This window comes from Delftia sp. WSY_7, from assembly GCF_043104845.1.
GTDB lineage: Bacteria > Pseudomonadota > Gammaproteobacteria > Burkholderiales > Burkholderiaceae_C > Comamonas > Comamonas tsuruhatensis.
This window is the reverse complement of the sequence record NZ_JBICLB010000013.1, coordinates 55,134-153,382: the sequence shown is the minus strand read 5'-3', so window position 1 is coordinate 153,382 and position 98,249 is coordinate 55,134. Positions and strand designations below refer to the sequence as shown.

Here is a 98,249-nt window from a genome sequence, read left to right as displayed (position 1 = left end):
GACAGCGCAGGCCACCTCACGCGCATCGATCCGGCCCAGCCTGCGGGCACCTCCAGCGACACCCAGGCCGCCGACCCCAGCATCCACCTGCGCTACGACCTCTGGGGCAGGCTGGTCCAGCGAACACATGGCGGCCTCACCCTGGCCTTCGAATACGACAGCGCCGGCCGCCTCACGCGTCTCGTCAACGAAAACGGAGCCCAAAGCCGCTTTGCCTGGGACGCGCTGGACCGGCTCGTGCAGGAAGAAGGGTTCGACCAGCGGCTGCAGCGCTACCGCTGGGATGCGGCAGGCCAGCTCATGGAAGCCACGGACGGCAACGCTGCACGGCAAAGCAGCAGCCACTACCGCTGGGACGAAGGCGGCAGATTGGTCGAACGTCAGCTGCCCGCCACGGCCCATGCGCCGGCCCAGACCCACCGCTACGAATGGGATGCGGCCGGACGCCTCATGGCCGCCAGCGTCTGGCAGCACACCGTCGAGAACACCGCAGAGAACACCATCCAACTGCAAAGCCGCATAGCACTGGAACGCGATGCCCTGGGCCGCATCACTGCAGAAGTGCAGCAGCTGTACCGGCCTGGCAAGGACGGAGGTACGGACCAGATCGAATACGAACACCGCATCGCCCACACGCTGGACCGCCTGGGCGGACGCCAGCACAGCCAGCTGCAAGGCCTGGGGGAGATCGCCTGGCTCACCTACGGCTCAGGCCATGTGCACGGACTGCAGCTCAACGGAGCCAGCCTCATCGACTTCGAGCGCGACAACCTGCACCGCGAAGTCCGCCGCAGCCTGTACCAACCCACCGCCGCAGCAGATGCGCAAAACCCTCTGCAGGTGCAACGCCAATGGGACAGCCTGGGCCGCCTCACGGCCCTGGGCACCACAGGCCTGCAAAGCATGGAAGGCCGTGATCACCTGGTCCAGCCCCTCATAGGCCAGATCCTCGGCCGCCGCTACCACTACGACAGCCTGGGCCAGCTCGTCGCCATAGAACAGGCCGCGCAACTGCTGCGCTACGGCTACGACAGCGCCGGGCGCCTCAGAGCGGCCACCGACAGCCAGGACCCCCAGACCACCACCCGCTGGCAGATCGACCCTGCCGGCAACCGCCTGCCAGCACCCGGTGCACCGGGCCAGACGAACACCCAGGACAACTGGGCCGCCCAGGTCCACGCCCACTGGCGGCACACCGACTTCAACCTCATGGGCCTGGGCCACCTTGCAGGCCAGCGGCAAGGCCCCGTGCAGCGCTGGGAAGACAACCGCATCGGCTTCACTGAAGACCGCGTCTGGCGCTACGACCCCAGCGGCAACCGCATCGCGCAAATGCAGGCAGACCACAGCCAGCAGCAACTGCACTACGACGGAGCCCACCAGCTCATAGCGGTGCGCAGCAGCCAGATCCAGGGCAACGCAGAGCAACTGCGCCACCACAGCCGCTACACCTACGACGCCCTGGGCCGCAGGCTCAAGCAACAAGTGGAAAGCGCAGACAGCAGTACCAACCCCGCCGGCACCCGCACCCACTACTACGGCTGGGACGGCGACCGCCTCATCCACACCGAGCGCCTGCAGCACGGCAGCGACACGCGCCGCATAGAGCACACCATCTACGAGCCGGGCAGCTTCACGCCCCTGGTGCGCCTGAGCACCACGGCCAGCGGCGACCCCCAAGACCAGCCCCACCTGCTGGTGCAGGCCATCACCGCAGGCCTGCCCGACCAGGACGACCCCAACCACACGCCGGCCCTGGCCCTCATGCAAACCATGCTCAGTGCCATGCCGCGCGACATGCAGCAAGACGCTGCCCGGCACCTGCGCCACACCCTGGAGCACGGCCTGCCGCCCGGCGCCCAGGCCATGCTGGGCGAACAGGCCGAGGGCACCGCCCGCATGCTGGGCGGCATGCAGGCAAAGCTGCAGGCACAGGAAAAAGAACAGCACGCCCGCATCGCCATCCACCACTACCACTGCGACCACCTGGGCACGCCCATGGCGCTGACGGACCAGACCGGCCAGGTGACCTGGGCCGCAAAGCTGGACCCCTGGGGCAATGTGCTGCAGGAATACAACCCGCAAGGCATCCACCAGGCGATCCGGCTGCCGGGGCAGCACCATGACAGGGAAACGGGACTGTATTACAACCGGCATCGGTATTACGATCCGGTGGTGGGGAGTTATGTGAATCAGGATCCGATTGGGTTAAGCGGCGGCATGAATAAAAGTATCTATCCATTGATTCCATTGCAAAAAATTGACCCATTAGGGTTATGGGCTTCCCAGAAAGGCGCATACGTGCATCAAAGAGCCGGTTATTTGGTTTTTGGCAAAGAGATAAGTCAATCACAATTGTCGGCCGTCGCAAGAGGTCATGTGTGGGCCGATAGCGCTGAGCACCAAACGCCGGAGTTTAGTCATATGCACGCGATGCGACGCCCCGGTCAGACCAAAGCAGAGGCATGTGCTGCCACAAATAAATTTATAAAAAATGAAGCGCAGAAAGCGCTGAACGCCAAAAAATCTGGCGATATGGACTCAGCACTATTCCATTTCGGCGCGGCATTGCACACTATACAAGATGCGACGTCCCCATCTCACTCGGGTTTTCAACTGTGGACTGGACAAGAGAGTGCTGCGGAAATTCTTGTTCATATAGGCAAGGAATCGATTGTCCCCAGTAAGGATAGCCCTCTATTTGAGGCTACAAAGAAAGCGTGGGAAGCATTTAAATCAGGCGACATAAATGGATTCACCTGCCCCTGTAAATAAAATGAGGAATTACAGTTTCATAGCATGCACAGCATTTATGTGGCCCGCTACCTGCTGGGCATCAGGCGATATATCTGCCATCTATTTAATTTCAGTAGATACGCTGGTTTTTATATTCTCAATATATTGCGCAACAAAAATCAAATGTACGAAGAATAAAGTATATGCAATGGCATATATTTTTCTTCTATTTCTTTTTAAGAGCATCATTAATTTCAAAATACCTTTTGTTGATAATAAATTTTCCATAATAACATCAACTTGTATTTTTGTTATAGCAAGTGTTTGCATCATCATCCGTTTCAAGAAATAGTATATATACAAAATATACTATGGAAAGCTCCGTCTAAAATTGGTGATAAAAAAAGCGCCACGGCGCACAGCACAAAGCAAGTTCAGTTAAATGCAGCCTAACTTCAAGGGCAGGAAAAGAATGGCAACGGCGCATCGTCATTCCCTGCCATTCATGTGCCCATATGGGCACATGAATGGCCCTGACAGACCAGACCGGCCAGGTGACATGGGCCGCGAAGCTGCACCCCTGGGGCAATGTGCTGCAGGAATACAACCCGCAAGGCATCCACCAGGCGATCCGGCTGCCGGGGCAGCACCATGACAGGGAGAGGGGACTGTATTACAACCGGCATCGGTATTACGATGCGGTGGTGGGGAGTTATATCAATCAGGATCCGATCGGGTTGGTCGGAGGGATAAAAAAAGTATATATGCGATGAATCCCATGATTTCCATTGATCCTTTGGGCTTGGTTCCTGTAAAAACGTGTGCAGAGAGAATCTTGAAAGCAGCGGAGAAAAATAAAAAATCAAAAAAGATATTCATACGCCTCGATTTCTGGCTTTGGGTCGAAAATAAATAAATGTAATCTCTTTGTTCATGAAGTGCTAGAAAATGCAGATGTCGAATCTCCCTCGCGCTACAGATTCGGAATTATCACAGGAGGACCAGCAACTGCTGGAGATTGGGTAAATCCAGAAAAACAATTCCCGAAGTTGAAATTTTTGCCTCTCAAAGCCCGGTGATATTGTTGCAGTAGCATATCCATGTGTGGACGCTGCTGGGCATGTGAAAGTCGTGACAGGGAGTAGTACAACCATTGGCGAAGGCTCAGAAGATGGATCACATTCAACTGGTTGGTCAAGGAATGGGGTATCGCCTAAAGGCAATCCAATATATAGAAGATGCAAGGATTGAAAAAGATTATGAAAACAGTAATTTGCATAATAGCGGCAGCGCTTGGTTTTCAAATAATATCTTTGCTAACTTTCTTGATGGCACCAATGAAAACTGATTTATCGGATATAGAGGGATTTAATTTATCTTATATTTTTAATAAGCTGGGAAATCCAGACTATGATTTGAGTGTCAAAGATATACTGGGATGGCAAAGCCATCGTTATCTAATTCGTCAAAATGTCGAACTTAGGATAAAAGAATCGAACATTAAACCAACTGCTTTCCCTGCGTCAATAAGTATTTCAAATACATTGGGAGAAGAAACTCATTATTTCAAGTTATCAAAACACTCAAGATCTGACGGAAATAACAATTTTATTAGAACGATCACTATAACCGTATGGCCATACGGTGATTTTCTAATAAGCAAAGAGATTTTTGAAAATAAAGATCAGCAGTCACAGTGAGTCTCGATATGCGTAGATTGTTCAGCCCCATGGGTTATAACAAGATGAGGCCAAAACGCGCGCAGATCGCTTGGTCATGTTGGTTATCCACGACGAGCGCACCATAAAAATGCTGCAGGAGATGCGCAAGTAACTGTAAAAGCAGAAGTGAGTGCAACAGGGCTCCGTAGCCATCCATCACTACCACTGCGACCATCTGGGCACGCCCATGGCCCTGACGGACCAGTGGGGGTTAGTGACCTGCGCCGCACAGCAGGACCCCTGTGGCAATGCGCTGCACGAATACAACCCACAGGGGACGTCTCGCAGAGGTTTGAGGTATGGAGTGGTGAAGAAGGATCGCTTCATAAAGCACATCACGTAAGCGAGGAAATAGTACAACCGGGCGAGAATAGTGATCTAGCAAAAATTACAGAAAAAGCTTGGAAAGATTTCAAAGGCAATGAAATCAATGCGTTCAAAATTACTTGCGGATGCGATTGGACTGATTTTCTTTCTTGCATTACCCATGCCGGCTTTCGCTTTTGCAACCGATGTGGTGTTGTATTATTTTTGGGCAATATTTTTCGTATTTTTGGTTTGCATTGTTGGATCTATATATTTGCATTCAACAAGAAAAGCAATATACGCATCAATTTGGATAATAAGCGTATTTTCCTCTGTTTATTGTGAGGTTCCAAGAAATATAAAAATGCTGGTGACGATTTATTTACTCACTAGTCCGATAATTATTCTTGTGTTGATTTTTTGTAGAAGTAATAATAAGCAGCAGAGCGAGAGAGAAAAAATAACACCTGACAAAGATCGTGAAAAATAATTTCCAAGATAGTATTGATGATGGCGGTGTATGGATCATAGAAAAAATTCTGGTGCGATTAATGCAAGAAAAGACTGGCAAACTCCATGAAGATTAAATTGGTAATTATTATTTTAATCTTGCTAAATGGATATTTTTTCTTCAGAAAAGATGGTTTTGACTATCATATAAATAAAGATTACGACTTTGTTTGTGTATTTCCGCCATATACGCCAAATTTAGTTGTTCTTGAAGAGCTGAGAAAATATTCAAGTGATTTAAAGGATGATGTGGCGTACAAAGAATCAATGGACGATGGTATTTTTACTTATTTCTTTATAAAAAATAGTGAAATAATTTCTTCTGGAGAAGAAATGGTGAGGAATAATTCGGTGGTTGAATATGGTTGTTTGGGTAGATGAAAATATTACCGCGATTTGACTTTCCTTGAAGTAAAGACTTGTGCCAAGTACCATAGCCTTTTTTAAACTAATGCACTCACACAGTTAAGCGAGTCTTTTAATATTGCATCCATTCTGGAGTGGGTGTGCACAGATTTTTTTCTTTGCTGATGTTGGACTAGCTGTTATTGCAAACAATAAATGGCTTTTTTTGACCGGGCCGCTACTGTTATGCATGTCAAATTATCCAATAGTCACGGTACTTTTGGTGGCGGACGTAGATTGGTTAAGCTGTAAGGGATAAAGGCTCCACAGGAATTTTTTGATTTTCATTTTTGGATCTTGCGAAATAAGCGCTTGTTTTATGAGTATTGAGTATATATGTCCATGAAGAAGATAATAAAAGTATCTTTCGGATCATTCGTTGTGGTTGCACTTTTGGGATTTATTTTTCTTATTTCTTCAGTCGAGAATGAAAAGGAGAGCTTCTTCTCTTCCTATGATCTATTGGATGAAGATGGGCAAAGATATATCTCTTGGGTTCCCGTTTTTTACCAAAAACTGCCTTTAATATCAGAATATATGCTGATGTGGAAACTAATCATTTTTATATGTTCTTTCAGCTGGGAAAAATTCAATCTATTGATTTTCAGAAAAAGATGAATATGAAAGCATCAAAAAATGGAGTGGCGCTGCTTCCAAAGGGCGTTGAGAAATTAAAATCAGCGTGGTGCGCTTTTCAGGACATTTCGAATGGATTTGGTGAAAATCTATATCTGGTGGGAAAAGTAAGCTCTAGTGAAGAAATTTATTATGTGACGAAGGCGACAACGGCTACTAATTTGAATTCGACTGAATACACTTCGGAAATGGCGAAGAAATATTGTGAGCATGGCGATTTCAAGCCTGAAATGCAATATCTAGACATCAGGTAATTGACGCGGGTGAATCTATAGGATGTGATTTTTGCCGTCAAAAGACCGCCTCAGCCTTGCATCGCTCCTATAAAAAAACGCTTGAATACGCATCCCATCCTCGCTGCCAAAGCACAGCACAGGCCTCATCGTGAATTAAATTCACAGATGGTGTTCCAGCAGACCGTCTAGTCCCGCGCAGCCCTTGAATCCATGATCCCGCCATCGACAGACATCGGATTCCTTGCATGCGGCAACTTTTTCCATCGCTTTCCACGGCCTCGGGCGCGGCCCTTCTGGCGCTTGTGATTTCCACGCCAGCCATGGCGGATTCGACGGTGCCGGCGGGTTCGGCTGAAGCCTCCAACTGGGCTGCCACGTGGCAGGCCAGCCCGCAGCCAGTCTGGGGGGCGGACTTCCTCTTTCCCACCAACCTGCCCGCCGTTCTGCAGGACCAGACCGTGCGCCAGGTGGCGCGCATCAGCTTGGGCGGGCCGCGCCTGCGCATCGTGCTGTCCAACGCCTATGGCGGCCAGCCTGTGACCGTGGGCAGGGCGACCGTGGCAAAGCCGTTGCCGGAGGGCGCCATTGACGCTGGCAGCCTGCAGGCCGTGACTTTTGGCGGCAGCGCGCAAGCCACCATTGCCGCAGGCGCATCCCTGGTCAGTGACCCTGTGGCATTGCCGCTGGCCTCGCTGTCGCAGGTGGCCGTGAGCCTGTACCTGCCCGGCGCCATGCCTGTGCAGAGTTTTCACTGGGATGGGCGCCAGACCGGCTGGATCGTGGCAGGCGATCAGTCCTCTGCTGCGGCGCTGCGGACTTCGGACCCTGGCGCAATCAGCAGCACGGCCCGCCCGCTGTTGGCGGGTATTCAGGTCGAGGCCGACCTCGCGGCGCCCGCGGTGCCCGTGGTAGCGGTGATGGGCGACTCCATCACCGACGGTGCCACGGCCAGCCTGGACCGGGACAGCCGCTGGCCGGATTTCCTGGCCGCGCGCCTTGCGCCGCGCGGCGCGGCGGTGGTCAATGCCGGCATCTCTGGCGCGCGCCTGCTGTCCGATGGCATGGGCGAGCATGCGCTGGCGCGGCTGGAGCGTGATGTGTTGGCCCAGCCCGGTGTGCGCAGCCTCATCGTGCTGCTGGGCATCAACGATATTTCCTGGCCCGGTACGGCCTTTGCGCGGCAGGCGCCGCGTCCCACGCTGCAGGACATGGCAGAGGGCTATCGCCAGCTGGTTGCCAGGGCGCGCAGCCACGGCCTGCACGTGATCGGCGCCACCTTGCCGCCCTTCGAGGGCGCCTTGCCAGGCACTCCGCTGGACGACTACTACCAGGCCGAAAAGGACGATCTGCGCCGGCAGGTGAACGCCTGGATACGCCTGGGCGGCGCCTTCGATGCGGTGATCGACTTCGATGCCGTGCTGCGCGATGGCGCCCATCCCTCCCGCATGGCGGCGCGCTTCGACTCGGGCGACCGCCTGCATCCTGGCGACGAAGGCAATCGCGCCATGGCCGATGCGGTGGATCTGAACGCCATACTGCCCGGCCTGCCGCAGCGCTAGTGCGTCGCGGCGGCGGGGGCTGGCTTCCATATAAAATGCAAATGGTTCTCATTTGTCATACGTCCCCGGCGTGCCTGCGCCTTGGGGCATAGGGAGGGGTACTGTGGCCGCCGCCGAGTTTGCGCTTCAGCAACAAGTCGAAATTCTCTACACCGATCACCACGGCTGGCTGCGCGGCCTGCTGCGCCGCAAGCTGGGCAATGCCTTTGATGCGGCCGATCTGGCGCACGACGTCTACCTGCAACTGCTGCGCACCGGCCGCGTTCCCCCGGCCGATGAGCGCCGCCGCCATCTCACCCAGATCGCCAACGGCCTGGTGATCGACCTGTACCGGCGTCGCCGCGTGGAGGCGGCCTACCTTGAAGCCCTGGCCCTGCTGCCCGAGCAGATGGCGCCCTCCGAAGAAACACGTGCCCTGGCGCTCGAGGCGCTGGTGGAGATCGATGCCGCACTGAACGGCCTGCCGCCCAAGGCGCGCAAGGCCCTGCTGCTGTGCAAGCTCGACGGCATGGCCTACCGAGATATCGCGGCCGAGCTGGGCGTGTCCGTGTCCTCGGTGGAGAAATACATCTCTGCCGGCCTGCTGGCCTGCTACCAGGCGCTGCACGGCGCCGTGTGCTGAGTGGCCGGCATGTCTTCATCTCCGGCATCGGCCGCGTCAGCCGCATCCACTGACGCCTGCGCAACTGCGTCCGCCAGCGAGCCGCTGGAGCCGGCCATCGTCCAGCGCGCCGCCGAATGGATGGCACGCCTGTGGGCTGACGACGCCAGCGATGAAGACCGCGCCGCCTGCGCCCGCTGGCGTGCCGAGCATCCGCGGCACGAGCTGGCCTGGAGCCGGCTGCAGGCCTTTGACGACAAGCTGCGCAGCGTGCCCGGCGGCATCGCGCGGCATACGCTGGCGGACACCTCCGCTGCGTCGCCGGCGCCCCGGGGCCGCCGCCGTGCCATGCAGTTGCTGGGCCTCATGGCCACGGCCGGAGGCATTGCCCATGTGGTGCGCGGCACCGATGCATGGCAGGTCGCCGCCGCCAGCCATGGCACGGCGCGCGGTGAAGTCCGAGAGATCACGCTGCCGGATGGCACGCAGGTGGTGCTGGCCTCTGCCTCGGCCATCGACCTGCGCTTTGACGAGGCCGAGCGCCTGATCCTGCTGCGCGCCGGCGAAATCCTCGTCACCACCGCGCCCGATCCGCAAAGCACACCCCGCCCGCTGCGCGTGCGCTCGCGCCACGGCACGGTGCAGGCCCTGGGCACGCGCTTCACGCTGCGCCAGGAAGAAGAGCAGTCCCGCGTGGCCGTGTTCGAGGGCGCGGTGGAGGTGCGTCCTGCCAGGGCGCCGGGCCAGGTGGTGCGCGTGGATGCGGGGCAGGGCGCCGTCTTCACTGGCGAGCAGGCCCGGGCTCCGGTGCCTGCGCAGGAAAGTGCCGCCGCCTGGGCGCGCGGCGTGCTGGTGGCCGACAACATGCCGCTGGGCGAGCTGGTGGCCGAACTGGCGCGCTACCGCACGGGCCTGCTGCGCTGCGACCCGCAGGTGGCCGGCCTGCGCGTCACGGGCGTGTTCTCGCTGCGCGATACCGACCGCGCCCTGCACAACCTGGCCCTGGGCCTGCCCGTGCAGGTGGTCTCGCGCACGCGCTACTGGGTCACGGTGCAGGCGGCGGGCTGAGGCTTCTTTCATCGCGGCGCCTTCCCCGTCTCTCGGAATCCGTTACCGGCTGATTCAACTTTCTGCCCCTGGGGATTGAGGGTTTGGCGTTCTCGTTCGGAAGACAGGCAAGAGCCCTTGTTTTCTGTTCTTTTCTGTTCCGCCATGCCTTCCAGGAGAACCCATGCACTCACCCGAGGCCGATGACGCCCAGGCCGGCCCCGGCCCCATTGCGCAGACGCTGCAGCCCATCCGCGCGCAGCTTGTTCTTGCCGCGCTGCTGTCGTTTGCGGGCGCCGTGCTGGCGCTGGCGCCGCTGGCCGGCATCGCCCACATCGCGCGGCTGGCGCTGGCCGATGGCGGCATGGTGGCGGCAGATGCCTGGCGCGTCATCGCGCTGTGCCTTGTCTGCCTGTTCGCGGGCATGGCCCTGGTGTCGGCGGGCGAGCTGGTTGCCCATCTGGCCGACAACCGCCTCACCCACGGGCTGCGCCTGTCGGCCATGCAGCGGCTGGCGCGTGTGCCGCTGGGCTGGTTCACCGAGCGGGCCTCGGGCCAGGTCAAGCAGGCCATGCAGGACGACGTGGCCACCCTGCACGAGCTGACCGCGCACTTCTACACCACGGTGGGGCGCGGCGCGGGCACGGTGGCCGCTTCTGCGGTCTACCTGGTGGCCATGGACTGGCGCATGGCCCTGGTCTCGGCCCTGCCGTTCGGCATCTTCTTTCTGGTGATGCGCCACGCCATGCAGGCCAGCAGTGCCCACATGCCGGCCTTTGGCGCGGGACTGGCGCGCATCAACAACGCGGTGGTGGAGTTCGTGCACGGCATTCCCGTGGTCAAGGCCTTTGGCGCCAGCGGCCGAGCCCATGGCAGCTACCGCGAGGCCGTCGATGGCTTTACCGACGCCTTCCTCGGCTTTGCGCGTCCGCTGGTGTCGGCGCGCGCCAATGCCAATGCGCTGATCGCGCCCGTAGCCGTGCTGGGTGTGGTGCTGGCCTTTGGCACGCTGTTCACGGCCCTGGGCTGGATGGTGCCCGTGGACGTGCTGCCCTTTGCCCTGGTGGCGCCGGGCATCAGCGCGCCGCTGCAGCTGCTCAGCTTCAACCTGCATGCGCTCAATCACGCCACGGGCGCTGCCCAGCGCGTGCAGGCGCTGCTGTGCACGCCCGTGCTGGAGCAACCGGCCGCCCATCAATGCAGGCTGCCCCAAGGCTGCGAAGTCCGCTTCGAAGGCGTGGGCCATGCCTACGAGGCGGGGCATGACGTTCTCAAGGGCATGGATTTCACGCTCAGGCCCGGCACGGTGACCGCCGTGGTGGGTGCCTCGGGCGCGGGCAAGTCCACGCTCGCCCGGCTGCTGCTGCGCTTCTTCGACCCGAACGAAGGGCGCATCACGCTGGGCGGGGTGGACCTGCGGCAGATCGAGACCGCACAGCTCTACCGCCACCTGGCCTTTGTGCTGCAGGACGTGCGCCTGGTGCATGCCAGCGTGCGCGAGAACATCGCACTGGGCCGGCCCTCGGCCAGCGCGCAGGAGGTGGAAGAAGCGGCGCGCGCCGCCCACATCCATGAACGCATCCTGGCGCTGCCGCGCGGCTATGACTCGGTGATCGGCGAAGACGCCCAGCTGTCCGGGGGCGAACAGCAGCGCCTGAGCATTGCGCGCGCCGTGCTGCTGGATGCGCCCGTGCTGGTGCTGGACGAGCCCACGGCCGCCGCCGATGCCGAGAGCGAGGCTGCCATCCAGGAAGCCCTGTCGCGCCTGGCCGCCGGACGCACCCTGCTGGTCATCGCCCACCGGCTGGACGCCGTCATGCATGCGGACCAGATCCTGGTGGTGGAAGGCGGAGCCATCCGCGAGCGTGGCCGCCATGCCGAGCTGCTGGCGCTGGGCGGACGCTACGCACGGCTGTGGGCGCTGGGCGGGTACGAATCACAGCCCTCCCAATCCCTGCCTTCCACCTCCGCCCTGGCCCCGGAGCTGCCCCCATGCTGAAGACCCTGATGCAACTGCTGGGCGACGACGCCCGGCTTTTCCGCCGCTATGCCTGCATGGCCGTGCTGCATGGCCTGCTCAGCGGCCTGGTCGTCACGGCCCTGGTGCCCGTGCTGTCGCGCCTGCTGGCAGGCGATACGCGCGGCGCCGCAGCCTGGCTGGCCGTGCTGCTGGCGGGCGTGGTGCTGTGCTGGGCCTGGCAGCGCCAGGTGGAAAAGGCCGGCCTGGGCCTGGGCGCCGCCGTTCTGCGCGTGGCGCGCCACCGGCTGGGCGACCATGTGGCCCGCCTGCCCGTGGGATGGTTCACCCCCGAGAACACGGCCCGGCTCAACCACGTTGTCTCGCAGGGAATGATGGAGGTGGCCCAGCTGCCGGCCCATGTGTTCACGCCCGTGTTCAGCGGCGCCGTGGCGCCCGTTGCCGTGGTGGCCGCGCTGTGTGCCATGGACTGGCGCATGGGCCTGATTGCGCTGCTGGCGCTGCCGCTGCTGGCAGGCGTGCTGCTGGTCACCGCGTACCTGGGCCGCCGTGCCGACGAGCGCCTGCAGCGCAGCATGGCCGGCGCCAGCCAGCGCATGGTGGAGTTTGCGCAGGCGCAGTCCGTGCTGCGCGCCTTCAATGGCGAAGGCGGCGGCACGCGCTGGCTGGAGCAGGCACTGGGCCGGCAGCGCGCATCGGGCGCGCAGTCCATTCGCCTGGCGGCGCTGTCGGGCGTGCTCAACGGCTGGGCCGTGCAGGCCGTGTTTGCGGCCCTGCTGGTGGCCGGCGCGCTGTGGCTGGACGAGCGCCTGGGCGGCGTTGCAGCACAGGGCATGGGCATGGGAATGGAAGCCGCCATCCCCGTGATCGTGGCCCTGCTGCTGACCTGCCGCCATGTCGATCCGCTGCTGGAGGTGGCCGGCTACGCCGACTCGCTGCGCGCCGCGCGCGTGCAGCTCGATGCCGTGCGCGACATCCTCGCGGTCCAGCCGCTGCCCGAGCCTGCCGTGCCCCAGGCGCCGCGCGATGCCTCGGTGGAGCTGCGCGATGTGGTGTTCCGCTACGCGCCGGGCCAGCCCGAGGTGCTGCGCGGCCTGAGCCTGCGCGTGGAGCCGGGCTCGATGACGGCGCTGGTGGGGGCCTCGGGCTCTGGCAAGTCGTCCGTGCTGCGGCTGATCGCACGCTTTTTCGATGTGCAGCAGGGCAGCGTTCTGGTGGGCGGCATCGACGTGCGCCAGATCGCGGGCGAGCGGCTGGCCGGGCAGATCAGCCAGATCTTCCAGGACAGCTACCTTTTCCAGGGCTCCATTGCCGACAACATCCGCATGGGCCGCCCGCAGGCCAGCGATGCCGAGGTGATGGAAGCCGCCCGCCAGGCCGGCGTGGCCGAAATCATCGAGCGCCTGCCGCAGGGCCTGGACACGCCGGTGGGCGAGGGCGGGGCGCGCCTGTCGGGCGGCGAGCGCCAGCGCATCGCCATCGCGCGTGCGCTCATCAAGGATGCGCCCATTTTGCTGATCGATGAGGCCACGGCCGCGCTGGATGCCGAAAACCAGGCCGCCATCGCCCAGGCGCTGGCGCGGCTGCGCGGCCGGCGCACGCTGATCGTGATTGCCCACCAGTTGTCCACCGTGGCCATGGCCGACCAGATCATCGTGCTGGACCAGGGCCGCGTCAGCGAGCAGGGCACGCCGCAGCAGCTGGCACAGGCGCAAGGCCTGTATGCGCGCTTTCTGGCGCGGCGGCGCGCCGCCAAGGGCTGGCGCATTGCGGGAACGCGCACGGTAGCGGGCACGGGCACGGGTGAGGACCTCCGTTGAGCGAGCCTGCGAAGCCAAAGACCGGGACGCAGGTCCCGCGCCTGGCGCCGTGGCTGCTGCCGTTTGCCGCGCTGTGCTGCGCGTCCGTGCTCACCGGCGCGCGGCAGGTGGAATGGGGGCAACTGCTGTCGCTGTCGGGCGATGCCTGGCTCACCCTCACGGCCAGCCGCCTGCCGCGCCTGGCAGCGCTGGTGCTCACGGGGGTGGGGCTGTCGGTGTGCGGCGTCGTGCTGCAGCAGATCGTGCAGAACCGCTTTGTGGAGCCTGCTACCTGTGGGGGGCTGGATGCGGCCAAGCTGGGCATTCTGGTGTCGCTGACGGTGGCGCCCGCCTCGGCCTTCGCCTCGGGCGCGTGGGGCGTTGCCTGGCGCATGGTGTTCGCGCTGGTGTTCTGCCTGGGCGCCAGCCTGCTGTACGTGGCCATCATCCGCCGCATGCGCCTGCGCAACCTGGTGCTGGTGCCCGTGGTGGGCCTGATGTACGGCAGCGTGCTCAGCGCCATCGCCGAGTTCCATGCCTTTCGCCACAACCTGCTGCAAAGCATGCAGGGCTGGCTGCTGGGCGACTTCTCGCGCATCGTGCAGGGCCACTACGAGATCATCTACCTCATCGTGCCCGTCGTGGTGCTGACCTATGCGTTTGCGCACCGCTTCACCGTGCTGGGCATGGGCGAGGGCATGGCCACCAGCCTGGGGCTGAGCTATCCGGCGCTGGCCACGCTGGGCCTGGTGCTGGTGGCGGTCACCGTCTCGGCCACGGTCATCACTGTGGGCGCCATTCCCTTCGTGGGCCTGGTCATTCCCAACCTGGTAGCCATGCGCTGCGGCGAGAACCTGGGCCGCACACTGCCCATCGTCGCGCTCAGCGGCGCCTCGCTGCTGCTGGCCTGCGACATCGTGGGCCGGCTGATCATGCACCCCTTCGAGGTGCCGATCGGCCTGACGGCGGGCAGCGTGGGCGGCGTGCTTTTCCTCGTGCTCATCCTGCGCAGAAGGCCGTGATGCGCAAGGCCTTGCCTCAGACAACCGCATGGATTGCGGCTGCCGTGGTTGCCGTGGTTGCCGTCGCGCTGGCGGCCTGCTTCGTGCTGCTGGGCTCGGGGCTGGACTTCGGCTACGTCATTGCACGGCGGCTGACGCGGCTGTCGGCCATCTTCATCGGCGGCATCTGCATTGCGCTGTCGTCCATCGTCTTCCAGACGCTTGCGGGCAACCGCATCCTCACCCCCGCCATCATGGGTTATGAGGCGGTCTACCTGCTGCTGCAGGCGCTGCTGGTGCTGGCCATGGGCGTGCAAAGCCTGGTGGTGCTGGGTCCCAGCGGCAACTTCTGGCTGTCGGTGGCCTGCATGCTGGGCTACTCCTGGGCCCTGCACCGCTGGCTGCTGGGCGGGGGCCGCGACAACGTGTACTTCCTGCTGCTGCTGGGCCTGGTGCTGGGCATGGTGATAGGCACCTTCACGCAGTTCGTGCAGCTGCGCATCAGCCCCGGAGAGTTCTCTGTGCTGCAGGGCTACAGCTACACCTCGTTCAACCGCGCCCGGCCCGCGCAGCTGCTGTGGTCGGCGCTGATCGTGGCCGTGGCCTGCGTGATCGTGCGGCGTAGCCTGCCCGTGCTGGACGTGCTGGCCCTGGGGCGCGAGCAGGCCATCTCGCTGGGCGTGCACTACCAGCGCCAGCTGCGCCTGCAGCTGGCGCTGATTGCCGCGCTGGTGGCGGTGTCCACCAGCCTGCTGGGGCCCACGGCCTTCATGGGCATCTTCGTGGCCCACATCAGCTATGCGCTGGCGGGCACGGCGCGCCACCGGGTCACGCTGCCGCTGGGCTGTGCCGTGGCCGTGTCCATCTTCCTCGCGGCGCAGCTGGCGGTGGAGCATGTCTTCAACTACCGCACCTCGGTGGGCATCCTCGTCAACCTGGTGTGCGGCAGCTACTTCCTCGCGCTCATGGTGCGCGGGCGCGGCCGGGCCTGAGCCGAGCACCGGCGCCACCAAAAACACCCAACGCAATGCATCCCATTTTTCAGGAGAGAAAGCCAGTGACCCGTCTGTTCCGCGTTCCCCATCACGCTCCCATGTTGGCCCTGGCTGCTGCCCTGGCCCTGTCGGCCTGCGACCGGCCCGCCAACCCGTCGGCACAGGCCGCAGCGCCCCAGGCGGCGGCCGGCGAGTTCAAGCCCGTCACCGTGCAGCACCAGCTGGGCACCACGGTGGTGGAGCGCCCGCCGCAGCGCGTGGCCGCGCTGGACATGAACGAGGCCGACTTCCTCGACCAGCTCGGCGTGCCCATTGCCGGCATGCCCAAGGACTTCGTGCCCCACTTCCTGGCCCGGTACAAGGACGATGCCAACGTGCAGGACCTGGGCTCCATCGTCCAGCCCAACCTGGAGCGCGTGCATGCGCTCAAGCCCGACCTGGTGCTGATCTCGCCCATCCAGGCCAGCGCCTACCAGGAGCTTTCGGGCTTTGCGCCCACCGTGCATTTCGACGTGGACTTCAGGAACAGCGGCACCCGGCACCTGGACACCGTGCGCGATCACCTGCTGACCCTGGGCCGCATCTTCGGCAAGCAGGACCTGGCGCGCGCCAAGGCCGCCGAGATGGACGACAAGGTGGCCCAGGCCCGGCGCGCCACCGAAGGGCGCAAGGAGACGGCCCTCATCGTCATGCACAACAACGGCGCCTTCACCTCGTTCGGCCCGCAGTCGCGCTACGGCTTTGTCTTCAACGCGCTGGGCGTCAGGCCCGCCAGCACGGCGGCCGAGGCTGACTTGCACGGCCAGCCCATCTCCAGCGAATTCATCCAGCAGGCCAACCCGGACATCCTCTACGTGATCGACCGCACGGCCATCATGCAGCGCCGCCCGGGCATGGATGCTGCCGGCATGGACAACCCGCTGCTGCGCCAGACCAGCGCCTGGAAGAACAACCGCGTGGTCTTCGTCGATTCCGAGGCCTGGTACGTCACGGCGGCCAGCGTGACCTCGGTGAAGCTCATGGTCGATGACGTGCTCAAGGGCTATGGCGATGCGCCTGCAGCGGGCGCAGGTCCGGTGGCCGCTGCGGTTGCAAATTGATCGCATTCTCGATTGAGGGTTTGGCTTTCTCGTTCGGAAGACAAGGTGAAACACCCAACGCCTACCCGAATCGAAAGGAGTCCCGCATGGCACTACGCCATCCATCCCGTCCCGCGCACAACGGCGCATCGCGCACCCTGCCGCACCCGGCCTTTGCCTGCAGGCACACGGCCATCGCCGTGCACATGCTCTGCATGGCGGGCCTGGCACTGGGAGGCCTGGCCGTGGCCATGCCGTCCGCGCTGGCGCAGGCGGCTGCCCAGGGGGCCGCATCTGGAGCCGCCTCCGGGGCGGCACCCGGCGAGGCCCGCCGCGCCTTCAGCATCCCGGCTGGCCCGCTGGGCCAGGCGCTCAACGCCTTTGCCGCAGCGGCCGGCGTGGAGCTGACGGTGGATTCCAGCCTGCTGCAAGGCCGCAGCAGCGCAGGCCTGTCGGGCAGCTACAGCGTGGCCGAAGGCTTTGCCGAGCTGCTGCGCGGCCAGGGCCTGCGCGCCCTGCGCGAAGCCAACGGCAGCTACACCCTGGGCCGCGACCGCAACGCGGCAGCGCCCGTGGACGGCGGCGTGCTCATGCCTGCCGTCACCGTGCGCGCACAGGCTCAGCAGGCGCCGGAAGCCTATGCCGGCGGCCAGGTCTCCACGGGCGGCCGCATGGGCCTGCTGGGCGACAAGGACTTTATGGAGACGCCCTTCAACACCATCAGCTACACCGAGAAATTCATCGCTGATCGCCAGGCCCGCGACATCACCGACGTGATCTCCGCCGCCGACCCCACCGTGTTCAGCACGGGCATGACCGGCATCATCAGCGAGAACTACTCCATTCGCGGCTTCAGCTCCAGCATCGGCGATGTCACGTTTGGCGGGCTGTTCGGCGTGGCGCCGTTCTACCGCGCATCGCCAGAAATGTTCGAGCGCGTGGACGTGCTCAAGGGCCCCTCGGCCCTGCTCAACGGCATGCCGCCCGGCGGCTCGGTGGGCGGCACGGTCAACCTCGTGCCCAAGCGCGCGGGCGACGAGCCGCTGACGCGGCTGACCACCTCCTTCATGTCGGATGCGCAGCTGGGCGCCCACATCGACCTGGGCCGGCGGTTCGGCGAGCGCAAGCAGTTCGGCATCCGCTTCAACGGCGTGCTGCGTGACGGCGACGGCGCCGTGAACCACCAGGAAAAAGAGACCCGGCTGGCCTCGCTGGGCCTGGACTGGCGCGGCGACCGTGCCCGCCTGTCGGCCGACCTGTACAGCAGCGAGGACCGCACCGACGGCCTGAACCGCGGCATCAACCTGGCCGCAGGCCTGCCCGTGCCCAGGCCGCCCAAGGCCGACACCCTGCTCAACCCCAGCTGGGCCTTCTACGACACCAAGGACAAGGGCGCCATGGTGCGCGGCGAACTCGACCTGGGCGACCGCGTCACGGCCTATGCCGCCGTGGGCACCAGCAAGACCCGGTACCGTTCCACGGGGGCCTACCTGATCCAGGTCTTCAACACGGCCGGCGACTACCGCACCAACCTGGCCGACCTGGGCTTCGAGATGGACAAGAAGTCGGCCGAGGCCGGCCTCAAGGGCAAGTTCAACACGGCTGGCGTGGGCCACCAGTGGGCGCTCAACGCCACCTACTACACGCATACCGACAAGCAGTTCGGCCGCCGCAACGTGCTGACCCAGGACTGGATCACCAACATCTACCACCCCATCTGGGGCCCGGCCACCAGCTTCAACGCGCCCCCGATCTCGCGCACCGAACTGCGGCTGACCAGCATCGGCGTGGCCGACACCCTGTCCTTCGCGCAGGACCGCGTGCAGCTCACCCTGGGCCTGCGCCGCCAGCAGGTGCTCAGCGACACCTTCAACGTGGCCACGGGCGCGCGCACCGCGCGCTATGACGAAGGCGCCACCACGCCGGCCGCCGCGCTGCTGGTGAAGGCCAGCGAGCGTGTCTCGGTCTACGCCAACTACATCGAAGGCCTGAGCCAGGGCGCCACCGCACCCATGACGGCGGCCAACGCGGGCGAAGTGTTCGCGCCCTACAAGTCCCGGCAAAAGGAGCTGGGCCTGAAGCTGGACCTGGGCGACTTCGCCCACACCTTCAGCCTCTATGAGATCCAGCGGCCCAACGGCTACACCGATCCCGTCTCCAACGTCTTCTCCTTCGGCGGCGAGCAGCGCAACCGGGGCGTGGAATGGGGCTTCTTCGGCAACGTGGCCACGGGCGTGCGCCTGATGGGCGGCATTGCCTACGTACAGCCCAAGCTCACCCGCACGGCAGGCGGCGTGAACCAGGGCAAGCTGGCGGCGGGTGTGCCCAGGCTGCAGGGCAAGCTGGGCGTGGAGTGGGACCTGCCCGCCGTGCAGGGCCTGACGCTGACGGCCAACGCCACCACGGCTTCCAGGCAGTACATCAATGCCGACAACTCGCTGTCCGTGCCGGGCCGCACCGTGTTCGACATCGGCGCGCGCTACGTGACCACGGCGGCCGGCCATCCGCTCACGCTGCGCGGCAGCATCACCAACGTGGCCAACAAGGCCTACTGGGCCACGCCGCTGTGGACCAGCCTCGGGCTGGGCGCACCGCGCACCTTCATGCTGTCGGCCACGGTTGATTTCTGAGCGATGACAGGGCGGCTTGCCTTCCATCAAGCCGCACCGAGCCTGCGCTGCCGCCCTGCGGGCTATAAACTAGCCCGGTCGGGCGGCAAAGCATGCCAGCCCCCTTGCCCTCCCGCCGTATACCAGGATGACAGACGCCTATGGACAGCCGCAATGACAGCATGGACCTGAGCGACGACAGCGTTTTCGAGAGCGCTGCGGAGTTGTTCCGTGCCATGGCGGCGCCCGTGCGCCTGAAGATCATCAGCGTGTTGTGCAATGGCGAGAAGAACGTGACCGAGCTGCTCGCCAGCATCGCCACCACGCAGCCCAACATGTCCCAGCACCTGAACACGCTGTACCAGGCCGGCGTGCTGGGCCGGCGCCGCGAAGGCGTCAGCATCTACTACTTCATCGCCAACGAGCAGGCTGCGCAGATGTGCTGCGCCATCTGCACCCAGGTCGCCATCGAGCAGGGCTGAGTGCCGCAGCCTGGCAGGGGCGACTCGGCTAGGATGCCATCCATGCCGCCCACACCCACCCTGGTCCAGCCCCTGCCGCTCGATGCCGACGGCATCCTCGCGCTGGCAGCGCGCTCCATGTTCCAGCTGTTCTCCACCATGAGCCAGGGCATGTTCCTGGCCGACAGGGCAGGGCGCATCGTCTGGGTCAACGAGGGCTACCAGCGCTTCCTGCCCGACCTGGGCGTGGCCTCGGTGGACGACTTCCTGGGCCACATGGTCGAGGACGTCATCCCCAACACCCGCATGCGCCGCGTGCTGGAAACCGGCGAGCCTGTACTCATCGACCTGCTCACCAACCGCGCCGGCACCTTCGTGGTCAGCCGCATCCCGCTCAAGGACGATGCGGGCGCGGTCATCGGCGCCATCGGCATCGTGCTCTTCGACCAGCCGGAGACCACGCTGCAGCCCCTGATCAGCAAGTTCGCCGTTCTGCAACGCGACCTGGACGAGGCCCGGCGCGAGCTGGCCGCCCAGCGCAACCGCAGCCTGCGCGTGGCCGTGCAGGGCGAGCGCCGCGCCAAGTACAGCTTTGCCAGCTTTGTAGGCAGCAGCCCGGCGGCCGTGGAGGTCAAGCGCCAGGCGCGCCGCGCGGCCCAGTCGCTCAGCCCCGTGCTGCTGCTGGGCGAGACCGGCACCGGCAAGGAGCTGCTGGCCCATGCCATCCACGCCGCATCGGCCCGCAGCGGCGGCCCCTTCGTCACCGTCAACATCGCCGCCGTGCCGGACGCCTTGCTGGAGGCCGAATTCTTCGGCGTCACCCCCGGCGCCTTCACCGGCGCCGACCGCAAGCCGCGCGACGGCAAATTCCGGCTGGCCGACGGCGGCACGCTGTTCCTCGACGAAATCGGCGACATGCCCCTGAACCTGCAGGCCAAGCTGCTGCGCGCGCTGCAGGAAGGCGAGATCGAACCGCTGGGCTCCAACCAGCTCGTGCGCTTTGACGTGCGCGTGGTGGCAGCCACCTCGCGCGACCTGCCGCAGATGGTGCGCGATGGCCGCTTCCGGGAAGACCTCTTCTACCGCCTGCACGTGCTGCCCATCCGCGTGCCGCCGCTGCGCGAACGCAGGCGCGACATCCCGGCCCTGGTCGAAGTCCTCTCCGAAGAACTGGCCCTGCGCAACGACATGCCCCCGCCCGAACTGCTGCCCGACGCCCTGGCCCTGCTGGCCGGCCAGACCTGGCGCGGCAACATCCGTGAGCTGCGCAACGTGCTGGAGCAGGCCGCCATGCGCAGCGAAGACACCGCCATCAACGCAGAGCAACTGCGCGAAGTGCTGCGCTCATCCGGCGTGGAACCCGCCGCCCCCGCGCCGGGCCCCGAGACTGCGCCCGCCCCGTCCCCTGCCCACAACAGCCCCGCCGACACCGACCTGCTGCGCCCCCTGGCCCAGCAGGTGGCCGAACTGGAGCGCAAGGCCATCACCGCCACCCTGGCCGCCAACAGCGGCAACAAACTGGCTACGGCGCGCCAGCTGGGCATCTCGCGGGCCACGCTGTATGACCGCATGGCGGTGCTGGAGCTGGGGGGCTGAGTCACCCGCCATCTGCAGGCCGTACCGTGGCCAAGAGGCAGGGCGATTCCTGCTGTTCCCCATCCCGCAGCCCATCCCGGAACCCAGTCCGTGAACATGAAAAACCTCCTTACCCGCCTCAAGACCGCATTCAGCAAGCCTGCACCCGAGCCCGCTCGCCCACAGGAACACCAGCAACACCAGCGCCAGCAGCAGGAACCCCAGGCGGATGCTGCAAAGGACGAAGTACTCATCAACGCCTACTGCACCGTCTGGGACCTCCCTGCGCTTGACTTTCCGCACACGCTGGCCGGGCGCCGCGATCTGTCGGACCCCGAGCTGGCACCGCATCTTTCCGGCTTTGTCGGCTATGTGCTGGGGCGCGGCGATGGGCAGATGACGCGCAACCGCTACCACGCCATGCGCCATATCCAGCGCGTACAGCAGCACCTGAGCCTGGGCGTTGCGCCGGAGCAGCTCGATGCCTTTGCCGGCTGGGCGCAGCGCGCCAACGCCATCGCATTTCTGGCGGACGGCAGCATCCGCGACCCGCAGGGCCGCATCCTGCTGGCCGCCAACGGCGCCGAGCCCGATGAACAGGCCGCGCTGCCCTATCCGCAGCAGGCCTGGCAGCGCAAGCAGCGCAGCGAGCAGACGCTGGCGCAGCGCGGCTTCACGCCAGCGGCCAGCCTGCCGCCGCTGATCTCCGAGCCCGAACTGCGCATGCGCGCGCCCGACGAGATCGCCGCACGCGCCTTCGCCCTGCTGGCCGTGGCCGTGCGCGCCGAATCGCTGAACGACGCACTGAACGAAGCAATGAACAGTGGCGAACCGCTCACACCCGAGCAGCTGTTCCACCGCCTGCCAGCCGCCCAGGCCGCGCTCACCCCCAACGAGCGCGACTTCATGGCCACTGCCCAGCCCTCCGAAGAGGCCATCGCCAAGTTCGGCTGGCGCTACGAAGCCGCGTACTTGCTGGAATGGGCGCTGGGCCTGGTCGATGCGCTGCCGTTCCCCGACGCCATCTGCGACGTGCCGCTCACCTCGCGCGTCCTGCTGCAGGCCGGCGACCTGCAAGGCGCCCTGCATGCCGCGCGCATGCGGCCCGACAGCGAAATCCTCGACGCCCTGGACCAGCACTACCGCCTGCACTGGATCGTGCGCCAGGCCCAGGTGCAGCAGCAGCCCGCGCCCGCAGGGCTGAACGCCGACGTGCTCATGGAGCGCCACCACGCCCTGAACTGGCTGGTGCGCTTCGAGGGCAATGACTGGGATGACGTGGACACGCCGACCTGAGGCGTGCTGCGCAGGGCGCATCAAGAACCCATGCGGATCGGGGCGAGCATTATTGCCATCTGCATCGTGGCTTCTGGTGTGCCATCCCACTTGCGCCCGCTGCCGGAAAGGGCGTCAGAGACTCGGCGTAGAACCCTTGGCTGTCGCTGCACAACGCGTAGTGAGCGGCTGGTGGCTTGAACTCTCCAGCCAATTGCTCCTTGAAACCATATGCCGGCAACGCACGCAGGCTTCGGGCATACCGTCGCGTTGCATTGGATGGTGGCAAGCCAGCGGCAGACGCACCAGGGGCCGTCTGTGCTGGACGGGTCGCACAGGCCGTCGGGCTGCCTCTGGATTGGGAGGGGTGGCGTGGACCCCGGAGTATTTGCAAGCTGAATCAAACCGTGTCTGCGTTGTTTCCCCAATTCAATTCGTTGCACCAAAAAATGTGATGCAGACGGCACCAGCGGCAACCCCCTGATAGGTTGCGTTCCTTGCGTCGAAGGCGAAGTAGTAGACAGCTGGTTACCGATTGGAGCTTCCGGAGTGGTTAGCATGCCATGCTCATTGGTGGTTTTCCAACATGCTGATTGATTGGGTTGTTTTAATGAATTCTTGAAAGATACAATAAACCTCTTTTAGTGATATGGGGGGTGCTAATGTCTGAGTTGATTAAAATGGATCAGGAAGTTTTCAGATCTCAATTAAAAGAGTTGCCCAGGCATAAATACACAACGGAGGTTTTTCAGTTGCGGGATATTCCGTTGGTAATGCGTAGCAGGCTTGGTTGGCATGTGGCTGCCGCATTGATGGAACGTTGGTTCAATGGCGCTGCTTTTGCTATGCCCGATGATATGAAGCTGGGAAAAGGACACTATCGTCCAAATGCACTTGGGGCAGCATATTTGGAAGAAGGCTTGGTTACCATGCAATGGGCGCTTGGATTCGCTCGAGTGCAAAATGCAATGTCCGAATTGACTAGAAGATGGGATTCAAAGTCGGGTAGGATGGTTTTGAAATCTCGAATCTTAGCTCAAAGCCTGGGAAAATCCGATAAATCCTGGAAATTCGGTGATCTATCTCGTTCTTCAAAAATATTGGAAGAAACCTGCCAAGTAAATTACATCAAATTTGGGCATCTCAGCGATCCGATGGATGATTTCTATGGGGCAATGGGCGAGGCGCAAATGAACGTTGCAGTGGAGGGCACTGTTGTTTCTAGTGGCAGTGAACTGAAATTCATTCCTGAAGAACTGGGTTTTTATCTAAGGGATGCCTATGATTTCAATGATTCTTTTGATCTTTTGTCCCAGCCATTAGGGTTTTGGGGATTTGAAGGGGTTGAAAGAACCTATCAAATACGTTGGGATGTTGAGACAGAGAGGAAGACGGTGCATGAGAAACCCGAAGATGTAAAAAAATATAAATATGCAGTGCAAAATGATGATTTTCGAGAATGGAGAAGAAAAAATAATAGAGGTGGTGATTTTATGATTTTATCTAATGTTCATCGGGTAAAAATAAATCACCCGCAGGAGATAATTTTGTGAAGATTAAATATAGTAAAAAATGGATATTTATCATCCTGGGGATGGTATTGGTTACGGTATTGCTTTTGCTGTTCATGATACCAAAGAAACATGGTGAGAGCATCAGCCCCCGCGGCGTTTACAGGGTTGAGTACTATTACGTGCCATTAGCCCAGAAACTGATTTATCACCAGATGAAAATGCCCATGACTGTGCGTCTTTATGAAGTAAAAACAGGTAGACTTATTTCTGAAAGCGCTGTGGTGGATCTTTGGCTGAATGGCTCAATATATTGGTATCTTGAACCGCCAATGAATAGCATCATGGTGGGAAATGATGTGATATTTGAAAATATTCCAAGGGAGTGCCAAGATTGCCCAAGATTAACTCTTGAGCAAATGACAAATTAGGTCATCGTTGCCAATAGATACGGACTACCGGCCACAACACATCCCGCTGCGCCGCCGTCACCACATCCCGTCAGCTCTAGTCATGAACCTCAACAACGTCTTCGACAAGCGCTACTGGATCCCCGGCTTTGCCGAGCAAAACGGCAACAACGACTTCGGCGACCCGCGCAACGTCATGTTCACGCTCAAGTACACGCCGCGCATCTGAGAGGCAGGCGGGCCACCGTCAGGCCGGTGCGGTCCTGGCTCCAAGCGTGACAGTGCCAAGCCAACGGCATGGGTGCCATGGCCCGTCGGCATTTTGCAGATGGCAGGACCCGTCGGCTTGCACCTGGATCCGGGTGGGGTATCCGCTGGACCAGGGGATGGTCCAGTCGAAGGGCAGGACCAGCAGGGCCTGGGGCGGTGCCATGGCTTGTATGTCCAGTGGCTGCCACGTGTCGGGTGCAACGCAATCTTCGGTGCACGGCAAAGGCAGTTGCGGCTCGTAGCCCGCCACCCAGGCCCAGAAAATGCCGGGCTTGGGGCCGTCACATTCCGGCGACTCCAGCATTAGCAATGCACTTCCTGCCTGCTCCACCGCATGGGCGCAGAGCAAGTGTGTCTCGGCGCATTGCGCATGTGCCTGCACGTTGCAATCGGGCATCAGCACATCGAGGATCTGCGCCATCTCCTGCACGCCGGCAACAGCGGGCAGGTGAGTGGGAAGCTGCAGGAACAGCCAGCTTCGCTGCTCCAGCACCACGGTGCACCGGCGAACGCACCACCAGACGCCATAGGGGTCGGCCGGGGCAACGGGGTCGGATGCCATTGGCAGCTGTGTCCAACTGGTGTGGCCCGATTCCGTGCGTCTCCTGTATTGCCAGTGCTCATCAAAGCGCAGGCCGCAGATGAGGCGGTGATCGAGACGGATGCCTTCCTGCGGAACCTCCCGCTCACATGGCTCTGGTGCGTCGTCGGGCTTTTGCATTATTCGGATCCGGAAAGGCCGCCGTTGCCGGCGCTGTGGTTGTCCGACTGCGCCACGGTAATGGCCCCGATGCACCGGTACCGGCCCCGGCCCGCATCGATGCCATCCACACCGCACAGCCCTTCGCCATCCACCGTCATCCTCAAGGCGTGGTTCCTTGTCAGGGGAGATTTCGAGCCGAAGGGCCAGATCAGCAGGGCGCGAGGACGCCCGGGCACGTCAAAGGCCGAAGTGCGCTTGGCGCGCTTGAACTTCTCATGCATTTCCACGCCGACCACCCAGGCCCAGAAAACGGGTGGCGCGCCAACACTCAAATCTTCGGCCTGCAACTGCAGCAAAGAGCAGCCATTGGCAAGCAGCGCATCGGTGCTGCGCAGCAGCGGCGCCTGTGCCGTGCTCTCATCAAGCACCTTGACATTCCAGTCCGCAAGCATTGCGCCCAGGGCCAATGCCACATCGCCGCATTCCGGCTGCACAGGCAGGCCCGGGGGCAGATGCACGGAATGCCAGGGCATGCGATTGAGCACCGCAACGCACTGACGCACGCACCACCACGCGCGCTGTGGATCTGCTGCAGCCACGCCGCCTGCGCGGGTTGCCGGCAGTCGCGCCCAATAGCGACGGCCTGACGGCATGCGCGCCGCGTACGTCCACAGCCCGTCAAAGCGCAGCCCAGGGGTGAAGCGGTGGGTGACGTGCGCGGTCTCAGCCACGGGACCTCTCGTCATCGTGTGCCGAAGGGCGGGCACCGTAGGGAGTCTTGATGCCACAGCGGTCCCCGATGCGCATGAGCGCCATACCCAGGGATGTGCGCGGCTCTTTGGTCTTGCCCAGTGCGAGGTCAGAAATCGTTGCTTGACCGCAGCCCACTTCGCGGGCGATCTGGCTTTGACTGACACCCTTCGCTGCAAGTCTGGCGAGGTAGTCTTTCCATTCCATAGTTTCATCCTATCGAAAAGTCGATTTTTTTACAATCGAATTTGACATATCGGTTTTCCGTAAGCTACGGAGCATGTCAACCGATTTCGGCCAACGCCTCAAAAGCGCTCGCAGTCTCGCGGGCCTCACCCAAGCGCAGCTGGGCCGCCAGGCGGGCATGGGGCAATCGACCATTGCCGACCTTGAAAGAGGCGGAAGCGGCACCTCCAAGACCGCCACGCTCGCTTCGCTGTGTGGTGTCTCGGCGCTGTGGCTTGAGTGCGGCAAGGGCCCCATGTCGGCCGACGCCGCCGCGCTCCAGCACCAACTGCCCAAGGGCATGCGCCGGTATCCGCTGCTCGGCCTGCAGCAGGCCAGCGCCGGCAGCGCACGGGACGCGACGGGCGGCACCGATGACGGGACGGCCCTGGCCATCGAAGTCGCCAGCGACAGCGCATCGCCCCATGCGTTCTTCGTGCAACTGGAAGACAACTCCATGGCCCCGGAAATCCGCGAAGGGGACCGCGTGCTCATCGACCCCACCCTGCCGCCCCGGCCCGGGGACTGCGTGCTGGCCACCGACTCCCGGCAACAGGCCATCTTGCGCAAGTACCGGGTCCGTGGAATGGACAAGGCCGGCGCGGAAATCTTTGAACTGGTGCCGCTCAACGAAGACCATCCCACGCTGCGCAGCGACGAGCAGATGCTCCAACTGCGCGGCACCGGGGTGGAGCACCGCAGGCGGCTCCAGGCCCGGTAAAAGACCGGCACGACTGCACCCGCACCGGGCTTTGACCCTGGCCTTGCTCGGCCGGGTACAACGCCCCTGGTGCATCCCATGGAGATGGTGGGTGGATGGCATGGGCATGTGCGAATCTCCCGGCTCAGGCCAGCATCAGCACAGTGCGTGCCCCGTCAATGGCCCAGCATTGCCGCGTTGCGCGGGCGACAGCGTGATCGCGGCCAGGCAGCGGCACTCGCGCCACTGCCCGTCAATGCCATCCACTTCGCAATGCCCGTCGCGGTTCATCTGCACCCGCGCCGCATAGCCGCAGGCCCAGGGCATGCTCCAGCCAAAGGGAATGGTCAGCAGCGCGGCAGGGCGGGGCGCGCGGCTTGCCTGCCCTGGCTTCACCGGCGCGGGCAGCGTTTTCTGATGCATCTCCACGCCAATCACCCAGGCCCAGAACGTGCTCTGCGGCCGCTGGTGCAGCGCCTCTGACTGCAGTTGCAGCACCGCTCCGCCCCCGGCCATCACTGCCTGGGTGCAGGACTGCATGGACATGTGCCCGGCCCCTGCGCTCAGTTGTACCTGCCAGCGCGGCATCAGCGCGTTCAGGGTCAGCGCCACATCTTCCGGCCCCGGCCGCAAGGGCATGTCTGAAGGCAGATCCACCGACTGCCACATCTCCCGCCGCAGCACGGCAGCGCAGCGCCGCACACACCACCAGGCGCCATGCGGATCAGCCCTGCCCGCATCAGGCTGCCCCAGCGGCAGCCGCGACCAACAGGCCCGGCCCGATGGCGCGCGGGCGGCGTACTTCCATTGCGCAGCGAAGCGCAGACCAGGGGTGAAGTGGTGAGTGATGTGCATGGATGTAGGCGTCTGCGTCTAGTTGAAGCTTGTGCGGCCAAGTTGATCCAGAGTTTGGACAGCTTCACCGAAAGCGGTATGAGGAGTTTTAAGTTGAGCCATAGGCTGGCTCTTCAAAACTGGCGAATTCAAGTGAATTTGCACTAACTCTATCGTACCGAAATCGGTATAGCAAGACCAAAGAATGCTGCCCATGCGCAGCTTCGTGAACGCAACATTGGCCGAAAACGTTGCCCTGATGATCAAGGGCAAGGCGATCGGGCGCCTGCGTAGTGACATGAAGAGTGCTGGATTCGACATCGGGCAGGGCACTTTGCAGCGCATCGTTGCCGGGGAAACCGGTGTGCGAATGGAGTCACTGCAGAAGTTTGCGGATTACTTCAGTGTGGACGTAGATACCTTATTGCGAGGCCGTGTCGCGGAAGGTGAGGACTTCATCCAGCTCGTCCGCCTGAATGTTGAAGCCGCGCCCGAACGCTCTCGAAAAACCAATCTTGTCGAGGAACTCGGGGCTCTCCAGTTCCGACGCGATTTTCTGCGTGCTATCGGCGTCAGCCCGGTGAACGCGGGCATCGTCCATGTCACCGGAACCAGCATGGAGCCCACGATTCGGGACGGGGCCGTGCTCTTGCTCAATCGTGCGGATCGAACGCCGCGCCGTGGCAGCGTCTATGCATTCGCGTGGGAAGGGCAGATGCTTGTGCGGCGCTTTCAGCGGGTGGGTGACGTTTGGCATGCCGTGGCCGACAACGCTGATAAAAGCGAGCACCCGGATATCGTCATTGCCGGGAAGGCTGAGGGCCTGGTGCAAGGGCGAGCCATATGGGTCGGGGCCAAGCTCTGAGCCTGTCCTGTCTTGATGGCTGACTTCCCCATCGCCGCGAAAACTTGCGTGCCTTGTGCATGCGTTTGGGATGGGGCAGTCGCAGAGTCAAGCACTTGGGCTCTACATCGAAGCTGCTCAACTGGCTTTGTCGGTCGTCCAGCTTCTGGTTAGATATTGACCCTTTGGGTGATGCTCATCTGTGACTGGTGGGTGTTGGCTTTGCTGCGGAACCGTTCCTCTGAAATGCGGAAGCTCATGACCGCAAGTAGCTGACTTGCGGGCATTCAAAGTGCACTTCCGGGTGAGACGTTCAACGCCGCTCTAGCTCGACGTGTTGGCCGAACTGCGCGAGCCGACCGCAATCGTTAGGTTGATCACCCCCCGAGCGTCCATCAAGGTAGTTGTTCAATAGTCGACCGATCGAACGCACAGTCTCCTTGTCGGCGCTTACAAACCCGAAAGGCAGGCTCACCGGATAGGCAGGTAGAGCTGCGTGATAGACCACTGCAACAAACTCGTCCTCAAAGTGCAATAACTCAACGTTGCCGCCCAGAAAGCCCTCTTTCAGCCCGTGCGCGGCGTCGATGTTTGGCTCCAATTCTCGCTTCCACTGGCGCGCAGACCTCAGATCTTCAGACCCATGGACGGGCAGGTAGATTAAAGGAGAGTAGATAAGCTGCTCGGCCAAGCGTGCTTTGTCGAGGATCTCGCTGATGCTGGCTTGAAGCCTGATGCTCTTGCCCCAGTAAGGGTCACTGGGTGCGACCCAGACGAGTCGAGCCGGCGGCCGATCCGAGTGACGCTCACGCCGCGCCTTGATCACTGGGGCTAGGTACATCTGCACCAGTGCCCAGTTCCCTGCCGCGTAGAGCGGTCCAACAAAGGTACTCCGACGCACTAGGCTGTTGGTCTCCAGCTTTTTGACTTCTTCTAGGAATTGCGGATTCAGGCACTCTCCCCTCGGGCCGAGTAGTTCCAGCGTTATGTTGTCGCCGATCTCCAATGCGGCTTTTTTGAGATCAGAAAAGTTGTCGGACCTGTGCAACCGATCAATCTCCAAAGAAATTTGCTCGTGCACATAGTCAGAGTTCCTCAGCTCCTCGAAGTCGTCGCGCTCGACACTAGAGCCCTCTTCATCGAGCTTGAACTTCACAGGCAGCCTTAGTGGCATCTGCTTGATCTTACTGACCGAGTTGACGGCATAGATGCTTGGCGGCTCGCCCTCATCATCAAGCAGCGTCTTGGACAGAAAGCCCTTGCTGAGGATTTGCTGGAACTGTTGTTGAAAATTCTTCTCCACCAACTGCTCGCTACGCGAAGCAGTTTCTTCATCGATCGAGATCTGCAATCCAGCTTTCCACTTGCCGAAGAAATTTTCTTTGCCCAGACACGAGAAGGTGGCGAGATCAAAGGAGAGACACACCGTGCTATCTTGCAAGCGCGACAGCCGCGGAACCTCACCGACCTCAGTAAAGTATCCGTTTGCCTTTTCCGTGAGCATCAACCTACCGTCCACTCCCAGCGTGAGCTCATCGCGATTAACAAGGTCCTCTATTGCCTCACGTACTTCATGCTGTGAGAAGCCGAAAAATGTCGCGACCTGCGATGCGGACAGAGGTGCAAGATGAACCAGACGAAGTACGAACTCCCTTACAAAAGGCAGCCCCTTGTGGGTGATGTAGGAGAAGTTGATGTTGAAGCGCTGTGAAGGCAGCAAGAAATCGATCTCGTGGTAGGTCACGTTACCGTCGACATTCATCATTTTATCGCGTCCTCGTCGCAGGAATGAACCGGTAGTCTTCGCTTTCACCGCTACCGTTCATATGGGAAATTATCCTGCCGAGCGGTTTGTCCCGGTTCTGGGTATTCCACATGGCAGTGTTTCCGACGATCAGCAGCCGATCCATGGCTCGTGATATGGCAACGTTTATGCGATTAGGTGCGCGCAGGAAGCCAGCGCTCCTCTCCGGGTCAGACCGTGTCAGGCTCAGAATAATGATGCGGTTCTCCTTGCCCTGGTAGCTGTCCACAGTATCGATCTTCACCATTGACTTGAACCCGTCGTTCCAAATCTCCTGATTGAACTTCTGGCGAATCAATCGTTTCTGCTCGGCGTACATGCATATCACGCCGATAGGTGCATCGTCGCCTTCTTTCTGGGCGCTGAGATCCACAAAAAACTGACCGCTGTCGGCGATCTGCCGGAGCACAGCAATCACCTGTTCTGCTTCGCAGCGGTTATAGATGCTGACGCCACGATCTGTGAGGTGATTTGCGAAGCCACCGAGCTTCGACGTATCGAGCCACGTCACGACTGCTTGAAGCGCTGCGGGTGCGCTTTGGTAAATGTTGGGCACAGTACGTGCCCCATTTTTGAGAAGACCTTTGTAGAACGTATGCGAGACCAAGTTACCGATGGCTGGGGCCATGCGGTACTGGGTCAGTAGTGTGGCACTAGTCTGCCGACCATACTCGGAATTGAATACCCGAGCGAAATCGCTGCGCAGGACTTCGTCTAAATCGTTGCGCCCGTCGTGAATTCCGAGACGACGGGCCAATGCCGCTTTGTGAGCGTTAGAATAGAGTGGAGGCAACTGCAGGTGATCCCCTACTAGCAAAACCCGCTTCGCGGATTGCATGGCGATTGCTAACTCGCTGGAAATCGATCGGGCAGCCTCATCAATGATGACGAAGTCGTAAATGTTGCTGTGAATACCAATATGCCCCTGGCCGATTCCAACGCATGTGCCAGTGACCAGGCGTCGCGAGCGCGCATAGAATTCATCACAGTTGACCCTTTCGGCAGATAAGGCGTCCTGCACATCACGAGCGATTCTGGCTAGGGCGCGCACCTTTTTCATCTCGTTTGGGCGAACTCCATACTCTGCACTAATGCGTGATGTCAGCATGGCTTTCGCCTCACTTATCTCACTCTCGCGCGAAAGGGTAATGCCGTGGGTGTCTCGCAGCTTCTCTCGTATCCTCTCGTCTAACTCGGCAATGATGGGCTTGAGGGCCTTGATGTCCTCCTCATCGCTCAAGTCCGCGAAACCGCTGAGGAGCGATTCGAGATGGTCGATCTGCTTGAACAGTCTTAGCTCTGCCTCCACGATGCTGGAAAGGAAGTCGCCATGCAATCCCAACGCATCGGACAGGGCCGTCACGCGATGGCGGTACTCTGCTTGGAAGAGCTCTCGCTTCTCCGCCGTGAGCGAATGGGAGTAAACGTCCTTCAGTCCAGAGGAAACTGCACCTTCGCGATTGCTGAAGCGTACGACATCGAGGGGGGTTCCCAACCGCATGCAATGTCTACGAATACGCTCTGCGGCGGTATTGACCGCTTCGTGGGATTGGCTTACAAGCAAAATCCTCCGCACGTCGAGCTTCTCGACTAAGAAGTGTACGAAGGCTGCGATGAATTCGGTTTTGCCTGTGCCGGGCGGACCCTGAAGCAGGGATAGGGGGCCAGAACTGAGCAGCTTGGCAAATGCCTCGCGCTGCTGTGGATTAAGGCTGATTTTGTTGCCGTGATTGTCTTCTCGGTCGTATCGCGCGAAGTCTTCCTCAGTCACTGTGATGTCGTAGGTGGTCGGCTGTTTTTGGCAGGATGGATCGAAGAGGTCTACCAGATCGGGCAAGACTCCTCCTCTGTCCAGCAGCCTTTCGAGTGCGACCTTGCGTTTACGGTGCGAAGCCCTGTCTTGCTTGCTGCGGAAGAAAACTACATCACCGTCCTTCAGACCAAAGGCCGCGCTGCGGGCTCGCTTCAGCCAGACCTCGTTCAGCGCCGATCGCTTAAGGAAAACTTCACCAATCAACTTTTCCTCGCCATCCTTGACTACGATCGCCTCCACCTCGTCGGTGCTAGTAAAGGTGCCTAGCGGATCGATGTCAGCTTCGTAGGGCAGTATGACTTCGGCGTCTGCCTCCATAGGGCGCATTGCTATACCTGTTAGTTCGATGTTGGGACTAGACTCTGTCTCCGTATCCAGGATGGCTCGCCACAACTCGTCGGTGGGAATGTCGATGGCGGCTTCCGCAGTTTCTGAAACTGGCGCGGTGACTTGTTGGAAAGCGTTCCTGAGTTGTTGGCTCACGGCAGCATCATCGAGCGCCGGTGCAGCAGGATGAAGCCTTTGGATCGCACGGCTAAAGGCGTCATTTTCGAGAAGGTGTTCACTTAGCTCCGCGAGTTGATCGATCCGGCCTGGCTTAACGGTTATTGCAGCACTGATCTCGAACTGACTATCTTCTACAGCGCGGGAAGGAATGTCAGATCGGCTTTGGGGTGCCAGCGCCCCGATGAAGCAGCGCTGCGTCTTACTATAGAAAGTGCGAAGACTCCCACCAATTCCTGTGAAGGTAACCCGAAGAGTGCTCTCTTCCTTGTTCGACGGCTCCATAGCGACGAACAGATGCCCGTTGTCAGGAAGAATCCTGATTTTCTCGAGAGCACTGGTCAGGGTTACTTCGATGCTTTTGTCCTCTTGTAGTTGTTGGGTCGTTGACAGAGCTTTTCTGAATCGACCGAAATCTTTGAACCCGAACTCGAAGTCGTGCAGTTCTGCATAGACAGCATCCGCAATCTTTGGGTAGTTCTCTGAAACGCCACCCCACTGGATGTCTAGTAGCTCGCATGACATGCGAAGTACCGCAAAGATATCGCGCTGTTCGCTCGAGCAGGTGTCGATAGTTTCCGGGCTGTATAGGTGATTTTTTGCTTCAGTGCCGTGCTGAATGAAATCGGGGATGTCTACCAGGTATACGGTGTTGCTGTGCGCATCCAACATTACATTGCCTGGGTGCAGGTCGCCATGCGAAATGCCAAGCTCATGCAGATGCCCGACCGCTTTAATTAGTTTCTCGATGACACCTAGCTTTTCCGCCTCTTGAATCGAAGTATCGGCCCACGTTGTGCCCGTAATCCGGTCAGTCACCAGATACATACTGCTCGAGCGTGTGGCTAACCCAAAGTCATGGATGCGAGGCAGGCAGGGGGGAGCCGTCACCGCCATTCGTGCTAGACGCTTGAGGAAAGTCAGGACACGAAAGGCTTGCGCGGTGTCGTCGTTCTTGGCCCCGACATTGAGCCAAGCCTTTACCAGTTTGTCGCCCGATACATAGACCTCCTTGTCGTCATTCGTAACCAGGAAGTCGTCGCTTTCAGGGAATTGCCGGCTGTGATTGATCGGCCGTTGGTAGGCCTCTAGCTCAGACGCGTCAAACATCGGAATGTTGTCGACAGCAGGCTGCGCGCCCATGAGAGCTTCAAAAAAGGCCGACGCATCGCTGAACTCGCTGGTTACTGCCTCGAGAAGCACGTTTGCATACCACGCGTCGCTGGACATTAGGTCGCTGGTGATATTCCTCAAACTCTTGGGAGAGATGCGCTGTGCGGTTAGCAAATGCCAAGCCACAAGGCCCAGTGCATGAACGTCTTGTTGGAAGGGCGTTTTTGGCGAGTTATCAAGCAAGGCCTGTACCTGTACCGCGCCGACAGAAAGACCTGCGCGGTAGTCGCCAACGGTCCCGATGGGTTGGTGGTATGCTGAGATGAAGTTCGAGAGCGCGATCTCCTTGGCTGGCGAGATCCAAAGGCTGTGATCGGCGATGTCCCGATGCGCAATCTTCATCTCGTGCAGGTCGGCAAACTTCGCCAACAGCAATTTTGTGAGATTCAGCCTGTCACTTTGCGTAAGTCCGGGGGCGTACTTGCCCAAGAATTCATTGAACCGCAGATGACCAGGCGGCAGCTCGTAGACCTCCCCATACTGGGTTGTAACTTCGCTACGCTCAAAGCTCGTCAATGAACGGAGGCAGTGGTGGTAGAGGTCCAAATTCTGATGGCTGATGAATCCCAGTACCTCCCTCTCTCGCGACACGATATCAGCCCGACCCTCGGCAGTTGCCCCCTTGTTACCAGGGATTTTTCGGAAATCCCAAATACGAAGAAGTGCCTCGGTGCCCTTGGAGATCTCCGATTGTGCCAGGTATTCCGTGTAAACATCATTTGGATGCCTGAAGATTTCCTCAGTAGCGGTATATCCGCTTACTCGAATTGCCTTTGCCGTCGTTTTTCCGCCGAGGAACAACTGATCGAAGATCGGTACGTCATGTCGCAAAACTTTCGATTCGGGATGAGGCCGAAAATACTGGTCAAATCTCACATTGTTCGAAAACTTCAAAAAGTCCGTTAGATGGAGCGTGTGCTGGAGATCTACCTCAGGGAGCTGACTGAAGTCCGAGTCTCCAGTCATGACGACGAAGAAATGGATGTGAGGCGCAAAGCCCTTATTGGTAAATCGAGTGGTCAGTCGCTCGATTTTCCGCTCCAGCAGGAATTTCTTGTTCCTAGTGATTGTTACGGGGGAGCGCCCCATGCTTTTTTCACCTTTGAACCAGACATCCCCACTGGCTGTTATGCGTCCATAGTTCCAGTCTTTGAGCTCCACGATGAGGATGTTGCAGTGCGTGACGATTACGAGATCGAACTCGCCCTCCCTGCCCTTGGCATCGACAAACCTGAAGCCCGCGTAGCCTTTCCAGGGAAACATGCTTTCGCGTCGCTGCTCCCCAGGAGGCCGGCTACGCATCGCGCCCGAAGCTGGCGGCAGTGCAACACTGGATGGCCCTTCGGAAAAAGCTCGTTGAATCCTCCTGATCGCTTCGACCTCCTGTTGCTGGAGACCTCCATCCCAAATCTCGATGTCCAAGGTATTTCCTTCTTTGAAACTTCAAGGCACTGACGGGTTCTGGAGTGATGTTACATGTTGCCGCAGGTATTGCGATAGTTATTTGGTCGATAACATCAGTAGAGCGTCTTCACTTTACAGAGCCGTGGCGACGATGGACCGTAAACCGCAGGCATCGAGGTACTTCGAGAGAATTTGCACTCGCTTCGGGCGGAGACGACATCTTGTTCGACATCCAGGTGTCAATGCTCTCGGCCCTCAACGTGTCCTGCAGGTGAACGATGGTTGTGCTTGGTCTTAGGGTTGAGAAACGACCCATAGAAAAATTCGAAAGCTCGCTTTTCTCTAGCTGCAGGCATTCCTCATTAGAAGAAGGACTGAATGCTCGCAGCCTGAAGCCGTCGCTCGGAAGTCTTCGCGCGACAACTACAAGAAGGGCCGTTGATGAAAAACCTACTGCGAAGGACGGCGATCACGGCGTTGCTGGCAACTCTGGGTTGCAGCCAGCCGCCAAATGGCCGGTGGGAAGCGACGCAAAGCGTCGATGTTCTGCTGAAAAAGGGCGACCCGCAGACAGTGGCATTTGTCCTCAACGCAGGGGACGTTTGCGCATTCGGCCAGCAGTGGAGCTTTGAAAAGGAGCTGCGTTACAAGGAAGTGATCTGCCCCCAAGGCAAGGGCTGGATCACTTTCGACACGCCGTTCAAAAAGCTGGGCGGCTGAGCTGGCAATGGGGCGAGTGCTCGCAGCGCCCCTCAGAAGCTATGCATCAACCCCGCAGCCACCCCCGTAGCCACATCCTTGTTCTGCCCGCCCTGAAACCCTCCGCTCCAATGCGTGCGGTCCAGTTCCGCATACAGCTTGCTGCGGCGCGAGAGCTTGTATTCCGCAAACAGCAGGGCGCGGGTGTAGCCGTCTGCGACGCGGCCGCTGCGTTCGCGTTCCACGCGGTACAGGGCGGCGGTCAGGTCCAGCGTGCTGCGGGCGGACCAGGTGGCGCCCAGCGAGTGCACGCGCTGCACGGTGCGGGCGGTGGTGGCGTTGGTCTGGCCGTCGCTGCGCGCGGTGTTCAGCGCAAGGCGCAGCTTGTCCCATTGGTAGCTGGCGCCCAGGGTGGCGGCTTTCAGCTCCCACTGGTCTGCGGTCTTGAAGCGCTGGTAGGCGCCGGAGACGGTCCATGTCTTCGTGCCATAGGCCAGGCCCGCGCCGGCCGATGAGCGGGCGGAGCCGCCTTGTGCCGTCTCGCCAAAGCTGTACATGGCGCGGGCGGTGAGGCCGCCGAAGCGGCCCGTGTACTTGACCGAGTTGTCCAGCCGGTACGAGCCCGTGGTGGCGCCCGCGCTGCCGTATTCCAAGCCCAGGCCGTGGCTGCTGAGCGCGGCGGTGGCGATGTTGGGGTTGAAGGATGCAAACCGCATGCCCACGGGGTCCACGGGGCTGATGGCCTCTGCCAGCAGGTTGGTCTGGCGGCCGGCCGTGACCTGGCCCCAGCTGCCGCCCAGGCCCACGATGGCCGCGCGGTCGAAGAATTTGCTGGAGTTGGCGGTGGTGCCGGTGTCCAGGTTCAGGCCGGTTTCCAGGTTGAACAGGGCGTACATGCCGCCACCCAGGTCTTCGCGGCCCCGAAACCCGAAGCGGCTGGTGGTGTTGACGCCGCTGGACAGCGCGGCGCCCGAGGTGTTGCTGGCCGCGTTGGCAGCGGTGAGGCCGCTGGTGTAGCGCACGCCGGTATCGGCAATGCCGTAGAGCGTGATGCTGGATTGCGCAAGGGCCGACAGCGGTGCGGCGGCGAGGGTGATCAGCACCAGGGTTTTGGTGTTCATGGGTGTGGCGAGGGTGATAGGGCTGGGCAGCGGCATGCCGCAGCAGTGCCGTTGCAGCGCCGCTGGATGGAGGTCGAACCGGGGAGGGGGAAGGCCCCCTGTGTGTCGAGGGCCTTGAGTGCCTAGAGAGCCTTGAGGGCTCGGGGGCCTGCCGTCAGGGCTTGGCCGCCGGCTCCATGCCGGTGCTGCGCACGATGGGCGCGGCGGCGGGGGCTGCCAGGAAGCGGATCAGGTGTCGCGCCGTGTCAGGGCTCTTGGCGCCGGTGGCCACGCCTGCGGAGAAGAAGACGCGCTGCTGCACTTCATCGGGCAGGGGGCCGACGAATTCCAGCTCCTTGAACGGCAGCAGTTCGCTGACCTGCTGGAAGCCGATGTCCGCATCGCCACGCAGCACCACGGCGCCCACGCGCTCGCTGAGGATGCGGGTGGCCTTGCCCTTCATCTGCTCGGCCACGCCCAGGCGCGGGAACAGTTCGTTGGCCAGGTAGGTGCCGCTGGCGCTGGCCGAGTAGGCAACGGATTTGGCGTCCAACAGGGTCTGCCTGAGCGCATCCACGGTGCTGATGTCGGGCTTGGGCGTGCCCTTGCGCACGCTCATGCCGATCATGGAGCGCGCCAGGTCCACGCGGCTGCCCGCTTCCACCTTGCCTTGCGCTGCCAGGTTGTCCAGGGCCGAGTCGGCGAGGATGACCACGTCGAACTGCTCGCCCCGCGCCAGCCGGCTGGGAATGGAGTCCTGCGCATTGCCCATGGAGGCGCCGCGCGAGGTGACGACCTTGTGGCCCGTGGCCTGCTCGTACAGGGGTATCAGCTGGTCGTAGGCGGCAGAGAAGCCGCCCGAGGTGACCACGCGGATTTCATCTGCGGCGGCGGTGGAGGGCGCGGCAGCGCCCAGGGCCAGGCCCAGGCTGAGGGCGCCGCCCAGCAGCGCGCCCAGGGTGCGGCGGCGCAGGGTGGATGGCACGGAGGACTGCAGGGGGGTGGAACGGATGGCGGTCATGGTTTGTCTCCTGGTTTTTTATGGTTGGGGAACGGCTAACGGCTGCCGAGGGAATCAATCGGCCGTGATTTTTCGCTCGCGGATGATGCGGCCCCACTTGGCGTGCTCGGCGCCAATGAACTGGCCCAGTTCCTCGCGGGTGCCCGGGGCGGCGGTCTGGCCGTGCTTGAGCAGGTTGTCGCGCACTTCGGGGGTGTTCAGCACCTTGACCAGCTCGGTGTTCCAGCGGTCCAGCAAGGGCTTGGGCGTCTTGGCGGATGCCACGAAGGCGTACCAGTTGGTGGCGTTGAAGCCGGGGAAGCTCTCGGCCACGGTGGGCACGTTGGGCAGGTAGGCCGGGCGCGTGAGGCCCGTGGTGGCCAGCGGGATCAGCTTGCCGGATTCGATGTGGGGCAGGGCCGTGGGCGGGGCTGCGTAGAAGGAGGTCACGCGGTTGCCCAGCACGTCCTGCAGCGCGGGCGCGCCGCCCTTGTAGGGCACGTGCAGGGTGTCGATCTTGGCGACATCGTTGAGCAGTTCACCGGCCAGGTGCGATGCGGAGCCGGGGCCGGTGGAGGCGAAGTCCAGCTTGCCGGGTTCGCGCCTGGCCTTGGCCACGTATTCGCCCAGGGTCTTGATGCCGGTGGCGGCAGGCACGACGAGCACGTTGGGAAAGTTCACGCCCATGGTGATGGGGGCCAGGTCCTTGAGCGGGTCGTAGCCGATCTTCATGAAGTGCGGCGCGATGGCCAGCGGGCCGATGGAGCCGAAGAGCAGCACCGAGCCATCGGACGGGCCATTGGCCACCTGCGTGTGGGCCAGGTTGCCGCCTGCGCCGGGCTTGTTTTCCACGACCACGCTCTGGCCGATGTTCTCGCCCAGCTTCTTGGCGATGATGCGCGCGGCAATGTCGGCCGAGCCGCCTGCGGCGAAGCCGACCACCATGACCACGGGTTTCTTGGGGGGGAAGTCCTGGGCCTGGGCAGCGCCCACGGCCAGGGAAAGAAGGGCTGCCAGGGCGCCGCCCGCGATCAGTCTGCGTTGGTGCATGTCGTCTCCGTTTGTTGGTCTTGCCTGCCCGCAGGGGGCAGCGTTATCAAGGGCGCCATCCTATGCAGGGGCTGCTATTCTGTGAATTGCAACTTTTGGAGGGACTGTTGCATGCAGCGCATCAAATTCGACATGGGGGAGCTGATCGCCTTCGTGACCACGGCCGAGAAGGCCAGTTTTCGCCTGGCCGCAGAAGCGCTTTTCCTGTCGCCGCCTGCCTTGAGCCGGCGCGTGGAGCGCCTGGAGTCGGTGCTGGGCGTGCGGCTGCTGGAGCGCACCACGCGGCAAGTGAAGCTGACCGAGGTAGGCCATGAATTCCTGCAGGAGGCGCGCCGGGCCCTGGCCGGCCTGGACGAGGCCGTGCAGCGCGTGGATGACCAGGTCAAGCTGCGCCGTGGCCGGGTGACGGTTGCCTGCGTGCCTTCGGTGGCCACCAATCTGCTGCCCCCGGTACTGAAATCCTTTGCCGTGGAGCAGCCCGATGTGCAGGTGCACGTCATCGACGAGAGCGCGCACCAGGTGGTGGAGGCCGTGCTGCGCGGGGAGGCGGATTTCGGCCTGAGCTTCACGGGCAGCCAGGAGCCATCGCTGCGCTTTGAGGCGCTCACGCGCGAGCGCTATGTGCTGGCCATGCCGCGCAGCCATGCCTGGGCCGGGCGCAGTCAGGTGGAATGGGCCGAGCTGGCGGGCAAGCGCCTGGTGTCCGTCTCCCACCAAAGCGGCAACCGCCTGCTGCTGGACCAGGTCATGGCCGGCCTGCCAGAGCAGCCCGTGGCCTGGCACGAATGCAACCACGTCACGGGCGCCCTGGCCCTGGTGGAAGCGGGCCTGGGCCTGGCCGCCGTGCCCCAGCTGGCCCTGCGCCAGGACCATGCCCAGGTCTGCGGCGTGCCGCTGACCGCGCCCGATGTGTGGCGCACGCTGGGCCTGCTGCAGCGGCGCGATCGCATGCTCGGGCCTGTGGCGCAGGCCTTGCGGGAGTGTCTGGTGCAGGCCCAGGAAGCGGGCCGCTGAGCGGGAATGCCGGTTCGGCAACGGCCCGCTTGTGCGCGATGCAGATGCCCGCCTCGCTTGTGACCCGGATGCTCCCCCGAACAGCACCGACGGGGCAGGTTTAAAGCTTTATATGAGTTTTAATCATGTAATTGTGAGATAAAACCATTTTACTTCATTGATTTGGCTCCATATCATCCGCTCCCATTGTTCGTTTGCATTTTGGGAAGCAGTCATGGCCATCACTTCACCTCGGACCGCATGGTCGCCACAACCGGCTCCCGCGTTGAACCCCGGCCATCTTGCGTGAGAGCAGCAATGACACGTCCACTTCGTCTGGTCGCCGTATCCGGCGGACTGCAGCGCCCCTCCAAGTCTGCCGCCCTGGCAGAGCATCTGTCTGATCTGATCGCCGACGAAGTTCCGTGCGAACAACGCCTGGTGGAACTGGGCCAGCTCGCGCCGCAGCTTGCCGGCGCGGTGTGGCGCTCGCAGTTGCCCGAGACGGTGGAGCGGGAGCTTGCGGCGGTGGAGCAGGCGGATGTGCTGGTGGTGGCCACACCGGTCTTTCGCGGCGCCTACACCGGACTGTTCAAGCACTTCTTCGACTTCGTCCACCAGGACGCCTTGATCGACAAACCCGTGCTGCTGGCGGCCACCGGTGGCAGCGAGCGCCATGCCCTGGTGATCGACCACCAGTTGCGGCCGCTGTTCAGCTTCTTCCAGGCGCGCACCCTGCCACTGGGTGTCTACGCGACCGACAAGGATTTCGTGGACTACCGCCTGCACGACGAGGCACTGCTACAGCGGGCCGCGCTGGCGGTTCAGCGGGCATTGCCGCTGGTCGAGCTGAGGCAGCGCACCATGCCCCATCTGGCCGAATCAGCGGCTGTTGCCTGAAGAAAACAACGGTTTTCTCTCCACGCCCATGGGCCTCCTGAACTCATGAAGCTGCTGGCCGGCCAGGACGTGATGGTGGGCCAGGCGCAGGGGAACATCCCAGGAATTCATGGTTTGCCCTGTATCGGATTCAGGCAGCTGTCTTGGAAAAAGACACTGAATCTGTTCAATGGCCAGACACTTTCGGCCCTGGCACGGGCTGCCTGGCCCCGGGGGCACAAGGCCGTCCCTGTCTTGGTGCCGCCTGGGTGCCGTCTGGGCGTGCCTGGCACAAAGCATGCATGGTCCCCTTGCAAAACGGCAGGCCCAGCCAGGCCATCAAGCCGAAAACCCCAAAGGAGACAAACCATGCACCGCCGCCCCTTCCTCCATTGCGCCATCGCACTCGCCGCCATGGCCGCTGCAGCTCCTGCTGCACTGGCCCAGCAGGGCGAGATCCGCATTGCCCACGTCTACAGCAAGACCGGCGCGCTGGAGGCCTATGGCAAGCAGACCCAGGCCGGGCTGCTGATGGGGCTGGAGTACGCCACGGGCGGCAGCATGGCGGTGAATGGCAAAAAGCTGGTGGTGATCGAGAAGGACGACCAGGGCAAGCCCGACCTGGGCAAGAGCCTGCTGGCCACGGCGTATTCCGATGACAAGGCCGATCTGGCCGTGGGGCCCACGTCGTCCGGCGTGGCGCTGGCCATGCTGCCGGTGGCCGAGGAGTACAAGAAGATTTTGCTGGTGGAGCCGGCCGTGGCCGATTCGATCACGGGCGACAAGTGGAACAAGTACATCTTCCGCACGGGCCGCAACTCCAGCCAGGACGCCATCAGCAATGCGGTGGCCATCGACAGGGCGGGCGTGACGATTGCCACGCTGGCCCAGGACAACGCCTTCGGCCGCGACGGGGTGAAGGCCTTCAAGGACGCCATCAAGAAGGGCAAGCTGGCGCATGAGGAGTACCTGCCCGCCGCCACCACGGATTTCACGGCAGGGGCGCAGCGGCTGATCGACAAGCTCAAGGACCAGCAGGGCAGGAAGATCATCTGGATCGTCTGGGCCGGGGCGGGCAATCCGTTCAAGATCGCGGACCTGGACCTCAAGCGCTACGGCATCGAGATCGCCACGGGCGGCAACATCCTGCCCGCCATGGCGGCCTACAAGAATCTGCCGGGCATGGAGGGCGCCACGTACTACTACTACGGCATTCCCAAGAACCCGGTGAACGAGGCGCTGGTGTCCATGCACTACAAGCAGTACAAGACGCCGCCGGATTTCTTCACGGCCGGCGGCTTCTCTGCGGCCATGGCCATCGTGACGGCGCTCAAGAAGACAGGTGGAGACACCAAGACCAACGGTCTGATCAAGGCCATGGAGGGCATGAGCTTCGACACGCCCAAGGGCCAGATGACCTTCCGCAAGGAAGACCACCAGGCCCTGCAGAGCATGTACCACTTCAAGATCCGCGTGGACCCGGCGCTGGCCTGGGGCGTGCCGGAACTGGTGCGCGAGATCAAGCCCGAGGAGATGCAGGTTCCCATCCGCAACGGCCGCTGAGCAATGTTGCGCACAGAGGATCTGACCATCCGCTTCGGGGGCCATGTGGCCGTCAACGGCGTGAGCTGCGCTTTCGAGCCGGGCACGCTGACGGCCATCGTGGGCCCCAACGGGGCGGGCAAGACCACGTATTTCAACCTGATCTCGGGGCAGCTCAAGGCCTCGGCCGGGCGCGTGCTGCTGGGCGGGCGCGAGCTGACGGGGCTGGCCCCCTCGGCGCGCACGCGGGCCGGGCTGGGGCGGGCATTCCAGCTCACCAATCTGTTCCCGCACCTGAGCGTGCTGGAGAACGTGCGCCTGGCCGTGCAGGCGCGCGACGAGGGCCCGCACCGGCGCGGCCTGAACCTGTGGAGCATCTGGAGCGACCACCGGGCATTGACGCAGCGGGCGCTGCACATCCTCGACCAGGTGGCCCTGTCCGCCCGGCGCGGCGAGGCCGTGGCCGCGCTGCCGCATGGCGACCAGCGCAAGCTGGAGGTGGCCTTGCTGATGGCGCTGGAACCCCAGGTCTATATGTTCGACGAGCCCACGGCGGGCATGAGCCATGACGAGGCGCCGGTGATCCTGGACCTGATACGCAAGCTCAAGCAGGACCGCAGCAAGATCATCCTGCTGGTGGAGCACAAGATGGATGTGGTGCGCGAGCTGGCCGACCGCATCATCGTGCTGACCAATGGCACGCTGGTGGCCGATGGGCCGCCGGCCGAGGTCATTGCCTCGCCTGTGGTGCAGCAGGCCTACCTGGGTGTGGTGCCGGAGCAGGGCGCCGTGAAGGAGGCCGCATGAGCGCTGCCGCCAACCTCAACCCAAACCCCAACCTGCTCGAACTGTCGGGCGTGCACACGCATATCGGGGCCTATCACATCCTGCATGGCGTGGACCTGGCCGTGCCGCGCGGGCAGCTGACCATGCTGCTGGGGCGCAACGGCGCGGGCAAGACGACCACGCTGCGCACCATCATGGGCCTGTGGCGGGCCAGCCAGGGGCGCATCGCCTTTGGCGGGGCCGACATCACGGCCCTGCCCACGCCGGCGATTGCGCGGCTGAACATTGCCTATGTGCCCGAGAACATGGGCATCTTCGCGGACCTGACGGTGCAGGAAAACCTGCTGCTGGCCGCGCGCGGCGCCTCGCGCTCCGACCGCATGGACGCGCAGCGGCTGCAGTGGATCTTCGGCATGTTCCCGGCCGTGGAGAAGTTCTGGAACCACCCGGCCGGCAAGCTGTCGGGCGGGCAAAAGCAGATGGTGGCGGTGGCGCGCGCCATCGTGGAGCCGCGCGACCTGCTGATCGTGGACGAGCCCAGCAAGGGCCTGGCACCGGCCATCATCGAGAACATGATCGCGGCCTTCGCCCAGCTCAAGGCGGGCGGCACGACGATTGTGCTGGTGGAGCAGAACCTGGGCTTTGCGCGCCGCCTGGGCGACCGCGTGGCGGTGATGGACAACGGCCGCGTGGTGCACGCGGGCGGCATGGCCGAGTTCTCGGCAGACGCGGCGTTGCAGCAGTCGCTGCTGGGGCTTTCGCTATGAACAAGCTGAACAGGCTGGATGTGGATTTCAAGCCGCTGCTGCTGGTGCCGGTGCTGGCCCTGGTGGCGCTGCCGCTGGTGGGCTCGGGCTCGACCTGGCTGACGCTGACGGTGGCGGGGCTGGCCATGGGGATGATCGTGTTCATCATCGCCTCGGGGCTGACGCTGGTGTTCGGGCTGATGGACGTGCTGAACTTCGGCCACGGCGTGTTCATCGCGCTGGGCGCCTTCGTGGCCACCAGCGTGCTGGGCGCCATGGGCGACTGGACGGGGTCGGACCAGCTGTGGCGCAACCTGCTGGCCGTGCTGCCGGCCATGGTGGTGGCCATGCTGGTGGCGGGCGCCATCGGGCTGGCGTTCGAGCGCTTCATCGTGCGGCCCGTGTACGGCCAGCATCTCAAGCAGATCCTGATCACCATGGGCGGCATGATCATCGGCGAGGAGCTGATCAAGCTCATCTGGGGCCCGCAGCAGATTCCGCTGCCGCTGCCCCAGGGCATGAAGGGCGCCTGGCTGCTGGGCGATGCCGCCGTGGAGAAGTACCGCGTGGTGGCCGTGCTGGTGGGGCTGGCGGTGTTTGCCCTGCTGGCCTGGACGCTGTCGCGCACCAAGATCGGCCTGCTGATCCGCGCGGGCGTGCAGGACCGCGAGATGGTGGAGGCCCTGGGCTACCGCGTGCGCCGCCTGTTCGTGGGCGTGTTCGTGGCGGGCTCGGCGCTTGCGGGGCTGGGCGGGGTGATGTGGGGCATGTACCAGCAGAGCGTGGTGCCGCAGATGGGCGCGCAGGTGAATGTGCTGATCTTCATCGTGATCATCATCGGCGGGCTGGGCAGCACGGGCGGGGCGCTGATCGGCGCGCTGCTGGTAGGGCTGATGGCCAACTACACGGGGTTCCTGGTGCCCAAGGTGGCGCTGTTTTCCAACATTGCGTTGATGGTGGCCATCCTCTTGTGGCGGCCTCAGGGCGTCTATCCCGTGGCGAACCGCTGAAGGAGTGATCGACATGCTCAACCGATTGCTTTCTGGCGACCTGCCGCGCAGCCGCGTGCTGGCGGTGCTGCTGCTGTTGATCTTCCTGGGCCTGGCGGCAGCGCCCTTCGTGTTCCCGGGCGTGAAGGCGCTGAACGTGGCGGCCAAGGTGCTGATCTTCGTGGTGCTGGTGGCCAGCTTCGATCTGCTGCTGGGCTATACCGGCATCGTGAGCTTTGCGCACACCATGTTCTTCGGCATTGGCGCCTATGGGGTGGCGATTGCATCGTCGCGCATGGGCGCGGGCTGGGGCGCGCTGGCGCTGGGCCTGGGCGCGGCGCTGCTGGTGTCGCTGCTGCTGTCGCTGGCCATCGGCCTGTTCTCGCTGCGCGTGCGGGCCATCTTCTTTGCCATGATCACGCTGGCCGTGGCGGCGGCGTTCCAGACGCTGGCCTCCCAACTGTCGGAATGGACGGGCGGGGAGGACGGGCTGAGCTTCAAGCTGCCCGAGTGGCTGTCGCCCAGCTTCGAGCCCTTCGAGAATGAGGTGCTGGGCGTGCTGATCGACGGGCGCATCATCACCTACTACCTGCTGTTCGTGCTGGCCGTGGCGCTGGTGCTGGCGCTGCTGCGCATCGTCAATTCCCCGTTCGGCCGCGTGCTGCAGGCCATCCGCGAGAACGAGTTCCGTGCCGAGGCCATCGGCTACCGCGTGGTGGTGTACCGCACCCTGTCCAGCGTGCTGTCGGCCCTGTTCGCCTGTGTGGCCGGTGCCATGCTGGCGCTGTGGCTGCGCTATAACGGGCCAGATACCTCGCTGTCGTTCGAGATCATGATGGACTGCCTGCTGATCGTGGTGATCGGCGGCATGGGCACCATCTATGGCGCGGCGATCGGCTCGGTGCTGTTCCTCATCGCCCAGAGCTATCTGCAGGACCTGCTGCGCGTGGCCAGCGAGGCCGCGCACAGCCTGCCCTGGCTGGCCGCGCTGCTGTCGCCCGACCGCTGGCTGCTGTGGCTGGGCGTGCTGTTCGTGTTGTCGGTCTACTATTTCCCCACGGGCGTCGTGGGGCGTCTGCGTTCTTCCCGCGCCGGAGCCTGACCAGGGCCCCTGGCGCATTCGTGCATCAGAGAACTACCACAAGGAGATGGGCATGTTGAAGCGTGAAGAGATGGTGTCGTCGATTCCTGCAACCCCGTGGCGCTGGGCCGTCACGGCGCTGGCGGCGGCCGCGCTGGCGGCCTGCGGCAGCGGCGAGCGTGAGCCCAGCAACGACCTGCCCAAGGGCTTTACCGAGCTGGGCGCCACGGTGTATCCGGCCACGGCCACCGGCACGGGTGCCACGGCAGCCACGCAGGACTTGCTGACGGGCGGCCTGGGCAAGACGGGCCTGGGCGCCGCAGCCGCGCCCCTGTACGCGGACCCGGCCAATCCCACGGCGGCGGAGCTTCGGCGCAATGCGCTGTACTCCAACTACCGGGGCATCCTGGACCCCACGGCGGGCGGCGGCTACGGCACGCTGTACGGCCCCAACATCACGGCAGACGGGCAGGTGACTGCGGGCGAAGGGCTGATCCCCGGGCGCGAGTACCTGGCCGTGCTGGACGACGGCACGGGCCGCAAGCAGACCATGGTGGCCGTGCAGGTGCCGGACAGCTTTGACCGCAACCGGCCCTGCATCGTGCTGGGCCCGTCCTCGGGCTCGCGCGGCGTGTATGGCGCCATCGGCACGGCGGGCGAGTGGGGCCTGAAAAAGGGCTGCGCCGTGGCGCTGACCGACGCGGGCAAGGGCGTGGGCCTGCACAACCTGAGCGACGACACCGTCAACAAGCTGGACGGCACCCGCGCCACGCGCACGGACGCCGGCAGCCTGTCCTTCTTTGCCGCACGGCTGACCGATGCGGCGCGCGCCGCCTACAACGCGGCGTTTCCCAACCGCATTGCCATCAAGCACGCGCATTCCCAGCAGAACCCTGAAAAGGACTGGGGCAACGACACGCTGGCCGCGGCCCGCTATGCGCTGTACGTGCTCAATGCGCGCTATGGCACCACGCAGGACCCCGTGCCCTTCGGCAAGGACAACACGCTGGTGCTGGCGGGCTCGGCCTCCAACGGCGGCGCGGCCGTGCTGCGCGCGGCCGAGCTGGATGCGGACGGCCTGATCGACGGCGTGGTGGCCTCCGAACCCGTGACCGAGATGCCCACGCGCCAGGGCTACACCATTGCCGTGGGCAATGCGACCATGCCCAACCCGGGCCGCACGCTGGCCGAGTACACCACCTACGGCAACATCTACCAGCCCTGCGCGGCGCTGGCTCCCGATGCGGCGCTGACCGAGACCTCCATCTTCAACTACATAGGCCTCACCGCCATGACGGCGCGGGCCGAGGCACGCTGCACCAGCCTGGCCGCCAAGGGCCTGGTCATCGGCGCCACCACGGCCGACCGCGCCGCCAATGCGCTGAGCAAGCTGCGCCTGTACGGCTGGACGCGCGACCACGACCGCATGCACAACGCCCACTACGCGCTGGGCAACGGCCCCATCCTGTCGGCCATGTACACCATGGCCTATGGCCGGTTTGGCGTGGATGCCAACCTGTGCCGCACCAGCTTTGCTGCCGCCAATGCCACGGGCGACGTGGTGCCCGCCACGGGGGCCGCGCTGGCCCAGAGCTTTGCCACGGCCAATGGCACGGCCAACGGCACGCCTGCCACGGTGGTCTACAACGACTCGGTGGGCGGGGCCAAGGCCTGGCAGTTTGCCGTGTCGCCCTCCACGCGCGTGGCCGACTTCGGGCTGGACAACGCGCTGTGCCAGCACGCGCTGGTGACGGGCTTCGATCCGGTGACCGGCTTCAACCTGTCCGAGAGCAGCGTGCCCACGCGCGCCCAGAGCGACGCCGTGCGCGCCGGCATCAACGAGGTGCTGCATACCGGCAGGCTGCGCGGCAAGCCCACCATCATCGTGGCGGGCCGCAGCGATGCGCTGGTGCCGGTCAACCACAATGCGCGCGCCTACACGGTGCTCAACCGTGGCCTGGATGGCTCCAGCACGCGGCTGCGCTATATCGAGGTGGTGAATGCCCAGCACTTCGATGCCTTCCTGCCGTTCTCGGGCTTCGACACGCGCTTCGTGCCGCTGCACCCGTACTTCAACCAGGCCATGGATGCCGTGTGGGCCAACCTGCGCAGCAGCACCGCGCTGCCCGCCAGCCAGGTGGTGCGCACCACGCCGCGCGGCGGCCAGCCGGGCGCGGCGCCTGCCATCACGGCGGCCCAGGTGCCGCCCTTCGTGACGCGGCCCGCAACGGCCAACACCATCGAGGTCAGCGACGGGTTGATCCGCATCCCTGAGTGAGCCAGGCCCCGGGGCGGCCGGCTGCCACGGCGGCCGGCCGCTCCTGCACAGAGATTTCTTCCATGGCTTCCACAGCATCACCCTCGTCCGCATCCCCTTTTGTTGCCGTGCCGGATTCCCGCTACGCGCACTGCTCGGGCTATGAGATCCACTACATGGACTGGCAGCCTGCGCCCGATGTGGCGCCAGCGGGCACCGTCGTCGCCTGGCACGGGCTGGCACGCACGGGGCGCGACATGGATGCGCTGGCGCAGTTCCTGGCGGGGCAGGGCTGGCGCGTGGTCTGCCCCGACACGCTGGGCCGGGGCCTGAGCCAGTGGAGCCGCGCGCCGCGCGAGGAATACCGGCTGGGCTTCTACGCCCGCATTGCGCGCGGGCTGTTCGATGCGCTGGGGCTGGAGCGAGCGCATTGGGTGGGCACGTCCATGGGCGGGGCCATCGGCACGGTCTGCGCCTCGGGCCTGTTCGAGCCTTCGCTGCGCGCACGCATTGCGACGCTGGTGCTCAACGACAATGCGCCGCAGCTGGCCGAGTCAGCGCTGGCGCGCATCAAGGCCTATGCGGGCGAGCCGCCGGCCTTCGACACCGTGGGCGAGCTGGAGGCGTTCTTTCGCCAGGCCTACCGGCCCTATGGCTGGTTAAGCGACTCCGAGTGGCGCAAGCTCACCGAAACCAGCGTGCGCCGCCTGCCCGATGGGCGCGTCACGCCGCACTACGACCCGGCCATGATCGAGCAGTTCACGGCCCATGACGACGACTACGGCATCTGGCCGCACTACGACGCGCTGGAGATCCCCGTGCTGCTGCTGCGGGGTGTGGACTCGGACCTGGTGCTGCCCGAGGTGGCCCGGGAAATGACCACGCGCGGCCCCGGCGCGCGCGGCCTGCTGCACTGGCAGGAGGTGCCCGGCTGCGGCCATGCGCCGGCGCTGAACGTGCCCGCGCACTGGCAATGGGTGCTGGAGCATCTGCAGCGCGGCTGAGCATCAACCCGGGCCGGGCGCGGATGTTGCTGCCGCGCTAGCATTTGCGACGGGTGCAGCCTCGCCTTCTTTTCGGGCGCGGGCACCGTCTGGGCAAGAGAGGCCTGACATGGGTTTTCTGGTGGAGCTGATCCGCGAGTACGGCTTCGGCATCGTCTTTCTCAATGTGTTCGTCGAACAGCTGGGTGCGCCGATTCCGGCCTACCCGGTGCTGGTCGTGACCGGCGCGCTGGAAGGCGCCGACTGGGTGCGCCTGCTGTGGCTGGTGGCCGTGGCCGTGAGCGCGGCGCTGATTGCCGACCTGTTCTGGTACCAGGCCGGCAAGGCCTACGGCCACCGTGTGCTGGGACGCATCTGCCGCATCTCGCTGTCGCCCGATGCCTGCATCCGCCAGACCGAGACCGTCTATGGCCGCTGGGGCGCAAGGTCGCTGCTGGTGGCCAAGTTCGTGCCGGGCTTCGCCTCCATCGCCAGCGCGCTGGCCGGCGTGATGGGCACGCCGCTGCGCAGCTTCGTGCTGTATGACGGGCTGGGTGCGCTGATCTGGGTAGGCTCGGCCGTGTACCTGGGCTCGCTGTTCAGCTCCACGGTGGAAGACCTGCTGGGCGTGCTCACCGCGCTGGGCCAGTGGGGCCTGTTGCTCCTGGCCGTGGCGCTGGGGCTGTTCATCGTGCGCAAGTGGTGGCAGCGCCATCGCATGGTGCGTTCATTGCGCATGCCGCGCATGTCGGTGCGCGAGCTGGCGGGCCTGCATGCCCAGGGCATGCAGCCCACGGTGATCGATGTGCGCGCCCTGCCGCAGTACCGCCAGGGCCATATCCCGGGTGCACAGTCCTGGGAGCTGCGCCCGCGCGATGGCGGCGAGTCGCATGCGCACCTGCTGCCCCAGCACGACCATCCCCACGGGGTGGTGGTCTATTGCGACTGTCCCAATGAAATCTCGGCCGCGCGGCTGGCGCGCCAGCTGCAGCGCGCGGGCTTCGCCAACGTGCGCCCGCTGGTGGGCGGCCTCAAGGCCTGGCAGGCGGCTGGCTTCGACGTGGAAACCGCGCCGCTGCCCGTGACGGCTGGCGCGGATGAGGGGCCGGCGCCCAGCGTCCCCTGACCTTAGCCTTGGTCTATTTGCCCGCCGGCATCGAGCAATGCCCGCCTTGCGTGGCCTTGCCCGATCCGGCCGCGATCAGCGGTGCCTCGAAGCGCAGGTCCACGAGGGGCGAGTGCAGGTGGTCCCAGGCCAGGAAGAGGACGAGCACGGCCCAGAAGACCGCGCGCAGGCTGTTCTGTTGTGTCATGGCGGGTCCTTTCAGAAGTTGAAGTGGCGGCGGATGCGCAGGCCGAAGATGGTGCCGGCAAAGGCCAGCGGCACCCAGATCCAGCCGTGGATGCTGCCCGTGGAGATGCCCGAGAGCATGGCGCCCACATTGCAGCCGAAAGCCAGGCGCGAGCTGTAGCCCAGCACCAGGCCTGCCACCAGGGCCACCATCCATTGCGTGCCCGTGAGCGGCTTGGCATTGACGGGCTTGGCGGCAGCCACCCACAGGGCGCCGCCCAGGATGCCGATGTTGGTGATGCTGGTCACGTCCAGCAGCACGGTCTCGTGCAGGCGCGCGGCGTTGCCGGGCTGGCTCCAGAACCAGTTGCCTGCCAGATCCACGGCGCCTGTGGCGTTGGCGATCTTGGCGGCCCACAGGCCGAAGCCGTAGACCACGCCCCAGGGCTGGCCCGCAATGATGAGGTTGAGCGTGGCCAGCACGGCCAGCAGCACGGCACCCACCACCCACTTGCGCACGAACAGCGGCTTGGCGGGGCGCTTGAGTGCCACGTTGGCGCCACGCACATACCAGGCCACGCCCAGCGCGACCACGGCCAGCGCAGCCAGCGTGGCCAGCAGGGCAGGGGCCCAGCCCCAGGCCGTGACCAGGCCCACGGGCTGGGTGTTGCCCAGGTCCAGCCACCAGCCCAGGTGCAGGCTGCCCAGGAAGCTGCCGATGGCAAACACGGGCAGGATGGCCGCATTCATGGGAATGCCCATGCCGGCCTTGTACAGCGTGCCGCTGCCGCAGCCGTCCGCGATCTGCATGCACAGGCCGAAGACGAAGGCACCCACCAGCAGGCTGATGCTGGGCGGGCCCAGGGCAGCCGTGAGTTCGGGATAGTGGCCCAGCAGCGGCATGGCCAGCGCAGCGGCCAGCGCCAGCAGCAGCAACTGGCCGAAGACGCCGCTGGCGTCCTTGTCCTCGATCAGCATGCGCCAGCCGGTGGTGAAGCCGAAGCGCTTGCCGGCCAGCACCGCGCCCAGGCCCAGGCCCACGGCGAACAGCGCGGCCTGGCGCACCGAGACGCTCCACAGAAGCCAGCCAAAGAAAACGGCCAGGATGGCCGCAAGAGGAAGTCGTTTCATATCATTTTTCTCCATGCAGTCGCCCTCCCCCGCGAAGCGGGTAGAGAGGCGCCGTGCCACGGGGGAAAGGCGCGCAAGCGCCTCAGGGGGTGTTTACTTGAACTTTTTTTCCCACCACTGCTTGGCGTCGTAGGCCAGGGATTCGGCGCGGCCGGGCTGGTTGGCCATGGGCGGCGCATCGGCCTGCTGCGTCCAGTCCACCATGGAGCCCGCATACAGCTTGACGCCCGGCAGGCCTGCGACTTCGGACAGGCCGAACCAGTCGGTGGCCGCCCAGTGGCCGGTGTTGCAGAAGGCCACCATGTCCTGGCCCTGCTCGCGCTTGACCTTGGCCGCGATCTGCTTGGCCGTTGCGGTATCGACAAAGGTGGAGGTGCCGGGCACGAACCACTGGTTGAAGTCCAGCTGCTGCGCGCCGGGCAGGGTGCCCGAGAGCTTGGCGGCCGGCGCGCGCGTCTTGCCCTGGTAGAAGGCGTCGGGGCGCGAGTCCACCAGGGCGGCGTTGCTGAGCCTGACATGCTGGCCCACATCCTCGCGCGTGGCGATCAGGCTGGTGTCCAGCTGGGGCTGGTAGCTGCTGCGGGCCACTTTGACGGCCTCGTTGTCCTGCGGGAGCTTTTGCTCGTTCCAGGCCTTCATGCCGCCGTTGAGCACGGACAGCTCCTTGAGGCCCAGCAGCTTGAGCGTCCAGTACACGCGCGCTGCGGCGCCGAAGTCGGTGGCGTTCGCGCCCGTGGAGACCACGATGGCGTGGGTGGCCGGCGTCAGCCCCAGGGACTGCACGAGTTCGGTGAGCTTGGGCAGCTCCGGCAGTTCACCGGGGTTGGTGGCGGGGCCGCGCCATTTGCCGTAGGGAGCGTTGAGCGCACCGGGAATGTGGCGCTCGCCATAGGCCTTGGGATCGCGGATGTCGATGATGCGCACGGCGTCCTGGCCGGCGGCGGCCTGCACGCCTGCGGGCGTGAGCAGGGGTTCGGCGGCGTGGGCCGTGCCCAGGGCGGTGCAGGCAAGGCCCAGCGCCAGCAGCGGGGCCGCCAGGCGCAGAGCAGGGGAAAAGGTCTTGGTCATGATGGCTGGGGCCGGCCATGGAAGACCGGCGGGACAAGCAACAGAGGTGCAATTGTCCCGCTTGCAGCATCTATATACAAAGACGCTTATGCATTCTGCTCATGAGGCAGGGTTATATGGCGCGGTGCAAAGGATGCAGGACGGCCTCAGCGTTGTGCGCCCACGGCCTTGGCACGCTCCAGGCTGGCGTCGAGTTCGGCCTGCGGCGCCTTCTGCGTGGGCCAGCCCTGCAGGTGCTGCTGGGCGATGCGGCTCAGCGCCGTGATCCAGGGTGCGCTGTCGTTGAGGCAGGCGATGTACTCGAACTGCTCGCCGCCCGCATGCATGAAGGCCTCGCGCGCTTCCTGGCTGATTTCCTCTAGCGTTTCCAGGCAGTCGCTGGTGAAGCCGGGGCAGACCACGTCCACGCGCTTGGTGCCGCTGCGTGCCAGCTCGATCAGCGAGGGCTCGGTATAGGGCTCCAGCCATTTGGCCTTGCCAAAGCGCGACTGGAAGGTCACCAGGTATTGCGAGGGCGACAGGCCCAGGCGCTCGGCCAGCAGCCTTGCGGTCTTGCGCGATTCGCAGTGGTAGGGGTCGCCCAGGTGCAGCGTGCGCTCGGGCACGCCGTGAAAGCTCATGACCAGTTTCTCGCCACGGCCGTTGCCGCGCCAATGGGCCTCGATGCGCTGGGCCAGCGCGTCGATGTAGGAAGCGTCGTCGTGGTAGCGGTTGACGAAGCGCAGCTCGGGGATGTGGCGCTGGGTGCGGGCCCAGTCGTAGACCGCGTCGAACACGCTGGCCGTGGTCGTGCCCGAGTACTGCGGGTACAGCGGCAGGATGAGGATACGCGTGGCGCCCTCGGCCTTGAGGGCATCGAGCACGCTGGGGATGGACGGGTTGCCGTAGCGCATGGCATGGCGCACCAGCACGTTGTGCCCGGCCTCGCCCAGCCAGCCGCGCAGCAGCAGGGCCTGGCGCTCGCTCCAGTGCTGAAGGGGGGAGCCGTCCTTCTCATGCCAGACGGTGGCGTACTTGGCCGCCGACTTGGCCGGCCGCGTGCGCAGGATGATGCCGTGCAGGATGGGCAACCAGGCAATCCTGGGGATCTCGACCACGCGGTCGTCGCCCAGGAATTGCGCCAGGTAGCGGCGCACGGCCGGGGCCGTGGGCGCGTCGGGCGTTCCAAGGTTGCACAGCAGCACGGCGGTGCGCTGGGGTTGGTCGTGGCGGAATGAGGGTTCTGGCGCAAAGCGGGATGGCATGGCCCCGATTGTGGCAGGACGCGGCGGCCTGCCATGCGAGCCCGATGACCCGGCGGCAGCCTGCAGCGGCTGCCTTCGCTATGCTCGGACCATGTCCCAAGCCACCACCGCTCCCCTCGCCGAATCCTCATTTGCCCCTGCACTGACCGCCTTGCAGCAGTTGCGCCGCAGCGGCCGCATCCGCGCCATATCCATCGATCTGGATGACACGCTGTGGCCTGTGTGGCCGGCCATCTCGCGTGCCGAACAGGTGCTGCTGGACTGGCTGCACACCCATGCGCCGGCCACGGCCGCGGCGCTGCGCGACGTGGCCGCCGTGCGCGCCATCCGCGTGCAGATCGAGCGCGATCGTCCCGACCTGGCCCATGACCTGAGCGGCCTGCGCCGCGAGTCCATCCGCCTGGCGCTGCAGCGCAATGGCGACGACGGCGCGCTGGCCGAGCCGGCCTTCGATCTTTTCTTTGCCGAGCGCCAGCGCGTGGACCTGTACGAGGACGCGCTGCCCGCCCTGCAGTTCCTGGCCGCGCGCTGGCCCGTGGTGGCCTTGAGCAATGGCAACGCCAGCGTGCATGTGGTGGGCATCGGCGAGCATTTCCATGCCGCGCTGAGCGCCAGCAAGGCCGGCATGGCCAAGCCCGATGTGCGCTTTTTCCACGCGGCAGCGGCGGCGGCTGGCGTGGCGCCTGACGAGGTGCTGCACATTGGCGACGACGCGCGGCTCGATGCGCTGGGCGCCATGGATGCGGGTATGCACGCAGTCTGGCTCAACCGCACGGGCGTAGCATGGCCTCACGAGGGGTCCACGCCCCACGTCACGGTGGCCAGCCTTGCGCAGTTGTGCCAGGGGCTGGCTGACAGCTGACCCTGCCTGCCCGCGAAGCCGCGCCACGCCATGCCCATCAGCCACAGCACAGCTTTCCTTCACCCCCCCGTCCTCCCCGCCGTGCGCAGCATCGGCTGGAAACACCCCCTGAGCTGGCTGGCGCGTGGCGCGCGCGACATGGCCAGGGCGCCCTGGCTGAGCCTGGCACATGGCCTGGTCTTGACCTTGATCGGGTTTTTGATCTTGACGCTGGGGCACAATCGCTTTTGGCTGATGGCCGGGGCCCTGTCGGGGTTCCTGATCGTCGGCCCTGTCGTGGCGACCAGCCTCTACGCCATCAGCCGTGCGCTGGAGCGCGGCGAGGCTGCCGATCTGTCCCTGGTGCGGCGTACCTGGACGCGCTGGCAAAACGGCCATGCGGCCAAGGCCGAGGGGCAGGGCGGCTACTGGTGCCTGGTGCAGTTCGGGCTGCTGCTGTCGCTGGCGGCCACGGGCTGGGTGCTGGTGTCGGCGTCGCTGATCACCGTGCTCTCGCCCGTGCGCATTGCCACTCCGGCGGATTTCGTGCAGCACGTGGTGCTGGCCCGCGACGGGCAGTTGTTTGCGATATGGCTGGCGCTGGGCAGTTTTCTGGCAGCGCCTATTTTTGCGTCCAGCGTGGTGGCCATGCCGCTGATGCTGGACAGGCGGGTGACGGTGCGCCAGGCCGTGCTGACCAGTTGGTTGGCCGTGCTGGCCAACCCTGTGCCTCTGGCACTGTGGGCCGCCCTCATTGTGTTGTTGACCCTGCTGGGCCTGGGCAGCTGGCTGCTGGGACTGGTGGCCGTGATGCCCCTGCTGGGGCACGCGAGCTGGCATGCGTACCGCGACCTGGTGGATGCGTCGACCTTTGCGGCGCGCTGAGCCGGGCGGGCCCGGACCGGCCGGGCCTGCAGGGGAGGATGTAGGACGGTGTTGTCGTGATATTCGGGTATACAGAAGAACAGATCGCCCATTTCTTCCTCACCTATGGCGTGGGGGCCTTCATCCTCTTCATGGTGTTCATCATCCTGCAGCTGGCACGCCAGTCCAAGGCAGGAAAGTTCGGCACCTTCGTGATCTTCCTGGGCCTGGGCGTGGGCTTTGTCGGCTACGTCGCCAAGATCGTCATCCAGTGGTGGATGGAGAGATGACGCCGCAGGCGTCACACCCATGAGCTGGACGGACTACTACCGCTTTACCGAGGGACGCAAGATATCTCCCCTGCTGGTGCAGGCGCTTGACGCGTTGGCGGGTGATACGGCAGATAAAGCGGCCATCGATCTGGGCTGTGGCGCGGGCCATGAGTGCCGCGTGCTGCTCAATACCGGCTGGCGCGTCCACGCCATCGACAGCGAACCTGCGGCCATCGAGGGCTTGCGCCCCCTGGCATCGCAGGCGTCCGGCGCTTTGACGCTGCAGGCTTGCCGTTTCGAGGATCTTTCCTCTTTGCCTGCAGCGCATCTGATCCACGCTGGACTGAGCCTGCCCTTTTGCCATCCTGAGTACTTCGATGCGTTTTGGTCGCTGGTGCGTTCTGCGCTGCGTCCGGGCGGTGTGTTCGCCGGTCATTTTTTCGGGCCGCGCGATGCCTGGGCCGATTCGCAGTCCATGAGCTTTCATTCGCGTGATCAGGTCTTGCGCCTTTTGGATGGCATGGAGCTGTTGGCCTTCAATGAGTTCGATGGCATGGCCCCCAGCATGCGGGGCCCCAAGCACTGGCATCGCTTTGATGTCGTGGCCCGCAGGCCGGTGTCGTCGTAGTGCGGCGTTACTCGGCCTTGGCCCCCGCAGCCTTGATCACCGGGTCCCAGCGCTTGATTTCTGCGACGGTGTGCTGGCGCAGGGCGTCGGGGGTGAGGCGGTCTGCGGGCGGGATGATGACGCTCATGTCCGTGAAGCGCTTGACCAGGGCGGGTTCGGCCAGGGCGGTGCGCAGCGATTTGTTGAGGCGCTCGATGACGGCTTGGGGCGTGCCTCGCGGGGCGTACAGGCCGTGCCATACGGCAAGCTCGAAACCGGGCTGGCCTGCCTGCGCGAAGGTGGGCACATCGGGCAGGGAGGGCAGGCGTTCGCGCGTGGCGACGGCGTAGCCCTTGAGCATGCCTGCCTGTATGTGCGGGCCGGTGGCCACGGGCTGGTCGCAGATGACATCGACATTGCCTGCCACCAGGTCCTGCAGGGCCGGACCCGTGCCACGGTAGGGCACCAGGGTGGCCTCGGTGGAGGTGGTCTGCAGCAGCAGCATGGCGCACAGGTGGGAGGTGGCGCCTACGCCGGCATGCGAGAAGCGCACTTCGCCCGGCTTGGCCTTCATGTGGGCGATGAAGTCCGCCAGCGTGGCGGGCGCAAAGCCTTTGCTGCGCACCAGGATCATGGGCACGTCGCCGGCCAGCGCGATGGGTTCCAGGTCGCGCCTCACATCGAAAGCGAGCTTGCTGTAGAGCGCGGGCGCCGTGGCGATGCCCATGTTGTGCAGCAGCAGGGTGTGGCCGTCGGCCTGGGCGCGTGTGACGCGGCTGGTGCCGATGGTGCCACCGGCGCCGCCCAGGTTCTCGACGATGACCTGCTGGCCCAGGTCGCGCGTCATGGCCTCGGCCAGCACGCGGGCCAGCACGTCGGTGGAGCCTCCGGCCGCGTAGGGAACGACGATGGTGACGGGCTTGTTGGGGAAGGCCTGGGCGGCAAGGCTGGCTGCTGCCAGCGCGGCGGCGAGAAGGGTCTGGGCGAGTGGATTGCGGATGAGGGGGCGCATGGGTTTGTCTCCTGGAGGCGCGTGCAGGGGCCGCCGGCTCTGTGCGGCCGGTTGTCGGTGGCGTGTTTGGAGGCGTGAGGCAGGAAGGCAAGGGCCGCATGCGGCCCTTGCCGACGGCGAGACGGCGCAGGCTCAGGCCGGGGCCACGTACCTGTACAGCTCGGTGTGGTCGGCGGCGGGTCCCAGGGACCTGGAGGCGTCGGCCGCCATGGCGCTGACCTGTTCGGCCAGTGCCATGGGCGTGTGCATGGCCTGGCCCAGCGACAGGGCAATGCCCACGTCCTTGGCCTGCAGCGCCAGCGAGAAGCCCGAGTTGAAGGCACCGTTCAGCATGAACTGGTGGGCCTTGTTTTCGGTGGTGTTGTTCTTGCCGGTGGAGGCATTGATCACGTCCACGATGGTGGCCGGCGCAATGCCGAAGGCCGCGCCTGCGTGGATGGCCTCGGCCGTGGCGATGAGGGCCGCTGCCGAGACATAGTTGTTCAAGGCCTTGAGCGCATGGCCCGCGCCCACGGGACCGACATGGGTGATGGCCTGTCCCATGCGCTGCAGCAGCGGCAGGTGCTGGGCGAGCAGGTCCGCATCGCCGCCGACCATGATGGACAGCGTGCCCGCAATGGCGCGCTTGACGCCGCCGGAGACCGGCGCATCCAGCAGCCCGATGCCGCGCTCGCCCAGCAGGCCGGCCAGCGCCCGCGTGCGGTTGGGGTCGGCCGAGCTCATGTCGATGATGCAGGCGCCGGGCGGCAGGTGCGGGGCCAGTTCGCCCACCACGGCATCGACGATGCGGGAGTCGGGCAGCATGGTGAAGACCACGCTGCAGCCGGCAAAGTCGGCCGCGCCGGATGCCACGGCCACACCCGCATGCTCCTGCGCGAATCGTGCGGTGGCGGCGGGCACGGCGTCCCGGATGACCAGGGCGTGCCCTGCGGCGTGCAGCAGGTGGGCCATGGGCTGGCCCATCATTCCGAGGCCGATGAATCCTATGGTGGTCATGCTGCGTGCCTCAGATGTCCATCTCTTTGAAGACTTCCGAAGCCACGCGGAAGGAGTCGATGGCGGCCGGCACGCCGCAGTAGATGGCGGTCTGCAGGAAGACCTCCTTGACCTCTTCCTTGGTCAGGCCGTTGTTGATGGCGCCGCGCACATGCAGCTTGAGTTCATGCGGGCGGTTCAGCGCCGTGATCATGGCCAGGTTCAGGAAGGAGCGCGTCCTGCGGTCCAGGCCCGGGCGGTTCCAGACATCGCCCCAGCAGTACTGGGTGACCAGCTCCTGCATGTCGATGTTGAAGTCCGTTGCGTTCTGGATGGACGCATCGACATACTCGGCGCCCAGCACCTCGCGGCGGGTGGACAGGCCCTGGTCGAAGAGGGCGGGGTTCTTGGGGGCGTAGGCTCGGGTCATGAAAACTCCTGATGGAAGGCGGTGAAGATGTCTTTCGGTGGAATGGATTTAATCAGATTGTCAGACAATCCTACTTAATGAAAATCAGGATTGCCTGCCGGGCCAGGTGTGTGTATGACAATCCGTCAGTCCGTCCGGCCCCTGGATTGGCGGGTAGGATTCGTCCCATGAACCAGATGCTGCGTGTCCCCCGCGAAGAAACGTCGCTGCGCCAGCGCACGACGCAGACCCTGCGCACGGCCATCCTCGATGGCGTGTTTGCGCCGGGCCAGAAGCTGTCCGAGCGCGAACTGTGCGAGAGCCTTGATGTGAGCCGTTCGTGCCTGCGCGAGTCCCTGCAGCATTTGCAGGCCGAGGGGCTGATCACCATCGTTCCGCACCGTGGCCCCGAGGTCACGGACATCTCGGTGCAGGAGGTGCGCGATATCTACGAGGTGCGGGCCAGCCTGGAGGGCCTGGCCAGCCGGGGCTTTGCGCTGCATGCCTCGGCAGGCCAGCGCGCCGCGCTGCGCGCCAAGCTGGGCGAGCTGGCCGTGCCCGCCGTGGCCAGCGACAAGGTGGCCCTGCTGGCGATCAAGAACCAGTTCTACGACATCCTGATCGAGGGCTGCGGCAATCTGGTGGCCGGCCAGATGCTGCGGCAGCTGAACAACCGCGTGACGGTGCTGCGGCGCATCTCCATGTCCCAGCCCGGGCGCCTGCCGCAGACGCTGGCCGAGCTGGATGCCATCGTGACGGCAATAGAGCAGGGCGACGCGGACCAGGCTGCGCGCCTGAGCGCCGAGCATGTGCAAAAGGCCAGCCAGGGCGTGTTGCGCGCCATGGCCGAGAAGGCTGGCCCGGCCAGCTGATGCCGGGGCCTGCGCCTGTACCTGGGAGTGTCAGTCCGTGTGCGCTCAGTCCGGCTTGACCTGGGCGCGCTTGAGCACTTTCTGCCAGCGTGTCTGCTCGGAGGCAATGAACTGCGCGAACTGCTGGGGCGTGCTGCCGATGGGCTCTGCCGCATCGCCCTGCAGGCGCTTGAGCGCGTCGGGCGCCTTGACGGCCTTGGCGCACTCGGCGGCCAGCTTGTCCACGTGGGCTTTGGTCATGCTGGAGGGGGCGAGCATGCCGTACCACTGGGTCATCTCGAAGCCCGGGAAGCCCTGCTCGGCCACGGTGGGCACATCGGGCAACTGGGGCAGGCGCTGGGTCGATCCCGTGGCGATGCAGCGCACCTTGCCTGCCTTGATGAAGGGCAGCAGGGCGGCGGCGCCGACCGAGGCGGCGTCCAGGCGGCCTGACATCAGGTCCGTCATCATCGGCCCCGTGCCGCGATAGGGCACGTGCAGCATGAAGATCTCGGCCGTCATCTTCAGGTACTCGAAGGCCAGGTGCCCGGCGCTGCCATTGCCGGCCGAGCCGTAGCTGAGCTGGCCCGGCTTTTTCCTGGCGTAGGCGATGAGTTCGCGCAGGTTCTTGACCGGCACATCGGGGTGGACCACGTACAGGCTGGGCACCTTGGCCAGCAGGCTGACGGGCTGGAAGTCCTTGTTGGCGTCGTAGGGCAGCTTGTCGAAGATGTAGGGATTGACGGCCAGGGTGCCGATGTGGCCCAGGATGACGGTGCTCTGGTCATCGGCGCGCGCCACTTCCTGCATGGCGATGTTGCCGGCCGCGCCGGGCTTGTTGTCCACGAAGACGTTCTGGCCCAGGGTCTTGGACAGCTCGGCCGCCGTGGAGCGCGCCACGATTTCCGAGCTGCCGCCCGGCGCAAAGGGCACGACAAAGCGGATGGGCCGCGTGGGCCAGGCGTCCTGCGCCAGCGCGGCCGCAGGCAGCAGGCCAGACAGGGCCATGGCGCCCGTGCCGGCCAGCAGTTGGCGGCGGCTGAGCGGGGGCAGGTCTGCGTGGTGAAGAAAGTCGCGCGAAGGCATGTCTGGTCTCCTGGATATCGTTGTAGTGGATGGTCCGCAGCAGATGCGGCGCCAGCGATGGTGGCGCTGGCGGCTGTCAATCTGCTGTCAAACCGGGGTCCGCAGGCTACGGAGATACCCGGGGGTCAGTCGGTGTGTGCTGTGCGATGGGCTGCGGCCGCGGCCTCGGCAGCCTGCATGCCGCTGCGCACGGCGCCTTCGATGGTGGCCGGATACGGCCCGTCCACATGATCGCCGCAGGCCCACAGGCCGTGGCCCAGCTCCAGGCCGGGCCGCTGAAGTTGGGGCAGGCAGGCGAAGGTGGCGCGCTTGTCGATCACGGTGCGCAGCGGGATCAGGCCATGCCAGCCCAACTGGGCCTGTGCCTGGGCCAGCACCTGGGCCTGCAGGGTGTCGCGGTCCGATGCGCTGTCGCTGATGACGAAGGCCATCAGGCCCTGAGGGCCGCCGAGTTGTCCACGGTCGAAGACGAATTGCGCAGGCGCATCGGGCGTGGAGCGCAGCGCCAACCAGGGCGCGCCCGGGGGCAAGGTGTGGGAGGCGTCAAAGGTCTGCGCATAGACGGTGGCAATGGGGCGGTGCAGCAGGTCCTGGGCCAGCTGCGCCCAGCGCTGCAGGGCTATACCGTCGCGTGCAGGCAGGCTGTCGTGCTCGGCGGCGGTGAGTGCCAGGCGCGCCGCCTCGGGCGCGGGGCAGGCCAGCAGCACGGCGTCGAAGGGCGCGTCTTCGCCCTGGGCTGCGCCCAGCGTCCAGTGCGGGCCCTGGGGCTGCAGTTCGGCCACGCGGCTGCCCAGGCGCACGGCGTGGCCGCGCTCTTGCAGCCACTGTGCGGCCGGCGCCGGGAACAGGCTGCCCAGGTCACGGCGCGGCACCAGGAAATGCGAGCCGCCACGGCCGCTGAACAGCGCATCGCGCAGCACGCGAAGGAACACCGTGCCGCTGGCCAGGTGAATGGGTGTGTTGAGCGCCGAGATGCACAGCGGGTCGATGAACTCGCTGACCAGGCGCTGCGGCAGGCCGGCGCACAGGCCGGCCACGGTGGCTTGCGGCACGCAGCGAAAGCCCGCCAGCCGCCAGCGCACGGCACGCGCCAGCAGGGCTGCACGCTCGCCCAGGCTCCAGCCGCGTGCGGTGGCAATGCCGGCCAGCGCATCCAGCGGCGCAGGCCAGTCGGGAAAGCGCAGGCCGCTGCCATCGGCGTAGGGCAGGGCCATGGGCTGGCGGTGCAGCGCCCGTTCAGGGTCCACACCCACCTCGCGCATGAGGCGCAGGCTTTCGGTGTACGCACCGATGAGGATGTGCTGGCCGTTGTCCACGCGCAGCGGGCCCTGTGGCGTGTCGAGGTCCATGCCGCGCGCACGGCCGCCGGGCTCGCGTGCGGCCTCGTGCAGGGTGATGTGCCAGCCGCTGCGCGCCAGCGCAAGGGCGGCCGCGAAGCCGGCCCAGCCGCCGCCGAGGATGGCGGCGCGCGGCTGAGCGGCGCGCGGCACAGAGGTGCGCGGCTTGTCTTTGGCGCTGTCTCTGCTCACCGCGCCATGCGCCCCAGCGCCTGCATCTTCCAGGCCAGCCACAACTTGCGCAGCGGCGGCAGGCTGATGCGCTGGTGCAGCACGCGGAAGTCGTCGGCCTCGATCTCGCGCAGCAGGGTGCGGTAGATGCTGGCCATCATCAGGCCGGGCTTTTGCGTGCGGCGGTCGGCCGCGGGCAGCAGGGCCAGGGCCTCGTCGTAGAGGCGGTGGGCGCGCTCGGCCTGAAAGCGCATCAGCGCGGTGAAGCGGTCCGAGTATTCGCGCTTGGTGATCTCATGCGCCTTGACGTCGAACTGCTGCAGCTCGCTGATGGGCAGGTAGATGCGTCCGCGCATGGCGTCCTCGCCCACGTCGCGGATGATGTTGGTCAGCTGGAAGGCCAGGCCCATCTTGTGGGCGTAGGCCGTGGTTTCTTCCTGCGTCTGGCCAAAGATGCGCGCGGCCACTTCGCCGACCACGCCTGCGACCAGGTGGCAGTAGCGCGCCAGGCCCGGGAAGTCGAGGTAGCGGGTCTGCTCCAGGTCCATGCGGCAGCCGTCGATGACCGCCTGCAGGTGGCGCTCTTCGATGCCGTAGACCGGGGCATGCGGCATGAGCGCCCGCATCACGGGATGGGAGGGCTTGCCTGCAAAGGCCTGGTGCACTTCGTTCTGCCACCAGCCGAGCTTGGTGGCGGCCACGCCGGGGTCGGAGACTTCGTCCACCACGTCGTCCACTTCGCGGCAGAACGCATAAAAGGCGGTGATGGCGGCACGGCGCTCGCGCGGCAGGAAGAGGAAGGCGTAATAAAAGCTGCTGCCCGAGGCGGCAGCCTTGTCTTGGACGTACTGATCCGGATTCATATGGGGCCGGATTGTCCCATGGACGGCTTGGGGCCAAAGCCTGGGTGTCGCAACGGCCGGCCCGCCATCACATGCGCAGGGCGCGCCACAGCAGCAGCGGCGCATCGGCCTTGCCGACGGTGGGGCGGCGGTAGAGGCTGGCGCCCTGCAGCGCATCGACCTTGTCCAGGATGCGCAGCCCGCCCTGCACGACCAGGCGCAGCTCCCAGCCGATGCGGCCCGGCAGGCGGTGCACCAGCGGTGCGCCGGACTGCATCAGTGCACGCGCCCAGGCCGATTGGTCGGCCAACAGCGCGCGCACGGCAGGGGTCAGTGCAGCGGGCTCGGCGCGCAGGTCTTCACGCCGCACGCCATGGGCGGCGCAGTCGGCATCGGTCAGGTAGTGGCGCTGGCGTGGCAGGTCCACGCTGAAGTCCTGCCAGAAATTGATCAGCTGCAGGGCGGTGCAGATGGCGTCGCTGCGGGCCAGCGATTCGGCATCGTCCACGCCGTACAGATGCAGCAGCAGCCGGCCCACGGGATTGGCCGAGCGGCGGCAGTACTCGAGCAGCTCCGCGCGGTCGGCGTAGGTGGTGCCGGATTCGGTCTTGCGCACGTCCTGCGCGAAGGCGCTGAGCAGATCGTCCATCAGCGCCAGCGGCAGCTGGTGGGCGCGTACTTGCGGTGCCAGCCCTGCAAAGACAAGAGGCCAGGCCGTGCAGGCGAGCATGGAGGCCTCGCCTTCGGTGCCCAGCGCCATCAGGTCGGCACGGTAGGCGGCCAGCGCGGCCAGGCGCTCGGGCGGCGTGGCGTCGCCCTCATCGGCCAGATCGTCTGCAGTGCGTGCGAAGTGGTAGAGCGCGGCAATCGGCGGGCGCAAGCGGGGCGGGCACAGCCAGGACGCCACGGGAAAGTTCTCGTAGTGCGTGACCGGGGCGGGGGAGGCGGGCAGGGTGGGAGCGGTGGACTTCACGGTGGCCGATTGTCGATGCTGCGCGCAAGGCCATGCATTTCACTTGACGGGCTCAAGGGCTTCTCCTAAATTACTAACCCGTCAGTCAGTAAACGGCGCCAGCCAGCTGCCGCGGCATGTTGCCCGGATCTTGCAGCCCGCAGCCGCTTTTCGCACCAGCCCTCCCGGATCCACATGCCCGACTTGCCATCGAACCCTGCCGCGCCCGCTTTGCCGCGCCATCTTCTTCTTGCCCCTCTGTGCCTGGCCGCCGCGCTGGCGCTGGGCGCCTGCTCCAAGGCCGAGCCGCCGCCCGAGCCGGTGCGCGCCGTCAAGCTGCTCACCGTAGGCGTGGGCGCGCTGGACACGCAACTGGAATACGCGGGCGAGGTGCGCGCGCGCATAGAGTCGCGCCTGGGCTTTCGCGTGGCCGGCAAGCTCGTTCGCCGCGAGGTGGAGCTGGGCCAGCACGTGCAGGCAGGTCAGTTGCTGGCGCGGCTCGATGCCAGCGACTACCGGCTGGGAGCTGACGCCGCGCGCGCCCAGGTGGCGGCCGCGACCACGCAGCGCGATCTTGCCGCCGCCGATGTGAGGCGTTACTCGCAGCTGAAGGCGCAGAACTTCATCAGCGGTGCGGAGCTGGAGCGGCGCGAGGCCACGCTCAAGTCCGCCCAGGCGACGCTGGACCAGGCCAAGGCGCAACTGGCATCGCAGAGCAACCAGGAGGCCTATGCGCAACTGCTGGCCGATGTGCCCGGCGTGGTGACCGGCATAGACGCCGAGCCCGGCCAGGTAGTGTCGGCCGGCTCGCCCGTGGTGCGCATTGCCCAGGACGGCCCGCGCGACGTGGTGTTCGTGGTGCCCGAAGACAAGCGCGGCGCCATCCGCGTGGGCCAGAAAGTGAATGTGCGCCCGTGGTCGGCCGGCATGCAGCCGCTGCAGGGCCAGGTGCGCGAGGTGGCGGCCAGTGCCGATCCGGTCACGCGCACCTACCAGGTGAAGGTGGCACTGCCCGCGTCGGATGCGGCCGCCGTGCCGCCGCTGGGCGCGACGGTCCATGCGCTGCCCGAGGGCATGGGCCCCACGGGCCAGCCCGTGATCAAGCTGCCGACCACGGCGCTGCGCCAGGAAGGCGGCGGCGGCCAGGGCACGGCCGTGTGGGTGTTCGATGCCGCCAGCAGCACGGTGAAGCTGCAGCCCGTGCAACTGGCCACGGCCGATGGCAACGAGGCCGTGATTGCCGCCGGCCTGACGCCCGGCATGCAGGTGGTGGCCGCCGGCGTGCATGTGCTCACGCCCGGGCAGAAGGTCACGGTCTATCAGGACCGGTATGACAAGACGCAGCAGCCGGCACAGGCGCCTGCCGCCGCAGGTGCCGCAGCTTCCGCAGGTGCTGCGTCCAGCGGAGCGGCCCAATGAGCGGGCCCAAGCACAAGGCGCCGCAGGGCGGGCACTTCAATCTTTCGCGCTGGGCGCTGGACCATGTGGCGCTGACGCGCTATTTCATGGTCGTGCTGCTGCTGCTGGGCTTTGCCTCGTACTTCCAGCTGGGGCAGGACGAAGACCCGCCCTTCACCTTCCGCGCCATGGTGGTGCGCACCAACTGGCCGGGCGCCACGGCGCAGCAGATGGCCGAGCAGGTCACCGACAAGATCGAGCGTACGCTGCAGGAGGTGCCCTACGCCGACAAGATCAGCAGCTACTCCAAGCCCGGCGAGTCGCTGATCATCTTCCAGCTCAAGGACAATTCGCGCCCCGGCGATGTCCAGCAGCTGTGGTATACGGTGCGCAAGAAGATCGGCGACATGCGCTACACCCTGCCGCAGGGCGTGCAGGGGCCGTTCTTCAATGACGAGTTCGGCGATGTCTATGGCGTGATCTACGCCCTGCAGGCCGACGGCTTCAGCTACGCCGAGCTCAAGACCATGGCCGACGACGTGCGCCAGCAGCTGCTGCGCGTGCCCGATGTGGCCAAGGTCGAGCTGTTCGGCGTGCAGGACGAGAAGGTCTACATCGAGCTGTCGCAGCGCCGCCTGTCGCAGCTGGGCCTGGACATGAACCAGGTGCTCGGCCAGCTGGGCCAGCAAAACGCCATCGAGGGCGCAGGCGTGCTGCAGACGCCGCGCGAGGACGTGCAGGTGCGCGTGGCCGGCCAGTTCCTGGCGGTGGATGAGCTGCGCGCCATGCCCATTCGCGGCGCATCGGGCGCGCAGCTGCGCCTGGGCGATATCGCCGAGATCCGCCGCGGCTATGCCGATCCGGCCAATGTGAAGGTCCGCCACCAGGGGCGCGAGACGATTGCGCTGGGCGTGTCCATGACCAAGGGCGGCGACATCATCCGCCTGGGCAAGTCCCTGCGCGGCGCCGTGGGCGACATCGCGCGCACGCTGCCGGCCGGCGTGGAGCTGGCCAACATGCAGGACCAGCCCAAGGCCGTGGCCGACTCGGTCAACGAGTTCCTGCAGGTGCTGATCGAGGCCGTGGTGGTGGTGCTGGCCGTGAGCTTCATCAGCCTGGGCCTGCACAAGCGCGAGGGCCACCAGCCGCTGTGGAAGCGCTGGTACATCGACCCGCGCCCGGGCCTGGTGGTGGCCATCACCATTCCGCTGGTGCTGGCCGCGACCTTCCTGGCCATGTGGTACTGGAACATCGGCCTGCACAAGGTGTCGCTGGGCTCGCTGATCATCGCGCTGGGCCTGCTGGTGGACGACGCCATCATTGCCGTCGAGATGATGGTGCGGAAGATGGAGGAGGGCTACGAGAAGTACCGCGCCGCCACCTTTGCCTACGAGATCACGGCCAAGCCCATGCTGACCGGCACGCTGATCACGGCGGCGGGCTTCCTGCCCATCGGCATGGCCAAGTCCATGACGGGCGAGTACACCTTCGCCATCTTCGCGGTGACGGTGATTGCGCTGGTGCTCAGCTGGTTCGCCTCGGTGTACTTCGTGCCCTACCTGGGCATGTTGCTGCTCAAGCGCCCGCCGCACGCGGCCACGCTGCCGCCCGAGGTGGCCTCGGGCGAGGTGCCCATCGAGGAGACCAACCTCAATGCGTCCTCGGCCGAGCATGAAGTCTTCGACAGCCCGTTCTACAACCGCTTCCGGCGCGCCGTGAACTGGTGCGTGACGCACCGCTGGCTGACCATCGCCATCACGGTGCTGGTCTTCGCGCTGGGCCTGGTGGGCATGTCGCGCGTGCAGCAGCAGTTCTTCCCGGATTCCAGCCGGCCAGAGGTGCTGGTGGACATCTGGTTCCCCGAAGGCACGTCGCTGGCCGCCAACGAGGCCGTCACGCGCCGCGTGGAAGAGCGCTTCATGAAGCTGGACGGCGTGCGCACGGTCAGCGAGTGGGTAGGCTCGGGCGTGCCGCGTTTCTACCTGCCGCTGGACCAGGTGTTCCCGCAGAACAACGTCTCGCAGTTCATCCTGGTCGCCCAGGACCTGCCCACGCGCGAGCGCCTGCGCAAATCGCTGCCGGCGCTGCTGGCCCAGGAGTTCCCCGAGGTGCGCGGCCGCGTCAAGCTGCTGCCCAACGGGCCTCCCGTGCCCTATCCGGTGCAGTTCCGCGTGTCCGGCACCGATCCGCAAAAGCTGCGTGCCTATGCCGACGAGGTCAAGCAGGTCATGATCGCCAACGCCGACATGCGCGGCGTCAACGACAACTGGAACGAGTCCGTCAAGGCCGTGCGCCTGGAGGTGGACCAGGACAAGGCGCGCGCCCTGGGCGTGAGCAGCCAGGCCATCGCACAGGCGGCCCGCGTCATGCTCAGCGGCTCCACCGTGGGCCAGTTCCGCGAGGGTGACAAGCTCATCGACATCGTGCTGCGCACGCCGTATTCGGAGCGAGACGCCATCACCGACATCGCCAACGCCTACCTGCCCACGGCATCGGGCAAGTCGATCCCGCTCACGCAGATCGCCAAGCCCGTGATGGTCTGGGAGCCCGGCGTGATGTGGCGAGAAAAGCGCATGTTCGCCATCACGGTGCAGGGCGATGTGCGCGAGGGTCTGCAGGGCGCGACGCTGACCCATGCGCTGCTGCCGGGCCTGCGCGAGATCGAGGCGCGCTGGCACGCTGCGGGCGACACGGCCTACCGCATCGATGTGGCTGGCGCCGTGGAGGAAAGCTCCAAGGGCTCGGATGCCATCGTTGCCGGCGTGCCGGTGATGCTGTTCCTCACCTTCACGCTGCTCATGCTGCAACTGCGCAGTGTCAGCCGTTCACTGCTGGTGTTCATCACCGGGCCGCTGGGCATTCCCGGCGTGGCGGCGGCGCTGCTGCTGCTGGGCCGGCCCTTCGGCTTCGTGGCGCTGCTGGGCGTGGTGGCGCTGATGGGAATGATCCAGCGCAATTCGGTGATCCTGATCGACCAGATCGAGACCGACCGTGCGCGCGGCGTGCCGGCCTGGGACGCCATCATCGAGGCCGCCGTGCGCCGCTTGCGCCCCATCGTGCTGACGGCTGCCGCCGCCGTGCTGGCCATGATCCCGCTGTCGCGCAGCGTGTTCTGGGGCCCCATGGCCGTGGCCATCATGGGCGGGCTGATCGTGGCCACGGTGCTGACACTGCTGGCGCTGCCGGCCATGTACGCCGCCGTGTTCCGCGTGCGCCGCGAGCCCACGCATTGATGCGGCGAAAACGCAGAGGCCGCCGCTCAAATCCGGGGTATGGCAATGCACCCCGCAATTGCGGCTAGAATCTGCGCCCTGACCTAGGAGCCGCCGCGCAGGCGGCTCCCCCAAGAACCAGCGCGGGTGGCGAAATTGGTAGACGCACCAGGTTTAGGTCCTGACGCCAGCAATGGTGTGGGGGTTCGAGTCCCCCCCCGCGCACCACGCACCAACGCCGCTCAACTGCGGCGAACACTGCTCAAGCCCGCTTCCTGTAGAGGAGGCGGGCTTTTTTTCTGGGTTCTGGGGGCAAAACGGAACAGGTTGAAACCGGCACAAAACAGCGCAAAATCACATCACAATCCCGCGCAGATCCCGCTTGTGATCCCGCGCGGGCTGCAGGAGGTGGGATGGCGTATTTCCGGAAGGTGAAGAACGGCTGGCGGGCCGAGGTGGAGCGTGCGGGCATCCGGCGCACCGCCACGCGGGCGACCAAGGCCGAGGCGCAGGGCTGGGCCGTGGCCGAGGAAGCGGCCATTCTGGCCGGGGCGCGCGGGGAGTTTCCGCGGCGCACGCTGGCCGAGGCGGTGGAGCGCTATCGGCGCGAGGTCACCGACAAAAAGACGGCCAGCACGGCGCGGGCCGACCATTTGCGCTTTGATGCCTGGCTGCGCGAGTTTCCCGAGCTGGCGGCCAAGGTGTTCCACGAGATCACGGGCGACGACCTGGCGCGCTGGCGCGATGCGCGGCTGCAGCAGGTCTCCGGCGCCAGCGTGCTGCGCGAGGCGCAGCAATTCCGTCCGATCTGGACGCTGGCGGTCAAGCAGTGGAAATGGGTGGGCAAGAGCCCCTGGCCCGAGATCAAGCTGCCGGCCAAGTCCCATGCGCGCCGGCGCACGGGGCAGTGGAGCGAGGTGCGGCGCATGCTGCGCTCGGCCAATGTCTCGCCGCGCCTGGCGCCTGTCACCGCCATGGAGCAGACGGCCTGGACCATGCTGGTGGCCCTGCACACGGCCATGCGCAGCGGCGAGATCCTGCGCATGGGCCGCAGCAATGTGGATCTCAAGCGCCGGGTCTACCACCTGCCGCACCACAAGACCGAGGCCAAGGTGGGCGAGCGCCATGTGCCGCTGACGCGCCGTGCCGTGCGCCTGCTGCGCGTGCTGGACGCCGCCGCTGAAGCCGCCGGGCGCGACGCCTACTGGACCATCAGCGACGCCAGCCGCGACACGCTCTACCGCAAGCTGCGCGACCGGGTGATGGTGGAGGGCCTGCGCTTTCATGACCTGCGAGCCACGGCGCTGACCTGGCTGAGCAAGCGCGTGGATGTGATGACGCTGGCCCGCATCAGCGGCCACGTGGATATCAACGAGCTGTTCAATACCTATTACCGGGAGACGGCCGAGGACATCGCGGCACGGTTGTAGGCAGGATGGCTGCCAGGAATATCACTCTAATATGATATGTTGACAATATTATTCTAGAGTGATAATTTCAATTCATCATCTTGAGATGATATTTTGAATGCCCTGGCCAGGAGAACACCATGGACCACCTGTTGCAACTGCCCGATCAGCTTGCGCTGCACCTGAAGTCGCTGCGCAAGGCCGCTGGCGTGAGCCAGGCCCAACTGGCACAGCGGCTGGGCGTGTCCCAGTCGCGTGTGGCGGCGATAGAGCGTGACCCGGCCGCCATCAGCGTGCGCCAGCTGATGGAGATCCTGCAGCTGCTGGATGCCGATCTGCTCATGCGGCCCAGGGCGGATGCGGTGGCTTCTTCTGCACCTGCATCTGCGCCTGTGCCTGTGCCTGCTGCGTTGAAGGTTGCCGAGCCAGCTACACAACCGTACGCGGGTGACAACGTGCCCCGCAAGCCCGCCGACCGCCCCGTGGCCTTCAAGCCGCAGGCGCTGCCGCCGCACTGGCAGGACCGCAAGCCGAAAGGTTCCTGGTGATGGCGGCGCTGGGCGTCTGGATGAATGGGGAGCGGGTGGGCACCTGGGAGGTCACGCGCACGGGCCGCCATGTGTTCGCCTATGACCCGGCCTGGCCGCAGAGCGCGCATGCGCGGCCGCTGTCGCTGTCCATGCCCTTCACGCGCGACCTGACGGTGGCGGGCGAGGTGGTGGCCCACTATTTCGACAACCTGCTGCCGGACGGCGAGGGCATTCGCCGGCGCATTCACCAGCGCTTCGGGCTGCGCGGGATCGATGCGTTTTCGCTGCTGGAAGCCATTGGCCGCGATTGCGTGGGGGCCGTGCAGCTGCTGCCCGAGGGGGCCGTGCCCGACGGTTTTGACCAGGTGCGCTTCGAGCCGCTGAGCGAGGCGCAGATTGCCGAGCACCTGGCCAGCCTGGGTGGCGGGTTTGGCGCGCTGGAGGTGGACCAGGAGTTCCGGCTGTCCATCGCCGGTGCGCAGGAGAAGACGGCGGTGCTGCGCCATGGCGGCCAGTGGTGCCGCCCGCTGGGTGCGACGCCGACCACGCATATCCTGAAGCCGGCCATCGGCGTGGTGCCGCACTGGCACTACGACCTGAGCGAGTCAGTGGCCAATGAGTGGCTGTGCGCCCGCCTGCTGGCCGAGCTGGGCTTTGCCGTGGCCGACAGCAGCATCGAGACCTTTGGCGGGCAGCAGGTGCTGTGCGTGGAGCGCTTTGACCGCGCCTGGACGGCCCAGGGCTGGATTGCGCGTCTGCCCCAGGAAGATTTCTGCCAGGTGCGCGGCGTTGCCAGCGCAAACAAGTACGAGACCCACGGCGGGCCCGGCATGCTGCAGTGCCTGCAGGTGCTGCAGCATGGCAGCGAGCCTGCCCAGGATTGCGCCCGCTTCGTGATGGCCCAGCTGGCGTTCTGGCTGCTGGCGGCCACGGACGGGCATGCCAAGAATTTCTCTGTGTTTCTGCAGCCGGGCGGCGGCTATGAGATGACGCCGCTGTACGACGTGCTGTCGGCCTGGCCCATCATCGGCCATGGCCACGGCAAGATTGCCCGCCAGCGCGCCAGGATGGCCATGGCCCTGCCGGGGCGCAGCCGCCACTACCGCCTGGCCGAGATCCAGCGCCGCCACTGGAAGGCCCTGGCGGAGACCACGCGCATCGCAGGCCTGTGGGAAAGCATGGTGGAGATGGTCGAGGCGCTGGACGGTGCCATAGCCCGGCTGCAGCCGCGCCTGCCGGCCAGCGTGCCGCAGCCTATGGCCCGGCAGATCTTCGACGGGGCGCGCGCCCAGGCACGGCGCTTTCTTGCGGGCAGCGATCACTGAGCGGCCTGTGCTGCGGCATCCGTGCATCGGTGCTGCTGCGCATTGAACTCCGATAGCGGCATGGCCGCCATCTGGCGGGCCACTTCGCGTCGCTTGATATGTGTGCTCATCGGCAGCACCACGCCAGGGTTGGGTATGGCGCTGGGGGATATGGTGCGGTTGATCTCGGTCACTGCGGAAAACACGTGACCGCATTCAAAGTTGCGGCACTGGAAAATAGTTTCCCGGCTGGTGTTCGTCAATTGCAGGCTGGTGCGCGTGTAGGCGTGTTCATTGCAGTGGGGGCACATCATTCGCATGGTGCATGGTCCTTTCGAGGTCGATTGGCGGTACGAGGCAGATCACTTGGAGGCGCGGACTCAGGGGCTGGTGCCGTATCCCAACGGGTGGAACTGCCGGGTTGCGCATAGGCGGGCGTAGCCTCCTATCCAGGAGTCCAGGGCTGCGCCCATGCTTGCAAGGCTCCCGGATGTTTGTGTTTCGCCTGCTGCGGCAATCTGTCGGGCTACGGCGTAGGGCAGGTCACGCAGGGCTTCTTGTATGAATTCGGGCGCCCAGGGTGGGCCGTAGTTTTCCCGTTGGTAGGCATCCAGGGCGTCGTCCAGCTCCTGTTCGTACCCCTCGCGTGTGGCATGGCGGGCCTGGGCCAGATTGGCCCAGCAGGCTGTGATGGTTTGGGCTTTCATGAACCTCCGTGATCAGTGGGCGGGTCGGGCAGGCATACGCAGGCGGGAAGTTGAAAACAGGATGGGCTGTAGGTCCGAGGTGAATCTGGGTAGTGTTCGTTTGCGGCTTTGTGTGTATGAAATATACCTTGAGGTAATTTTTGTGACAACTGTCAGGGTATTGACCTTGGGGTATCTATGGGTATTGTGAGGTCATGAAAAAAGCCACCCGCAGGTGGCTTGTTGCTTGAAGATGGGGTCGTGTCAGTAGGCTTTGCTCTCCCAGGCTCGTAGCACCTTGGCCAGGATTTGAAGGTTCATGCCAGGCTTGATGTACCACTCACGGTATTTCTTGTTTTCACTGATCACGAGGATGCCTTCCCCTGGAATTCGCTGGAGGCGCTTGATGAAGCCCTCTCCATCCACCGAGAAGAAATAGACGCCGTCGAACTCGCATTCCCTAACGCCGGTGTCCACCAGGAGTGGGTCGCCGGGATTGAACATTCCGAGCATGGAGTCTCCGAACCCCGTCACGATGGCCAGATTGTCATAGGAGGTCACATAGGGCAGGTTTTTCTGGGCCCACTCGCTATTGACGCTCCAGCTCTTGATGACGCCAGGCTGATCTCGAAGGACCAGTCCGCCGCCCATGGCGCCACCAGTGGAGTACTGTCGGATCACTATTTCGTCCCGCGTGAGTTTCTTTTCAGCATTTTCTACCAGGATGGGGGTGGTTTTGAGGGCGGCGGAGGCCTCGGCTGGTGTCATTTCCCAGAAGCCTCTTGGCAAATCGAACGCGATGCGAGTGGCTTCCATCAATTCCTGTCCTATGCCTTTGGCGCCCTTCTTGTCCTGTGGGTAGAAGAGGCGGTTGACGTAGCTTGCGTCTTTCCCGATGGCGCGCGCCATTGCGGCCCGGTTGCCGTGGGTGAACTCGGTGCAGACGATCGTGAGAAGTTGCTGCAGGCGTGTTTGGTGGTCCATGGGGAAATTTTCCGCCTGAATACCTGTGGGTACAAGATACCTTAAGGTATCTTTTTTGTGGTTCTTGAGGTACTATTTCTTCATGAACTCTTTCAAACTGTTTTTCAGGGGGTTGGATCGCTACGGGCGCGCTGAGTTTGCAGCGCGGTGCGGTACGACTCCAGGCCTTCTGAGCAAGCTGATCTATGGGGGCGCAAGAGTGGAGCTGGGCCTGGCCGATGCGATGGTTGCCATGGGGGCAGGCCGGTTTTCCCTGGATGCGCTGCCCTTGACGGACAGGGCGCGTTTCCAGCACGAGGTGCGATCAATGCGCGCCGGGAGGCCGGTATGACAAAGCCTTGCTTCGCAGCCCGGCCAGAGCCCATGGTCCCTCCAGATTGCGACCTGTCCGACTTTCCATTCATGCCTTTGGATGTGGCTCGTCTGCGTGATTCGGACCTGGCCGCAAATAAAACCCCGGATGCCTGCTGGGCCGCAGTGCTGCTGTGGTCGGCGGCCTGGCACCAGGTGCCTGCAGGTTCCATGCCGGATAACGACGCATGGATTGCAAAGCAGGCTGGCTACGCGCTGCGTGGCCGCATCGATCCCAGGTGGAAACGGGTGCGTGAGGGCGCTATGCATGGCTGGGTGCTATGCAGTGATGGACGCTACCACCATCCTGTGGTGGCGGAAAAGGCGCGAGATGCCTGGGCTTCCAAGCTATTGCAGCGGTGGCGCACGGAATGTGGACGTATCAAGAAACACAACGACAGGCACGGAACGGACGTGCGTCGCCCTTCCTATGACGAGTGGATCCACAGTGGCCGACCGACGGGACAGGCATTGCCCATGGCCGGCGACGGCGGCGCCTGCCCCGACGTGCAGGAGTGCGATGTCCCTGGGGACAGCCCCTCGTTGTCCCGAAGACATCGGACGGCTGTCCGCACGGACGGAACCTCCAAGGGAGAGGGAAAGGGACAGGGACAGAGATACCTTGATGTTCTTTCCGTACCTGGCGGTCCGGGCCGTCCGGCCGGCGAGGAGGGCAGTTGCGGCGAGATCATCTTCGGCTACGGTCTGTCCCTGCTGGTCAATGCGGGTACGCCGGAGCGGCAGGCGCGCTCTTTCCTGGGCGGATTGCGCAAAGCCCATGGCGACCAGGCCTTGGTTGAACGGCTGCGTGCCTGCGCCCAGGCCAGGCCGCTGCAGCCATTGGAGTGGCTTGCTGCTGCACTGCCGCCACGGGCCAGAGCTGCGGTACGTGGCTCGGCGCCATCGGCCCGACATGGCGCGGCCTACGCGGCCATCATGGAGGCGTAGGCCGTGCAGAGCATTTCTACGCTATACCGGGCGGCGATGGAGGGCGAGCCCCATCAGCAGGCCACGGGCGCTGCGGTGAAAAACCTGTTCCTGGTCATGCAGGGGTCCTATGGCTCGCTGTTCCTGAGCAAGTTCGCGACGGGCGTTCTGGATAGCGGAGGCCGTGATCTGGGGGTACGCACGGCCATGCGGGTCTGGAGCGCGGCCCTTGCCAAATACGACCCGGGGGTGATCGAGACCGCCGTTGCCCGGCTGCCTGCGACCCATCCGGATTTCCCGCCGCACCTGCCTCAATTCGAGGCGCTATGTCGTGCGGCCACGCCGCGCCGCACGCATGCCCAGTTGCAAGGATGGTCGTGCCTGCCAGCGCCCGCTGCGTCGCCTGTCAGCGTGCAACTAGTCCCCGTGGGTGATGGCAAGGACTGGGCGCGCCGCATCCTGGCCCGGGCCCGGGCCGGGGATCGGACCATCACCCGTACGGTACTGCGCAATGCCATGCAGGCCCTGCATATGGAAGGGGCGCCGCGATGACCGCACCAGCCCTGTGGGGTCAGCCCTCTGCCAGTGCTCACCCATGCGTCGCTGTGCAACTGCCTGACTTCGCCTCATCCGGCTCTTGCCTGCAACTTCAACCGTCCACCGAAAGGCCAGAAACCTTGAACACCATGCTTTTCCACCATGACGAGCTGCAATGCCGGCAATCCGGCATCGTACTGCAGCCCCTTTCGTACCGCGCGCCGTGCCTGGCCCCTGCTGGCCCGGCCCCAGCCTTTGCAGCAAAGGTCTGACGACATGGGACACGAAGCGATGAACTGGCTGGCCGGACAACTGCAAGGCCGACAGGAGAACAGGAGCAGGCACCACAACCCCCGCCCCGCCGGAGTCGTGCGCCCCGGCAGCGGCACCGATGCATTGCTGCGCTATCTGCAGCGGCTGCCGGAACGCTGGTTTTTCCATTGTGAACTGGTACTGGAGTTGGGACGCTCGAAAGGTGAGGTCGATTGGGCGCTTCAGTATCTGTTGGGCCGCGGAATGGTGCAAGGCCGGCTCACGGAGTTGCCCGGCCGCAAGCCGGTCATGCGCTACCGCCTGCTGTGCGGCTGCGGCCAGGAGTCGGCGAATTGCCAAGGGTGTACTGATGGCGCGTCCCAAGTCTGACAGGTTGCGAGCATGAAAACGAAAATCTCCAGCACCGTCTGTTCCGGTGAAGGAACTAAGTCTTCCTCCCGGCAGCATGCCAGCACTCAGGAAAGGCATCGTTGCTTCGCGCGGGAATACGTAGCGTCGGGCTTCAACGCCACGCGGGCGGCTGTCGCGGCAGGCTACAGCTCATCCAGCGCGGCATCCCAGGGTGCCAGGCTGCTCAAGGATCCGCGGGTGCAGGACTATGTCAGGGAATGCAGCCAGCGTGTCGTGGAGCATGCCGAAGTCCGTGCGGAGGAGGTGGTGCGCCGCCTCCATGAAATGCTGATGGCCGATCCGCGCGATCTGGTCGAGGTTCACGTATCGTGCTGCCGGCATTGCTACGGAACGGACCATGAATACCAGTACACACACGCCGAGTACAACGCCAAGCGTGAAAAGTGGATCGATGCCGGCAAGCACCCCGAGGACTTCCCCGAACTCGGTGGTGTGGGGTATGAGGCCCATCGGCCTGCCATGGCGCAATGTCCGGAGTGCTTCGGCGCCGGCTTGCCGCGCACGGTCGTCAAGGACACGCGTGGCCTTGGCCGGGGGGCGCTGGCGCTTTTCGGTGGTGCGAAAGAAGGCAAGTACGGCACGGAAATCAGCATCCGCAACCAGTTGGATGTGATCGAGAAGCTGATGCGCTACCACGGTCTGTACCAGCGGGACGGCATCCGCAGCAACGTGGGCGTGGGGCGTTTTGAAGTGCGCTTCATTGAACCGTCCAGGCACGATGATGATCCACGGCAGGAGGGCGAATGAATCCCTTGCCGATGGAAACGCCTCCACGGAGCCAGAGCTGCCTGGTGCCCGAGACACCTTCAGATTTCGCCCATGACTACGAGGTCGAGCGCTCTGGCGTGAGCGTCGAGCTTCCGGCCAAACTGAAGCTGCTTTTCGAGCCGAGGCGATTCAAGGTCATGTACGGTGGCCGCGGGGGGGCCAAGTCCTGGTCCGTGGCCATGGCTTTGCTGGTGTTGGGCAGCAGCCGTCCGTTGCGCATTCTGTGTGCGCGCGAAGTGCAAAAATCCATGCGCGACTCCGTGCATCGCCTGCTGCAGGACCAGATCGAGGCGTTGGGGCTGGGGGCGTTCTACGAAGTACTGGGCACGGAAATCCGTGGAGCCAACGGGACGCTGATCCTGTTCGCCGGGTTGCAGGCCCATACGGTGAATTCCATCAAGTCGTTCGAGGCTATCGACATCGTCTGGGTGGAGGAAGCGCAGGGCGTCAGCGCGCGCAGCTGGGAGGTGCTGGTGCCCACCATCCGCAGACCAGGCTCCGAGATCTGGTTGACGCTCAACCCCGGCCTGGCCAGCGACCCCACCTATGACCGCTTCATCACGCATTCGGACGGCGATACCTGGCTGTGCGAAATCAACTGGCGCGACAACCCCTGGTTCCCCGAGGTGCTGGACAAGGAGCGTGTCCGCCACTTGAAACGCGATCCCGACAGCTACTGGAACATCTGGGAGGGGCGGCCCAGGCGCAGCCTGGCCGGTGCCATCTACGCCAGCGAAGTTGAGCGCCTCTACAACGACGAGCGTGTATGTTGCGTGCCTTGTAATCCCAGGCTGCCCGTACACACTGTATGGGACCTTGGATGGGCCGATGACATGGCCATTGCCTTCGTGCAGCGCACGGCCGTAGATTTCCGGATCATCCACTTCATGCAGGGCCATCAGAAGACACTGGAGTGGTATGTGCAGGAGATGGAGAAATTGCCCTACCTGTGGGGTACGGACTTCCTGCCCCACGACGGCGCGCATGGTGATTTCAAGACTGGACAGACCACGCAACAGATCCTGCAGGACATGGGCCGGGAGGTCGAGGTACTGGAACGCTACGGACTGGAGGCGGGCATACGGCTGGCGCGTGGCATCTTTTCCCAGGCCTACGTCGATGCCGGCAGATGTGCCCAGTTGCTGGACTGCCTGAGCCGGTACCGTCGCCAGATAGATCCCCGCACCCTGGAGCCTGGCGCACCGCTGCATGACGACGCCAGCCACGGCGCCGACGTGTGGCGCTATCTGGCCATGGCTTTGCCGCGAATGGACAATGCGGGGCAGGGCGCCTTGAGCGTACGGCGGCGTGGCGGCGGAATGGCCCGCTGAGACCGTACCAAGCCTGCCATTGTCATGGCATGCCTGCATGCATTGACCTTCGAAAATCCCATCTTCATCGCCGGCATGGCGACTTGTTAGCCATCTACACCTGGATCAACGGTGAACGCGCCCTGGTCCTCGTTCCTGGCATGCGTCCCAAATCGCCCTGGTATGTGGTGATGGAGAGCGCGGCCTATCTCTACGATGATCCGGCCTACCTGGCGCGCATGTGCAAAAAAGCATGTGAGGTGCTGGGCTTGCCGTCCGGCCGACCGCATTGGGTGAGGGTGGCCACCATCATCCACGAAGGCCTGCCCGACCTTGTAGCCATGCCCTGTGAACCGCCGTGGGAGCACCAGGGCCGCGAGTTTGGCAGCTTGGTGGTCACGCTGGATGGAAAGGAGATTGCGGCGCAGGCTCTGACGGTTCCGGATACGGGGGCAGAGTATGTCCCTGTTTGAATCACGCTTCAACCGGAGCGCGGGCGCGGGCGAGCGCGTCCTCAACGAGGAGCCGCAGGCGTTTGAGGTGGCCGACACCACACCCCGGCATCCGCTGGACCAGCCGGAGGCCCGCAAGACCCTGCGCAAGCTCCTGGGCTGGTATTGCCGCGAGCGCGAGATCCAGGCAGAGAACCGCCTGCAGATGGCCATCGACGCCGACTACTACGACGGCGACCAGTGGGACCCCGCCGACGCCGCCAGACTGGAAGAGCGGGGCCAGGTACCTCTGGTATTCAACGAGGTGGCCGTCATGTGCGACTGGCTGATCGGCACCGAGCGCCGCGCGCGCGTGGACTGGAGTGTGCTGCCTCGCACCGAGGACGACGTCCAGATGGCCGACATCAAGACCAAGGTGCTCAAGTATGTTTCCGATGTGAACCGCACAGGCTTCAATCGCAGTCGGGCTTTCGAAGACACCATCAAGGTGGGGGTGGGCTGGCTTGATGACGGGGTGCGCAACGACCCCACCCAGGACATCATCTACTCCAAATACGAGGACTGGCGCAACGTGCTCTGGGATTCCATGGCCATGGAGAACGACCTGAGCGATGCACGCTACATCTTCCGTACGCGCTGGGTTGACGAGGATATCGCCATCACCATGTACCCGGGCCGTCGCGACGTGCTGGAGCGTGCGGTGCAACAGGATCAGGAGCACAGCGCGCAACAGTGGGCCGAGGACGCCTTCCATTACCAAGGCCATGTCAGCCAGCATCCGTCTGCAAGCGTCTCAGGTGGGCGAAGCGACGCGGACAACGAGCAACGGCGCCGTGTGCGGCTGATCGAATGCCAGTTTCGCATGCCAGCGTCGGTCCGCGTCGTGACCGAAGGGCCGTTCAAGGGGGCGTTTGTCGAACCCTGGGACCAGGCGCTGATGCAGGCCATCGGACAGGTGGGCGGTGCCATCGTGGACCGTGTGGTCATGCGCATGCATGTTGCGGTATTCACGGAAGGCCACCTGCTGGCGCTGGGACCGATGCCCATGCGGCACAACAGCTTCAGCCTTACGCCCATCTGGTGCTATCGCCGCGGTCGTGACCGCATGCCCTATGGCGTGGTACGGCGGGTACGTGACCTGCAGATGGACCTGAACAAGCGTGCCAGCAAAGCGCTGTTCCTGTTGTCCACGAACCAGATATTCGCCGAGAAGGGCGCCTTCGACGACATCAATGAGGCGCGTGAGGAAATCAACCAGCCCGATGGGGTGGTGATCTACCGCGCAGGCAGAAAGTTCGAGGTGCACCGCGACAGTGAGATGGCCTCCGGCCAGATCCAAATGATGAACCTGGATACGCAGGCCATACAGAAGTCCGCCGGCATCGGCGGCGAGAACCTGGGCCGGCAGACCAATGCCAGCTCTGGGGTGGCCATCAAGGCGCGCCAGCTGCAGGGCTCGGTAGTGACCACACAGCCATTCGACAACCACCGGCTGGCCGTGCAACTGCAGGGCGAGAAGCAACTGAGCCTGGTAGAGCAGTGGTATACGGATGAAAAGGTCATCCGGCTATCGGGCCACAAGGGGCGCCTCGACTGGGTGCGCATCAACCGTCCCGAAATGCAGCCGGACGGCAGCGTGCGCTATCTCAACGACATTACGGCCAGCCTGGCCGACTTCATCGTCTCCGAGCAGGACTATGCGGGCACGCTGCGCCAGGTCATGTTCGATGCGCTGTCGCAGATGGCCGGGCGTATGCCGCCTGAGGCTGCACTGCGCCTGCTGACCATCGCCATGGACTACTCCGATCTCCCCAACAGGGAGCAGATCGCGGACGAGATGCGCAAATTGACCGGGGAGCGCGACCCGGCCCGGTCCCTTTCTCCCGAGGAGCAACAGCAGATGCAGCAGCAGATGCAGGCCCAGGCCGAGGCCCTGCAGATGCAGCAGGAAGGGGCGCGCCAGGCTCTTGCCGAGCAGGTGGCGAAGGTCCGCGAAATCAATGCCCGCGCCGAAAAGCTGGAAGCCGAAGCCGAGCAGATGCGCTCCAGCGGCGGAGACCAGGCCCTGGCTCTGCGCATGGCTAATGCGGCCGCCGCAGTGCGGCGCGATGCGGATGTCGAGTTGGACAACATGCGCCGGCAACTGGCCAAGGCCAACACCGAACTGGCCAACAAAACGCTGCAGATCAGGGCGGACCAGGATGTGCGCTTGCAGGTGGCATGCATCGAGGCCGACTCGCGCGAGCGGGTGGCCCAGATCCGGACTCGCAGTTGCGAGCATCTCGATTCCATGTCGGGCCGCCTCGCGCAGTTTGAACAACAAGGAGTGATCGATGAGCAATGACGCCACACAGGCGGCCTTGGAGGCCGCAGCTCATGCCACAAGCGCCGGTGCTGCGGCAACCATGGGCAGCAAGGTTGGCTGGGGTGGGCTGGGCTTGGGCGGCTTCGGCTGGCTGCTGACCTCGGAGGCTGGCGTCGCCATGGGCGTACTGGTGGGTATCGCGGGCTTTTCTGTCAGTTGGTACTACCGCCGCAAGGAGTATCAGTTGAAGCTGGCTGAAGAGGCCCGTGACCAGGCGGAGCACGAAATGCGCATGAGCCTCATGCGCCGCGGCGGAGCACGTGATGCCGCTGGTGAGCAGGAGGCTCCATGATGGTCAAGCAAAGGGTGGCAGACCTATCAGCCCGCGATGCCGGGCCATGGTCGCCGGCCATCGGGAGTGCATGATGGCCCCACAGGACTCCAAGGTGCCGGTGCGGCTGGCAGGGCGGCTGGCGGCACTGGTGGTGCTTGCCGCAATGGGCGCGGGCGGGGCGCTGGTGACCCGGCACCTCGAGGCGCCGGCGTTGCTTGACTCCTATGTACGAGCCGTGGCTGACGACTCCGGTACAACGGCCGGCGTGAAGGTCGCCATGGTTCTGGGTTCGTTCTACGAGAGCAGCGGGCGACACATCGGGGCACCCTATGCCGACAGGCTGGGCAAGGGGCAGCCGCTGACCGTCTGCAATGGCATCACGGGTGATGGCGTCATTGCCGGGCGCTGGTACAGCCCTGCGGACTGCTATGCGCTGGAGCGCGGTCGCTATCTGCTGGCCGAGCGCCAGGCGCGGCAACTGCTGGTGCATTGGGAGACCTACGACCCTTTCGTTCAGGGCCAATTCATCGATTTCGTCCACAACAAGGGGGCGGGCAGCCTTGCCAACAGCACCTTGCTGCGCAAGGCCAACGCAGGTGACCTTGCGGGCGCCTGCCGCGAGAACCGCCGTTGGAACCGCGGCACGATCCGCGGTGTGTCCACCGTACTGCCCGGCCTGCAACTGCGAGGCGAGGCGAATGGAGAAATCTGCCTTGAGTGGAGGGTCGTGCCTTGATCTCCAGCCTCTTCGCACGGACCTGGGCTGCCGCTGCGGCCTTTGCTTTGGGCGCGGCCTGTGCCTGGTGGGTCCAGGATCAGCGCCATGGGCTGCGCCTCGAGCAGCTCAGGCTGCATGCAGCCAGCACTGAACTGGCCAGCGTTCGCCAGGCCGCGCAGGACGTGGCCGCATTTTCACGGGATTTGAACAATGCACTTGCGACATACCAGCGTACCCAGCAGCGCAATGCCGCAGCTCAGCAGGATCTTGAGCGCAGCCTGCGTGACATGCACGCTGCTGCTTCAGGCCTGCGCGGCGACTTCGCCGGCTTGCCCGAACGTATCGACGCAGCTGCCCGGCCCTCCCTTGCCCGGTACGCCAGCACCTGCACAGCCCTACTCGAAGACCTGGCAGAGCGAGGTGGACTCATGGCGCAGCGCGGTGCAGATATCGCGCGAGCGGCTGATGGCCACGCCGCTGATGCCCGATTGATGGGCGATGCATGGCCCCGTACCAAGCCTGCCAACCTTCCCTGAGCACGCACATCAGGAATATTCAACCATGAGCAACCAAGACGATCGACTGCGCCTTCTCTCCGACGCCGAGCGTTCCTCCATGCAGGAAGACGACTACGACCCCCATGCAGACAACGAGGCTGCGCTTGCGGCGCTGGGCCGCGGTGATTTGGGTGCTGAAGCCGAAGGTGCCCCGTCCCCCGATGGCGAGCCCGCTGATCAGGCTGTAGCGGCACTGGAGTCCCGTGAACATGCTGCAGCAGAGCATATCCAGGGAGTAGGGTCGGAGCCCGCGAAGGCTGCCCGGGAGGCGCTGGCGCAGGCGTCCGGCTACAGGGTGGACCTGCCCCAGGACTATGAGGACCAGGTACTGGCCAACAAGGCGGCGATGACCGAGGTGCGTCGCAGGTACAACGACGGCGATCTGGACCATGAGGAAATGGAGTCGGAACTGGACCGGCTGCAAGACCAGCGCGATGCATTGCGCGACGTGAAAACACGCGCCACCGTGTCGGCAGAAATGCGCCAGCAGTCCGAAAGGGACGCCTGGACCCATTCCATCCGCACCTTCCTGGACGAAGCCGCAAAAACGCCTGAACTGGGCCGTGTGAACTACTACACGGACCACGGCAAGCAGGCGGATCTGGACACTTTTGTGAAGGCCCTGGGTTCGGCACCCGGCAACGAAGACAAGCCTTTTCGCTGGTTTCTGGAGGAGGCCCATAAGCGCGTGCTGGCCCTGCATGGAATTCCCATCGCAGGCAGGCGGGCCGACCCGCAACGCAGGCCCGACGCCTCGGCCGTGGTCACCAATCTGGCCGACGTACCCGGCGGCGCGGGCGATGCCGACCCCGTGAGCGACGAGTTCGCCGAGCTGGACAAGCTCACCGGCCTGGACTACGAGCGCGCGCTGGGCCGCCTGTCCGAAGACAGGCGCGCACAGTACCTGCGTTCGCTGTGAAGGAGCCCATGGCACAGGCAACTGCATCGGCGCCCGACATGCGCCGCATCTTCATGGAGCTGCGCACGGGCGATGTGCTGGAGGTGGGCGGTGTGCGCATCCAGCTGGAATACAAGAAGGGGCAGGCTGCGCGCATGGTGATCGCGGCGGCGCCGGAAACCTGCGTTCGCAAGATCGCGGCGTCCTCGCGGCCCGTACCAAGCCTGCCATCTTGAGGGCTGAACCATTTTTCAACCGGGGCGCTGGAGTGCTCGCTACCACACAGGAGCACTCCTATGGGCAAAACAGTGGTGGGCGTGAACAGCCCCCGCGCGGTCAAGCGCTTTTCCGGCGACCTGGCTCTCGATGTCTCTCAAGCCTCGTACTTCGGCAAGCGCTTCGCGGCCGTGGGCCAGGGCGCCAAGACGCCAATCCAACTGCTGACGGATCTGGAATCCGAAGCCGGTGACCTGGTCAGCTATGACCTGCTGGCCGAGCTGCGCATGGCGCCCGTCGAGGGCGACGATGTGCTGGAGGGCAAGGAAGAAGGGCAGCGTTTCTACACCGATGAGCTGTACATCGACCAGGCGCGTGGCGGCGTCAACACGGGCGGCCGCATGTCGCGCAAGCGCACGCTGCACGATCTGCGCATGCGCGCCAAGCAGCAGCAGGCCAACTGGTGGGGCCGCTTCCAGGACGAACTGACTTTCACCTACCTGTCCGGCTCGCGCGGCATCAATGCCAACTTCATCCTGCCGCTGGGCTACCAGGGCCGTGCCAAGAACCCGCTGACGGCGCCTACGCCCAACCAGCACCTGTTCGGCGGCGATGCCACGGCGGTGGCCAACCTGGATGCCACCGACAAGATGTCGCTGGCCGTGGTGGACCGTGCCCGCGTTCGGGCGGACAGCCAGGGTGGCGGTGCCACCAACATCCCCGTCATGCAGCCCTGCGTGGTCGATGGCGAGGAAGTGTTCGTCATGGTCATGCACACCTTCCAGGAAGACGACCTGCGCAAGGAAACCGGCACGGGCGGCTGGCTGGAACTGCAAAAGGCCGCGGCCGCTGCTGTGGGCTTCAAGTCGCCGCTGTTCAAGAGCGCGCTGGGCATGTACCGCAACGTGGTGCTGCACTCGCACCGCAACGTGATTCGCCACAACACCCACGGTGCCACGGGCGACCTGGAGACGGCGCGTGCGCTGTTCATGGGTGCGCAGGCCGGCGTGATGGCGTTTGGCTCGCCGGGCACGGGCATGCGCTACGGCTGGCATGAGGAAACCCGCGACAACGGCAACCAGGTCGTGATCACCACGTCGTCCATCTTCGGCGTCAAGAAGTCGGTCTTCGAGATCGAGGGCGAGAAGCAGGACCACGGCGTCTACGGCATCGACACGGCCGCTGCGTCGCGCTGACCCAACCCAACGAATCAGAGGAGTCAGACATGGCTTTCAAGCAACTCAGTGCCGTGGCTGCAGGCCACCAGGCCCCCATCACCCCCGGCGGCTCCGAGCTGGTGCGCTCGCGCTTCGGCCAACCCCTGGCAGTGGCGGACCACGCAGTCGGTGCCCGTGGCGTCATCGGCATCCTGCCCGCTGGCACGCTGCCCGTGTCGCTGTACATCCGCGTGCCGGCCGCCCTGGGCGCGGGCTTCAAGGCTTCCATCGGCCTGGCGGATGCGGCCGGCGACATCAGCACAGCGGCCGACGACGGCGGCGGCGCCTGGGTGACGGACAACGATGTGGGTGCAGCCGGTGGTTACGCGCACCTCGTGCCAGCGGCCTTCGCCAAACTCGCAACCAAGGATGAAGACCGACGCATCATCCTCAAGGTTTCGGGCGCAGGCACGGCTGCCGGCCTGTTCACGCTGGACCTGATCTACACGAACGCCTGACAGCGCGCTCATGTGTGCGCCCCCGCAAGGGGCTTTCCCCGGTGGCATCGGCCGCCGGGGCTTTTTGAACCCCGGAGAACCAAACCATGAAGCTGTTCACTTCGCTGCCCGCACGCAAGGACGGAACCCTGATCGTGCGTATCAAGGGCACCACTTATGTCTTCGAGGGCAAGCCTCTTGCCTGCGAGGTCGAGAGCGAGGCCCATGCGCAATACCTGCGTGCTGGCAACTTCCAGACCGAAGAGGACTTCGAGGCCGAGCAGAAATTCCTGCGCCTGGCCGCCGAGCGCGAAGCGCGCCGCCCTCCCGCTGCTGGCCGTACCTCTGTGGCGCGCGCCGTCCTTCCGCCCGGCCTGGGGCCGGACGAGGGCAATGACGACTTTGACGGTGGCACGGGCCTGCCTCAGGAGTCGGATTCGTTGCCCACTGGCCGCGTGCGCAAGGCCTCGCGCGCTTCCCAAGTGATCGGCTAAACGCATCATGGCCTCCTGGGAAAGTTGGCTGCCCGAACTGGTCCTGGCAGCCCCCAAGGCGCCGGTCCCGCTCATCCACCTGGCGTTGAACCGCGCCGCGCGCACCTTCCTCAAGGCCACGCGCGCCTGGCAGGAATGGCTGGAGCCTACGGACGTGACTGGCGAGGCCTTCGCCGAATACACCTTCGAGCTGCCCCAGGGCGCGGAGCTGCTGCGCCTGGAGCGTGCCACGCTGGCCGGGCGCCCGCTGGAGGTGGCCAAGGCGCGCGATCTGCCTGCCGATCCCTGGCAGCACGAGCTGCGCGGCAAGCTCTACCTGGTCACGACGAACCTGCGCGAATTCACAGTACGCACGGGCAGCACGGGCCGCCTGCAGGTCTACGCCTCGCTGATGCCGTCCCTGCGCGGCAACAGCGTGCCCGACGAGGTGGCCTCGCTCTACCATGAGGCGATCCGCGAGGGCGCCAAGGCCGAGCTGCTGGCCACCGAGGGCACGGACTACTACAAGCCCGACCAGGCCGGCGTGGCCCTGGCGTTCTTCCAGCGCGCCATGGATGACGCCACGGCCGACGTGTGGCGCTCCAACACCAGCCGCGGCTCGCGGGGGAGGGCGTCATGGCTCTGACGGTGGCCCAGCTGCTGGACGATGCAGCGCGCGACCTGCAGGACAAGGGGCACATCCGCTGGACCCGTGCGGATCTGCTGGACTGGTTCAACGCCGCGCAGCGTGCCTTTGCCGAGCAGCGGCCGGACCAGATGGCCCAGCCGCGCGACCTGGTGCTGGCCGCCGGCTGGCGGCAGGAGCTGCCGGCCGACGTGCTCACGTTGATCGACATCACGAACAACGCCAACGCCACGCAGCGGCGCATCACCAAGACCGATCTGTGGGTGCTGGACGCCGTGGCCGGCGCCTGGCGCTCGGGCTCTCCGGGCCGCGAGGTGCAGCACTACATGCACGACCTGGGCACGCCCCAGGAATTCCTGGTCTATCCGCCCGTGGCCGCCGGCACCAAGGTGCGCGCCATAGTGGGTGTCGCGGCCGTGGACCTGGCCGACGAGAACGGGACGCCCAGCGTGCCCGAGCGCTGGATGGACGCGCTGCGGCACTTCGTGCTGTTCCGGGCCTGGTCCATCGACGCCGAGTTCGGCGGCAACGCCACCATCGCGGCGGCGCACCGTGCCCTCTACAACGAGGCGCTGGGCATTCAGGCCCAGGCTGCGGCCACCACGGCCGTGGCCCAGAAGTGAACCAAGCCTGCCATCCTGGCAGACATCTTCAATCGGGGCGCTGGAGTGCTCGAAGCCATAGGAGCCGTCATGGCTGGTTTCAGCACATCCCTCGCCAACGCGATCATCAGCGCCACGCTGCGCAAGCAGGCCTTCCCGGCCATCCGCAACACGTTCTTCGCCCTGTTCACGGCAGACCCCACCGACGCTTTCACCGCCGGCACCGAGGTAGCAGCACCCTGGTACCAGCGCGTGCCCACGGGCGCCTTTGCTGCGCCCAACAACGGCGCCACCTACAACGCCGTGCGCGCGGAGTTTCCGCCCGTCACAGGCGCCCAGGTCACGGTCACGCACATCGGAATCATGGAAGGTGACTCGGCCACCGATGGCACGGCCACTCTCATGTATTCCGAGCCGCTGCCCACGCCGCGCACGCTGCAGATCAATGACGTGTTCCTGGTGGACAGCCAGGCCCTGACGGGCGACTTCACGCTGCAGCTGCTGTAAGCCATGAACCGGGGAGCACTCAATGGCTTTGCGCTGAACGGGCGGGCCTCCGATCCCGTGGTGCGCATCCGCGTGGACGCCAAGGGCTATGCCCGTGTGCGTGCCGGTGGCAGAGTGCTCGCCTATGCCGTGGTCCACTCGGCACCAGCTGCTGCGCTGACCGGCCCGCTGGGCCGCGTGCACGCCAAGCTCTCGGCCGATTCCGTGGCGCGCGCAGCTGTCGAGGGCGTGCTGGGCCGGGTCCATGTGCGCAGCCTGCTGGCAGCCACGGGTCGCGCCATCGTCAAGGTCACTCTGCCGCCCGTGCGCGGGCGCGTCGCGGCAACGGCCCGGGCGAGCGCCACGGTTACGGCCCATGTGCAGGCACGCATTGGGGTGGACGCGACCGCGCGTGCCAACTTCAAGCCCCAGGCGCGCCTACTTCGCCGTGGCCCGGTGCAATCCACCCCCACCGCCCGTGGCTCTGTCGATGGCCGCATCTACGTGCGCCGCTGGCTGCGTTCGCCTGTGGACGGCAAGGGCCAGGCCTTTGTCGTCACGCAGGGGCGGGTCGAGGCGCGTCTGGCCGCGCTGGTCCAGGCAAGGGCTGCCATCACGGCCCGTGGGCAGCGCCTGGTGCGCGCGCCGCTGCAGGCCCAGGGCCTGGCCTTCATCGAGATCGATCCGGCCGTGCACAAGCGCCTGCCCTTCGATGAGCAGGCGCCCGAATCCCGCACCTTCCTCGTGCCCGCAGGAATGACCACCTTCTACGTCACAGACCAGGGGCAAAGCATGTTCCGCACTTCCCCCATGCAGCCTGCAGACACGCAGGACTACGACATCGAGTTCGCCGACTGGTTTCCGCCAGGCGACGAGATAGTTTCCGTACAACTCAAGGTGCAGCCCGCCATGCCCATGCCGCCGTCCTTTGCCTTCGTGGGCCAGCGCGTGAAGGTCTGGATCTACGCGGGCGGCCTGAGCGGCCAGAAGTACCAGATCAGCGTGGCCGCCACGACCAACGACGGCCGCACCAAGGAGGTGGAGCTGATCGTGCCCATCAAGGAAAAATAGAAATGCCCCAGCTGTACCTGAACAACTTCCAGACCCAGTTCATCGCTGACGTGCGCGCGGCACCGCAGACAGGCGCCCCGGCCAGCGAGCTGGACTACGGTGTGCTGCGCGTGTCCGATGGCGCGGCCGGCACGCTGCTGAATCCTCCCGCCGGTGGCTGGTACGTGCTGACGGCCTACAAGCGCAACGGCTCGCTCGAAACCGACTACGAGATCCTGCGCGTGACCGCCGTGGACAACTCTGTGATCGGCGAGTGCCGCCTGACGGTTCTGCGCGGCCAGGAAGGCACGGCGCCCCGGGCCTACAACTCGGGCGACCTGCTGGAGATGCGCATGACTGCCGGAGGCATGCGTGAGGTCGTCCAGACTTCGGATGAGCGCATGTCGAACCCCCGGCCCCCGTCTGGCCCGGCAGGGGGCGTGCTGGCCGGCCAGTATCCGAACCCGACGTTCGCCCAGCCCATGGCCTTGGTGTCGGACCTTCAGGGCAAGGTGGACAAGGTGTCAGGCAAGGGCCTGAGCACCAACGATTTCACCGATGAGGCGGCGGCGAAACTCGGCGGCGTGGCGGCGGGGGCGACCAAGAATGCCGCCGACGCGCTGCTGCGTGACCGGAGCACGCACACGGGGACACAGCCAATTGATTCCATCTCGGGATTGCAAACGGTATTGAACGGATTTGTTGGTGCGGACCTGTATGCCAGATACGAGAGTCCGTCGCTCATGGCAAATGCGCCGATTGGGCGCTATGTCTCTTACTATTCAGGCGGCACAGCGGGCGCGGATTGGCCTACAAATAATGAGACGGCATGGTGGAATGTTCTGACTTTCGGCGTTGCTTCCCGCCTTACTCAAGTCGCACAACAGTGTTTTGCCGGTAGGCCCGATTCTGGAATAATTTACACCAGGACTAAACATGATGCGTCATGGTCCGGTTGGAGCCAAATTGGTGGAGTGATTCCGGTTGGCAGTGGTGGGACTGGTGCAACAAACGTAGTCCAGGCGCGCAATAACCTGGGAGTCAGAAATTATGCCTCTGGCGGCATAACGCTGTACGTGCGTGCTGATGGCAACGATGCAAACACGGGGCTGCAGGACACAGCTGCCGGAGCATTCAGGACGCTGCAACAAGCGATTAATATGGTAAACCTCATTGACAGGTCTACGGTGTGGACCGTCGTCAAGGTGGGGCCGGGCAACTTCGCTGGCGTCAACATCGGTGCCTACTCTGCGTTCAGCGGCAATCTCACCTTCGACGGCGCAGGCGCGGGGGTCACGAACATCGAGGCGGCCAACGGCATCTCTGCGTTTTCCATGGTGGGATGCCGTGTAACTATCAAAAATCTCTCGGTGATCGCATCGCCAGGAAACACCAACACCTATTTGATCAATGCAGATCACAATAGTCTTTTGGACATGTTTGATGTGACATTTGGCGGAAATAACGTCAATCCCTATGTCTTGATCTATTCTTCAAATGGCGCAAATGTCATCCTGGGAAATATTACAATTGCCTGCAATTTCACCTATGGTCTGTACGCCACATACTATGGCCGCATTTATGTGGCAAGCCAGCGCACTACATTTGTTGGGGCGAGTTGTTTGAGTTCATTTATTAACGCGCTTACAAACTCGGGCGTTGTGTGGGTGAATAATACCGTAACAGGTTCGCTGGGCGGACCGGGGGTCAAGTTTTACGCTATTGGAAATTCCACCATCAGTACCGCTGGGGCGGGAAGTGGCGCGATTCCTGGAGCAGGCGCGGGGCAGCTGGTATCTGGAGCACAGTTGACATGAAAACACCGATCTACCAACTCTCCCACGACAAGCTCGTGTTTCGCAAAAATGCGGATGGCACCACGTCCACCATCGCCATTACCGACACGCCCGAGTTTCCGAACCATAATCCCGACTACCTGGCCTACTTGGCCTGGTGCTCGGCTGGCAATGTGCCGGCGCCTGCGGACCCGCTACCAGTTCCCGTGCCTCCGACCATCACCCGAGCCCAGGGCAAGGCGGCGCTGATCCAGGCCGGCCTGTGGCCGCAGGTGCTGGCCTTCATGGCCGGCATCGAAGATCCCAACGACAAGCTGCTGGCCGAGGTCGCTTTGAACGACACGGTGAACTGGGAGCGCAGTAGCCCATTCCTCGCGCGTGTCGCTGCGGAGCTGGGCCTGAGCCAGCAGCAGCTCGATGAGCTGTTCATCGCGGCAGCGGCCATCGTGCTGTAGCGGCCAGTCCGCGCTGGTGCCAAGCCTGCCAGCCTGCAGGCCATGACCACCTACAAGCTGTCCGCATTCCCGGGCGAGGCGCCCAGCGTGTCCGACCGCGCGCTGGGCGCGAACTTCGCCCGGGAGCACTTCAACCTCTTTCTGCCCAGCTCCGAGTTCTGGCCGCTGGCCACCGACCGGCGCCACTCGGCATGCCTGGCCGGCGCCCGCACGCTGCACCGCTTCGCGCGCGATGCCAGCGGCGCCGTGCAGCAGAACCCGGCCGCGCCCATCCGCTCCTGGGCGCAGGAACTGTCCCTGGTCAAGGGCCAGATCAACGACGAGGCCACCGAACGCACCTACCAGACCACCAACGATGGCAGCGCAGCGCCGCGTGCGCTGGACGTGCGCGGCAACGACCGGCTGCTGGGCGTGGTGCGTCCGGTCAAGCCCACGGTCACGCTGCAGGTGGTGGACGAGTTCACGACCGAGGAGGCCAAGACCTGGCTGTATGGCGACTTCGCCGAGCTGGTGCGCGCGGACCTGCTGGCCACGGTGATCCAGCACGAGGGCCACCAGGAGGCGATCCGCTGGGATGCCAATGGCAAGGCTTATGCCGGCGCCACATCCAACTACGGGCTGTCCCTGTCTACCGCCGTAGGGGCCGGCGCCTGGGCTGGGAATCTCCATGCCGTGGTCTCGGCCGCCCGCGCCAAGGCCTGCGAGATGGACACCACGCGGCTCGGGGCCATCAGCACGGCCAGCGGCTGGGCCGTGCCGGTGGCCGCCATGCCATACAGCTATCCCTTCCGCAGGCCCGCGCTGGTGGAGGCGCTGCAGCGGCACGAGTTTCCGGACACGGCCGGCGAGCGCTCTGGCGAAACCGTGCTCACGGCCGACCAGGCAGCCAAGCTGGCCGACCTGGTGGAGGCCTCGGTGGCGCCCGGCAGCAAATGCACGAACTGGCGCAGCGAGCTGGACAAGCTGCTCAAGGAATTCGCGGACCTGGCCCTGTCCAAGTCCTGGGCCGGCGCGGGCACGGCGCCCACCAAGCCGACCGAGCCCAGCGTGGCCCAGTACCACTTTGACGCGGACAACAACGCCATCGAGCATCCCGACTGGGTGCAGTACCGGCTCAAGCTGGAAAACTTCTTCAAGGCACAGGATGCCTACACCGACAGCAAGTCGGATGCTTCGGCCCAGGCCAGCAGCTTCAACGCGCGCCTGGTGGAGATCCAGCAGCGCTGCAGCACCCTGGTGTCCAGCATCCAGAGCCAGCTGGCCAGCCAGTACATCGCGGCCACGGGCGATACGGCCGTGATCGGCACCTGGCTGGACCAGCTGGGCGGCGTGGCCGACCTAGCGGGCAAGACCGTGGAGCGCGTGGTGGACTCGCGCTTTTACGTCGTGGCCTTTGTGACCGACTGGGGCGAGGAGTCCGAGCCGTCGCCCATCTCCGACATGCTGGAGGTGGACCAGAACGACACCGTGACCATCCAGCGGCCCCAGGCCATGACGGGGGAACAGCATGCCGCGCGCCACGTCGTGAAGTGGCGCATCTACCGCAGCAACGCCTCGGCCGCAGCGGCGGCCTGGCAGCTGGTGCAGGAGCTGCAGATCTCCGTGGCCAGCTTCCTCGATGACAAGAAGGGCGAGGAGCTGGACAGCCTGCAGCCGCAGTTCACCTGGGCCGCGCCGCCGTATCGCATGGACGGCCAGTACGAGGGCGACAACAAGCCCAGCGTGGGCGCCAACCCCTACCTGCGCGGGCTCACGGGCATGCCCAACGGCATCATGGCCGGCTTCATCGACAACACCGTGGCGTTCTGCGAGCCCTACGTGCCCTACGCCTGGCCCGTGGACTACCAGGTCACGACCGAATGGCCCATCGTGGGCATGGCCGTGTTCGACCAGACGCTGTTCGTGGGCACGGCCGGCAATCCGTACTTCGTGACGGGCGCGCACTCGGCGCAGATGTCGGCCATCAAGCTCGACAGCAACCAGTCCTGCAGCGCGCGCCGCTCCATCGTGCCCGTGCAGGGCGGCGTGCTCTATGCCTCGCCCGATGGCCTGTGCCTGGCCAGCCCGGGCGGCGTGCAGGTGGTGACGCGGCAGCTGATCGCGCGCCAGGACTGGCAGCGCATGCAGCCGGCCAGCATGTTCGCGGCCGAGCACGAGGGCGTCTACTACCTGTTCTACGCCGGGGCCGGCGGCGGCTGCCTGGCGTTCAGCGCGCAGGACGGGGCCAAGCTCGGCCATACCGACCTGGGTGGCGCGGGCGTGACGGCGGTTTGGGTGGACCGCTTCAACGACCTCATGTACGTGGCGCGCGGCCAGGACATCCTGGAATGCTTCACGGGCGATGCCCTGCGCTCGGCGCGCTGGCGCACAGGCCTGGCCACCCAGGGCCAGCAGCTGCCGCTGGCCTGGGCCAAGGTCTACGGCCTGCAGGACGCCCAGCACCCGATCACCCTGCGCCTGTGGGGCGACGGCCAGCTGCAGCACACGGCCCAGTTCACCGACCTGCAGCCGCAGCGCCTGCCGCCCGGGCGCTGGCTGGAGCACCAGGTGGAGATCGAGGGCGCGGCCCGCGTCACCAGCGTGGTGCTGTGCTCGACCACGGAGGAGCTGCGCAGCGTATGACCAACCGCAAGAAGATCGATACGGGCGTGGCCCGCCTGCCGGCCCTGGCCAGGGTCAACGTCCAGGACAAGGCCCTGTCCAACTGGATGCAGGCCGTGACCGAGCACCTGGAAGTGCGCTCCGGCGGCCGTGGCAACGAGTTTGAGCGCGGCGTGACCCTGCGCGAGCTGCTGGACCTGCAGGGCTCCGTGCAGGGCGTCACCCAGCTGCTGGCCAAGGACAAGACACCCGGCGAGGGCGAAACGGTCATCGACCTGGGCGGCGGCCTGTCCGCCATCGTGGCGGTGGACCGCTTTGCCAAGGAGATTATCGAATCGCGACTGTTCAAGAGCCTGGCCAAGACCCTGGACGACCCCAGCCGCTTCGACCACCTGGCGCAGGAGATCCGCGACGAGCTGCTGCGCTCCATCGCCGACGAGGCGGCCAAGCGCGGCGCCGAGGTGCGCGAGCTGCAGACCGTGGTGCAGACCAACGAGCGCAGCCTGGCCATGGCCGTGCGCGAGGTCACTGCCAGCCTGCGCAACGCCAGCGCAGGCCTGCGCGCCACGCAGGCGGCGTTCGCGGACGGCCAGCGGGCCATGGCCACCAACGTGCTGCAGCTGCAGGCGTCGCTGGGCAACTACTACCAGGACGGCAAACCGGGCCGCGCCATGCTGGAGCAGGAGATGACGGTGCTGGCCGGCTACAGCGAGGGCCTGCGCGCGCAGTACACGCTCAAGGTGCAAGCGGGCGGGGCCCTTGCCGGCTACGGCATCGCGGCCGAGGAGGTCAACGGCAAGACCTCCAGCGCCTTCATCATCATGGCCGACAAGTTCGCCATCGTCTCCCCCAGGTACAACGCCGGCCAGATGAGCACGCCGCGGCCCGAGGACGTAGTGTTCGGCGTCGATGGCGACGGCATCTACCTGCAGCGCAACGTCTACCTCAAGGGCAACATGCGCATCGACGGCCTGGGCAAGAAGCTCGTGGACGGCCTGCGCGGCTCGGTGCTGCTGTCGGCCAGCGGCAGTTTCTGGAGCGATGCCACCGCGCGCCAAGCCGTCTGGCAGGCCCTGGGCAACAGCGGCAGCGCGCCCAACACCAACCACCTGATCGTGGGCGATGCCGTGACCATCAGCAACGGCGCCGGCTTCACCCAGACCCGGCATTGGATGGGCGCGGCCTGGGTGATCCCCGCCGCCGTGCTCAACGGCGATCTGCTGGTGGACGGCACCGTGGCGGCCCGCAAGGTGGACACGCGCGGGCTCACCGTGCGCGACAACGCGGGCAACGTCATCCTGGACGCCAACGGCCTGGACGCGCAATGGCTGCGCAATCTCAAGGCCGCCCAGGTCAATGGCCTGGGGCCGCTGGCCACCAAGGACAAGGCCCGCATCGGCGACACCGTGGCGTTTCCGGACGGCACGACGATGAACACCAGCGACTTCATCAACCGGCTGCAGCGCATCACGTCCAACAACATCGGCGTGTTCATGGACACGGCGGCCATTGGTACGGCCTATATCGGGCAGGCGGCCGTGGGCACGCTGCAGATCGCGGGCGGCTCGGTCACGTCCATGACCAGCGATCTTGTGACCAGCCCCTTCACGCTGGCCCCAGGGGAGACAAGAACCATCTGCAACATCTGGATCGACAACCCCGCCAGTGGTGCCTCGGGCGTGGTGCTGATCGGCATGGCCCATTTCATGCCGAATGGCGGCTCGGGAGCCATCGGGCTGACGATTTCGCGCGGCGGCAATGCCTTGCGCTTCGCCGGAACTTCGGCTGCCGCAGGCTTTCAGCAATCCGCCCTGATTTCGGGGTTTGACGCTGGACCGCCACCCGGCGTCACCGTCTATTCGCTCCAAATCCAGAACCTTGAGGGAAGCACGTTGCAAGTGTTCAGTGCCAATCTGGTCGGAACAGGGGGCCGTCGATGATTCATTTCATTCAGATCGATAGCGCGGGCAACATACTGCGTTGCGGTAACGCGCCTTTCAAATCCTTGCGTGAGATGCCCGGCGCGAATGCCTCATACCGTCGCATCCCTGGACCCCTGGGCGATCCCGACGCTTATTACTGGCGCGGGGGACTTGTCGAAAAACCACCCAGGCCGTCCCATTTTCACCGCTTCGATCCCCAGGAGCAGGCGTGGAAACTGGACGATAGCCTGGCATGGAGCGCTGTACGTGGCCAACGCGATGCACGCCTGGCCGCATGCGACTGGGTGACGCTGCGCGCCCAGGAGACGGGCGAGCCCATGCCGGCGCCCTGGCTTGCCTACCGGCAGGCCCTGCGCGACATCACCGATCAGCCCGACCCGCTGGCCATCGTGTGGCCCACGGCACCCGCCTGATGCGTGCCAAGCCTGCCACCGTGCTCGGCATGCCCCATTCCCTCGAATATGACCTCGACGCGGTGCTGCCCTTCATGCAGGGCCTGGTGCCGGGCTTGGCCCGCGCCCAGGACATGCGCGCCATTGGCCTGCGCCGTGGCGGCCGGCTGGTGGCCGGCGTGCTCTATGAAGGCTTCAACGGCCGCAACCTCTGGATGCACGTCGCGGCCGAGCCCGGCGCGCGCTGGCTCGTGCGCAGCTACCTGCGCGCCTGCTTTGCCTATCCGTTTCTGGTGTGCGGCGTGGAGCGCGTGAGCGGCTACGTGAACGAGAGCAACGCCCTGGCGCGGCGTTTTAACCAGCACCTGGGGTTTCGTGAGGAGGCCCGGCTACACGGCGCGGCGCCGGACGGCGGCGACGTGCTTATTTTTGTGATGTGGAAAAAGGAGTGCAGGCATGCGCTGGCACACGACTGAATTTGATCTTCTGCCCGAACGGGCCTTCTGCCCACGACCTGGTGGCCGCATGACGCTGGAGGGCGGAAAGGGCAGCAGCGCGCCCGCGCCCGATCCGCGCCTGGTCGAAGCACAGGTCAAGTCCATGGGCATCCAGGACGCTGCCATTCAGAAGATCCTGAGCCAGTCGGATGAGATGGCGCCGCTGCAAAAGGAGCAGACGCAGTTCGCGCTGGACACCCAGCGGCAGGCCTGGGAGCAGTCGCAGGAAGACCGCGAATATGCGCTGGGGCGCCGCGACAAGCTCACGGGCCTGCAGGACACTATGGTCGAGGATGCGCGCACCTTCGACACGGAGGCCAAGCGCGAGGAACTGGCCGGCCAGGCGGCCGCCGATGTTTCCCAGGTCTACGAAAGCTCCAAGCGCACCCAGAACGCGGAAATGGCGCGCATGGGCATCAACCCTGCGGACGGCAAATATGGAGCCGCCTCCAACGCGCTCGCAGCTGGCGAAGCCCTGGCCATGGCCACCGGCAAGAACTCGGCCCGCACGGCGGCGCGTGCCGAGGGCAGGGCGCTCACCGACCGCGCACAAACCGCATTGGCCGGCTACCCGGCCATGGGCATGCAGACCACAGGGCAGGGCGCGGGTTTCGGCACAGCGGCCCAGATGGTGGCGAACAACGGATTGGCGGGGCTGAACTCGGGCTACGGGCAGGCTGGTGGCATGGCCGGCCAGATGGGAAGCAACGCCACCAGCATGTGGGGCGCCCAGGCCAACCACCAGGCCAACATGCAATCGAACGACTCCGTGGGTGGGCTTCTTGGCGGGCTGGGTGGCGCGGCTGCAGGGCTGGCAAAGATGGGGATCTTCTCTTCCGACCGGCGCCTTAAGACCAGTGTGGTGCGCATCGGCGTCGATGGGAGCACAGGCCTGCCCCTCTACGAGTTCGCCTATACGGCTGAACCTGACCGGCGCTACGTTGGTGTGATGGCCGATGAGGTGCAAAAGCGGTTTCCCGACGCGGTTCTGCTGGACGAGTCGGGCTTCATGCGCGTGGACTACGACGCGCTCGGTATTGAATTCAAAGAGGTCAAGTAATGCGCCGTGGACGTTCTCCTATTGCCGATTTTTTCAACAACTTCAATGCGGCCTATGACACCACGGCCAAGGTGGGGCGGGATATAGAGGTGGCCAATGCCGTGAATGCAAAGCCCACGGAGTCCCAGGCCTACACGGAGGAGCAGGGCAAGGAGCTGGAGGGGCTGGCTGCGCAGGGCTACAAGATCGACTTCGACCAGACCAAGAATGCCTACGTCGCCAGCAACGAGGCAGGTGACGCCAAGACGATGGCCATGCAGGGCCTGACCACGAACTTCATGGGAAAACAGTTCGATGGCAGCGCCGAAGCCAACAAGGAACGCATTGATCAGCTGCGCTCGACGGCGGTGGCCGAGGTCCTGTCCAGATACGACCCGGAACGCAGCATGGCAGTGCGCAGGCAAGTGCAACCGGTGGAGCGTGATGCCAGTGTCCGGGCACGGGATGCAGGGCCAGGGCCACTGGATGACGGTCTGGGCCGT

Annotated in this window: 95 protein-coding genes, 1 tRNA gene and 2 pseudogenes (1 of these 98 only partly in view); 74 read left to right on the top strand and 24 right to left on the bottom strand. The window is 64.6% G+C overall.

Going from position 1 to position 98,249, the window contains the following annotated elements:
- The coding region (locus ACF8ME_RS06215; RefSeq protein ID WP_392415725.1) for an RHS repeat-associated core domain-containing protein at nt 1–2,775 on the top strand (2,775 nt) is incomplete at its 5' end.
- A gap of 81 nt (nt 2,776–2,856) precedes the next feature.
- Here ACF8ME_RS06215 and ACF8ME_RS06210 read toward each other — a convergent pair.
- The gene (locus ACF8ME_RS06210; protein WP_392415723.1) at nt 2,857–3,069 is read right to left on the bottom strand and encodes a hypothetical protein; all 213 of its coding nucleotides are present in this window, start codon (nt 3,067–3,069) and stop codon (nt 2,857–2,859) included.
- 134 nt (nt 3,070–3,203) lie between these two features.
- Here ACF8ME_RS06210 and ACF8ME_RS06205 point away from each other — a divergent pair.
- From ACF8ME_RS06205 to ACF8ME_RS06100, 22 genes and pseudogenes are all read left to right on the top strand, one after another.
- Nucleotides 3,204–3,987 (top strand): annotated as a pseudogene (locus tag ACF8ME_RS06205) (RHS repeat-associated core domain-containing protein); the annotation flags it as partial.
- On the top strand, nt 3,908–4,084 hold the full coding sequence (locus ACF8ME_RS06200) for a hypothetical protein (protein WP_392415728.1): 177 nt from the start codon (nt 3,908–3,910) through the stop codon (nt 4,082–4,084). The pseudogene ACF8ME_RS06205 and the gene ACF8ME_RS06200, both read left to right, overlap by 80 nt.
- Nucleotides 4,074–4,436 carry a hypothetical protein gene (locus tag ACF8ME_RS06195; protein ID WP_392415727.1) on the top strand — a complete coding sequence of 121 codons (363 nt, stop codon included), beginning with the start codon at nt 4,074–4,076 and terminating at the stop codon, nt 4,434–4,436. The genes ACF8ME_RS06200 and ACF8ME_RS06195 overlap by 11 nt, the downstream gene beginning before the upstream one ends.
- Before the next feature lie 154 nt (nt 4,437–4,590).
- Nucleotides 4,591–4,734, top strand: a pseudogene (locus ACF8ME_RS06190) (RHS domain-containing protein); the annotation flags it as partial.
- A 144-nt stretch (nt 4,735–4,878) separates the two neighbouring features.
- Entirely contained in the window at nt 4,879–5,253 is a 375-nt protein-coding gene (locus ACF8ME_RS06185; RefSeq protein ID WP_392415722.1) for a hypothetical protein, read from the top strand.
- 86 nt (nt 5,254–5,339) lie between these two features.
- Nucleotides 5,340–5,654, top strand: a complete 315-nt coding sequence (locus tag ACF8ME_RS06180; protein ID WP_392415720.1) for a hypothetical protein — start codon at nt 5,340–5,342, stop codon at nt 5,652–5,654.
- A 515-nt stretch (nt 5,655–6,169) separates the two neighbouring features.
- Nucleotides 6,170–6,568, top strand: a complete 399-nt coding sequence (locus ACF8ME_RS06175) for a hypothetical protein (protein WP_392415719.1) — start codon at nt 6,170–6,172, stop codon at nt 6,566–6,568.
- 227 nt (nt 6,569–6,795) lie between these two features.
- Entirely contained in the window at nt 6,796–8,109 is a 1,314-nt protein-coding gene (locus tag ACF8ME_RS06170) for an SGNH/GDSL hydrolase family protein (RefSeq protein WP_392415717.1), read from the top strand.
- Nucleotides 8,110–8,212: 103 nt separating this feature from the next.
- Nucleotides 8,213–8,731, top strand: coding sequence for a sigma-70 family RNA polymerase sigma factor (locus ACF8ME_RS06165; protein WP_392415716.1), 519 nt, complete (start codon nt 8,213–8,215; stop codon nt 8,729–8,731).
- A gap of 9 nt (nt 8,732–8,740) precedes the next feature.
- Nucleotides 8,741–9,778, top strand: a complete 1,038-nt coding sequence (locus tag ACF8ME_RS06160) for a FecR domain-containing protein (RefSeq protein ID WP_392415715.1) — start codon at nt 8,741–8,743, stop codon at nt 9,776–9,778.
- 163 nt (nt 9,779–9,941) lie between these two features.
- Nucleotides 9,942–11,756 (top strand): ABC transporter ATP-binding protein, encoded by a 1,815-nt coding sequence (locus tag ACF8ME_RS06155; protein ID WP_392415713.1) that lies wholly within the window; start codon nt 9,942–9,944, stop codon nt 11,754–11,756.
- Nucleotides 11,750–13,555 (top strand): ABC transporter ATP-binding protein, encoded by a 1,806-nt coding sequence (locus ACF8ME_RS06150; RefSeq protein WP_392415711.1) that lies wholly within the window; start codon nt 11,750–11,752, stop codon nt 13,553–13,555. The genes ACF8ME_RS06155 and ACF8ME_RS06150 overlap by 7 nt, the downstream gene beginning before the upstream one ends.
- A complete protein-coding gene (locus ACF8ME_RS06145; protein WP_392415709.1) occupies nt 13,552–14,556 on the top strand; it encodes an ABC transporter permease in 1,005 nt (334 codons plus the stop codon). The genes ACF8ME_RS06150 and ACF8ME_RS06145 overlap by 4 nt, the downstream gene beginning before the upstream one ends.
- Nucleotides 14,556–15,527, top strand: coding sequence for an iron chelate uptake ABC transporter family permease subunit (locus tag ACF8ME_RS06140; RefSeq protein ID WP_392415707.1), 972 nt, complete (start codon nt 14,556–14,558; stop codon nt 15,525–15,527). The genes ACF8ME_RS06145 and ACF8ME_RS06140 overlap by 1 nt, the downstream gene beginning before the upstream one ends.
- Before the next feature lie 65 nt (nt 15,528–15,592).
- On the top strand, nt 15,593–16,630 hold the full coding sequence (locus ACF8ME_RS06135; protein WP_392415705.1) for a siderophore ABC transporter substrate-binding protein: 1,038 nt from the start codon (nt 15,593–15,595) through the stop codon (nt 16,628–16,630).
- Nucleotides 16,631–16,716: 86 nt separating this feature from the next.
- Complete coding sequence (locus tag ACF8ME_RS06130; RefSeq protein WP_392415704.1) at nt 16,717–19,239, top strand: TonB-dependent siderophore receptor; 2,523 nt, start codon at nt 16,717–16,719, stop codon at nt 19,237–19,239.
- A 140-nt stretch (nt 19,240–19,379) separates the two neighbouring features.
- Nucleotides 19,380–19,700 (top strand): metalloregulator ArsR/SmtB family transcription factor, encoded by a 321-nt coding sequence (locus tag ACF8ME_RS06125; RefSeq protein WP_016449629.1) that lies wholly within the window; start codon nt 19,380–19,382, stop codon nt 19,698–19,700.
- Nucleotides 19,701–19,742: 42 nt separating this feature from the next.
- A complete protein-coding gene (locus ACF8ME_RS06120; protein WP_392415703.1) occupies nt 19,743–21,275 on the top strand; it encodes a sigma-54 interaction domain-containing protein in 1,533 nt (510 codons plus the stop codon).
- Between the two features lie 96 nt (nt 21,276–21,371).
- Nucleotides 21,372–22,550 carry a DUF4272 domain-containing protein gene (locus ACF8ME_RS06115; RefSeq protein WP_392415701.1) on the top strand — a complete coding sequence of 393 codons (1,179 nt, stop codon included), beginning with the start codon at nt 21,372–21,374 and terminating at the stop codon, nt 22,548–22,550.
- A 641-nt stretch (nt 22,551–23,191) separates the two neighbouring features.
- On the top strand, nt 23,192–24,082 hold the full coding sequence (locus ACF8ME_RS06110; protein ID WP_080945385.1) for a DUF6402 family protein: 891 nt from the start codon (nt 23,192–23,194) through the stop codon (nt 24,080–24,082).
- Complete coding sequence (locus ACF8ME_RS06105; RefSeq protein ID WP_392415699.1) at nt 24,079–24,471, top strand: hypothetical protein; 393 nt, start codon at nt 24,079–24,081, stop codon at nt 24,469–24,471. Before ACF8ME_RS06110 ends, ACF8ME_RS06105 begins: the two co-directional genes overlap by 4 nt.
- Nucleotides 24,472–24,553: 82 nt before the next feature.
- The gene (locus ACF8ME_RS06100) at nt 24,554–24,679 is read left to right on the top strand and encodes a hypothetical protein (RefSeq protein WP_016449625.1); all 126 of its coding nucleotides are present in this window, start codon (nt 24,554–24,556) and stop codon (nt 24,677–24,679) included.
- Nucleotides 24,680–24,697: 18 nt separating this feature from the next.
- On the opposite strand, the gene ACF8ME_RS06095 is transcribed toward ACF8ME_RS06100, so the two are convergent.
- The 3 genes from ACF8ME_RS06095 to ACF8ME_RS06085 are packed head-to-tail and all read right to left on the bottom strand — an operon-like array spanning nt 24,698 to nt 26,380.
- Nucleotides 24,698–25,441, bottom strand: a complete 744-nt coding sequence (locus tag ACF8ME_RS06095) for a hypothetical protein (RefSeq protein WP_392415697.1) — start codon at nt 25,439–25,441, stop codon at nt 24,698–24,700.
- Nucleotides 25,441–26,154 carry a hypothetical protein gene (locus ACF8ME_RS06090; RefSeq protein WP_392415695.1) on the bottom strand — a complete coding sequence of 238 codons (714 nt, stop codon included), beginning with the start codon at nt 26,152–26,154 and terminating at the stop codon, nt 25,441–25,443. Before ACF8ME_RS06090 ends, ACF8ME_RS06095 begins: the two co-directional genes overlap by 1 nt.
- A complete protein-coding gene (locus ACF8ME_RS06085; protein ID WP_209672723.1) occupies nt 26,147–26,380 on the bottom strand; it encodes a hypothetical protein in 234 nt (77 codons plus the stop codon). Before ACF8ME_RS06085 ends, ACF8ME_RS06090 begins: the two co-directional genes overlap by 8 nt.
- A gap of 73 nt (nt 26,381–26,453) precedes the next feature.
- On the opposite strand from ACF8ME_RS06085, the gene ACF8ME_RS06080 reads away from it, so the two are divergent.
- Nucleotides 26,454–27,119, top strand: a complete 666-nt coding sequence (locus tag ACF8ME_RS06080) for a LexA family protein (protein WP_392415693.1) — start codon at nt 26,454–26,456, stop codon at nt 27,117–27,119.
- A 135-nt stretch (nt 27,120–27,254) separates the two neighbouring features.
- Here the strand turns inward: ACF8ME_RS06080 and ACF8ME_RS06075 are convergent, their stop codons facing one another.
- Nucleotides 27,255–27,953: a hypothetical protein gene (locus tag ACF8ME_RS06075; protein WP_392415692.1), complete on the bottom strand. Its 699-nt coding sequence runs from the start codon at nt 27,951–27,953 to the stop codon at nt 27,255–27,257.
- Nucleotides 27,954–28,146: 193 nt separating this feature from the next.
- On the opposite strand from ACF8ME_RS06075, the gene ACF8ME_RS06070 reads away from it, so the two are divergent.
- Nucleotides 28,147–28,797, top strand: coding sequence for a helix-turn-helix transcriptional regulator (locus ACF8ME_RS06070; RefSeq protein WP_392415690.1), 651 nt, complete (start codon nt 28,147–28,149; stop codon nt 28,795–28,797).
- Nucleotides 28,798–29,089: 292 nt separating this feature from the next.
- Here the strand turns inward: ACF8ME_RS06070 and ACF8ME_RS06065 are convergent, their stop codons facing one another.
- Together ACF8ME_RS06065 and ACF8ME_RS06060 are read right to left on the bottom strand one after the other, a co-directional pair.
- On the bottom strand, nt 29,090–30,541 hold the full coding sequence (locus ACF8ME_RS06065; protein WP_392415688.1) for a hypothetical protein: 1,452 nt from the start codon (nt 30,539–30,541) through the stop codon (nt 29,090–29,092).
- Nucleotide 30,542: 1 nt separating this feature from the next.
- Nucleotides 30,543–35,492 carry an AAA domain-containing protein gene (locus ACF8ME_RS06060; protein ID WP_392415686.1) on the bottom strand — a complete coding sequence of 1,650 codons (4,950 nt, stop codon included), beginning with the start codon at nt 35,490–35,492 and terminating at the stop codon, nt 30,543–30,545.
- A gap of 423 nt (nt 35,493–35,915) precedes the next feature.
- Here ACF8ME_RS06060 and ACF8ME_RS06055 point away from each other — a divergent pair, with 423 nt between their 5' ends.
- On the top strand, nt 35,916–36,194 hold the full coding sequence (locus ACF8ME_RS06055; RefSeq protein WP_374005635.1) for a hypothetical protein: 279 nt from the start codon (nt 35,916–35,918) through the stop codon (nt 36,192–36,194).
- Between the two features lie 32 nt (nt 36,195–36,226).
- Here the strand turns inward: ACF8ME_RS06055 and ACF8ME_RS06050 are convergent, their stop codons facing one another.
- The 3 genes from ACF8ME_RS06050 to ACF8ME_RS06040 all read right to left on the bottom strand — a co-directional run bounded on the left by ACF8ME_RS06050 (nt 36,227) and on the right by ACF8ME_RS06040 (nt 39,323).
- Nucleotides 36,227–37,330 carry a porin gene (locus tag ACF8ME_RS06050; RefSeq protein WP_046986260.1) on the bottom strand — a complete coding sequence of 368 codons (1,104 nt, stop codon included), beginning with the start codon at nt 37,328–37,330 and terminating at the stop codon, nt 36,227–36,229.
- Nucleotides 37,331–37,448: 118 nt separating this feature from the next.
- A complete protein-coding gene (locus ACF8ME_RS06045) occupies nt 37,449–38,294 on the bottom strand; it encodes a substrate-binding domain-containing protein (protein ID WP_047327059.1) in 846 nt (281 codons plus the stop codon).
- A 54-nt stretch (nt 38,295–38,348) separates the two neighbouring features.
- The gene (locus ACF8ME_RS06040; protein WP_074923848.1) at nt 38,349–39,323 is read right to left on the bottom strand and encodes a tripartite tricarboxylate transporter substrate binding protein; all 975 of its coding nucleotides are present in this window, start codon (nt 39,321–39,323) and stop codon (nt 38,349–38,351) included.
- A 111-nt stretch (nt 39,324–39,434) separates the two neighbouring features.
- Between ACF8ME_RS06040 and ACF8ME_RS06035 the strand changes: the two genes are divergently transcribed.
- The 10 genes from ACF8ME_RS06035 to ACF8ME_RS05990 all read left to right on the top strand — a co-directional run bounded on the left by ACF8ME_RS06035 (nt 39,435) and on the right by ACF8ME_RS05990 (nt 50,705).
- Nucleotides 39,435–40,337 carry a LysR family transcriptional regulator gene (locus ACF8ME_RS06035; RefSeq protein WP_016449615.1) on the top strand — a complete coding sequence of 301 codons (903 nt, stop codon included), beginning with the start codon at nt 39,435–39,437 and terminating at the stop codon, nt 40,335–40,337.
- Between the two features lie 297 nt (nt 40,338–40,634).
- Entirely contained in the window at nt 40,635–41,216 is a 582-nt protein-coding gene (gene msuE / locus ACF8ME_RS06030) for an FMN reductase (RefSeq protein WP_016454049.1), read from the top strand.
- A gap of 348 nt (nt 41,217–41,564) precedes the next feature.
- Nucleotides 41,565–42,758 carry a substrate-binding domain-containing protein gene (locus tag ACF8ME_RS06025; protein ID WP_392415684.1) on the top strand — a complete coding sequence of 398 codons (1,194 nt, stop codon included), beginning with the start codon at nt 41,565–41,567 and terminating at the stop codon, nt 42,756–42,758.
- Between the two features lie 3 nt (nt 42,759–42,761).
- Nucleotides 42,762–43,544 carry an ABC transporter ATP-binding protein gene (locus tag ACF8ME_RS06020; RefSeq protein ID WP_392415682.1) on the top strand — a complete coding sequence of 261 codons (783 nt, stop codon included), beginning with the start codon at nt 42,762–42,764 and terminating at the stop codon, nt 43,542–43,544.
- Nucleotides 43,541–44,290, top strand: a complete 750-nt coding sequence (locus ACF8ME_RS06015) for an ABC transporter ATP-binding protein (protein WP_392415681.1) — start codon at nt 43,541–43,543, stop codon at nt 44,288–44,290. The genes ACF8ME_RS06020 and ACF8ME_RS06015 overlap by 4 nt, the downstream gene beginning before the upstream one ends.
- Nucleotides 44,287–45,279, top strand: a complete 993-nt coding sequence (locus ACF8ME_RS06010) for a branched-chain amino acid ABC transporter permease (RefSeq protein ID WP_047218323.1) — start codon at nt 44,287–44,289, stop codon at nt 45,277–45,279. Before ACF8ME_RS06015 ends, ACF8ME_RS06010 begins: the two co-directional genes overlap by 4 nt.
- Before the next feature lie 13 nt (nt 45,280–45,292).
- Nucleotides 45,293–46,360 (top strand): branched-chain amino acid ABC transporter permease, encoded by a 1,068-nt coding sequence (locus ACF8ME_RS06005; protein ID WP_016449609.1) that lies wholly within the window; start codon nt 45,293–45,295, stop codon nt 46,358–46,360.
- A 52-nt stretch (nt 46,361–46,412) separates the two neighbouring features.
- Nucleotides 46,413–48,617 (top strand): D-(-)-3-hydroxybutyrate oligomer hydrolase, encoded by a 2,205-nt coding sequence (locus tag ACF8ME_RS06000; RefSeq protein WP_244386502.1) that lies wholly within the window; start codon nt 46,413–46,415, stop codon nt 48,615–48,617.
- A gap of 62 nt (nt 48,618–48,679) precedes the next feature.
- A complete protein-coding gene (locus ACF8ME_RS05995) occupies nt 48,680–49,600 on the top strand; it encodes an alpha/beta fold hydrolase (RefSeq protein WP_392415678.1) in 921 nt (306 codons plus the stop codon).
- A 109-nt stretch (nt 49,601–49,709) separates the two neighbouring features.
- The gene (locus tag ACF8ME_RS05990) at nt 49,710–50,705 is read left to right on the top strand and encodes a rhodanese-like domain-containing protein (RefSeq protein ID WP_016449606.1); all 996 of its coding nucleotides are present in this window, start codon (nt 49,710–49,712) and stop codon (nt 50,703–50,705) included.
- 13 nt (nt 50,706–50,718) lie between these two features.
- Here ACF8ME_RS05990 and ACF8ME_RS05985 read toward each other — a convergent pair whose 3' ends face one another.
- The 4 genes from ACF8ME_RS05985 to hemH form a co-directional block, all read right to left on the bottom strand.
- Nucleotides 50,719–50,892: a hypothetical protein gene (locus ACF8ME_RS05985; protein WP_392415677.1), complete on the bottom strand. Its 174-nt coding sequence runs from the start codon at nt 50,890–50,892 to the stop codon at nt 50,719–50,721.
- A gap of 11 nt (nt 50,893–50,903) precedes the next feature.
- A complete protein-coding gene (locus tag ACF8ME_RS05980) occupies nt 50,904–52,001 on the bottom strand; it encodes a YeeE/YedE thiosulfate transporter family protein (protein ID WP_016454056.1) in 1,098 nt (365 codons plus the stop codon).
- Between the two features lie 93 nt (nt 52,002–52,094).
- Nucleotides 52,095–53,069, bottom strand: a complete 975-nt coding sequence (locus tag ACF8ME_RS05975) for a sulfurtransferase (protein WP_392415675.1) — start codon at nt 53,067–53,069, stop codon at nt 52,095–52,097.
- A gap of 146 nt (nt 53,070–53,215) precedes the next feature.
- The gene (gene hemH, locus ACF8ME_RS05970) at nt 53,216–54,313 is read right to left on the bottom strand and encodes a ferrochelatase (protein WP_392415673.1); all 1,098 of its coding nucleotides are present in this window, start codon (nt 54,311–54,313) and stop codon (nt 53,216–53,218) included.
- A gap of 91 nt (nt 54,314–54,404) precedes the next feature.
- On the opposite strand from hemH, the gene ACF8ME_RS05965 reads away from it, so the two are divergent.
- From ACF8ME_RS05965 to ACF8ME_RS05950, 4 genes are read left to right on the top strand one after another with little or no spacing between them, the layout of a single operon-like run.
- Nucleotides 54,405–55,175 carry an HAD family hydrolase gene (locus tag ACF8ME_RS05965; protein WP_016449602.1) on the top strand — a complete coding sequence of 257 codons (771 nt, stop codon included), beginning with the start codon at nt 54,405–54,407 and terminating at the stop codon, nt 55,173–55,175.
- A 30-nt stretch (nt 55,176–55,205) separates the two neighbouring features.
- Nucleotides 55,206–56,039 carry a DUF2189 domain-containing protein gene (locus ACF8ME_RS05960; protein WP_016454059.1) on the top strand — a complete coding sequence of 278 codons (834 nt, stop codon included), beginning with the start codon at nt 55,206–55,208 and terminating at the stop codon, nt 56,037–56,039.
- Between the two features lie 56 nt (nt 56,040–56,095).
- The gene (locus ACF8ME_RS05955; RefSeq protein ID WP_016449600.1) at nt 56,096–56,308 is read left to right on the top strand and encodes a DUF2788 domain-containing protein; all 213 of its coding nucleotides are present in this window, start codon (nt 56,096–56,098) and stop codon (nt 56,306–56,308) included.
- A gap of 19 nt (nt 56,309–56,327) precedes the next feature.
- Nucleotides 56,328–56,918, top strand: a complete 591-nt coding sequence (locus tag ACF8ME_RS05950) for a class I SAM-dependent methyltransferase (RefSeq protein WP_392415672.1) — start codon at nt 56,328–56,330, stop codon at nt 56,916–56,918.
- A gap of 7 nt (nt 56,919–56,925) precedes the next feature.
- Here ACF8ME_RS05950 and ACF8ME_RS05945 read toward each other — a convergent pair whose 3' ends face one another.
- The 3 genes from ACF8ME_RS05945 to ACF8ME_RS05935 all read right to left on the bottom strand — a co-directional run bounded on the left by ACF8ME_RS05945 (nt 56,926) and on the right by ACF8ME_RS05935 (nt 59,314).
- On the bottom strand, nt 56,926–57,909 hold the full coding sequence (locus ACF8ME_RS05945; RefSeq protein WP_126311873.1) for a tripartite tricarboxylate transporter substrate binding protein BugD: 984 nt from the start codon (nt 57,907–57,909) through the stop codon (nt 56,926–56,928).
- Between the two features lie 132 nt (nt 57,910–58,041).
- Nucleotides 58,042–58,905: an NAD(P)-dependent oxidoreductase gene (locus ACF8ME_RS05940; protein WP_047218330.1), complete on the bottom strand. Its 864-nt coding sequence runs from the start codon at nt 58,903–58,905 to the stop codon at nt 58,042–58,044.
- 10 nt (nt 58,906–58,915) lie between these two features.
- Nucleotides 58,916–59,314, bottom strand: a complete 399-nt coding sequence (locus tag ACF8ME_RS05935) for a carboxymuconolactone decarboxylase family protein (RefSeq protein WP_012204485.1) — start codon at nt 59,312–59,314, stop codon at nt 58,916–58,918.
- Between the two features lie 167 nt (nt 59,315–59,481).
- Between ACF8ME_RS05935 and ACF8ME_RS05930 the strand changes: the two genes are divergently transcribed.
- Nucleotides 59,482–60,165: a GntR family transcriptional regulator gene (locus ACF8ME_RS05930; RefSeq protein ID WP_016449595.1), complete on the top strand. Its 684-nt coding sequence runs from the start codon at nt 59,482–59,484 to the stop codon at nt 60,163–60,165.
- Nucleotides 60,166–60,210: 45 nt separating this feature from the next.
- On the opposite strand, the gene ACF8ME_RS05925 is transcribed toward ACF8ME_RS05930, so the two are convergent.
- From ACF8ME_RS05925 to hpnC, 4 genes are all read right to left on the bottom strand, one after another.
- The gene (locus tag ACF8ME_RS05925) at nt 60,211–61,230 is read right to left on the bottom strand and encodes a tripartite tricarboxylate transporter substrate binding protein (RefSeq protein ID WP_017404287.1); all 1,020 of its coding nucleotides are present in this window, start codon (nt 61,228–61,230) and stop codon (nt 60,211–60,213) included.
- A gap of 125 nt (nt 61,231–61,355) precedes the next feature.
- Nucleotides 61,356–62,759, bottom strand: a complete 1,404-nt coding sequence (gene hpnE / locus ACF8ME_RS05920) for a hydroxysqualene dehydroxylase HpnE (RefSeq protein ID WP_392415670.1) — start codon at nt 62,757–62,759, stop codon at nt 61,356–61,358.
- Nucleotides 62,756–63,601, bottom strand: coding sequence for a presqualene diphosphate synthase HpnD (gene hpnD / locus ACF8ME_RS05915; protein WP_017404285.1), 846 nt, complete (start codon nt 63,599–63,601; stop codon nt 62,756–62,758). The genes hpnE and hpnD overlap by 4 nt, the downstream gene beginning before the upstream one ends.
- Nucleotides 63,602–63,668: 67 nt before the next feature.
- On the bottom strand, nt 63,669–64,553 hold the full coding sequence (gene hpnC / locus ACF8ME_RS05910; protein WP_392414047.1) for a squalene synthase HpnC: 885 nt from the start codon (nt 64,551–64,553) through the stop codon (nt 63,669–63,671).
- 174 nt (nt 64,554–64,727) lie between these two features.
- Between hpnC and ACF8ME_RS05905 the strand changes: the two genes are divergently transcribed.
- The 6 genes from ACF8ME_RS05905 (at nt 64,728) to ACF8ME_RS05880 (ending at nt 72,406) form a co-directional block, all read left to right on the top strand.
- On the top strand, nt 64,728–65,951 hold the full coding sequence (locus ACF8ME_RS05905) for an efflux RND transporter periplasmic adaptor subunit (RefSeq protein ID WP_047218333.1): 1,224 nt from the start codon (nt 64,728–64,730) through the stop codon (nt 65,949–65,951).
- A complete protein-coding gene (locus tag ACF8ME_RS05900) occupies nt 65,948–69,163 on the top strand; it encodes an efflux RND transporter permease subunit (protein WP_392415668.1) in 3,216 nt (1,071 codons plus the stop codon). Before ACF8ME_RS05905 ends, ACF8ME_RS05900 begins: the two co-directional genes overlap by 4 nt.
- Nucleotides 69,164–69,283: 120 nt before the next feature.
- Nucleotides 69,284–69,370, top strand: a tRNA-Leu gene (locus ACF8ME_RS05895).
- 185 nt (nt 69,371–69,555) lie between these two features.
- On the top strand, nt 69,556–70,572 hold the full coding sequence (locus ACF8ME_RS05890; RefSeq protein ID WP_046242107.1) for a tyrosine-type recombinase/integrase: 1,017 nt from the start codon (nt 69,556–69,558) through the stop codon (nt 70,570–70,572).
- A gap of 119 nt (nt 70,573–70,691) precedes the next feature.
- The gene (locus ACF8ME_RS05885; RefSeq protein ID WP_392415667.1) at nt 70,692–71,099 is read left to right on the top strand and encodes a helix-turn-helix domain-containing protein; all 408 of its coding nucleotides are present in this window, start codon (nt 70,692–70,694) and stop codon (nt 71,097–71,099) included.
- Nucleotides 71,099–72,406: a type II toxin-antitoxin system HipA family toxin gene (locus tag ACF8ME_RS05880; protein ID WP_392415665.1), complete on the top strand. Its 1,308-nt coding sequence runs from the start codon at nt 71,099–71,101 to the stop codon at nt 72,404–72,406. Before ACF8ME_RS05885 ends, ACF8ME_RS05880 begins: the two co-directional genes overlap by 1 nt.
- Here the strand turns inward: ACF8ME_RS05880 and ACF8ME_RS05875 are convergent.
- The 3 genes from ACF8ME_RS05875 to ACF8ME_RS05865 all read right to left on the bottom strand — a co-directional run bounded on the left by ACF8ME_RS05875 (nt 72,400) and on the right by ACF8ME_RS05865 (nt 74,055).
- Nucleotides 72,400–72,705, bottom strand: coding sequence for an ogr/Delta-like zinc finger family protein (locus ACF8ME_RS05875; RefSeq protein WP_017404279.1), 306 nt, complete (start codon nt 72,703–72,705; stop codon nt 72,400–72,402). The genes ACF8ME_RS05880 and ACF8ME_RS05875 overlap by 7 nt on opposite strands.
- Before the next feature lie 60 nt (nt 72,706–72,765).
- Nucleotides 72,766–73,092, bottom strand: coding sequence for a hypothetical protein (locus ACF8ME_RS05870; protein WP_392415663.1), 327 nt, complete (start codon nt 73,090–73,092; stop codon nt 72,766–72,768).
- A 243-nt stretch (nt 73,093–73,335) separates the two neighbouring features.
- Nucleotides 73,336–74,055 carry a helix-turn-helix transcriptional regulator gene (locus ACF8ME_RS05865; protein WP_209803165.1) on the bottom strand — a complete coding sequence of 240 codons (720 nt, stop codon included), beginning with the start codon at nt 74,053–74,055 and terminating at the stop codon, nt 73,336–73,338.
- Between the two features lie 402 nt (nt 74,056–74,457).
- Between ACF8ME_RS05865 and ACF8ME_RS05860 the strand changes: the two genes are divergently transcribed.
- The 27 genes from ACF8ME_RS05860 to ACF8ME_RS05730 all read left to right on the top strand — a co-directional run.
- Nucleotides 74,458–75,354: a DUF1376 domain-containing protein gene (locus ACF8ME_RS05860; RefSeq protein ID WP_392415662.1), complete on the top strand. Its 897-nt coding sequence runs from the start codon at nt 74,458–74,460 to the stop codon at nt 75,352–75,354.
- 3 nt (nt 75,355–75,357) lie between these two features.
- Nucleotides 75,358–75,885: a hypothetical protein gene (locus ACF8ME_RS05855; protein ID WP_392415660.1), complete on the top strand. Its 528-nt coding sequence runs from the start codon at nt 75,358–75,360 to the stop codon at nt 75,883–75,885.
- A 261-nt stretch (nt 75,886–76,146) separates the two neighbouring features.
- Nucleotides 76,147–76,512 (top strand): hypothetical protein, encoded by a 366-nt coding sequence (locus tag ACF8ME_RS05850; RefSeq protein ID WP_017404275.1) that lies wholly within the window; start codon nt 76,147–76,149, stop codon nt 76,510–76,512.
- A 12-nt stretch (nt 76,513–76,524) separates the two neighbouring features.
- The gene (locus ACF8ME_RS05845) at nt 76,525–77,301 is read left to right on the top strand and encodes a terminase small subunit (RefSeq protein ID WP_209803161.1); all 777 of its coding nucleotides are present in this window, start codon (nt 76,525–76,527) and stop codon (nt 77,299–77,301) included.
- On the top strand, nt 77,298–78,653 hold the full coding sequence (locus ACF8ME_RS05840) for a PBSX family phage terminase large subunit (protein ID WP_026062095.1): 1,356 nt from the start codon (nt 77,298–77,300) through the stop codon (nt 78,651–78,653). The genes ACF8ME_RS05845 and ACF8ME_RS05840 overlap by 4 nt, the downstream gene beginning before the upstream one ends.
- 83 nt (nt 78,654–78,736) lie before the next feature.
- Complete coding sequence (locus ACF8ME_RS05835; protein ID WP_017404271.1) at nt 78,737–79,105, top strand: hypothetical protein; 369 nt, start codon at nt 78,737–78,739, stop codon at nt 79,103–79,105.
- A complete protein-coding gene (locus ACF8ME_RS05830; protein ID WP_392415658.1) occupies nt 79,092–81,428 on the top strand; it encodes a hypothetical protein in 2,337 nt (778 codons plus the stop codon). Before ACF8ME_RS05835 ends, ACF8ME_RS05830 begins: the two co-directional genes overlap by 14 nt.
- Nucleotides 81,418–81,741 carry a holin gene (locus ACF8ME_RS05825; RefSeq protein WP_017407505.1) on the top strand — a complete coding sequence of 108 codons (324 nt, stop codon included), beginning with the start codon at nt 81,418–81,420 and terminating at the stop codon, nt 81,739–81,741. The genes ACF8ME_RS05830 and ACF8ME_RS05825 overlap by 11 nt, the downstream gene beginning before the upstream one ends.
- A 73-nt stretch (nt 81,742–81,814) precedes the next feature.
- Entirely contained in the window at nt 81,815–82,459 is a 645-nt protein-coding gene (locus tag ACF8ME_RS05820; RefSeq protein WP_392415656.1) for a glycoside hydrolase family protein, read from the top strand.
- Entirely contained in the window at nt 82,456–82,977 is a 522-nt protein-coding gene (locus ACF8ME_RS05815; protein WP_392415654.1) for a hypothetical protein, read from the top strand. Before ACF8ME_RS05820 ends, ACF8ME_RS05815 begins: the two co-directional genes overlap by 4 nt.
- A 25-nt stretch (nt 82,978–83,002) precedes the next feature.
- On the top strand, nt 83,003–83,917 hold the full coding sequence (locus tag ACF8ME_RS05810; protein WP_061289094.1) for a hypothetical protein: 915 nt from the start codon (nt 83,003–83,005) through the stop codon (nt 83,915–83,917).
- Between the two features lie 8 nt (nt 83,918–83,925).
- Nucleotides 83,926–84,132 (top strand): hypothetical protein, encoded by a 207-nt coding sequence (locus tag ACF8ME_RS05805; protein ID WP_209803155.1) that lies wholly within the window; start codon nt 83,926–83,928, stop codon nt 84,130–84,132.
- A gap of 60 nt (nt 84,133–84,192) precedes the next feature.
- Entirely contained in the window at nt 84,193–85,308 is a 1,116-nt protein-coding gene (locus ACF8ME_RS05800) for a N4-gp56 family major capsid protein (protein ID WP_209803153.1), read from the top strand.
- A 29-nt stretch (nt 85,309–85,337) separates the two neighbouring features.
- Nucleotides 85,338–85,787 (top strand): hypothetical protein, encoded by a 450-nt coding sequence (locus ACF8ME_RS05795; protein WP_209803151.1) that lies wholly within the window; start codon nt 85,338–85,340, stop codon nt 85,785–85,787.
- 86 nt (nt 85,788–85,873) lie between these two features.
- Entirely contained in the window at nt 85,874–86,260 is a 387-nt protein-coding gene (locus ACF8ME_RS05790; RefSeq protein ID WP_061290141.1) for a hypothetical protein, read from the top strand.
- Between the two features lie 7 nt (nt 86,261–86,267).
- Nucleotides 86,268–86,885: a hypothetical protein gene (locus ACF8ME_RS05785; RefSeq protein ID WP_392415652.1), complete on the top strand. Its 618-nt coding sequence runs from the start codon at nt 86,268–86,270 to the stop codon at nt 86,883–86,885.
- Nucleotides 86,876–87,508, top strand: a complete 633-nt coding sequence (locus tag ACF8ME_RS05780; RefSeq protein ID WP_392415650.1) for a DUF6682 family protein — start codon at nt 86,876–86,878, stop codon at nt 87,506–87,508. The genes ACF8ME_RS05785 and ACF8ME_RS05780 overlap by 10 nt, the downstream gene beginning before the upstream one ends.
- Before the next feature lie 69 nt (nt 87,509–87,577).
- Entirely contained in the window at nt 87,578–87,994 is a 417-nt protein-coding gene (locus ACF8ME_RS05775) for a hypothetical protein (RefSeq protein ID WP_047218288.1), read from the top strand.
- A 3-nt stretch (nt 87,995–87,997) separates the two neighbouring features.
- Nucleotides 87,998–89,044, top strand: a complete 1,047-nt coding sequence (locus ACF8ME_RS05770; RefSeq protein WP_392415648.1) for a hypothetical protein — start codon at nt 87,998–88,000, stop codon at nt 89,042–89,044.
- Nucleotides 89,045–89,046: 2 nt separating this feature from the next.
- Nucleotides 89,047–90,840 (top strand): hypothetical protein, encoded by a 1,794-nt coding sequence (locus ACF8ME_RS05765; protein ID WP_392415646.1) that lies wholly within the window; start codon nt 89,047–89,049, stop codon nt 90,838–90,840.
- Complete coding sequence (locus tag ACF8ME_RS05760) at nt 90,837–91,274, top strand: hypothetical protein (RefSeq protein WP_392415644.1); 438 nt, start codon at nt 90,837–90,839, stop codon at nt 91,272–91,274. Before ACF8ME_RS05765 ends, ACF8ME_RS05760 begins: the two co-directional genes overlap by 4 nt.
- Nucleotides 91,275–91,316: 42 nt before the next feature.
- A complete protein-coding gene (locus ACF8ME_RS05755; RefSeq protein ID WP_392415643.1) occupies nt 91,317–93,896 on the top strand; it encodes a hypothetical protein in 2,580 nt (859 codons plus the stop codon).
- Nucleotides 93,893–95,815, top strand: coding sequence for a DUF1983 domain-containing protein (locus ACF8ME_RS05750; RefSeq protein WP_392415641.1), 1,923 nt, complete (start codon nt 93,893–93,895; stop codon nt 95,813–95,815). The genes ACF8ME_RS05755 and ACF8ME_RS05750 overlap by 4 nt, the downstream gene beginning before the upstream one ends.
- Nucleotides 95,812–96,231 (top strand): tail fiber assembly protein, encoded by a 420-nt coding sequence (locus ACF8ME_RS05745; protein ID WP_080945234.1) that lies wholly within the window; start codon nt 95,812–95,814, stop codon nt 96,229–96,231. Before ACF8ME_RS05750 ends, ACF8ME_RS05745 begins: the two co-directional genes overlap by 4 nt.
- Complete coding sequence (locus ACF8ME_RS05740) at nt 96,231–96,686, top strand: N-acetyltransferase (protein ID WP_392415639.1); 456 nt, start codon at nt 96,231–96,233, stop codon at nt 96,684–96,686. Before ACF8ME_RS05745 ends, ACF8ME_RS05740 begins: the two co-directional genes overlap by 1 nt.
- A 49-nt stretch (nt 96,687–96,735) precedes the next feature.
- Nucleotides 96,736–97,767: a tail fiber domain-containing protein gene (locus ACF8ME_RS05735; RefSeq protein WP_392415638.1), complete on the top strand. Its 1,032-nt coding sequence runs from the start codon at nt 96,736–96,738 to the stop codon at nt 97,765–97,767.
- Nucleotides 97,767–98,249 carry the 5' end (the start) of a hypothetical protein gene (locus ACF8ME_RS05730; protein WP_061287675.1) on the top strand. The gene runs 540 nt beyond the window's last position, so only the first 483 of its 1,023 coding nucleotides appear in the window; the start codon lies at nt 97,767–97,769; the stop codon falls past the right edge of the window. Before ACF8ME_RS05735 ends, ACF8ME_RS05730 begins: the two co-directional genes overlap by 1 nt.

Coding starts and splice junctions, on each gene's coding strand:
- ACF8ME_RS06210 (WP_392415723.1), bottom strand. CDS start 3,069: ATGATGCAAACACTTGCTATAACAAAAATACAAGTTGATGTTATTATG.
- ACF8ME_RS06200 (WP_392415728.1), top strand. CDS start 3,908: ATGGATCACATTCAACTGGTTGGTCAAGGAATGGGGTATCGCCTAAAG.
- ACF8ME_RS06195 (WP_392415727.1), top strand. CDS start 4,074: ATGAAAACTGATTTATCGGATATAGAGGGATTTAATTTATCTTATATT.
- ACF8ME_RS06185 (WP_392415722.1), top strand. CDS start 4,879: ATGAAATCAATGCGTTCAAAATTACTTGCGGATGCGATTGGACTGATT.
- ACF8ME_RS06180 (WP_392415720.1), top strand. CDS start 5,340: ATGAAGATTAAATTGGTAATTATTATTTTAATCTTGCTAAATGGATAT.
- ACF8ME_RS06170 (WP_392415717.1), top strand. CDS start 6,796: ATGCGGCAACTTTTTCCATCGCTTTCCACGGCCTCGGGCGCGGCCCTT.
- ACF8ME_RS06160 (WP_392415715.1), top strand. CDS start 8,741: ATGTCTTCATCTCCGGCATCGGCCGCGTCAGCCGCATCCACTGACGCC.
- ACF8ME_RS06155 (WP_392415713.1), top strand. CDS start 9,942: ATGCACTCACCCGAGGCCGATGACGCCCAGGCCGGCCCCGGCCCCATT.
- ACF8ME_RS06150 (WP_392415711.1), top strand. CDS start 11,750: ATGCTGAAGACCCTGATGCAACTGCTGGGCGACGACGCCCGGCTTTTC.
- ACF8ME_RS06140 (WP_392415707.1), top strand. CDS start 14,556: ATGCGCAAGGCCTTGCCTCAGACAACCGCATGGATTGCGGCTGCCGTG.
- ACF8ME_RS06130 (WP_392415704.1), top strand. CDS start 16,717: ATGGCACTACGCCATCCATCCCGTCCCGCGCACAACGGCGCATCGCGC.
- ACF8ME_RS06125 (WP_016449629.1), top strand. CDS start 19,380: ATGGACAGCCGCAATGACAGCATGGACCTGAGCGACGACAGCGTTTTC.
- ACF8ME_RS06120 (WP_392415703.1), top strand. CDS start 19,743: ATGCCGCCCACACCCACCCTGGTCCAGCCCCTGCCGCTCGATGCCGAC.
- ACF8ME_RS06115 (WP_392415701.1), top strand. CDS start 21,372: ATGAAAAACCTCCTTACCCGCCTCAAGACCGCATTCAGCAAGCCTGCA.
- ACF8ME_RS06110 (WP_080945385.1), top strand. CDS start 23,192: ATGTCTGAGTTGATTAAAATGGATCAGGAAGTTTTCAGATCTCAATTA.
- ACF8ME_RS06100 (WP_016449625.1), top strand. CDS start 24,554: ATGAACCTCAACAACGTCTTCGACAAGCGCTACTGGATCCCCGGCTTT.
- ACF8ME_RS06095 (WP_392415697.1), bottom strand. CDS start 25,441: ATGCAAAAGCCCGACGACGCACCAGAGCCATGTGAGCGGGAGGTTCCG.
- ACF8ME_RS06085 (WP_209672723.1), bottom strand. CDS start 26,380: ATGGAATGGAAAGACTACCTCGCCAGACTTGCAGCGAAGGGTGTCAGT.
- ACF8ME_RS06080 (WP_392415693.1), top strand. CDS start 26,454: ATGTCAACCGATTTCGGCCAACGCCTCAAAAGCGCTCGCAGTCTCGCG.
- ACF8ME_RS06075 (WP_392415692.1), bottom strand. CDS start 27,953: ATGCACATCACTCACCACTTCACCCCTGGTCTGCGCTTCGCTGCGCAA.
- ACF8ME_RS06070 (WP_392415690.1), top strand. CDS start 28,147: ATGCGCAGCTTCGTGAACGCAACATTGGCCGAAAACGTTGCCCTGATG.
- ACF8ME_RS06065 (WP_392415688.1), bottom strand. CDS start 30,541: ATGATGAATGTCGACGGTAACGTGACCTACCACGAGATCGATTTCTTG.
- ACF8ME_RS06055 (WP_374005635.1), top strand. CDS start 35,916: ATGAAAAACCTACTGCGAAGGACGGCGATCACGGCGTTGCTGGCAACT.
- ACF8ME_RS06050 (WP_046986260.1), bottom strand. CDS start 37,330: ATGCCGCTGCCCAGCCCTATCACCCTCGCCACACCCATGAACACCAAA.
- ACF8ME_RS06045 (WP_047327059.1), bottom strand. CDS start 38,294: ATGACCGCCATCCGTTCCACCCCCCTGCAGTCCTCCGTGCCATCCACC.
- ACF8ME_RS06040 (WP_074923848.1), bottom strand. CDS start 39,323: ATGCACCAACGCAGACTGATCGCGGGCGGCGCCCTGGCAGCCCTTCTT.
- ACF8ME_RS06035 (WP_016449615.1), top strand. CDS start 39,435: ATGCAGCGCATCAAATTCGACATGGGGGAGCTGATCGCCTTCGTGACC.
- msuE (WP_016454049.1), top strand. CDS start 40,635: ATGACACGTCCACTTCGTCTGGTCGCCGTATCCGGCGGACTGCAGCGC.
- ACF8ME_RS06025 (WP_392415684.1), top strand. CDS start 41,565: ATGCACCGCCGCCCCTTCCTCCATTGCGCCATCGCACTCGCCGCCATG.
- ACF8ME_RS06020 (WP_392415682.1), top strand. CDS start 42,762: ATGTTGCGCACAGAGGATCTGACCATCCGCTTCGGGGGCCATGTGGCC.
- ACF8ME_RS06015 (WP_392415681.1), top strand. CDS start 43,541: ATGAGCGCTGCCGCCAACCTCAACCCAAACCCCAACCTGCTCGAACTG.
- ACF8ME_RS06010 (WP_047218323.1), top strand. CDS start 44,287: ATGAACAAGCTGAACAGGCTGGATGTGGATTTCAAGCCGCTGCTGCTG.
- ACF8ME_RS06005 (WP_016449609.1), top strand. CDS start 45,293: ATGCTCAACCGATTGCTTTCTGGCGACCTGCCGCGCAGCCGCGTGCTG.
- ACF8ME_RS06000 (WP_244386502.1), top strand. CDS start 46,413: ATGTTGAAGCGTGAAGAGATGGTGTCGTCGATTCCTGCAACCCCGTGG.
- ACF8ME_RS05995 (WP_392415678.1), top strand. CDS start 48,680: ATGGCTTCCACAGCATCACCCTCGTCCGCATCCCCTTTTGTTGCCGTG.
- ACF8ME_RS05990 (WP_016449606.1), top strand. CDS start 49,710: ATGGGTTTTCTGGTGGAGCTGATCCGCGAGTACGGCTTCGGCATCGTC.
- ACF8ME_RS05985 (WP_392415677.1), bottom strand. CDS start 50,892: ATGACACAACAGAACAGCCTGCGCGCGGTCTTCTGGGCCGTGCTCGTC.
- ACF8ME_RS05980 (WP_016454056.1), bottom strand. CDS start 52,001: ATGAAACGACTTCCTCTTGCGGCCATCCTGGCCGTTTTCTTTGGCTGG.
- ACF8ME_RS05975 (WP_392415675.1), bottom strand. CDS start 53,069: ATGACCAAGACCTTTTCCCCTGCTCTGCGCCTGGCGGCCCCGCTGCTG.
- hemH (WP_392415673.1), bottom strand. CDS start 54,313: ATGCCATCCCGCTTTGCGCCAGAACCCTCATTCCGCCACGACCAACCC.
- ACF8ME_RS05965 (WP_016449602.1), top strand. CDS start 54,405: ATGTCCCAAGCCACCACCGCTCCCCTCGCCGAATCCTCATTTGCCCCT.
- ACF8ME_RS05960 (WP_016454059.1), top strand. CDS start 55,206: ATGCCCATCAGCCACAGCACAGCTTTCCTTCACCCCCCCGTCCTCCCC.
- ACF8ME_RS05950 (WP_392415672.1), top strand. CDS start 56,328: ATGAGCTGGACGGACTACTACCGCTTTACCGAGGGACGCAAGATATCT.
- ACF8ME_RS05945 (WP_126311873.1), bottom strand. CDS start 57,909: ATGCGCCCCCTCATCCGCAATCCACTCGCCCAGACCCTTCTCGCCGCC.
- ACF8ME_RS05940 (WP_047218330.1), bottom strand. CDS start 58,905: ATGACCACCATAGGATTCATCGGCCTCGGAATGATGGGCCAGCCCATG.
- ACF8ME_RS05935 (WP_012204485.1), bottom strand. CDS start 59,314: ATGACCCGAGCCTACGCCCCCAAGAACCCCGCCCTCTTCGACCAGGGC.
- ACF8ME_RS05930 (WP_016449595.1), top strand. CDS start 59,482: ATGAACCAGATGCTGCGTGTCCCCCGCGAAGAAACGTCGCTGCGCCAG.
- ACF8ME_RS05925 (WP_017404287.1), bottom strand. CDS start 61,230: ATGCCTTCGCGCGACTTTCTTCACCACGCAGACCTGCCCCCGCTCAGC.
- hpnD (WP_017404285.1), bottom strand. CDS start 63,601: ATGAATCCGGATCAGTACGTCCAAGACAAGGCTGCCGCCTCGGGCAGC.
- ACF8ME_RS05905 (WP_047218333.1), top strand. CDS start 64,728: ATGCCCGACTTGCCATCGAACCCTGCCGCGCCCGCTTTGCCGCGCCAT.
- ACF8ME_RS05900 (WP_392415668.1), top strand. CDS start 65,948: ATGAGCGGGCCCAAGCACAAGGCGCCGCAGGGCGGGCACTTCAATCTT.
- ACF8ME_RS05890 (WP_046242107.1), top strand. CDS start 69,556: ATGGCGTATTTCCGGAAGGTGAAGAACGGCTGGCGGGCCGAGGTGGAG.
- ACF8ME_RS05885 (WP_392415667.1), top strand. CDS start 70,692: ATGGACCACCTGTTGCAACTGCCCGATCAGCTTGCGCTGCACCTGAAG.
- ACF8ME_RS05880 (WP_392415665.1), top strand. CDS start 71,099: ATGGCGGCGCTGGGCGTCTGGATGAATGGGGAGCGGGTGGGCACCTGG.
- ACF8ME_RS05875 (WP_017404279.1), bottom strand. CDS start 72,705: ATGCGAATGATGTGCCCCCACTGCAATGAACACGCCTACACGCGCACC.
- ACF8ME_RS05870 (WP_392415663.1), bottom strand. CDS start 73,092: ATGAAAGCCCAAACCATCACAGCCTGCTGGGCCAATCTGGCCCAGGCC.
- ACF8ME_RS05865 (WP_209803165.1), bottom strand. CDS start 74,055: ATGGACCACCAAACACGCCTGCAGCAACTTCTCACGATCGTCTGCACC.
- ACF8ME_RS05860 (WP_392415662.1), top strand. CDS start 74,458: ATGCCTTTGGATGTGGCTCGTCTGCGTGATTCGGACCTGGCCGCAAAT.
- ACF8ME_RS05850 (WP_017404275.1), top strand. CDS start 76,147: ATGGGACACGAAGCGATGAACTGGCTGGCCGGACAACTGCAAGGCCGA.
- ACF8ME_RS05845 (WP_209803161.1), top strand. CDS start 76,525: ATGAAAACGAAAATCTCCAGCACCGTCTGTTCCGGTGAAGGAACTAAG.
- ACF8ME_RS05840 (WP_026062095.1), top strand. CDS start 77,298: ATGAATCCCTTGCCGATGGAAACGCCTCCACGGAGCCAGAGCTGCCTG.
- ACF8ME_RS05830 (WP_392415658.1), top strand. CDS start 79,092: ATGTCCCTGTTTGAATCACGCTTCAACCGGAGCGCGGGCGCGGGCGAG.
- ACF8ME_RS05825 (WP_017407505.1), top strand. CDS start 81,418: ATGAGCAATGACGCCACACAGGCGGCCTTGGAGGCCGCAGCTCATGCC.
- ACF8ME_RS05820 (WP_392415656.1), top strand. CDS start 81,815: ATGGCCCCACAGGACTCCAAGGTGCCGGTGCGGCTGGCAGGGCGGCTG.
- ACF8ME_RS05810 (WP_061289094.1), top strand. CDS start 83,003: ATGAGCAACCAAGACGATCGACTGCGCCTTCTCTCCGACGCCGAGCGT.
- ACF8ME_RS05805 (WP_209803155.1), top strand. CDS start 83,926: ATGGCACAGGCAACTGCATCGGCGCCCGACATGCGCCGCATCTTCATG.
- ACF8ME_RS05800 (WP_209803153.1), top strand. CDS start 84,193: ATGGGCAAAACAGTGGTGGGCGTGAACAGCCCCCGCGCGGTCAAGCGC.
- ACF8ME_RS05795 (WP_209803151.1), top strand. CDS start 85,338: ATGGCTTTCAAGCAACTCAGTGCCGTGGCTGCAGGCCACCAGGCCCCC.
- ACF8ME_RS05790 (WP_061290141.1), top strand. CDS start 85,874: ATGAAGCTGTTCACTTCGCTGCCCGCACGCAAGGACGGAACCCTGATC.
- ACF8ME_RS05785 (WP_392415652.1), top strand. CDS start 86,268: ATGGCCTCCTGGGAAAGTTGGCTGCCCGAACTGGTCCTGGCAGCCCCC.
- ACF8ME_RS05780 (WP_392415650.1), top strand. CDS start 86,876: ATGGCTCTGACGGTGGCCCAGCTGCTGGACGATGCAGCGCGCGACCTG.
- ACF8ME_RS05775 (WP_047218288.1), top strand. CDS start 87,578: ATGGCTGGTTTCAGCACATCCCTCGCCAACGCGATCATCAGCGCCACG.
- ACF8ME_RS05770 (WP_392415648.1), top strand. CDS start 87,998: ATGAACCGGGGAGCACTCAATGGCTTTGCGCTGAACGGGCGGGCCTCC.
- ACF8ME_RS05765 (WP_392415646.1), top strand. CDS start 89,047: ATGCCCCAGCTGTACCTGAACAACTTCCAGACCCAGTTCATCGCTGAC.
- ACF8ME_RS05760 (WP_392415644.1), top strand. CDS start 90,837: ATGAAAACACCGATCTACCAACTCTCCCACGACAAGCTCGTGTTTCGC.
- ACF8ME_RS05755 (WP_392415643.1), top strand. CDS start 91,317: ATGACCACCTACAAGCTGTCCGCATTCCCGGGCGAGGCGCCCAGCGTG.
- ACF8ME_RS05750 (WP_392415641.1), top strand. CDS start 93,893: ATGACCAACCGCAAGAAGATCGATACGGGCGTGGCCCGCCTGCCGGCC.
- ACF8ME_RS05745 (WP_080945234.1), top strand. CDS start 95,812: ATGATTCATTTCATTCAGATCGATAGCGCGGGCAACATACTGCGTTGC.
- ACF8ME_RS05740 (WP_392415639.1), top strand. CDS start 96,231: ATGCGTGCCAAGCCTGCCACCGTGCTCGGCATGCCCCATTCCCTCGAA.
- ACF8ME_RS05735 (WP_392415638.1), top strand. CDS start 96,736: ATGACGCTGGAGGGCGGAAAGGGCAGCAGCGCGCCCGCGCCCGATCCG.